The following is a 109,426-nucleotide window of genomic DNA, read 5'->3' as shown; positions in this document are numbered from 1 at the left end:
CTGCCGGGCTTCAAGGCGACGATGCTCGCCTTCGAGCGCGCGAACTGGGCGCTCGGGATGAAGGTGCTGTCCTGTTTCGCGCTGAAGCTTGGCTTCCCCGAGGACTTCTTCACCGAGGCGCATGACCCGGCCTCGCCCGAATATCAGTGCACGCAGCGGATGATCCACTACATGAGCATGGAGGGCGCGACGGAGGAGGATTTCCGCGGCGTCCGCGGCGGCGCGCATACCGACTTCGACTGCCTGACGCTGCTGCATCAGCGCAGCGGGCAGGGTGGCTTGCAGCTCTGCCCCGGAAAGGAAGCGACGTCGGACGAGCTCGCGTGGACCGACGTGCCGGCGAAGACCGGAATCATCACCTGCAACATCGGCGACATGCTGCAGCGCTGGAGCGACGATGCGCTGCCCTCCACCCTGCATCGCGTGCGCATGCCGCGGGCGGACGAATACCTCGGCCCGCGCTACTCGCTGCCCTTCTTCGTGCAGGCGAACCGGGATGCGGTGATCCGCTCGCCATCCGGGAAGTACGCGCCGATCACGGCGGCCGCGTTCCTGCAGCAGCGGATCGCGGCGAACTACGCGGCGGTGCGGGGGTGACGGTTCGGCGGGGTCTCGCACGCGGCGCAAGCGCGCGTGCGAGACCCCGCCGATAGGGGGCGCTCCATAGAAGGGGGTCCAGGGGACGAGTCCCCTTGCGGATGGAGGTCTGGAGGAAGGCAGAGCCTTCCTCCAGGGCCAACCGACGCTACCCCTGCCGCCCGTTCCTCAGCCCGTCGCCGTCGGGACTGCGACGAAGAGGCCCTGGCCGTCCCGCACGATGCGCAGCGCCACCGCGCCCGTCCTGGCGCCGTCGGAGATGGCGCGGACCACGCCCTGTGCGTCCGCCACGTCGCGGCCGCCCACGTCGGTGATGACGTCGCCGGGGCGGAGGCCCGCTTCGGCGGCCGGGCTTTCGGGCCGCACGCCGGCGACCACCGCGCCACGCAGGCCCCGCGGCAGGTTGAGTTCCTGCCGCACCGAGTCGTCCAGCGAGGTGACGGCGATGCCGATGGCGCCGCGGGGCTGCTCGGCGGCCTGCGACGCGGTCTCGGTCGCGCCCTTGTCGACGAGTTGGGAGAGCGTCACGCGCAGGTCCCGCCGGGTGCCGTCGCGCAGGACGGCGAGGGTCGCCTCGCTGCCCGGGCGCGCGTCGCCGACGGCGCGGGCCAGGTCGCGCGAACTGGCCACGTCCGCCCCGTTCAGCGCGGTGATGACGTCGCCCGGACGCAGGCCGGCGCGGGCCGCCGGGCCGTTCGGGTCCACGTCGTCCACGAGGGCGCCGCGCTGCTCGGCCAGGCGCAGCGCCTGGGCAAGGGTGGGCGTCACGGCCTGCGTCGTCGCGCCGAGGTAGCCGCGATCCACGCGCCCGTTCGCCTGCAACTGCGCGACGACCTGCTTGACGATGTTGGACGGGATCGCGAAGCCGATGCCGACGGAGCCGCCGGAGGGCGAATAGATCGCCGTGTTCACGCCGACGACGCTGCCGTCGGTCGCGAAGAGCGGCCCGCCGGAATTCCCGGAATTGATCGGGGCGTCGATCTGCAGGTAGTCGTCGTAGGGGCCAGAGCCGATGTCGCGGCCGCGCGCGGAGACGACGCCCGCGGTCACCGTGCCGCCGAGGCCGAAGGGGTTGCCGACGGCCACGACCCAGTCGCCCGGCCGTTCCCGGTCGCTATCGCCGAGATCGAGATGCGGCAGCGGCCCGTCGGCGCTGACCTTCAGTAGCGCGAGGTCGGTGCGCGGGTCGCGCCCGACGACCTGAGCCGGCATCTCCCGCCCGTCCGAGAGGCTGACGCGCACCTGCGTCGCGTTCTGCACGACGTGGTTGTTCGTCACGATGTGGCCTTCCCCGTCGATGAGGAAGCCCGAGCCGAGGGCGTGGACGGTGCGCGACCCACCGCCGCCCCCGCGCTCGCCGAAGAAGCGGCCGAAGGAACGGTCCCCCTCGCTGCCGCTCGGGAAGGGCGAGTTGCGTCCTTCATCGCCCGCCTGGCGCGCCGTCGTCGTGATCGTCACGACCGCCGGGCGCACCCGCGCGACGAGGTCGGCGAAGGACGGAAGGGCGACGGGGGCTGGGTTGGCGGCGGCCTGGATCGCCGGCGCCGCGGGGGCGGGCACCTGCGCGTCGGCGGGGTTCTGCCAGAAGGCGAAGCCGCCGAGGGCGCTGCCGCCCAGGAGGATCGCGGCGAAGGCGGCGCGGCGCCGGGGGTGGTCTGGGTCATGTCGTCGTTTCTCACGTCGTCGGGCCGGGGGAGGGGACGGCGCCGGGGAGGGCGCCGCCGGGGAGAGTCGTCACGTGTTGGATAGGGCGCGCATGTCGCGGAGGGCGGCGTGCGTCATCCGCGCTGCGCCGGCCCGGTCGGGGCCGAGATCGACGCGCGCGCCCTCGACGGCCGAGAGCGCCATGCCGCTTGCATCGGCCTTGCCGTTGAGCATTGCGAGCTGGTGGGCGTTCAGCAGCGGCGTCTCCGCGTCGTCCAGAGCGACCTGGGCGGCGCCGAGGCGGTTCGCGCGCAGGTCGTTCATCGCGAGGTGCAGGCGGCCGGTGGTGCCGAACGTCTGGTCCGCGTCGCCGCGGTAGGAGACGGGGTGCGCGACGGCGTGGCGGGTCATCCCGCTCTGCGCCGCGGCGTGCCGGGCGCTGACCCGGTGAAGGACGGCATGCGGGGCGGAAGCGTGGTGCGCGCCGACGGGGTGGATGGCGGCGTGTCGGGCGGTCGCGTGATGCGGCGCCGCGTGCCGGGCGCCAGGGGCCGAATGGGGCGCGGCGGGCTGCGGCCCGGGCTGGGCGGGCGCCTGGGCGAAGGCCAGGGCTGGCAACAGAGCCAGCGTGGAGCCGAGGGCGAGGGCACGCAGGCCGGTGATGAGATCCATGGGAGGATCCTTTCCTCTGGGGCGGCGCGGAGTGGCGCCGTCTCGGTGAGGAGATTGGTCCGCGCGGCATGGAGGATCGCCGCGGCCGATCATGAAACGCGTGTCAGGATTCCGGTGCGGAGCCAGCGTGGCGGAGGTCCAGGACGGCCAGTACCCCGCGCCTGCCGGACCCTTCCCCGAGCCGGAGGGCGCCGCCGTGGAGCGCGGCCGTCGCGGCGACGAGGGCGAGGCCCCAGGCCCGTGCCGGGCGTCGCGCGGCTGCGGTCGAGCCGGTGGAAGCGCCGCGTCACGGCCTGCCGCTCCTCCGGCGGGATGCCCGGGCCCTCATCCCCCACCGTGACCACCGGGCCGGGGTCGAGGGCGAGGCGGACGTTCCCCGCGCCGTGCAGCAGCGCGTTGTCGAGGAGGTTGGCGAGGGCCTGGCGCAACAGGGCCGCGTCGCCCGGGGCTTCGATCCCAGGGGTGACTGCCGCGTCCAGGCGCCGCCCCGCTTCCTCGAAGACCGCGCCGTAGGTCTCGGTCATCGCCGCGACGAGGGCGGAGAAGTCCACCGGGGCGAAGCCGGCCCGGCCCGCGCCGCTTTCGGCCCGCGCGATCCGGAGCAGCGCGGCGAAGGTGGCGAGGACGGCGTCCAGTTCCTCGATGGCGGCGGCGATCGCCGCCTCGTCGGCCCGCGGGTCGCGCCGGGCAGTGAGGGCGTCTTCGAGCCTGGTCCGCAGGCGGGAGAGCGGGGTGCGGAGGTCGTGCGCGATGTCGTCCGTGACGCGGCGCTGCGCCGCGACCATGGCCTCGAGGCGCGCGAGGAGGAGGTTGATGGTGTCGGAGAGGCGGTCGAACTCGTCGCCCTCCCGCCCGCCGGGGAGGCGGCGCGAGAGGTCGCCGTCCATGATCGCCCGCGCCGCCTCGCCGGCCCGGGCCAGGCGGCGTTCCAGCCGCCCGGCCGCGGCGAAGCCGATCAGCAGCGCGGCGGCGGCGGCCAGCAGCGCCGCTGCGGGCGGGATCCAGGCGAGGCCTCCCGCCGCCGCCTCGACCGGCCCGAGATCGGACGCGACGATGAGGTTCAGCCCGCCCGGCAGCGTCCCGCCAAGGGCGCGGAGCGCCGGCCGGTTGCCCGCGGCGGGCAGCGTCGCGTAGCCCCGCAGCCGCGGCGGCGCGCCGCCGCGCAGCGTTCCGGCGATGGCGCCGCCATCCGGCCCCTGGACGAGGACGAGGACCGGGCTGCGCCGCCGGGCGAAGGCGACGGCCTGTTCGGCCAGGCCCTGCGCGCCGAAGGTCTCGTATTCCCGCAGCAGCGCCTCCGCCTCGGTCGCGAGCGCCCGGTCCAGCTGGTCGCGCAGCGCCTGCCCCGCCCGGTCCCAGACCCAGAGCGAGCCGAAGAGCGAGCCGAGGAGGACGACGAGCCCCGCGGCGAGCGCGGCGCGGAGGGCGAAGGAGCGGCGCACGCTGCGATCAGCCCGGCGGGTCCAGCGCGTAGCCGGCACCGCGGACGGTGCGGATCGCCGGAGGCTCGCCACCCGCCTCCAGCTTGCGGCGGAGACGGGAGACGTGGACGTCCACGACGTTCGTCGTGGGGTCGAAGGAGAAGTCCCAGACCTTCTCCAGCAGCATCGTCCGCGTCAGAACCTCGCGCGGGTGGCGGAGCATGTATTCAAGGAGCCGCCATTCCGTCGGATGCAGGTCGAGGGTCCGCCCGGCCCGCGAGGCGGTGCGGCGCAGCAGGTCCATGCGGATGTCGTCGAGCACGAGCGCCGTGTCCTCCGCCGCCGGCGCGGCGGGGCGGCGGGCCAGGGCGCGCACGCGGGCGCGGAACTCGGCGAAGGCGAAGGGCTTTCCGAGGTAGTCGTCGGCGCCGGCCTCCAGCCCCTCCACGCGCCGGTCCACGTCGGAGAGGGCGGTGAGCATCAGGACGGGGGTCGCGACCTTCGCCGCGCGGAGGGCGCGGAGGGCGCGGAGGATGGTGATGCCGTCGGGGCCGGGGAGCATCCGGTCCGTCACGATGACGTCGAAGGATTCGTTGAGCGCGAGGAAGAGGCCTTCCTTCCCGTCCCGCGCCAGATCCACCACCCAGCCGTCCTCGCGCAGGCCCTTGGCGAGGTAGTCGGCGGTGGTGCGGTCGTCCTCGATCAGCAGGATTCGCAAGGTGTCCCCCGGTCCGCGGCGGAGTAGGGCGCGGAACCGGGTTGGCTGGCAATTCGGGGGCCGTCAGGCCCGGCGCAGGTTCCAGAGGTAGGGGTTCGGCCCCTGCAGCACGTCGCGAAGGTCGGCGCGGAAGGCGGTGCGCAGGACGAAGAGGCCGGTGGGGGCGAAGGGCACGCTGTCCCAGGCCGCGCGCTGGAGGTCGGCGAAGGCCGCGGACTGGGCCGTGGCGTCGGGCGCGTCGAGCCAGCGCGCGACCGCGGCCTCGGCCGCCGCATCGGTGGGCCAGCCGAACCAGGCGCCTTCCCCGTTGCCCCGCGTCGCGAAGTTCAGGGCGGGGTTGGCGATGGAGGCGGCGGGGAAATTCGTGGGGTGGATGCTCCACCCGCCCTGCGCAGGCGCGGCCTTGCTGTTGCGGCGGGCGAGCACCGCGGTCCAGTCGGTCTCGACCAGGTCCACGTCGAAGCCGAGGCGCTTGCAGACGTCGGCGACCAGCCGCCCCTGCGGCGCGATGGCGGCGAAGTCCGTGGGGTTGATGATGACGACCTTCGCGCCGGCCAGGCCCGCGGCGCGGACTGCCTCGCGGCACTCGGCCTCGCTCCGGGCGGCGCGGGGGAAGTCCGTCACGCCGGGGATGGTGCAGGGGAACATCGCGCGGCATTCGCGCCAGTCGCCTTCCATCGAGACGGAGGCCATGTGGTCGGATTGGGAGATGAGGTCGCGAACGGCCCGCCGCGCCTCGATATTGTTGAACGGCGCGTGCAGGTGGTTGAAGCGCATGGCGCCAAGGAAGCCGAGCGGGTCGTATACCTGGGTGCGGAGGTTGCGGTCGCGGCCGAGCAGCGGAACGAGGTCGGGAAGGGGATATTCGACCCAGTCCACCTCCCCGCGCTGCAGGGCGGCCGCGGCGGTCGCGCCATCCGGGAGGATGTGCCACTCCATCCGGTCGAAGTGCACGCGCTTGCCGCCGGAGGCGCCGTCGGCCGGCTCATCCCGCGGCACGTAGGCCTCGTTGCGCGCGTAGACGACGCGGGAACCGGAGACGTACTCGGCGGGCACGAAGCGCCAGGGACCGCTGCCCACCACTTCGGTGATCGGGCGGTCGGGCGGCGTCGCCGTCGCGATGCGCGCGGGCATGACGAAGGGCGGGACGCCGGCGGGCTTGGACAGCGCCGTCAGCATCGCCGGGAAGGGGCGGGTGAGGCGGATCGCGAGCGTGCGGTCGTCCGGCGTGCCCCATTCCGCGACGGCGCGGGCGAGGATCGCGCCGAAGGTGTCCCGCGCGGCCCAGCGGCGGAGGGAGGCGACGCAATCGCGGGACGTGACGGGCGAGCCGTCGTGGAAACGCAGGCCGTCGCGGAGGCGGATGGTCCAGAGGAGGCCGTCGGCCGAGACCTCATGCCCCGCGGCCATCTGAGGGTGCGGATTCAGCGCGCGGTCCGTGGCGTAGAGCGTGTCGAAGACACAGAAGCCGTGCGTCGTCGTGATCGTGGCGATCACCGCGATGGGGTCGAGCGCTGCAAGCGAGGCCTGCGGCACGAAGCGCAATGTCCGCGCGCGCGTGTCCTGGGCGAGGGCGGGGCGCGCCAGCGGCAGGGCCGCGGCGGCAGTGATCAGGGAACGGCGGCGCATCTTCGGGTCCTCCGCCCGATCCGAGACGACGACGGGAGGGCGACGGCCCCGCGCACGGATTCCATGCGGCTGGAGGCCGAGAGGCACCGATCCCTACGCCGGTCCGAACCGGGTCAGGTTCCAAGGGTCGCGGCCTGCGCCGCCTCTCAGCCCGGGATGGGCTCCCCTCGGTGTCCAGGGGCGGTATGTGACGCGTCGGGGGCGTGCGCAAGGGCGGGCTGTGCGGGCGCGGTCGCCCCGCCAGACCCGAGAGCGCGGCAGGATGGGGCGGCTGGCATGGGGGTGAGCGGCAGCGGCGCCGGCGATCGAGGGGCTCCGCCTTGATGGTTCGGGGGCGTCCGACGCGCTGGAGGCGGGCGGAAACGGCGGTAGGGGCGGCGCCGCGCGCCCCTCGTGTGCCGGCGATCCGCGCCGGTGCCGGGCGTCAGGACCGCGGCCGTGCGGGGATGCCCAGGACGGTCGTGCCGGGGGCGACGTCCCGCGTGACGACGGCGCCGGCGGCTACGCGGCACCAGGCGCCGAGGGTCAACCGGGGGAGGATCCGCGCGCCGAGGCCGATGTCGGCACCATCCTCCACCCGCACGTCGCCGCCGAGCGCGGCCGAGGGGGCGAGCGTGGCGAAGTCGGCGAGATCCGTGTCGTGGGCGAGGGTCACGCCGGGGTTCAGCAGGACGTGGCGACCCAGGCGGATATCGGCCGTAGCCGTGGCCAGGGGGAGGATGATCGTGCCCTCAGCGATCGTGACGCTGTCGCCGGTCCAGGCGCGGGGGTGCACCAGGGTCGCGAAGCGGGGACCGGCGGCCGCTTCGATGCGGGCGGCGGCAGCGGCGCGGGCACGGGGGTCGCCGATGGCGACGACGATCCGCAGCCCGGGATCGGCGCGGAGTAGCACGGCGGGGTCGCGGTGGACCGGCAGGCCCGCGACGGTGGCCGGCACGTCGGGCGCATCATCCGTGAAGGCGAGGGGTCGGTACGGGGCGCCGGACACGGCGAGGTCCCGCAGCAGCGCCGCGACCTCCCGCCCCAGGCCGCCGGCGCCGTGGATGAGGACGGGGGTCACGGGCCCTTCACGGAAAGGCGACGGCGGCGTCCCAGCCGACCTCGCGCGCCTGGGCGTGGGCGCCCTCGATCCATTCGGTGACGAGGGGGTGGGAGAGGACGGCGTCGGCATAGGCCTGCGCGTCGGGCGCGAGTTCGACCGCATAGGTGCGGAACCGGCTGGCCATCGGGGCGTACATCGCGTCGGCGGCGTTGAAGGCGGCACCAAACAGGAAGGGGCCGCCGGCGCCCCAGCGCGCGCGGGTGTGGCGCCAGGCGTCCTGGACACGGGCGATCTCGGCAGGGACGCCAGGCCGGTTCACCAGTTTGACGTTGGAGGGAAGGCCGTTCGCGACGGGCCAGCGCTTGACGAGGTTCATGGGTAGCGCGGCCCGGAGGGCGGCGAAGGAGGAATGCATTTCGGCGGCCGCCATGCGCGCGGCGGCGCGGGCCTGGCGGTCGGCCGGCCAGATGTCGGAACCCGGCGCGAGTTCCCAGAGGTATTCGGCGATCGCCAGCGTGTCGGTGACGAGGAAGCCGTCATGGTCGAGGACGGGGATGAGGCCGGTGGGGGAGACTTGAGCCAAGCGCGCCTTGCTGTCGGGGCGGGAGAGCCAAAGGGTATCGCACTCGAAGGCCAGGCCGGAGAGGCGGGCGATGAGCCAGCCGCGCATGGTCCAGGTGGAGGACCACTTGGCGCCGATGATCAGGCGCATGGTCATGGGCTGCCGACGCCGGGCTGATGTTCCACGCACGACTCCGGCTGCGGCGGGCGATGGTGGCGCCGCGCGGGGCGGCGCGTCCAGGGCTTGCCGGGCGCGGCCGGCCACCGCAGCCTCACGCGCGAACGGCGCGGGGTGCGGTCATGGCGGATGGTGACGCGGGTGTCGCGACGGAGCCGGCGGTGGCCTTCCTGCGCGGCCTGATCGCCGCGCAGCGTGAGGGCGAGGACGCGATCCAGGCCCGCGTCGCCGCGGGGTTCGAGGCGGCGGGATGCGCGGTGGAGCGGCTGCAGTACCGGCCCGCGGAGGTGCCGCTGCGCGACGAGTTCGCGAGCGAGGCCGCGATGGATGGGGAGGAGCGGGTCGCGGTGATCGCGACGCTGAAGGGCACGGGCGGCGGTCGGTCGGTCATCCTCTTCGCGCATCCTGACGGGGAGCCCTTCCGGCGTGAACACGGCTGGCGGCACGACCCCTTCGCGGGGGAGATCGAGGGCGGCCGGCTGCACGGCTGGGGCGTCGCGGACGACCTGGCCGGCGTCGCGGCGATGGTCGAGGGCATTCGGCGAGCGGCCGCGGCCGGCCCGATGCGGGGCGACGTGATCCTGGCGAGCACGCCGAGCAAGCGCCACGCCCGCGGCGTGCATGCAGCGATGCACCACGGCTTCCGGGCCGATGCGGCAGTGTACCTGCATCCCGCCGAGTCGGGCGTGGGCATGCGCGAGGTGAAGGCGCTGGCCTCCGGGCAGTTGATCTTCCGCGTGACCGTGCGCGGGCGATTGCCGGACACGCAGGAGCCGGGGCACGCGGCCTTCGCGCATAGGGCGGTCAACCCGATCGAGCCGATGACGGCGGTGCTCGCTGCGCTACGGGCGCTCGACGCCGCGCGCGGGGAGCGGGTGCACCACCCCGCGCTGGACGCGGCGATCGGGCGGTCCACGAACCTGCTGGTCTCCCGAATCGAGGCACTGGAGCGGGCGGGGCGGGTACCGGCGGCGTGCAGCATCGTCTGCGCGCTGTCCTTCCCGCCGGGGGAACGGCTGAAAGAGGTGCGGGCGGAGGTGGAAGGAGCAGTTCGTGCGGCCGACCATCCGTGGCTGCGGGAGGATCCGCCGGCTATCGAGTTCCTGTCCGGCGTGACGGGCGCGGAAGTGCGGGAGGACCAACCCTTGTGGCAGGTGACGGCAGCGGCGGTTCGCGCCGTGACGGGGGAGCCGCCGCACGTCAACCCGCTGCACACGTCGTCGGATATCCGCAACCCAATGGTACAGCACGGGATCCCCTGCGTCGGGCTGGGACCGCTCTGCGGCGACCTGACGCAGAACGCGGGGCGCGACGAGTGGGTGGACGCGGCGGACTACGTCCGGTCCGTCGAGGTGGTGGCGCGGCTGATCCGGGACTGGTGCGGTTGACGATGGGGCCCGGCCGCGGCTGTCTGCGGCCATGACACCTGCCGATGCCATGGACGGCGCCTGGGACTTCTGGGTGGACCGGGGCGGCACCTTCACCGACGTGATCGGGCGGGCGCCGGACGGGACGCTGCATGCGCGGAAGGTGCTGTCGGAGAACCCGGGCGCCTATCGTGACGCGGCGGTGCACGGGATCCGGCTGCACCTGGGCCTGGCGGCCGGTACGCCGGTCCCCGCGGGTGCGGTTCGGGAGGTGCGGATGGGCACCACCGTCGCGACGAACGCGCTTCTGGAGCGCAAGGCGAACGCACCGCGCTGCTGGCGACGCGCGGGTTCCGCGACGCGCTGGCGATCGGGTATCAGGCCCGGCGCGACATCTTCGCGCGCCGCGTTGTGAAGCCGGAATTGCTGTATGCGCGCGTGGAGGAGTTGAACGAGCGCGTGCTGGCGGACGGCACGGTGGAAGCCGCGCTGGACGAGGGCGAGGTGCGGGCCGTGCTGGAGGCCTTGCGGGAGGACGGGTTTCGCTCGCTGGCCATCGTCTTCATGCATGCCTGGAAGTTCCCGGCGCATGAGGCGCGTGTCGCGGCGATGGCGCGCGACACGGGATTCCCGCAGGTCAGCGCGTCCCACGAGGTCGGGCCGCTGATCAAGCTGGTGGGGCGCGGGGACACGACGGTCGTGGACGCCTACCTCTCGCCGGTGCTGCGGCGCTACGTGGCGCAGGTCGAGGAGGAGCTGGACGTCGCGCGGACCGGGGCGCGGGTGATGTTCATGACATCTGCCGGCGGGTTGACGGCGGCGTCGCTGTTCCAGGGGCGGGATGCGATCCTTTCGGGGCCGGCGGGCGGCGTCGTGGCGCTCGCGCGGACGGGGGCCGAGGCCGGATTCGATCGCGTCATCGGCTTCGACATGGGCGGGACCTCGACGGACGTCGCGCATTACGCCGGTGCCTTCGAGCGGGCGCTGGAGACGGAAGTGGCGGGCGTGCGGATGCGCGCGCCGATGATGCTGGTGCACACGGTGGCGGCGGGGGCGGTTCCATCGTGTCGTTCCGCGACGGGCGGCTGCGCGTGGGGCCGGAGAGCGCGGGCGCCAATCCGGGGCCGGCGGCCTACTGGCGCGGCGGGCCGCTGACGGTCACGGACTGCAACGTCATGGTCGGGAAGCTGGTGCCCGAGTTGTTCCCGGCCATCTTCGGGCCGGGCCAGGACCGGCCGCTGGACGCCGCGGCCGTGCGCGAGGGCTTCGAGCGCCTCGCGGCGGAGATCGGCGACGGCCGTGCGCCGGAAGCGGTCGCGGATGGTGCGCTGCGCATCGCCGTCGCGAGCATGGCGGAGGCGATCAAGACGATCTCCGTGCAGCGCGGCTACGACGTGACGCGCTACGTGCTCAACGCGTTCGGGGGGGCCTCGGGGCAGCACGCCTGCCTCGTCGCAGATGCGCTGGCGATGACGCGGGTGCTTATCCATCCGTTCTCGGGGCTGCTGTCGGCCTATGGGATGGGGCTGGCCGATATACGGGCGGTGCGGCAACGGACGCTGGACCGGGCGCTGTCGGACGAGGCACTTGGAGGAGCGGCGGAAACGCTGGCGTCGCTGGCGGAGGAGGCGCGGCAGGAGGTGCTGGCGCAGGGCGTACCAGCCGCGGGGCTGGTGACGCGGGTGGTGCTGCAACTGCGCTACGCCGGGACCGACGTGCCGCTGGACGTGCCGGCTCTCGACCTGCGCGGGCCGGTGGACGTGGCCGCGGCGGCGCGGGGCCTGGACGCGGCGGGGCTGCGGGCTGTGTTCGAGGAGGTGCACCTCTCGCGGTTCGGCTTCACCGATCCGGCGCGGGAGGTGGTGATCGAGGCGGCGCTGGCGGAGGTCGCAGGTGGCGGGGTCGAAGCGGGGGCGGGCGCGGCGGCCGCGACCGACGCGGCGGAGCCGGTGGCGTCCGCACGAACGCGCTTCTTCTCCGGGGGCGCCTGGCACGACGCGGGCGTTTACCGGCGGGAGGCCTTGCATCCTGGCGCGACGATCCGTGGCCCGGCGCTGCTGATCGAGGCGAACCAGACGGTGGTGCTGGAACGGGGATGGGCGGCGACGCTGACCGGGCGCGACCATCTGGTGATGGAGCGGGTCGAGGCCCTGCCGCGCGGTGTCGCTCTGGGGACGCAGGCCGATCCGGTGATGCTGGAGATCTTCAACAACCTCTTCCGCTCCATCGCGGAGCAGATGGGGGTGGCGCTGCAGAACACGGCGTCGTCGGTGAACATCAAGGAACGGCTGGACTTCTCGTGCGCCGTCTTCGACGCGGACGGGGGGCTGGTCTCCAACGCGCCGCATATCCCGGTGCACCTGGGATCCATGGACGGCAGCGTGGAGAGCGTCATCCGCGCCAACCCGAATCCCCGCCCCGGCGACGTCTGGGCGCTGAACGCGCCGTACAATGGAGGGACGCACCTCCCGGACATCACGGTCTGCACGCCGGTGTTCCTCGGCGGGCGCGTCGCGTTCTGGGTGGCGTCGCGCGGGCATCATGCCGACGTCGGCGGGACGGCGCCGGGCTCCATGTCGCCAGATGCCACCACCATCGAGCAGGAGGGGGTCTACATCGACAACCTCCACCTCGTGGAGGAAGGGCGTTTCCGCGAGGACCGGGCGATGGCGCTGCTGACAGGCGCGGCCTACCCCGCGCGGAACCCGGCGCAGAACATCGCGGACCTGAAGGCGCAGGTGGCGGCGAATGCGCGGGGTGCCGCGGAGCTGCTGCGGGCCGTCGAGTCCTTCGGGCCGGAGGTCGTCGCCGCCTACATGCGCCACGTTCAGGACAACGCCGCGGAGAGCGTGCGGCGCGTGCTGGACCGCCTGCCGCCGGAAGCATCCTTCGAGTACCGCATGGATAGCGGGCGCGTGGTACGGGTGCGCGTCACGGTGGACCACGCGTCGCGGGAGGCGGTGGTGGACTTCACCGGCACCTCCCCGCAGCAGCCCGACAACTTCAACGCGCCGAAGCCCGTGACGCGCGCTGCGGTGCTCTATGCGTTCCGCGTACTGGTGGATTCGGACATCCCGATGAATGCCGGTTGCCTGCGGCCCATCCGGATCGTGGTGCCGGATCGGTCCATGCTCTCGCCCGAGCGGCCGGCGGCGGTGGTGGCGGGGAACGTCGAGGTGTCGCAGGCCGTGACGTCCGCGCTGCTGGCCGCGATGGGCTCGCTGGCGCCCGCGCAGTCCACGATGAACAACCTGACCTTCGGCAACGCGACCTATCAGTACTACGAGACGATCTGTTCCGGTGCGTCCGCCGGCGACGGCTTCGACGGGGCGCCGGGCGTGCAGACGCACATGACCAATTCGCGCCTGACCGACCCGGAGATCCTCGAGACGCGCTTTCCCGTGGTGCTGGAGGAGTTCTCGATCCGGCCGGGTTCGGGCGGACGCGGGCGGTGGCGGGCCGGCGATGGGACACGACGGACGATTCGGTTCCGGGAGGCGATGGACGTCGCGATCCTCGCGGGCCACCGGGAGGTGCCGCCGCCCGGCATCCTCGGCGGGGAGCCGGGGGAGTTGGGGCAGAACCTGATCCGCCGCCTGGACGGGAAGGAGGAGCGGCTGCCGGGCTGCGCGCGGACCTCGCTGGCCGCGGGGGAGGCGGTGACGATCGTCACGCCGACGGGGGGCGGATACGGGGCCGCGTGACGGGGCCGCGCGACGGGGCCGGCGATGCCGGCCTTGGCGCGGTAAGTTGATATCAACACGATGCCTCACACCGGAGGACGTCGCATGACTATCGAGATCGCCGCGCTGAGTTGGGTCCCGCCCTTCGCCAGAGGCCATGTGCGGGACCTTCGCGTCCGCTGGGCGCTGGAGGAGGCAGGCCTGTCCTACCGGACCGTCCTCCGCGACCCCCGGCAGCCCGCCAGCGAGGAATACCGCCGCTGGCAGCCATTCGGTCAGGTGCCGGCCTATCGGGACGGGGAGGTTGAGCTCTTTGAGTCCGGCGCGATCATCCTGCACCTCGCGGCGGAGTCGGAAGCGCTTGCGCCGCCCGGGCGCGCCGGCCTCAGCCGCGTCGCGTCCTGGACGATCGCGGCGCTGAACACGCTGGAGCCCATCGTGCTCGAGTTCGCCGCGATCAACGTCTTTCACGCCGGGGAGGCCTGGACGGTGGAGCGGCGGCCGCAGGTCGAGGCGGCGCTGCACCGGCGGCTCGCGCAGGTCGAGCAGGCTCTCGGGGACCGCGACTACCTCGAAGGACGTTTCACCGGCGCCGACATCGTCATGGTGACTCTCCTGCGGCAACTCGAGCGGCCGGGGTTGCTCGCGGTGCACCCGGCGCTGGACGCCTACCGGCGGCGCGGGGAAGCACGGCCGGCCTTCGCCCGCGCCCTCGCTGCGCAGCTCGGGGATTTCGAGCGGGAGGCGGCCTGACCGGCCGCCGGCGGAAAGTCCTTCGGAACCTAAGGACATGGCGGCCTGAGGCTGCTAACACCCTGCCCCGGACGGCAAGGGGAGGGCGCCATGGTCGCATTCCAGAACCGGGTCGAGGACATCCTCGCGGCCCCCACGCGGCGCGGGCTCCCGCGCAAGGTCGAGATCGCGCCGGCCGATCGGTCGAGCGACCCGGGCGCCTTCGTTCGCGGCATGGACAATTTCTGCCGCGTCATGGCGATCCGGCCCGGCGACCACGTGGTGATGCTGACGGATCCGCTGCTGGATCCCCGGGTGGTTCAGGCGGTTCAGGGCCTGGCGCGCGGGCGCGGGGCGACCTTCGCGTCCTTCATGGGCGAATCGACGCGCTACGTGACGGTGCCGGACGAAGCGAAGCCGATCCTGGAACGCGCGACCTTCGTCGTCTCCACCTGGTTCGCCTCGGTGCTCGACCCGTATTGCATCGGGCTGCGGCGCAAGCAGGGGCAGCGCTGGGTGAAGATCACGTTCTTCCGCGACCTCGACCTGCTGCACACGCCGCAGGCCGGGTTCCCGGTGGATCTGCTGGGCGAGATCATCCGCGCGACGGGGCGGCTCTTCCCGGAAGGCGGCGATTTCACGCTGCGCGTGACCGACCCGCGGGGCACCGATTTCCGCGTGCCCTTCAGCGAGTCGATGCTGAAGAAGATGCGGGGACACAACCGCTGGCGCGGCCACAACGTGGCGGACGAGGACGGGTGCTACGTCCACTACCTCCCCACGCACGGGCCCAACCTGTTCGAGCCGAACATGGTCGGGCTGCGCCCCGACGAGAAGATCGGAATCCACGGCACGATCTGGCCGCAATGGGCGGTGGGGTTCGACAAGCCCTTCGACCGGCCGCTCGGCGTCGAGTTCCGGGACGACGTGGTCGTCGCGGTGCATGGCGATTCCTGGGAAGCCGACGTGATGCGCGACTACCTCATCGGCGGGACGCTGGAGGAGGTGGGCTGCGGGCACAACCCGAAGGCGCCGCGCTTCGACATCTACCCGGCCGGGCCGAACTCCCCGGGTGCGCTGCATTTCGGGATCAACGCGCTGAAGCCCTCAGAATACCTCCGGCGCGTCATGCCGAACTGGGAGGAACCGCATATCCACATGGACCTCGTCAGCTACGACTCCACGGTGATGGCGGGGAACCGGACGATGGTGGAGGACGGGTTCCTCGTCGCGCTGCGCGACCCGGCGGTGCGGGCGATGGCCGAACGCTACGGCGACCCGGTGGAGCTGCTGGAAGGCTATCCGGTCTGACGCGGCGTCAGCCCCGGTAGCGGGCGAGGACACGGCGGCCATCCTCGCCGGCGCGGGTTTCCCATTCGGCGATGACCGGGGCGGCGGCGCGGGCCAGCGCGTTGCGGATGGCCGGCGTGCCCGCAATCGTCACGCCGTTGGCGCGCATCCGCGTCTCGTTCTCCGTGCCGCGGCTCTCGATGGCGCGGAACTGCCGTGCTTCCGTCTCGCGCCCGGCCTGCAACACGGCCTCGCGGGTGCTGGCGGGCAGGGCGTCCAGCGACGCCGTTCGGCAGAAGGCGAGGCTCAGGGGCGAGGCGTAGTCGATCGCCGTGAAGTGCGGCAGCACCTCCCAGAGCCGCGCGCCGGCGCCGCCGTCCCCGGAGGAAAGGACCGCGTCAAGCTCGCCGGCGCGGAGGCGCGGCATGGCGTCGGCGAAGGAGATCTGGCTCGGCGCGGCACCCGCCGCGCGCATCACGGCCGTGCTCGCGGCGTCGTAGGTGCGGATGCGCAGGCCACCCAGCGCGGCGGCGTCGGCAAGGGCGTTGCGCGACCAGATGCCGGAGGCCGGCCAGGGCGTGGCGTAGAGCAGCGCCAGGCCGCGGGCACCGAGGGTCGCGGCATAGGCGTCGCGCGCGACCGCGAGCAGGCGCGTCGTGTCCTCGGTGGAGGCCGTAAGGAAGGGGAGCGCGGAGAGCTGGAAGATCGGCGCCTCTCCGCCGAGGGCGCCGGTGAAGGCGTCGGCGGCCTCGGGGCTGCCTTCGGCGACCGCACGGAGCATCCCGGCGGAGCGCAGGCCACCCGGCGCGTCGTAGGCGGGGCGGACCGTGAGGGCGCCGGACGCGAGGCGGGTGGCGGCTTCGGCGAAATGCGTAATGCCTTCGCCGGGCATGGCGGTGGCCGGGTATTCCGTCGCGATCGTCCAACTCGCCTCCGCGGCCTGGGATCGGCCCGCGGCTGCGGCAGACAGGGCGAGGCTGAGGGCGAGGCGGCGGGTGGGCATGGGCGCAGCATCCGGCGGCATCCGCCCCGCCGCAATGACGTCCGGCGCCGGGCCACGGGACGTTGACCGGCATCCGGCCAGCGTGACGGTGACGGTGGGGTGGCGTCGCGGACGGGCTTCCCGGCCGCGGGCAGCCCTGCCAGGATACTGTGGCACCTAAGCATCGGGGCCGGGCCAACCGGACCCAGGGGACAGGAAGCGGATGAAGTCTGCGATCCGGCGCCGGGCGGCGCTTGGCGCCTTGCTGGCGGGGTCCACCGTGCGGGCGGCCGTTGCGCAGACCGGGGCCCGGGCCACGGCGCGACTGATCGTCCCCTATGCGCCGGGCGGGACGAACGACCTGACCGCGCGGCTGATCGCCCCCAGGGCAGGCGAACGGCTTGGACAGAACTGGGTGGTGGAGAACCGCTCCGGCGCCTCCGGCGCGATCGGGGCGGAGTTCGTGGCGCGGTCGGCGCCGGACGGGCTGACGGTGCTCTATTCGAACGAGGTGCACCTGATGCTGTCGTACGTGCAGCGCAGCGTGCCGTGGGACGCGCGGACGGATTTCACGCCGATCGTGCGCACCGTCGCGATCCCCTACGTCATGATCGGGCCGGCCTCGGCGCCGACACGGGATCTTGCGGCGCTGCTGGACGCGATGCGGCGGAACGCATCCGCCTATTCCTTCGCCGGCTCCACGCTGGGTTCCATCGGGCAGTTGGGCGCGGCGGCGCTGGGGCTGAAGCTGGGGATCGAGGCGCAGGTGATCGCGTATCGGGGCACGGGGCCCGCGCTGAACGACGTGGTCGCGGGCAACGTGCCGCTGTTCATCGCGCCGCTCGGGCCGGCGCTGCCACTGATCCGCGAGGGGCGGGTGCGCTGCTACGCGACGACCGCCGCGGCGCGGGTGTCTCAGTTGCCGGAGGTACCGACCCTGGTGGAGGCGGGCTTCCCCGACATCGTCTTCGAGGGCTGGTGCGGAGCCTGGGGGCCGAAGGGCCTGCCGGGCGACGTCGTGGCGCGGCTGCGGGAGGCGATCATCACGGGCATCAACGACCCCGAGGCGCTGGCGCGGATGCGCGACCTCGGGCTGATCGCGCTGAACGAGGGCACCGCGGACTTCGTCCGCATCATCGAGGCGGAGGCGGCGCGGAACGCGGCCCTCGTCGCCGCGGCGGGGATCAGGCCGGAATGAGCATGCAACGTCGCACCGTCCTCGGCGCCGCGCTGGCGCTTCCTGCGCTGGCGTGTCCCGCGGTGACGCGGGCGCAGGGGAATTTTCCGGACCGGCCGCTGCGCGTGATCGTCCCCTTCGGCGCGGGCGGGCCGACGGATGTGGTGGGGCGCCTGCTGACCGACCCCGTCCAGGCGGCCATCGGGCAGCCTATGGTGATCGAGAACCGTGCGGGTGCCGGCGGGAACATCGGCACGCGGGAGGTCGCGCGCGCGGCGCCGGACGGGCACACGCTGGTGCTGAACGCGGCGTCGCCGCTGGTGATCAACCAGTGGCTCTACCGCGACATGGGCTACGACCCGCTGACGGCTTTCGCGCCGGTGTCCATGCTCACGACGGGACCGCTGCTGGTCATCGCGAACCCGCGAGCGCCGTTCTCGACGATGGGGGAGCTGGTCGAGTACGCCAAGCGCAACCCCGGCGTGGTGAACTACGCGACGGCGGGGAACGGGACGGTGCCGCACCTCGCGACGGAGATGTTCCTGCGCGCGGCGGGGATCGAACTGACCAACGTGACCTACCGAGCAACGCCACAGGCGACGCAGTCCGTGCTGAGCGGGGAGACCGCCTTGTTCTTCGACAGCCCGGCTTCCATCACCCATGTCCGGTCCGGCGCGGTGAAGGCGCTGGCAGTGACGACGCCGCGGCGCTTCGCGCCCTTTCCGGAGGTTCCGACGGTGAAGGAATCCGGCGGCCCCGAGATCGCGGTGGAGGCCTGGTACGGGCTGCTGGCGCCGGCGGGGACGCCCGCCGATCGCGTCGCGCGGCTGCATGACGCGTTCGCGACGGCGATCAAGCGGCCGGAGGTCGCGCAGCGGCTCGCGGCACTGGGCTTCGAGCCCGTGGGGAACCGGCCCGAGGAGTTCGCGGTGACGATCCGTGCGGAGGCCGCGCGATGGGGCGACGTGATCCGCGCGGCGAACGTGCGGATCGAGTAGCGCCGTGCTTGCCGGCGTGCGTGTCCTCGACCTCGGCACCATGATCACGGGGCCGTTGGCGGCGCTGCTGCTGGCGGATCTCGGCGCGGAGGTCATCAAGGTCGAGCCGCCGGAGGGCGATCCCTTCCGGTCCTTCGCGCCGGATGGCTACGGGCCGCATTTCGTGGCCTACAACCGGGGCAAGCGAAGCGTGGCGCTGGACCTGCGCGCGGCGGAAGGGCAGGCCGCGCTGGCGGCGCTGCTGCGGACGGCCGACGTGCTCGTGGAGAACTACCGGCCCGGGACCCTGGCGCGGCTGGGATTTCCGGACGACCGGCTATCGCGGGAGTTCCCCGCCTGGTCCGCCTGCGGATCACGGGCTTCGGCAGCGACGGGCCGCTGGCGGACCGGCCGGCCTATGACGGGGTGGCGATGGCCTGGTCGGGCGTCGCGTCGCTGTTCCTGGACCCCGGGCAGCCACGGGCCTCGGGGCCGACGGTCGCGGACAACGTCACGGGGTACACCGGGGCGCTGGCCGTGCTCGGCGCGCTGGTGGAGCGCGGGCGAACCGGGCGCGGGCGGCTGGTCGAGGTCAACATGCTCGAGGCGACGGCAGCCTTCGCGCCGGATGCCTTCGCGACGGCGGCGATGACCGGGCGGTCGCCGGGGCCGCTGTCACGCGTGGCATCGTCGCAGACGCATACGCTGCGCTGCGCGGATGGGGCGCTGCTCACCATCCATCTCTCGGCGCCGGAGAAGTTCTGGCGGGCGCTGTGCCGCGTGGTGGGGGAGCCGGATCTTTCGGCCGATGCGCGCTTCGCGGACCGGCCCTCCCGCACGCGGAACTACGTGGCCCTGGGCGAGGCCTTGGCGGGACGCTTCGCGACGCGGCTGCGCGAGGACTGGATGGAGGCGCTGCGCGAAGCCGATGTGCCGCACGCCCCGGTGCTGGACCTTCGCGCGGCGATGGAGAGCCTGCAGATGCTGCATCTGGGGCTGCTGGCGACGCGGACTCATCCGGAGAAGGGAGCGGTCACCGGGATGTCGGCGCCCTGGCGCCTGGACGGGTCGCGGCCCGATCCCGGAGCGCCGGCGCCCGTGCTGGGCGAGCACACGGCCGAGGTGCTGGCCGGGATCGGGATGCGGGCATGACGCGGCTGCGATCGGCCATGGGGCTTTCCACGCCGGACCGCGTCGTCGTGCGCGGGCAGGACCTGGTGCGGGACGTGATGGGGCGGCTGGACCTCGGCGCCTTCGCATTCCTGGAAATCTGGGGGCGGGAGCCGACCCCGGGCGAGGCGGTGGTGTTCAACGCCTGCCTCGCGACGCTCGTCGAGCACGGGATGACGCCGCAGGCGATGGCGGCGCGGCTGACCTACCTGGGGGCGCCGGAAAGCATCCAGGGCGCGGTCGCGGCGGGGCTGCTCGGCCTGGGAAGCCGCTTCGGCGGCGGGGCCGAGGCCGCGGCGCGCATGCTGCAGGATGCGGTGCGGGAGGGGGCCGATGCGGCCGGGATCGTCGGCCGGTTCCGCGCGGCCCGGCAGCCGATCCCCGGGCTGGGGCACCCGATCCACAAGCCGGAAGACCCGCGCACGCCGCGCCTCTTCGCCATCGCGCGGGAACACGGACTGGACGGGACGCATGCGGGGCTGATGCGGGAGGTTGCGGCGGAGGCCGCGAAGGAGCGACCGCTGCCGCTGAACGCGACCGGCGCGTTGGGCGCCGTCCTCAGTGATCTCGGCCTTGACTGGCGGCTGTGCCGTGGGATCGCGGTGATCGGGCGCGCCGTGGGGCTGGTAGGGCACATCGCGGAGGAGTTGCGCGACCCCATCGCGCGGACGCTGTGGGAGCGGACGGAGGCGGAGGTATCGGAGCAGGACGCCGGCTAGCACCGGCCGGGGGAGCGAAGCATGGCCGTGAAGCGGATCGTGGCGAACATCGCCGCGGCGGAGACGGGCGCCGCCCGCGCCTTCTACGGCGACGTCCTCGGCCTCGATCTCGTTATGGATCTTGGCTGGATCGTCACCTTCGCGGCGGCGTCGGAGAGTGCGGTGCCGCAGGTCAGCATCGCAGCGGAGGGTGGGTCCGGCACCGCCGTCCCCGACCTGTCGGTCGAGGTGGACGACTTCGATGACGTGTTGCGGCGCGCGGAGGAGGCGGGTTTCCTGCCCGAATACGGGCCGGTCCGCGAACCCTGGGGCGTCCGCCGCTTCTACCTGCGCGATCCCTTCGGACGCCTTGTCAACATCCTCACCCACGACTGACGCCGGCAGCGCGTCAGATCTTGTGCGCCTCCAGCGTCGCGGGATGGAACAGTTCCTCGGGCGTCAGGAGGCGTTTCGACAGGCCCTGCGCGTGGTGGTGGCGCAGGAACCAGTCGAAGACGTGGCGGTTCGGGGCGAAGCCGTAGGACCAGAAGTCTTCGCCCATCAGGGCTTTCGCGGCGCGCAGGCGTTCCTCGACGAAGGGCAGCGTGACCTTCGTGGCGGAGGTGTCGGCGAGGCGCGAGAGGGCGATAGCCTTCGACCCGTTGAAGGCCTTCATGACGGCGGCGGGGAGCCAGGGATGTGCTTCGGCCAGAGTGCGGCGGATAGCCAGGACGTGCATGATCGGGAAGATACGGGTGCGGCCGAACCATTCCGTCGCGGCAGCCGTGGGGTCCTCGAAGAGCCAGCGCAGGCGGGGATGACCTTGGTCGAAGGGTGACGGGGCGCGGGGGCCCATGACGGCATCCAGGTCGCCGTCGGCGATCATCTGCGAGATGGTTGCACCTTCCGGCGCGTTCTCGATCTGGACGTCCGGCAAGTCGAGGGCGATCTTCTCGACGCGGCCCGGGCTCTCGTAGCCACCGCGGACCCAGGTCACGTCCTCCGGCAGCACGCCGTGATCCTCGGCGAGGATGGCGCGCGCATAGACGTTCGCGGTCAACTGGTATTCGGGAATGCCGATCCGCTTGCCCTTCAGGTCGGCGGGCGTGCGGATGCCGCGGTCGTCGCGGATGACGATGCAGGTGTGGCGGAAGGCGCGGGAGGGAAAGACGGGAACGGCGATGTAGTCCGGGTTCCCCGCTGCGAGCTTCACGGCATAGGAGGAGAGCGAGAGTTCGCAGATGTCGAACTCCGCGTGGCGGGTGGCACGGAAGAAGATTTCCTCCGGCACGAGCAGCGAGACGTGTGCGTCGACGGCGTCGATGCGGACCTCGCCGGTCGCGATGGGGCGCGTGCGATCGTAGTCGCCGACCGCGACCGAGAGTTGCAGGCGCTTCATTCGGCGGCGGTCGCTAGGCCGAGGACCTCCGCCTCGCGTGGCTTCACGCCAAGGGTACGCCAGTCCGTGGTCTTGGGGACGACACCTTCGAAGGAGGCGATTTCCGCGAGGGGGACGCGTGGTTCGACCTGCCCCAGCGGCGGGGCGCCGTTCTCGAAGGCGTCCAACGCATCGAGCATCAGGCGGCGCCACTGGACGATGGCGATGTCGGAGGCGCCGAGGCGTTCGGTCGTGCGGTCGGCGATGGGGCCCATGGTTTCCCACATCGCCATGTCCTGCGCGGGGATGCCCTTGATGCCCGTGAAGTTGCCGAGGCGCATGAGGTTCCGGTCCTGCTCGAACCGGTTGTCCTGCGTGCGGCGCTTGTGCCAGCGCTCGTCCACGTCCACGCCGGGGGTCAGTGCGAGGAACCGGCGCCAGGCTTCGGTGGAGGGCACGTCGGGGCCATCGCCGAAGGCCATGAAGTAGAACCAGGAATGGGTGTCGTCGATCGGCACCGTGATCTGCGCGACGCCGTGGGAGGCGTTGGGCGGGATGAGGCAGAGGAGCGGCGAGACGAAGGTCGTCACGCGGATGTAGTCGTGCGTGTTCGCGTTCGCGATGGGGCGCCGGATCGCGGCGTAGCGGAAGCCGTAGTTGGTGAGCTGCACCTGCAGGCGCGGCGCCTTGTCGGTGGAAGGGCGCGTCCAGGTCTGCGCGCCGCCGCCCGCGCGGCCGACGCGGGCGGGGACCATGTCGGAGGAATGCAGGTGCGAGGAATGGGCGGAGTCGATCTGCCCTTCCAGGATCTGCGCCCAGTTGCAGGGGACCATGCACTTGCCGATCGCGACCTTGTGGCCGGGCGTGGGGGCGAAGGGCGGGGGCTCGAAGGCGGGCATCGTCTCGCGGTCGCCGAGCCAGGCCCAGACGAAGCCACCGGCTTCCTCGACCGGGTAGGACTTCTGGCGGAACTTGAGGGCGGCGCAGGCGGCGGGGGGTTCGGTCGGCATTTCCAGGACTTCGCCGTCATGGGCGAACTTCCAGCCGTGATAGAGGCAGCGGAGGCCGCCTTCCTCGTTGCGGCCGTAGGAGAGCGAGGCCTTGCGGTGGGCGCACCGGTCATCGAGGAGGCCGAGGCGACCTTCGGAATCCCGGAAGAGGACCAGGTTCTCGCCGAGGATGCGGACGGGGAGGGGGGCGCCGTCGGGTTCGGCGACCTCCTCGCTCATCGCGACGGGGAGCCAGGAGCGGCGCATGTAGCGGCCCATGGGCGCGTCGCCCTCGACGCGGCAGAGGCGCGTGTTCTGGTCGTGGATCAGCATGGCGGGCCCCGCGGCAAAGGCTGGACGATACTTAGGTGCCTAAGTATATGCCCGGCCCGTCTCCATCAAGTCCGGAGCGCAAGGGAGACCGCCGTGGCCGACGACCTGACCCTGACGCGCCGCCTGCGGATCGCGGAAAGCCGCATGGTGGCCGAAGGCATCCGCGAGTTCACGCTGGTGAACCCGGACGGGGCGGCGCTGCCGGCGTTCAAGGCGGGGGCGCACCTGCCGTTGAAGGTACCGAACGGGATGCTGCGCCGGTATTCGCTGTCGAACGATCCGGCGGAGGCGGACCGCTACGTCATCGCGGCGAAGCGGGAGGAAGGGGGCGCGGGCGGGTCGCGCTCGCTCGTGGACGAGGCGCGGGACGGGGATGTGCTGGAGGCCGGCGATCCACAGAACGACTTCGCGCTGACGGGAAAGACGGTGCCGCACCTGTTCGTCGCAGGGGGGATCGGGGTGACGCCGCTGCTGTCCATGGCGCGGCACCTGATGAGCAGCGGCGGGCCGGCGTTCCAGATGGTGTACCTGACGCGTACACCGGCGATGACGGCGTATCGGGCAGAGCTGCGGGCGCCAGCGTTCCGCGGGAAGGTCACGATCCACCACGACGAGGGCGATCCGGAGCGGGCCTTCGACCTGTGGCCGCTGCTGGAGCAGCCAAAGGGGCGGCAACTGTATTGCTGCGGGCCGCGGGGGCTGATGGAATCGGTGCGCGACATGACGGGGCACTGGCCGACCAGCGCCGTGCATTTCGAGGATTTCGGGGGTGCGGCGGCGGCACGGCGGGCGGATGACGCGCCGTTCACGCTGCGCCTGGCACGGAGCGGGCGGGTGGTGGACGTCCCGCGCGACCGGTCCGCGCTGGCGGCGCTGCGGGAGGCGGGGGTGGCCGTGCCGTTCTCCTGCGAGGGCGGGACCTGCGGGTCGTGCCGGACCGGGCTTCTGGGCGGCGAGGTGGACCACCGGGACTTCGTGCTGACGGAGAAGGAGCGGTCGCGGTACTGGATGCCCTGCGTGTCGAGAGCCGCGACCGCGGGCGGCGACGTGACGATCGAACTGTGACCGCCGATCCCGCGCGGCGCGGCGCCGCGTTCCCGCGCCGGGCGTCGGAAGGGGCGCCGTGACGCGCCGCCTCGGCATCGGCGTCTGCGGGCTGTCGCGCGGCTTCGTGCTGACGGCGGCGGCGCTGGCGCATCATCCGCGGTCGCGGCTGCTGGCAGCCTGCGACCCGCGGGCGGAGGCCAGGGCGCGCTTCGAGGCGGATTTCGGCGGCCGCGCCTACGCCACGCTGGACGGGATGCTGGGCGATCCGGCGGTGGAGGTCGTCTATGTCGCGACGCCGCACGGGCTGCATGCGGCGAACGCGGTCGCGGCCTGCGCGGCGGGGCGGCACGTGCTGGTCGAGAAGCCGATGGCGGTCACACTGGATGAGTGCGCGGCCATGCGCGACGCGGCGGCGCGGGCCGGCGTGGTGATGATGGTTGGGCCGTCCCATGCGTATGACGGGCCGTACCGGCACATGCGCGCGCTGATCGAGGCGGGCGAGGTCGGCGCGCCGCGGATGCTGTGGATGCTGAACGGCACGGACTTCCTGAACCGGCCGCGGACCCCGGCGGAGCTGGACACGTCGCGGGGCGGGGGCGTGCTGTTCAGCCAGGCAGCGCATCAGGTGGACGTGGCGCGGCTGCTGATGCGGGCTGAGGTCGCCGATCTGCGCTGCGCGGCCTTCGGGCTGGACCCGGCGCGGCCGACGGAAGGGGCCTACACGGCGCATCTGCGCTTCGCGGGGGTGGCGCGGCGAGCCTGACCTATAACGGGCACGGGCGCTTCGACACGGATGCCTGGATGAGCTGGGTGGGGGAGACGGGCGGCGACCGGCCGCCGGAAGCGCGGGTGCCGCGGCGTGTGCCGGCCGACGAAGCCGCGGCGAAGGCGGCGCGGGCCTATGGCAGCGGGCCTGGCGGGGCGCCGCCGGACGCGCCCCCGGCGCATCACGAGCATTTCGGACCGGTGGTGCTGTCCTGCGAGCGGGCGGACCTGCGTCCCGATGCGAGCGGGGTCTGGGTCCATGATGCCGACGGGGCGCGGTTCCTGCCGACGCCGCGGCCGATCCTCCCGCGCGCCGCCGTCGTGGACGACTTGGCGGCGGCGATCCTGGACGGCGTTCCGCCATGGCATGACGCGGCCTGGGGGATGGAAACGATGCGGGTGTGCCTCGCGATGCTGGAGGATGCCCGCGGCGCCCTGCCACAGCGGCGCGCCTGACATCCGCGTGGGCGGCCGGCCCGCATCGCGTGACAGGCCGCGCCTGCAACGATAGGAGGGACGCATGACGACCATTCGTGTCGAGAGCGTGCGGGACGTGGCGACGGGGCTGTTCTCGCTCGCGATCCACCTTCCCGCCGAGGACGGAGCCCTTCGTGACGACGGCGCCCCGCTACGCGACGGCGGAGGCTGGGGCGAACGACGTGGCCGCGGCGATCGCGGCCTTCGCGAACCGGCCCCGCCCGTGACGACACATGCCCGAGACGCCTGACCTACCCTTCGACCGGTCGGTCGGGTTCCAGGTCCGGGCACTGAACCGGGCGGTGCAGCGCGCCTTGGGGGCGGCCATCGCGCCCCACGGGGCGGCGGTGGGGACTTGGTACTTCCTTCGCGTCCTATGGGAACGCGACGGGTTGACGCAACGAGAACTGGCGGATGCGGTCGGGATGATGGAGCCGACGGCGGCCGCCGCGCTGCGCGACATGGAGCAGGCGGGGTGGATTACGCGGACGCGCGATTCCGGGGACCGGCGGAAGCAGATCGTCGTGCTGACGGACGCGGGGCGGGCGCTGCGGCGGGAGCTGCTGGTACATGCGCATGCGGTGAATGACCGGGCCACCGCGGGGTTTTCGGACGAGGATCGGGAGACCCTTCTCTCGCTGCTAACGCGCGCCCGGGCGAATCTCGACCGGGTGTGATCGCCCGGTCCGGGGCAGCCGGGGCTAGCACACGGGACGCGCCGCGTGGCACTCCCCGCGGCAGGACACCGAGGGAGAGCAGCGCATGGACGGCATGGCGCCGGGGTCGCGCGGCGGGGAGATCGCGGCGCGCGTCGAGGCCTTCGTGCGGGAGGTCGTTATTCCCTACGAGGGCGACCCGCGCCGCGGTGCGCACGGGCCGTCGGACGAGTTGGTGCATGAGCTGCGCCGGAAGGCGCGTGACGCGGGCGTACTGACGCCGCATATCCTGCCGGACAGGACGCACCTGACGCATCTGGAAACGGCAGCCGTGTTGAAGAAGTCGGGGCTGTCGCCGCTCGGTCCCGTCGCGGTGAACACTATGGCACCGGACGAGGGAAACATGTTCCTGCTTGGCCGGATCGGGACCTCGGTGCAGAAGGCGCGGTTCCTCGCGCCGCTCGTCGCGGGGGGGCGGTCCGCGTTCTTCATGACGGAGCCGGCGGCTGATGGGGGCGCGGGGTCCGATCCGTCCATGCTGCGGACGATGGCGGTGCGGACGAATGCGGGCTGGGCGATCAACGGGCGCAAGGCGTTCATCACCGGGGCGCAGGGCGCGTCGGTGGGGATCGTGATGGCGCGGTCGTCGCCGATGGACGCGAAGGTGGCCGCGACGATGTTCCTCGTGGACCTACCGAACCCGGCGATCCGGATCGAGCGGGTGCTGGATACGATCGACAGTTCCATGCCCGGCGGGCACGCGGTCGTCACGATCGAGGACCTGCGGGTGACGGACGACCAGGTGCTCGGCGCGGTGGATGAGGGGTTCCGCTACGCGCAGATCCGGCTGGCGCCGGCGCGGCTGACGCATTGCATGCGCTGGCACGGCGCAGCGACGCGGGCGCAGGAGGTCGCGACGGAATATGCCGTGCGGCGGGAGGCGTTCGGGAAGTTGCTGATCGACCACGAGGGAGTCGGCTTCATGCTCGCGGAGAACGAGATCGAGCTGCAGCAGGCGTCGCTGATGATCGACTGGTGCGCTTCCGTCCTCGATACCGGATCCATCGGGACGCGCGAGAGTTCGATGGCGAAGGTCGCGGTGTCCGAGGCGCTGTACCGCGTCGCCGACCGGTGCGTGCAGGTGATGGGCGGGACCGGCGTGACGGGCGACACGATCGTCGAGCAGGTGTTCCGGGAGGTTCGGGCGTTCCGGATCTATGACGGGCCGACGGAAGTGCACAAATGGTCGCTCGCGAAAGGCATCAAGCGCGCGGCGCTGGGACGTGGCGCGGCGTGAGCGGGGTGGACGACGCGCGGCTCGCCGCGTGGCTCGAGCAGCATGTGCCGGGTTTCTCGGGACCGGTGCGGATGGAGCGGTTCGGCAGCGGGCAGTCCAACCCGACCTATCGTCTCCTCACGCCGGCGCGGTCCTACGTGCTGCGCCGCAAGCCGCCGGGGCCGCTGCTGAAGGGTGCGCATGCGGTGGAGCGGGAGGCGCGCGTCATGGCGGCGCTGGGAAGCGCGGGCTTCCCGGTGCCGCATGTCCACGCGCTGTGCGAGGACGAGACGGTCACCGGCAGCGCCTTCTTCGTGATGGACATGGTGGAGGGGCGGATCTTCTGGGATGCGAGTCTGCCGGAGGTCGGGCGGGAGGAGCGCGGGCCGATGCTCGACGCGGTCAATGCGACGCTCGCGGCGCTGCACGGGGTGGATGTCGCGGCGGTCGGGCTGTCGGATTACGGGCGCGCGGAAGGCTACGTCGCGCGGCAGGTCGCGCGGTGGTCGAAGCAGTACCGGGAGGATGAGGCAGCCGGGCGGAACGACGACATGGACCGGCTGGCGGAATGGCTGCCCGGGCGGGTTCCGGTGGGGGATGAGGTGTCGGTGGTCCATGGCGACTACCGGCTGGACAACGTGATCTTCCATCCGACGGAGCCGCGTGTCGTCGCGGTGCTCGACTGGGAGTTGTCCACGCTGGGGCATCCGCTCGCGGACTTCGCCTATCACGCGATGATGTTCCGGATGCCGCGACATATCCTTGGCGGGATCAAGGGCGTGGACCTGGCGGCGCGGGGGCTGCCGGATGAGGACGCCTATGTCGCGGCCTATTGCCGGCGGACGGGGCGGGCCGGGATCCCGGACCTCGACTTCTACGTGGCGTTCAACATGTTCCGCTTCGCCGCGATCCTGCATGGCATCCGGGGGCGCGCGGTGCGGGGGACGGCCGCCAATCCGGACGCGATGACGCTGGCCGCGCATGTCGAGGAGGTCGCGCGGCTGGGGTGGGAGCAGGCGCGGCGGGCCGGGGCGTAGCGCGAGGCTGGGCTCGCGCCCTGCGAGACCCATGCCGTCCCGCGTCACAGAGGGCCGATGGAGTGGCCGCCGTCCACGACGAGGGTCGTGCCGGTCATGTGCGCGCCGGCTTCGGAGACGAGAAGCAGGAGAGGGCCGGTGAGGTCCCCGGGCTGGCCAAGGCGGCGCTGGGGGATGCGGCGGATCATCCCCTGTCCCGCGTCGGAGGCGAAGTAGTCCGCGTTGATGTCGGTCGCGACGTAGCCCGGCGCGAGGGCATTCACGCGGATGCGGTGGCGCGCGAGTTCCACGGCCATCTGGCGCGTGAGGTGGATCAGCCCGGCCTTCGACGCCGTGTAGCCGGCGACGCCGGGGATGATCCGCTCGCCGAGGATCGAGGCGACGTTGACGATGGCGCCGGGAAGGCCCGCGGCGACGAGGCGGCGCGCGCCTTCCGTCGCGACGAGGAACGGGCCGCGGAGGTTGGCGGAGAGGACGGCGTCCCAGTCCTCGGGCGATTGGTTCAGCAACGGCTTCGTGACGGCGATGCCGGCGCCATTGACGAGGATATCGGCGGGACCGCCCAGGCCGGTCTCGGCCGCGTCGTAGCCGGCGTGGATGGAATCCGGGTCGGTCAGGTCCATCGCGACGGCGGTGGCACCGTCGCCCAGTGCCCCGCGAGTTCCGCCATGCGGTCGAGGCGACGCGCGGCGAGGGCCACGCGCGCGCCGGCCGCGTGCAGCACGTGCGCGAAGTGGGCGCCGAGCGCGCCGGAGGCGCCGACGACGAGGGCGCGGTGTCCCGTGAGGTCGAAGAGGGCGTGCGCGGTCACGCGACGGGTTCGAGGCGGTCGGGCAGGCGTGGCGCGGCGTCCAGCAGTGCACGGGTGTAGTCGTGCGACGGCGCGTCGAGGACGGTGTCGCGCGGGCCCTCCTCGACGATACGGCCGTGCTGCATGACGACGATGCGATCGGCGATCTCCTCGACCACCGCGAGGTCGTGGGTGACGAAGAGGCAGGCGAAGCCGCGGCGGCGCTGTTCTTCCCGCAGCAGGGTCAGGACCTGCTTGCGGACGGTGGCGTCGAGGGCGCTGACGGCCTCGTCCGCCACGACGAAGGCGGGGTCGCGAACCAAGGCGCGGGCGATGGCGACGCGCTGGCGCTGGCCGCCGGAGAGGGCGTGCGGGAAGCGGCCGCCGAGGCCGGAGAGGCCGACTTCGTCGAGCATCGTGTCGGCGCGGCGGAGGCGGTCGCGGGGCGGCAGGTCGCCGGGGAGGCGCAGGGCCTCGGCGACGATGTCGCGGACGCGCATGCGCGGGTCGAGGGAGGAATAGGGGTCCTGGAAGACGATGCCGCAGGCCAGGCGGAAAGGGAGGAGGGCGGGGCCGGTGCGGTGGGTCACGTCCTGCCCGCGGAAGTGGAGCGTTCCGCCGGCGGTGGGCGTCAGGCGCAGCATCGCGCGGCCGAGGGTCGTCTTGCCGGAGCCGGAGCCGCCGACGAGGGCGACGACCTCGCCTGGGTGGACGGCGAGGGAGACGCGGTCCACGGCGTGGTTCGGGGCGGCGCGGCGGAAGAGGGTCCCGCGCCCGGGATAGGTGACGGAGAGGTCGCGCGCCTCGATCAGCGGGGCGTCGGACAGGCGCGGCGGGCGGGGCGGGCCGCGGCGGGGGAGGGCGTCCACGAGGGCGCGGGTATAGGCCTGGCGCGGGGCGCGGAGGAGCGGGACGGCCTCGCCTTCCTCGACGACGCGCCCCGATTGCATGACGACGGCGCGGCCGGCGTAGCGGGCGACGAGGCCGAGGTCGTGGGTGATGAGGAGGACGGAGCTGCCGCGTTCGCGGGCGAGGGAGAGCATGAGGTCCAGGACTTCCCGCTGCGTCAGCGTGTCGAGGGCGGTCGTGGGTTCGTCGGCGATCAGCAGGCGCGGGCGCAGCAGCATGACGGAGGCCAGCATGATCCGCTGGCGCATGCCGCCGGAGAACTCGTGGGGGTAGGCGGAGAGGCGGTGGGCGGGGTCGGCGATGCCCACGCGTTCGAGCATCGCGACCATCGCGTCGCGGCGCTCGGCGCGGGACATACGGGTGTGGAGGGCGAGGCCTTCCTCCATCTGCGCGCCGACGGTGAGGGCCGGGTTGAGCGAGGTCATGGGTTCCTGGAACACCATGCCGATCCCGGGGCCGCGGAGGGCCATTAGGCGGGAGGCGGGAGCGGCGGTCAGGTCCTCGCCCAGCAGCTCGACACGCCCGCCGTCGCGGCGGAGGCCCGGGGGGAGCAGGCCGATGACGGCGCGGGCCGTCGCGCTCTTGCCGGATCCGCTCTCGCCGACGAGGGCGAGGGCCTCGCCGGGGGCGACGGTGAAGGAGACGTCCTCGACCACGCGGCGCGTGCCGGCGCGGATGGAGAGGCGGTCCACCTGCAGCACGGGTGTCACGTGCCGTCCCCCGATCCGTCGCGAGGGTCGAGCAGGTCGCGCAGCGCGTCGCCCAGGAGGTTCGTGCCGAGGAGGCAGGCGGCGATCATGGCGCCCGGCGCAATGGACAGGACCGGTGCCTGTTCCATGAAGGGGCGGCCGGCCGCGAGCATGTTACCCCAGGTCGCGGCGGGCGGGGGGACGCCGAGGCCAAGGAAGGAGAGCGCGCTTTCCGACAGGATGATCCAGCCGAAGAGGGAGGTCGCGAGCACCGTCACGGGCGCCGCGGTGTGCGGAAGGACGTGGCGGAGGAGCGTGTAGGTTTCGGAATTGCCGAGGGCGCGCGAGGCCTCGACGAATTCGCGCTCGCGGATCGAGAGGACGGAGCCGCGGACGACGCGGGCGACGGTCGGCGCATAGGCCAGGCCGAGGGCGAGGACGATGCCCCAGCGGGAGGGGCCGAGAACGGACAGCAGACCGAGGGCGAGGAGGATGCCGGGGAAGGCCAGCAGCGTGTCGTTCAGCGCGCCGAGGATGCGGTCCGTCCAGCCGCGGAGGAAGCCGCCGGCGAGGCCGATCGCGATGCCGAGGGTGAGGGCGACGAGGACGGTCGTGGCGGCGACGGTGAGCGACGTGACGGCGCCGGCCATGAGGCGGGAGGCGATGTCGCGGCCAAACTCGTCGGTGCCGAGGAGGAACTCCTCCCCGGGCGGACGCAGGCGGCGGCGCAGGTTGTTGCGCGTGGGGTCGTAGGGTGTCCAGGCCAGCGCGGTGATCGCGACGCCGATCACCAAGGAGAGGAGCGTGCCGCCGATCAGCAGGTTGGGGCGGAGGAGGCGCCTCACCCGGCCGTAACCCGGGGGTCGAAGACGGGGTAGAGCAGGTCCACGGCGAGGTTCACCAGAACGTAGAGAACGGCGACGAAGAGCATGACGCCCTGCACGACGGGGTAGTCACGGGCGAAGATGGCGTCCACGAGGAGGCGGCCGAGGCCGGGGAGGGTGAAGACGGTCTCGATGACGGCGATGCCGCCGAGCAGGTTGCCGAGGACGAGGCCGATGAGCGTGAGCGTGGGTGCGAAGGCGTTGGGAAAGACGTGGCGGGCGAGGACGCTGCCTTCCGGCACGCCCTTGGCGCGGGCATGCGCGACGTAGTCGAGGCGCAGGACCTCGACGGCGGAGGCGCGGGCCATGCGGATGAGGACGCCGGTCTCGATGAGGGCGAGGGTGGCGATGGGGAGGATGACGTAACGCAGCGCGGCGCCGAAGTCCTCGCTGAACGGGACGTAGCCGACGACGGGTACCCATCCCAGGCGCAGGCCGAAGACCAGCAGGAGGATGAGGCCGAGCCAGAATGAGGGGATGGAGAGCATGAAGGTCGCGAAGGCGACCGCGGCCACGTCGCCGGCGGAGTTCTGGCGCCAGGCGGCGAACATGCCGAGCGGGACGGCGATGAGGGCGGCGAGCGTCACGGCCACGATGACGATCGCGGCGGTGACGCCGAAACGATCGAGGATGAGGGGGCCGACTTCCTCGCCGTTGCCGATGGAGCGGCCGAGGTCGCCGGAGGCGACGCGTTCGAGCCAGATCAGGAACTGCACGGGCAGCGGGCGGTCGAGGCCAAGGGAGGCGCGGAGGTCGGCGACGGCCTCCGGCGTCCCGGCATCGCCCAGCAGCAGTTGCGCCGGGTCGCCCGGGATCATCCGGATCAGGAAGAAGACCGCTGCGGCTACCAGGAAGAGCGTCGGCAGCGCGACGAGGACGCGGCGGAGGACGTAGCCCGCCATTAGCGGGCCAGCCGCACGCCCCAGAGACGCGGCGCGTCCACGGACCAGGAGCGGTAGCCCTGCACGTTCGGCCGCGACGCGCCGTGGGTGACGGAGGAGTAGAGGGCGATCATCGGCACGTCCTCCATGAGGCGGCGGTGCAGGTCGACGAAGGCGGCGCGGCGGCGGTCCGGGTTCGGCTCGCTCATCGTGGCTTCGAGGATCGCCTGGACCTCCGGGCTGTCCCAGAGCTTGCGGGTCTGCGTCGCCTTGGGACCCGTGAACATCTCGTAGGAAAGGGAGGGGTCGAGGCGAGCGGAATAGCCGAAGGACATCATCTGGTAGGTGCCGGCGTTGTAGCGGTCGAGCTGCGTGGCCCATTCCAGGACCTCGATCTCCGCGTTGATGCCGGCTTCCTTCAGCATGTCCTGGGCGACGACGGCGATCTCGTAGAAGGCCTCGTAGCGGCGTGTCGTGATGATCTTCAGGGGCTGGCCGTTGTAGCCGGCCTCGCGCAGCAGGCGGCGCGCGCCGTCCAGGTCGCGGGCGGGGACCTCCAGCATCGCCGGGGTGTTGAAGCCGGAGGCGGGCGGGATGGGGGAGCGGGAGGCGCGGGACTGGCCCTCCGTGACGGCGCGGACGATCTCCGGAACGTCGAGTGCCATTGCGATGGCGCGGCGGATCCGCACGTCCTGCAGCAGCGGGTCGCGCGTCTGGAACAGAATGGCCTGTAGGTCCATCGAGGGGTGGGAGGAGATCGTCATCCCCCGCGCGCGGAGGTCCTGCAGGTCGCGCGTGCGCGCGTCGGGCAGCAGGTCCACGTTGCCGGCGAGCAGCGCGGCGCGGGCGGCGGCCTCGTCGGGGATCAGGACGAAGCGGATCCGTTCGACGGACGCGGTCTTGTTGCCGGCCATGCCGTCGGGATCACCGGGCAGAGCAGCGTAGTCGGGGTTGCGGGTGAGCTCCACGAACTGGCCGCGGCGCCATTCGCCCATGCGGAAGGGGCCGGTGCCGATCGGGGTGCGCCAGGTGCCGTCGGGGTTGAGGCTGTCGCGGTGATAGATGCCGGTCTGGCCGCAATCCGTCCGCGCGAGCGTCGTGAGGAACAGCGCGGAGGGCTTTTCGAGGCGGATGACGACGGTGCGGTCATCCGGCGCCTCGACGGCGGTGACGCGGGTCACGTCGGAATCGAGGTCGGCGCGGCAGCGCCAGTTCACGTCGCGGCGGCGGTAGCGCTCGATCGAGGCGACGACGTCGGCGGCGGTGAGGGGCTGGCCGTTGTGGAAGCGGACGCCCTGCCGCAGCGGGAAGGTGTAGGTGCGGCCATCCTCCGACACGTCGATGCGCTCGGCCAGCATGGGGCCGACCGTGGAGTCGGCGCGCAGCGCGACGAGGCCCTCGACGACGTGCCAGTGCAGGCCGTCGGTGTTGGCGTCGCGGTTGGTGCCGGGCTCGGTGCCCCGGATGTCGGCGTTGAGGCGGACGCGGAGGAGGTCCTGGGCCGTGGCGGGGATCGCGGCGAGGGCCAAGGCGCCCAGCGTTGCAGCGGTGAGGGCAAGGCGGGCGAGCATCGTCGGTCTCCTCCGGGGCGGGAACCACGTTCGGTTCTCCGTTTGCACGGAATACCGGAATGGCGGTAAGGGCAAGGGGCATCATGCCTGCTTCCGCGACGAACCTGCATCACGATCTGGCCCGCGCCGCCCGCGCGCTGTGGCTGGCGGAGGGGGCCTCGGCCGGGACTCCGGTGGCGGAGGCGCCGCTGGCGGCGCGTCTCGCGGTGTCCCGGACCCCGCTGCGGGCGGCGCTTCGGTTGCTGGCGGAGGCGGGGATCACGGAGCGGCGCGGGCGCGCGACGGTCCTGCGCGACCCCGCGCGGCCCCTGCCGGAACCGGACCCCGTGCCGGAGGAGGCGCTGATCGCGACGATCGCACGCGACCATGCCGAGGGCAGGCTGCCGGACCACGTGACGGAGGCCGACGTGATCCGGCGCTACGGCGCGGCGCGCGGGACGGTCTCGCGCGCGTTGTCGCGGCTGCACGCGATGGGCGTCGTCGAGCGGGAACGGGCGCAGGGATGGCGCTTCGCGGAACCGCTGGCCTCGGAGTCCGACCGCGCGGCCGCGCACCGCTTTCGGCTCGTGCTCGAGCCCGCGGCGTTGCTGGAGCCCCGTTATCGGCTCGACCCGGGCTTCGTGCGCGAAATGCGGGCGGCGCATGCCGCCGTGCTGGCGCGGCCCTTCCGGCGCACCGATGCCGTGCCGTTCTTCGAAATGAACGCAGCCTTCCACCTCGGCCTCGCGCGCGGGGCGGGGAACCGGTTCTTCGTCGCGGCGGTGGAACACCAGAACGGGCTCCGGCGGCTGCGGAACTACGGCTGGCGCTTCGACGTGGGGGAGGCGCACCTGACCTGCCGGGAACACCTCGCCGTGCTGGATGCGGTCGAGGACGGGAAGGCGTCGCGCGCGGCGGAGTTGCTGGCGGCACATATCGAGAGGGCAGGGCCGTGACGGTGCCGGCGCAGCGGAGCCTCTGGGCGGAGACGGCGGAACCGGCGCCGGCGCTGACGCCGCCGGAGGGCGCGTCGGAAGCGGAGGTCGCGATCGTCGGCGGGGGCTACACGGGGCTGTCCACTGCGCTGGCGCTCGCGGAGCGCGGCGTCGCGGTGACGGTGCTGGAGGCCGAGGCGCCGGGGGCCGGGGCTTCGGGGGCGAATGGCGGGCAGGTCATCCCGGGGCTGCGTCACTACGTTTCGGACCTCGTGCGCGAGTACGGGGAGGCGACGGGGCGGCGTCTCCACGCGCAAGGGTCGTCGGATGCCGACGTGACCTTCGCGCTGATCCAGCGCCACGGCATCCGCTGCGATGCGGAGCGGACGGGGTGGATCCAGGTCGCGGACAATCCCTCGGCGCTGGAGGAAGGGCGGCAGCGGCACCGGGCCTGGGCGGAGCGCGGGGCGCCGGTGCGGTGGCTATCCGCCGAGGAGGTCCGCGCGATGACGGGCGCCGAAGGGTATCTCGGCGGCTGGCTCGATGAACGCGGGGGGACGGTGCAGCCCCTGTCGCTCGCGCGCGGGCTGGCGCGGGCTGCGATGGCGGCAGGGGCACGGGTGCAGGCGCCGGCGCGCGTCACGGCGATCCGGCCGGATGGGCGGGATTGGCGGCTGGAGACGGCGACGGGGTCGGTCCGCGCGCGACGCGTGCTGATCGCGACGAACGGGCAGGGCGGGTGGCCAGGGCTTCCGACGACCGTCATGCCTGTCTGGTCCTTCCAGACGGCGACGGACCCGCTGTCGCCGGCGACGGACGTGCTGCCGGGGTTGCAGGCCGTGTCCGACACACGGCGCGTGCTGCGGTACTGGCGGCGCGACCGTGACGGGCGGCTGGTGGTGGGCGGCAAGGGGACGATCCGGGCGCCGCGCGGGCCGCGGTCCTTCGGGACGGTGGAGCGGATGAAGGGGCGGCTCTATCCGCCGCTTGCCCATGCGGCGCCGGCCTATTGGTGGGGCGGGCGCGTGTCGGTGACGATGGATCGGCTGCCGCGGCTGTTCGAACTGGCCGAGGGCGTGCACGCGATCATCCAGTGCAACGGCAAGGGCGTGGCCTGGTGCACGGCCTCCGGGCCCATCCTGGCGGAGATGCTGACGGGGGCCGATCCGCGCGACCTCGCCGTGGTGCCGCCGACGCCGCTGCGTCCCATCCCGCTGCATCCCTTCCGCACCGTCTATGCCGCGGTGGGAAGCCTTTACCTTCGGGCGCGCGACGCCCTGGAACGAGCCGCATGAACCACATCCCCAACGCGCCGCAGCCGGAAGAGGGCTTCTGGCTGCCGTTCACCGCGAACCGCGCCTTCCACGATGCGCCCGTGCTGTTCGAGGGCGCGGAGGGCATGCACTACGTCACGCCGGACGGGCGGCGCGTGCTCGACATGATGGCGGGGCTGTGGTGCGTGAATGCAGGCCACGGGAACCCGCGCGTCACTGCGGCGATCCGGGAGGCAGCGGGGAAGCTGGACTTCGTCTCGTCGTTCCGGATGTCGCATCCCCTGGCCTTTGCCTTCGCGCGGCGGCTGCTGGAAGCGGTGCCGGTGATGCACCGGGCCTTTTTCAGCAATTCGGGGTCGGAGGCGGTGGATACGGCGCTGAAGATAGCGCGCGCCTACCACCGGGCGCGGGGCGATGCGGGGCGGGTCAAGTTCATCGGGCGGGCCAAGGCCTATCACGGGGTGGCCTTCGGCGGGCTCTCGGTGGGGGGGATCGGGCGGCACAAGCGGGATTTCGGGCCGCTGCTGCCCGACGTGTACCACCTGCCGCTGCCCTATGATCCGGCTCAGCGCTTCCTGCGCGGGCTGCCGGTGGAGGGCGGGCGCTTCTCGGCGGCGCTGGAGGACCTGCTGGCGGTGCAGGATCCCGCGACGGTCGCGGCGGTGATCGTGGAGCCGGTGACGGGGTCGGGCGGCGTCTATCCGCCGCCTGTCGGCTACCTGGAAGCGCTGCGCGCGACCTGCGACCGGCACGGCATCCTGCTGATCTTCGACGAGGTCATCACAGGCTTCGGGCGGCTCGGTGCCTGCACGGCGGCGCAGGCGCTGGGCGTGACGCCGGACGTCATGACGATGGCCAAGGGGCTGACGAACGGGGCGGTGCCGATGGGGGCCACGCTCGTGACGGAGCGCGTCTGGGACGCCTTCATGACGGGGCCGCGCGGGGCGCCGGAACTGATGCACGGCTACACCTATTCCGCGCATCCGCTGGCCTGCGCGGCGGGGATGGCGGCACTCGACGCCTACGAGGGGGATGGGCTGTTCGCGGCGGGCGCGCGCGTGGCGCCGGCCTTCGCGGAGGCGATGCTGTCCCTGCAAGGTGCGCCGCACGTGACGGATGTCCGGGTGATCGGGCTGCTGGCGGCGGTGGACCTGGTGCCGCGGGACGGGGCGGCGGGCGCGCGCGGGGCGGAGGCGGCGGATCGGTGCCTGGCGGACAGCGTGCTGGTGCGCGCGGCGGGGGACATGCTCGTGCTGTCGCCGCCGCTGATCGTGACGGACTCGCAGGTCGCGCAGACGGCGGAGGTCATCCGACGGGCGCTGGCGGAGACGGCCTGACCGCCGACGGCCGAAGCCGTCCGGAACGTCGCTGCGGGCTGTTGCATCGGCTCACCGTCCCCCGGCATCTTTCCAGTCCCGGTCGGCTTTCCGCGAAAGCCCGTCTTGGCAGCGCGACGAACGCGATCTAGGGGAGGCGAATCACGGGTCCGGAACGGGGGATGTTCCGAGCGGCCCATCGAGGAGGTCACGCAGTCCCATGTCGAAGCGCTTTCTGACGCAGGTCATCCAGGAGAACTCCGAGCTGAAGGGCGTGGCCGCTGGCCGCCTCGCCTCCGGCATCGTCGAGGCCATCAAGAAGGAGATCATCTCGACCGGCCGCTTCTCCCTGCCGGAGTTCGGGTCCTTCGCCGTCCGCGAGACGCCGAAGCGCACCGCGATGAACCCGAAGACGGGTGAGAAGGTGCAGGTCAAGGCCGGCGCCACGGTGAAGTTCAAGGCCAGCCCGTCCCTGAAGGAAGCGGCCTTCAAGGGCGTGAAGAAGGCGGCCCGGGCGAAGGCCAAGGGCTGAACGGGTTGCGGGGCGCGTGACACCGGGTTCCGGCGCGCGCCTCGCCCCTGACCTCGCCGAGCGGCTCGCGGGCATCGCCCTCGGGCACGTCCGGCGGGAGTATCCGCACAAGCCGGGCTGGGTGTTCTCCGGGCCGGAGGACGTGCGGACGCCGCGGGAGGCGCATCCGGCCTTCCACGGCTCCTTCGACTGGCATTCCTGCGTTCACGGCTACTGGATGCTGGCGCGGCTGCTGCGGCGGGCGCCGGCCATGCCTTGCGCGGTGGCGGTCCGGGCGCTGTTCGCGGAGACGCTGACGCCCGACCGTATCGGCGGCGAGGTCCACACCTTCTCCCGTCCCGGCGCGCGAGGGTTCGAGCGGCCCTATGGCTGGGCCTGGCTGCTGGCGCTGGCGGCGGAACTGCGCGGGGTGGATGACGATGCCGCGGCCGCGTTGCGGCCGCTGGCCGACCTGATCGCGGGGCGCTTCCGGGACTTCCTGCCGCTCGCGACCTATCCGGTGCGGGCGGGCACGCATGGGAATACCGCCTTCGTGCTGCGTCTCGCGGCGGATTACGCCGAGGCGGTGGGTGATGCCGGACAATTCGATGCCTTCGTGGCGGCAGCGCGCCGGCTCTATGCGGGCGACGAGGCCTGCCCGGCCTGGGGCGAGCCCGATGGCGACGCTTTCCTCTCGCCGGCGCTGATCGAGGCGGAGTGCATGCGGCGGCTGCTGCCGGCCGATGCCTTCCTGCCGTGGTTCGACCGCTTCCTGCCAGAGGTCGGGTCGGGGCGGCCGGAGGTGCTGTTCCGGCCCGTGCGCGTGTCGGATCGGAGCGATGGGAAGATCGCGCACCTCGATGGGCTGAACCTGTCGCGCGCGTGGTGCTGGCGGGCGCTCGCGGCGGCGTTGCCGGAGACGGATCCGCGGCGCGCGGCGATGTTGTCGGCGGCGGAGGCGCATCTCGCCGCGTCGCTGTCCCATGTCGCGGGGGAATACATGGGCGAGCATTGGCTCGCGACCTTCGCGGTGCTCGCGCTGGAGGCCTGACGCCGCTAGTCAGGTTCCCGCGGCCAGCCCGTCGCGCTGCGGGTCGGCGCCGCCTTCGAGGACGCCGTCCCACATCGTGATGCCGTGCACGCCAGCGAAGGCATAGGGCACGGGGGAGCGTCGAACCTCGTAGCCCATCCCGGCCAGTTCGCGCTCGACGGCACGCGGGACACGATTGGAGATGTCGATCGCGTCGGAGGTCGCGGAGAAGCGGGGGGCGGAGATCGCTTCCTGCACGCCCATGCCCCAGTCCAGCATGTTCAGCAGCACCTGCGCGATCGCGACGGTGATCCAGGCGCCGCCCGGCGCGCCGAGGGTCGCGACGGGCTGCGCGCCGTCCAGCACGATGGTCGGGGACATGGTGGAGAAGCGGCGCTTGCCCGGGCCGATGGAGGCGGCGCGGCCGGGTCGCGGGTCGTAGGAGTTCATCCCGCCATTCAGCATCGTGCCCGTGCCGGGCGGGATGACGCCGGAGGGCAGGCCGAGCGTGTGGGTGAGGGAGACGACCATCCCGTCCGCATCGACGCAGGAGACGGTCGTCGTTTCCTTCGCTTCGGCGTTCGCATGAGGGCCGACGCGAGGGAGGGGGATGCGCTCGCCGGCACGGATGGCGGCGGCGCGTTCGTCCGCATAGGCGTCGGAGAGGAGGTGGTCGAGCGGCGTCGTCACGAAGCGCGGGTCGCCGACGTGGCGATCCTTGTCGCGGCCCGCGACCTTCATCGCCTCGGCGACCGTCGCGACGTAGGCCGCGGTGTTGTGGCCGAGCGCGGTGAGGTCGAAGCGCGAGAGGATGCGGAGGATCTGCGCGATCATGATCCCGCCGGCGGGCGGCGGGGGCGTAGCGATGGTGAAGCCGCGGTAGTCCAGGCGGATCGGGGTGCGTTCCTCGGCGCGGTATCCCGCGAGGTCGGCGGCGGTGAGGAGGCCGCCACCGCGCTCGATCTCCGCGACGATGCGGCGGGCCAGTTCGCCGGTGTAGAGGGTGTCCGCGCCCTCCGTGGCGACGAGGCGGAGGGTCGCGGCGAGGTCGGGGTTATGGACGCGCTCGCCCAGGCGCTTCGGGGCGCCATCGGGGCGGACGTAGAGGCGCTTGCCGTCCTCGGTGAAGGAGAGTTTCGCGAGGTAGGGCAGGCGGCCATAGGCGGCCTCGTCCAGCGCGAACATCGCCGCGACGTGGGGGCGGACGGTCCAGCCGCCATCGGCGTGGCCGATCGCGGGGTCGAGGAGCGAGGCCCAGGGGCGGCGGCCCCAGCGGGCGTGGGCGTCGCCGAGGATGCGGAGGACGCCCGGCGCGGTGACCGCCTCGTGGCCCAGTTCGTTGGCGTGGCCGCGGATGACGTGGCCGAAGCCATCGGGGCATTCGCGGAGGAAGTCGGCGGCCCACATGTCCTCCCGCGCCGCGGCGGGGGAGACGGAGAGGCCGTCGAGGACGGTCTGCTTGCCGGTGCGCGGGTCGTGCACGTGCAGCACGCCGAGGCCGCCGAGGCCGCACATCATGGGATCCACGACGCCCTGGGTCAGCGCGCAGGCGATGACCGCGTCCAGCGCGTTGCCCCCGGCGCGGAGGACGTCCGTGCCGGCCTCCACCGCCTCGGGCTGCGGGGCGGTGATCATGGCGGCGGGGGCGGGGAGGCGGCGGGGCGGGCGGGGCATCGGGCTACTCGACCTTCAGGTTCGTGCGGCGGATGAAGGCGCCCCAGTTCGCGCTGTCCGTCTCGACGGCGCGGCGGACTTCCGCGGCGGTGGCGGTCATGGGTTCCAGCGCCTGTTCGCGCAGGCGGCGCGCGGCGTCGGGGTTCATGACGGTGGCGCGCACCGCGGCGTTCAGGCGCTCCGTCACGGCGTCCGGCATCCCGGCGGGGCCGACGAGGGCGTACCAGCCGGGCATGGCGAGACTCTCAAAGCCGGTTTCGCGCAGCGCCGGGACGTCGGGCATCGTCGCGACGCGGCCGCTGTTCATCACGGCGAGCGGGACCAGGGCGCCTGTGCCGATATGTGGGATGACGGTCTGCAAGGGGATCACCATGCAGTCGGTTTGGGCCGTCAGGACGCTCGTCACGGCGGGGGTGGAGCCGGTGAACGGGACGTGCGTCATCCGCACGCCCGCCGTGCCCGTGATCATCTCCATTGCCAAGTGCGTGGAGTTGCCGATGCCGACGCTGGCGTAGGTCAGGCGCTCGGGCTGGGCACGGGCGCGGTCCATGAGGTCGGCGAGGGTGCCGACGCCGAGGCGCGGGTTCGCGACGAGGACGAGGACCGTGTCGACGACCGGCGCGACGTAGGTGAAGTCGCGGAACGGGTCGTAGGGCAGGTTGGAGTAGAGGCTCGGGTTGAAGGCGAAGAGGGAGACGCCGCCAAGCAGCACGGCCGTGCCGTCGTTGCGGGAGGCCTTCAGGGCGTTGACCGCGATGGTGCCGTTGGCGCCGCCCCTGTTCTCCACAACGACCGCCTGGCCGAGTTCGCGGCCCATGCCGTCGGCCAGGATGCGGGCGATGAAATCAGCGGCGCCGCCCGGGGGTTGCGGGACGATGAGGCGCAGTGGGCCGCGGGCGTCCTGCGCCGGCGCGGGGAGCGGCAGGGCCGTCAGGGCCAGCATTCCTGCCATGCGTCGCGTGATGACCGGCATCGTTCCCCTCGCTCCCCCCCCGCGGCACGATGCGCCGGGGCCGGCGGCAGCGGAAGCCGGGGGGCTTTGACCTTTCCCCGGGGCAAGCACCCATATCCCCCCGCATGGACACGATCCCGTCCCGCACCGCCCCCCTGAGCTTCCCCGTGGAGGGGATGACGTGCGCTTCCTGCGTCGGGCGCGTGGAGCGGGCACTGGCCAAGGTGCCGGGGGTGGCGGAAGCGTCGGTGAACCTCGCGACGAACCGCGCGACGGTCACGGGTAGCGCCGGTCTCGCCGCGCTGCGGGCGGCGGTGGAGCGCGCTGGGTACACGGTGCCGGAGCCGCCCGGTCCGCCGCCCCACCATCACGGGGCCGACGCCGCCGCGGCGGATCCCCACGCCCGGCCCGCCGCCCCCGCGGAAGAGGCCGGGCTCAAGCGTGACGCCGGCATCGCCCTTGTGCTGGCCGCGCCGCTTCTGCTGATCGAGATGGGCGGGCACCTGTTTCCCGCGGTCCACCACGCGGTGGGCGCCACGATCGGCGACGCGGCCTGGCGCTGGGTGCAGGCCGTGCTGGCGACGGCGGCGCTGTTCGGGCCGGGCTGGCGCTTCCACCGGATCGGCTGGCCCGCCCTGTTGCGGGCGGCGCCGGAGATGAACTCGCTCGTCGCGATCGGGACGGCGGCGGGCTGGGGCTGGTCGGTCGTGGTGTTGCTGGCGCCGTCGCTCGTGCCGGAGGGGGCCGGTACGTCTATTTCGAGGCGGCGGCGGCGTCATCATGGCGCTCGTGCTGGTCGGCCGTTGGCTGGAGGCGCGGGCGCGCGGGCAGGCCTCCGCCGCGATCCGGCGCCTGATGGAACTCGCGCCGCCGGTGGCGCGGGTGGAGCGGGATGGCGCGGAGGTGGAGGTGCCGGCGGCGGAACTCCGTATCGGCGACGTTCTGGTGATCCGGCCGGGGGAGCGGATTCCGACGGATGGGGCGGTGCTGGACGGTTCCTCGGCCGTGAACGAGAGCATGGTGACGGGCGAGCCGATGCCGGTGGAAAAGGCGGCGGGCGCGCCAGTCACGGGCGGCACGGTGAACGGGACGGGGGCGCTGCGGGTGCGCGCGACGGCGGTCGGGGCGGATACCACGCTCGCGCGGATCGCGCGGATGGTGGAGGACGCGCAGGCGTCCAAGTTGCCGATCCAGGCGTTGGTGGACCGGGTGACGATGTGGTTCGTGCCGGTGGTGATGGGGCTGGCCGCGTCGACCTTCGTCGGCTGGATCGTCGCGGGCGGGGGCGTGGCGACGGCGCTGACGGCCTCCGTCGCGGTGCTGATCATCGCCTGCCCCTGCGCCATGGGGCTTGCGACGCCGGTGTCCATCATGGTCGGCACGGGGCGGGCGGCGGAGCTCGGCGTGCTATTCCGGCGCGGCGCGGCTCTGCAGAAGATGGGCGGCGCGGCGGTGATCGCGGTGGACAAGACGGGGACGCTGACGGAGGGCCACCCGGCACTCACCGCGGTGGTTCCCGCGGCGGGGATGACCGAGGCCGAGATCCTTCCGCTCGTCGCGGCGGCGGAGGCGCTGTCGGAGCATCCGATCGCCCGCGCGATCCGGGACGGCGCGGCGGCTCGGGGTCTGGCCGTGCCGGCCGCGGAAACCTTCGAGGCGGTCGTGGGAGGCGGTGTCCGCGCGACCGTGCGGGACGCGGGGGCGCGGGGCGGCGCGTGGAGGTCGGGGCGGACCGGTTCATGGGCTCGCTCGGACTGGATGTCGCACCCTTCGCGGCGGAGGCGTCGCGGCTGGCGGAGGAGGGACGGACGCCGCTCTACGCCGCGCTGGATGGGCGGCTTGCGGCGCTGCTGGCCGTCTCCGACCCGGTGCGGGCGACCACGCCGCGGGCCGTGAAGGCGCTGCGCGGGATGGGGCTGACGGTCGCGATGGTGACCGGAGACCACCGCCGGACGGCGGAGGCGATCGCGCGGCCGCTCGGGATCGAGGAGGTCGTCGCGGAGGTTCGGCCCGAGGGAAAGGTGGAGGCGGTGCGGCGGCTGAAGGAAGGTGGCCGTGCCGTCGCCTTCGTCGGCGACGGGATCAACGACGCGCCGGCGCTGGCGGCTGCGGATGTCGGCGTCGCACTGGGTTCGGGCACGGACATCGCGATCGAGAGCGCGGAGGTTGTGCTGATGCGCGGAGACCTGACGGGCGTCGCGACGGCGGTGGCGCTGTCGCGCGCGACGCTGCGGAACATCCGGCAGAATCTCGGCTGGGCCTTCGGATACAACGCGCTGCTCATCCCCGTCGCGGCGTTCGGGCTGCTGTCGCCGATGCTGGCGGCCGCGGCGATGGGGCTCTCCTCCGTGTGTGTCGTCGGGAACGCGCTGCGTCTTCGGCGGGCGGGGGCGGTGGCGTGACGATCGGGGAAGCCGCGCGGGTCGCCGGCGTCTCGGCCAAGGCGATCCGGACCTGGGAACGGTCCGGGCTGCTGCCCGGGGCAGCGCGCGCGGGGAACGGGTACCGGCGCTACGACGGGTCTGACCTCGCGACGATCCGCTTCATCGCGCGGGCGCGGTCGCTCGGCTTCGGGGTGGAGCGGATCCGCGGGCTGCTCGCGCTTTGGCAGGACCGGGGCCGGCCGAGCGCGGAGGTGAAAAGTCTGGCGGCGGCGCAGGTCGAGGAGTTGGATGCGCAGGCCGACGCGCTGCGGGCGATGGCGAATTCGCTGCGGCACCTTGCCGCGCATTGCCAGGGTGATGCGCGGCCGGATTGTCCCATCCTGGAGGAACTGGCCCGTTCGGCATCCTGACGCGCGGCGCCGTCGGCGCCGCGATGTCGGATGTGTCCGGCGGTCGCGCCCTGGCGGTGGCCGGCGTCGGTCTGCACGCCCCGCGGCAGCGGCCTGCGCCGGGTCCGATCCGCGCGGCGCGCCGTCAGCCAGTGCGACCCATGCGGGCGCGCGTCCTTCTGCTCCGCGGGATCGGGTTGTCGGACCTCCGGTGCGGGGAACCGGGCTGACATCCGCCTGCCGCCTGGTCGGCGCGGGCGACTGGGTTTCATGACCGGCACGACTCGCTTTCGTATCGTGCAGGGTGGTCCGGGGGTCAGAAGAGTTCCAGGCCAGGATCGGATGCCGCCGTGCCGCCGCGCCCCGATAGCCGCGCGGCCTGTGCTGCCAGCGGCAAGGCACTGATCGCGCACGACACGTCGAGCGTGACATCCGCTGGTGCGGATCGGGCGAGCGATTCAAGGCAGACGCGGAGCCCAGCCACGTGCTGCTCCAGCGCGTCGAGCGCCTGGGCATCGCGGAGCAGGTCGGGCATCTCGAGGCCGGCGGGCCCGTCGAGCGACCGCGACAGGGCCGCAGCCGCGCGGGCTGCGAAGTCGGAGAGAAGGCCTGCTTCGGCCGCGAGGGCGCCGAGGACCTGCGTGAGGGGCAGGGTCGCCATCACGCGGTCTCCGGCAGGCGGGCGCGGCAGAGGTCGAGGATGTCTCGGGCGATGGCGTTGAGCGGGCGCAGGCGTTCCGCCGCGCCGATTTCCCAGGCGACGCGCGGCATGCCGTGGACGACGCTCGTCGCCTCGTCCTGCGCGAGGGTGCGCGCGCCGGCGCGACGCATCGCGAGCAGCCCCGCCGCCCCGTCCTTGCCCATGCCGGTGAGGATGACGCCGATGCCGCGCGCCCCGGCGGCCCGTGCGGCGGATTGGAGCATGACGTCCACGCTGGGGCGGTGGCCGTTCACGGGCGGGCCCTCGACGGTGCGGCAGCGCCAGTCGCGGCTGCCCGTGACCTCCAGGTGATACCCGCCGCCGGCGACGTAGACCTGGCCTGGGCGGATCGGCAGCCCGTCTTCCGCCGACAGGACGGTCATGGCGCAGTGGCGGTTCAGCCGCGCTGCGAAGGCGGAGAGGAAGTTCGCGGGCATGTGCTGCGTGACGATGACGGGCGGCGCGTCGGCCGGGAGAGCGCCGAGCACGACGTGCAACGCTTCCACTCCGCCCGTGGAAGCGCCGATCGCGATGAGACGGCGTTCGCTGCCGAAGGGACCGGGCACGGGTGCCGGCGGCGCCCAGCGCTGTCCGACGCGGGCGCCGGCGGCGGCGCGGACCCGCGCCGGAAGATCCGCGAAGCCGCGGCCGCTGGAATCGGGTTTGGCAACGCAGTCCACCGCACCGATGGCCAGGGCCTGCACCGTCGCCTCCGCCCCGGCCTGGGTGAGGGATGACACCATCACCACGGGCATCGGTCGCAGGCGCATGATGCGCTCCAGGAAATCGAGGCCGTTCATCCCGGGCATCTCGACATCGAGCGTCACGACGTGGGGATCGTGCGCCTTGATCGCGGCGCGTGCCTCGAAGGGATCGGCGGCCTCGGCGACGACCTGAAGGTCCGGATCGCGGCGCAGCGTCGCGGCGATGAGAGCACGCATCGTCGCACTATCGTCCACGACGACGACGCGGATGGCGGTCATGGAGTCCCCCCGGCCAGTCGGTAGCTCGTCAGGCCGGAGCTGCGCCAGCGCGCGGCGGCGGGGCCGACGACGCGTTCCGAATGGCCGATGAAGAGCCAGGCGCCGGGCGTTGCGACCTCGGCGAAGCGCGACCAGAGCCGTGCCTGCGTCGGTTCATCGAAGTAGATCGCGACGTTGCGGCAGAGGATCGCGGCGTAGCGCTGGCGCAGCGGCCAGCTCGACGCGTTCAGGTTGAGTTCGCGGAAGGCGACGAGGTCGCGCAGCGCTGGGCGGGCGCGGAGCTGGCCCGGGCCCGCCGGCTCGAAGAAACGGGTGCGGAGGTGGGGGGCGACGGGGGCGAGCGCGTCCTCGGAATAGGTCGCCTTCCGCGCCGTCTCCAGCACCACCGGGTCAATGTCGGTGGCGAGGATGCGGAGGTCGTGGTTGGCCGCGTCGGGCATGGCCTCGAGGACCGAGAGGGCGAGGGTATAGGGTTCCTCCCCTGTCGAGCAGCCGGCCGACCAGAGGCGCACCCGCTGGCCGCGCCGCGCCGCCTCGGCGAGCGGGGGGAGGACGTCCCGCACGATCTGCTCGAAATGGTGCGGTTCGCGGAGGAAGCGCGTGACGTTCGTCGTGAGGGACGCGAGCATCTCTCGCCGCTCGGCGCCGCCGGGATCGCGCTCCAGAAGCGTGCAGTAGGAGGAGAAATCGGGTAGGCCGAGGCTGCGCAGGCGCTTCGCAAGCCGCGAATAGACCAGCGCGGCCTTCCCTTCGGTCAATGCGATCCCCGCATCGGCGCGCAGCATCGCCGCGATGCGGTCGAAGTCGCGCGGCGTGAAGGCGTATTCCCCGGCGACGAGGGCCGGCGCGGCGGTCATCACGCGGCCTCTGCAACCTTGGGCAGCAGGCGGTCGAGCGCTACGATGCCGACCATCCTGCCTTCCAGCGCGAGCAGCCCGCGGACGAGCGCGCGCACCCCCTCGCTCGCGGCCTCCGGCGTCGGCTGGACCGCTTCCTCCGCCACGGAAAGGATGTCGCTGACGGCGTCCACGAGCAAGCCGATCGTCTGCCCACCGATCCGCGTGACGATCGTGACATGGCGCGCGCCGGGATCGGCGGGCGGGAGGCCGAGGCGGGCGGCGAGGTCGAGGATCGGAAGCACCTGGCCCCGCAGGTTGATGACCCCGCGCACGAAGGGTGGGGAGCCGGGGACGGGGGTCGCGGGCGTCCAGCCCCGGATCTCGCGCACCGACATGACGTCGAGACCGAACTCGCCCTCGCCGACCCGAAAAGTGATGAGCTCGCGGCCTGGATGGTCCGCCTTCTGGTTCTCGGTCATCGTCATGCCTCCATCGGGACGAGTTGCCGCGGCTCCTCCCCCAAGACGGGTGTGAGGCCCCCCGCGGGGGCGCTGGTGGCGAGCGCGTCGGCATCGAGGATCAGCGCGACGCGGCCGTCGCCGAGGATCGTCGCGGCGGAGATCCCCGGGACTGCGCGGTAGTTCGCCTCCAGGCTCTTGATGACGACCTGGCGGCCGCCCTGGATCCGGTCGGCGAGCAGCGCGGCACGCCGGCCGCCCTCCGCCTCGACCAGCAGGACGATGCCCTGGGTGGGGTCCAGCGGCGCGTCCCGGAACCCGAGGGCGCGGCCGACGTCCACGATCGGCACGAAGGCGCCGCGGTTGACGAGCAGCGGGGTTCCCTTGCCGAGGACGCGCAGGTCCGCCGGCTTGGGCTGCAGCGTCTCGAGGATTGCGGAGATCGGCAGGACGAGGGTCTGGCCCGCTGCCTCGATGACCATGCCGTCGAGCACGGCCAGCGTCAGCGGCAGGGAGAGCGTGAAGGTGGAGCCCGCCCCAGGCCGGGACGCGATCGCGATGCGGCCGCCGAGCGCCTGGACGCCGCGCTTCACCACGTCCATCCCGACGCCGCGACCGGAGATGTCCGACACCGTTTCCGCGGTCGAGAAGCCGGGGAGGAAGATGAGGTTGTCCACCTCCTCGTCCGTCAGGGCCGCATCGGGGGGGATGAGGCCACGTTCGACGGCCCGCTGCCGCACGCGAGCCCGGTGGATCCCCGCGCCGTCGTCGGCAACCTCGATGATGATCCGCCCGGAACGATGGCTCGCGGCGAGGCGCAGCGTGCCCTCGGCCGGCTTGCCCGCGCGGAGGCGTTCCTCCGGCGCTTCGAGGCCGTGGTCCACGGCGTTACGGATCATGTGGGTGAGCGGCTCGCCGAGGCGCTCGATGACCGTGCGGTCCACCTCCGTCCCCTCGCCCTCGGTGACCAGGCGGACACGCTTGCCGGTGCGCGAGGCGACTTCCCGCACGAGGCGCGGCATGCGCTGGAAGACGGCGCGGACCGGCTGGGCGCGAATGGCCATGACGCTGTCCTGGAGGTCGCGCGTCAGCCGCTCCAGGTCGTCCAGGCCACCGCGGGTGGCGCCGGCCTCGGACGCGCGCTGGGACAGGGTGGCACCGTGGATCACGAGTTCCCCGACGAGATCCACGAGGCGATCGACGCGGTCCAGGTCCACCCGGATCGTCGCGGAGGACGCGTCCGCGGCCTTGGACGCGCTGTCACCGGTGGCCGCGACCTCGATGGCGGGCCGCGACGGGGCGCGCGACGCTGGTGGTGGAGCATCGGCCGGTGCGACTTGTCCGAGCAGGCGGGCCAGCAGGCCGGAGATGTCGGCGTCGCCTCCCGGTCCCGCAGCCCTGTCTGCGGCCGGTTCCTCGGCGGGCACCTCTGGCGCAATGGCCAGGTCGCAATCGCCCTCGACCCATTCGAAGGCGGCGCGGACTTGGTCCTCCTCGGCGCCGCGCAGGCGGAGCGTCCAGCGCAGGCGCGGCTCCTCCAGGTCGAGGGTATCGAGCGGCCGGACGCCAGCGGCGTCCAGGGTCACGTCGAGCGTGCCGAGGCGCGCAAGCTCGCGAAGGATCAGGCCGGCCTCGTTGCCGCGGGCGTAGAGAGCGGCGTGGGGGCGGAAGTGGACGGTGAGCGCCGGCGTCGGCAGGGCACCCAGCATCAGTGGCACGGGTTGGAAGCCGAGATCGTCGGCGGCATCGGGGACCGGGGCAGGATCAGCGATGGTTCCGGGCAGCTTCGCCCGCAGCGCCGCCGACGCCGCCTCGACCCGTGCCGCGTCGGCCACGCCGCCGTCCCGTGCAGCGGCGACGAGGTCGGAGAGCACGTCGGCGGCGGAGAGCAGCACGCGGATCAGGCCATCGTCCGCCGGCAGCCGGCCGCTGCGGAGTTCGTCCAGCAGCGTCTCGAAGCCATGGGCGAAGGTGACGAGATCGGTCAGGCCGAAGGCGCCGGCGCCGCCCTTGATCGAATGGACGGCGCGGAACACGGCGTGGACGGTATCGCCGTCCGCCTCGCCCACGCCGAGCGCGCCGAGGCCCTGTTCCAGGGCCAGCAAGCCTTCCTCGCATTCGCCGAAGAAGGTGGCGCGGATGTCGGTGACGTCTTCCATCGGCGCCTCAGGCCGCGACGCGCCGGATGGCGGCGGCGAGGGTAGCTGGCTCGAAGGGCTTCACGATCCAGCCGGTGGCGCCTGCGGCGCGGGCGCGCGCCTTCTTCGCAGCGTCGGCCTCCGTCGTCAGGACGAGGATCGGGCGGCCCTGATGCGCCGCGTCGGCGCGGACAGCTTCGATGAAGCCGAAGCCATCGAGGCGAGGCATGTTGATGTCCGTGACGATGACGTCGGGGCCCTCGCCGCGGCCGCATTCGCCGCGGAGGACATCCAGCCCGTCGAGGCCGTCCACGGCCTGCGTCACCGTGAAGCCGTGTCCCGAGAGGGCGATGCGCAGCATGTCCCGCATCGTGCGGCTGTCATCCACGGTGAGGACGCGCAGGCTCATGCCTCACCTCCGAGCAGGTTAGTGGCGCCGAAGATTGCCAGGCCTTCGGCCAGGGCATCGGACGGGTTCGCGAGGCGGAACGGCATCGCGTCGTCGGCCCATGTGCGGCGGGCGGAGAGCAGGACTTCGAGGCAGAGGCCGCCGAGGCGCGTCACCTCGCTTCCATCGAGGGTCAGGACCTCCCCACGACGCGCCAGGAGGGCATCCCGTAGCGGCACCGCCGTCCGGGTATCGAGCACCGCGGGAAGGGAGAAGGGCGGTGGCGTCGCGTCGCTTCGCATGCGAGCGGGTCTCCGATGGGGTCCGCGCAGTCTGGCCGAACTGCGTGAAGGGATTGTTGCCGCGCTGCGCATTGGGCCTGACGGGCACGCCCGATGCGCGAAGAGGCGCGGCCGTTCAGGCGCGCTGGCGCGTTGCGGCCGGGGCAGGCGTCGGAAGCCGCGTGCCCCGATCGGTACCCGTCGTGCGCGGGGCGTGCGGCACGGTGCGACGCGGTTCCGGGTGATGCGACAGGCGGAAGCGCGCCGTCAGTTCCGTCAGGGCCGCGGCCTGGGCGGCCAGCGCCTGCGCCGCCGCACTCGATTCACCCACCATCGCGGCGTTCTGCTGCGTCACGCCGTCCATCTGGCCGATCGCCGCATTGATCTCGGCCATCCCGCGGGCCTGCTCGGCCGTCGCGGTGGAGATCCCGACGACGCCTTGGCTGACCTCGGCGATCTCGTGGACGATACGTCCAAGCGCCTCCCCCGTCTCGCCGACGAGGACGACGCCCGTGGTAACGCTGTCCCGAGCGGCGGCGACGAGCGCCTTGATCTCGCGCGCGGCCTCCGCCGAGCGTTGGGCCAGCGCGCGCACCTCCGTCGCGACGACGGCGAAGCCGCGCCCCGCGTCGCCCGCCCGCGCCGCCTCCACCCCGGCGTTGAGGGCGAGGAGATTCGTCTGGAAGGCGATCTCGTCGATGACGCCGATGATCTGACCGATCTGGAGGGAGCTCCGCTCGATGTCCTGCATCGCCTGGACGGCGCGGCCGACGACTTCCTTCGAGCCTGTCGCGCTTTCCTGCGCGAGGCGTGCGGCGTCGCGCGCCTTGCTCGCGCCCTGCGCGGTGGCCTGGACGGTCGCGGTGATCTCCTCGAGGGCGGCGGCTGTTTCCTGGAGGCTGGCGGCGCCGGTCTCGGTGCGGTGGGACAGTTCCTCCGTCGCCCGCGTGATCTCGGCGACGCCGGTACGCAGCGCGGATGCGCCGTCGCTGATGGCGCGGAGCGCGTCTCCCAGTTGGTCGATTGCGCGGTTGAAGTCCAGGCGAAGTGACTCGTACTCGGGCGCCAGCGGCTCCTGCAGGCGGCAGGCCAGGTCGCCCTCGGCCACGCTGCGCAGGCCGTCGGCAAGGACCCGCACCACCTCGGCCTGTGCGGCAGCGGCCTCGGTGCGACGCGACTCGGCGGAACGGCGCGCGTCCTCCTCACGCGCGGAGGCCGTTGCGGCCTCGGCGCGGAGGTTGGCCGCGTCGCGCGCGGCGTCGCGGAAGGCGAGGAGGGCGCCGCTGATGGTCCCGACCTCGTCGCGACGGTCGGCGTGCGGCACTGGGGTGTCCAGTGCGCCACCCGCGATGGCGACCATGGCACCGGAGATATCCTGCAACGGCCGGGCGATGCTGCGCCGGAGCCACCAGGCCGCGAGGCCCGAGAGCAGGGCGACCATCGCGGCGCCGGCACCCAGGACGGCCGCCGCACGCAGCGTGGCCTGCTGGTGGGCTGCGTCGCGCGCGTCCGCCTCCCGGTCCGCCTGGGCGCCCATCTCCGTCAGGATTGCCCGGATGCGTCCGACGTAGCGTCCGGTGACGAGGCCGAGAACCGCTTGCCGGTTCGCCTGATCGGCGCCGAGGGCCACCTGACGGTCAAGCGATTCGCGCCGCCATTCGGCGATCAGGGCCGAAACCTGCCCCATCCTGTCACGCTGGCCGGGATCGACGGTCAGCGAGAGGTGGCGTGCTTCCCGCGCGGCGCGCGCGGCCTCATCCTCCCGATAGGTCGCGACGAAGGAGGGCGTTCCGGTGAGGAGGTAGCCGCGAACGGCGTTCTGCTGCGTCATGACGGAGAGCAGAATCTCGGCCAGGATCTCCTTCGCCTCGACGGCAACCTGTGCGTCGCGGTTCAGCACTTCGAGGGTGCGGAGCTGCGCGGCCCCGTAGGCGCCGACGCCGGCGACGGTGAGGAAGATCGCGGCAAAGCAAAGCGCGAGTTTGCGGGCGGTCCGGATGTTGGTCAGGCGCATCGGTGGTTCCAAAGGCTGTTGCGTGCAGCCTAGGAGCCGGTGGTGAAGCGACGGTTACGCAGACGGGTCCCGCGACGTCCACGATTCGTTTGCACTTGGCGGGCTAGGTTGCGAGCGACACCGATCCAGGGGAGGCCCCCGAGATGCCACTCGCCAGCGCGCTCCGCGTCCTTGTTGTCGAGGACCAGGCGAGCATGCGCGCCATGATCGTGAACGGCCTGAAGACGCTCGGCATCACGCAGATTGCGGAGGCGGCGGACGGGGAGGCGGGGCTGCGGGCTATGTTGCTGGCGCCTGCGCACCTAATCCTGTCCGACGCGGAGATGCCGGGCATGGACGGCGTGACCTTCCTGCGCGCGGTGCGGGCGCATCCGCCAACGGCGCAGACAGGCTTCATCATGCTGACGGGGCGGGCGGAGAAGTCCTTCGTCGAGAAGTGCATCCAGTATGGGGTGAACAACTACATACTGAAGCCCGTCACGCCGGAGGTGCTGCGGGAGAAGATGGAGAAGGTGCTGGGCAAGCTGACGTGACGGTGCGCCCGTCGGGGCCGCTTGGAGGGGCGGTGGACGCCGGGCAGGGCGGGCGGTAACCCGCTGGGCGCATGTCCCAGCACCGCGGCCGACGCAGATGAGCGCACCCCTGTCCGACCTTCGGATCGTGGAGGTCACGGCGTTTATCGCGGCACCCTTGGGCGGGATGACGCTGGCGCAGATGGGGGCCGACGTGATCCGGGTGGATCCGATCGGGGGGAACATCGACTACCGGCGCTGGCCGCTCGCGCCGTCGGGAGACAGCCTCTACTGGGCCGGGCTGAACAAGGGGAAGCGTTCGGTCGCCTTGAACCTGCGGCGGGCCGAGGGGCAGGAGATCGCGGCGGCGCTGATCACCGCGGGCGGGCCGGGGGATGGGGCGGGGATCCTGCTGACCAATCTGCCGGCTTCCGGCTGGATGGAGCATGCGGCGCTGGCGGCGCGGCGGGCCGACCTGATCTCACTGCGGCTGACGGGGAGCTCGGACGGTGCGGGGGCCGTCGATTACACGGTAAACTGCGCGGCGGGGTTCCCGATGGCGACCGGCCCAGGTGGGGCGCCGGTCAACCACGTCCTGCCAGCCTGGGACGTGGCGGCGGGACTTTACCTCTCGACGGGGCTGCTGGCGGCGGAGCGGGTTCGGGCGCGGACGGGGCAGGGGCAGGAGGTCGCGCTGGCGCTGTCGGACGTTGCCTTCGCGACCGCGGCGAACCTTGGCTACGTCGCGGACGTGCAGGTCAACGGGCCGTGCGGCCGGCGATGGGGAACGACCTGTACGGAGCCGTCGGGCGGGATTTTGCGTGCGCGGACCGGCGACGGGTCATGCTCGTGGCGATCTCGGACCGGCAGTGGCATGCCATCGGCAAGGCGACCGGGCTGGCCGACCGATTGGCGATGCTGGGGCCGGTGATGGGCGTGGACATGGCCGACGAAGGGGGCGCTTCGCGGCGCGGGGGGCGATCTGCGCGGTGCTGGAGCCCTGGTTCGCGGCGCGGACCTTGGCGGAGGTGCGGACGGCCTTCGAGGGCGCGGGGGTGCTCTGGGGGCCTTACCAGGATTTCGGGCAGATGGTGCGGGAGGACCCGCGGGTCTCCGCTGCCAACCCGCTCTTCGCGGAGGTCGAGCAGCCCGGGGTGGGGCGGGTGCTGACGCCGGGGCTGCCGCTCCATATGCAGGATCGGCCGGCGCCGATGCCGGCGCCGCGCCTCGGGCAGCACACGGACGAGGTGCTGGCAGAAGTGCTCGGGCTGTCCGCGGCCGCGATTGGCCGGCTGCACGATACGGGAGTCGCTGCCGATGCCGTTGGACGCTGATGTTCGCTCCGAAGTCCGGGACGACCTGCTGACAGCCTGTGAGGCCGGCCTGTCGGCGGCCGAGCGGCTGCTGGAGGCAGGGCGCCGCGGGGTGGCTGGGTTGGTGGCGCCCGACGGGCGGGTGGACCCGGCGAGGCTTGATGCCCATCAGTTCGCGGCGCACGCGCTGGCCTGGACGGCGACGACGGTCGAGGCGCTGCGGCAGACGCTGCGCTGGGCCCGGACCCTGCGAGCGGAGGGCGGGTTCGGGGTCGCGGAGGCCGCGATCCTGCGGTTGGGCTTCGCGGAGTACCTGGCACAGATCGGCGGCGGCATCCCGATGAGCGGGTCGGAGATCGCGCGGCCCGCCGACATGTGCGTGGCGGAGGAGTCGGTCGCGGCGTTCCGCGCGGTGCCGGCGGTGGCCGCCCTGGCCGATCCCGCGGCGCTGGCGGCGGCACGGGTCGTGCTGGCCGAGGAGATGGGGGAAGGGCGCTTCGGTGCGGACGCGCTGGGCGACGAGGCGATGGAGGCGGTGCGCGAGACCTTCGACCGCTTCGTGGCGGCGGAAGTCGCGCCGATCGCCCAGGGCATCCACGATCGGGATGAACTGATCCCGATGGGGCTTGTGGACAGCATGTCGGCGATGGGCGTCTTCGGGCTGACGGTGCCGGAGGAATTCGGCGGGCTGGGATTGGGGAAGGTCGCGATGTGCCTCGTCTCCGAGGCGCTGTCCGCGGGCTATCTCGGCGTCGGGTCGCTCGGGACTCGGAGCGAGATCGCGGCGGAGCTGATCCGCGGCGGCGGGACGGCGGCCCAGAAGGAGCGCTGGTTGCCGCTGCTCGCCTCGGGCGCGGTGCTGCCGACGGCGGTGTTCACGGAGCCGAACACGGGGTCCGACCTCGGCGCGGTGCGGACGCGGGCGGTGCGGGATGGGGATGTGTACCGCGTGACCGGGGCGAAGACCTGGATCACGCATGGGGCGCGATCCGACCTGATGACGTTGCTGGTGCGGACCTCCGACGCGCCGGGGTATCGCGGGCTGTCCATGCTGCTGGCGCCGAAGCCGCGGGGGACGGAGGCCGAGCCGTTCCCGGCAGCGGGGATGAAGGGGGCGGAGATCCGGGTCCTCGGCTACCGCGGGATGAAGGAATACGAGATCGGGTTCGACGGGTTCGAGGTGCCTGTCGACGGCTTGCTGGGCGGGGTTGAAGGCCAGGGCTTCAAGCAGTTGATGGAGACCTTCGAGAGCGCGCGCATCCAGACCGCGGCACGTGCGCTGGGCGTGGCGCGGAACGCGATGGAGCTCGCGCTGGCCTACGGGCGGGAGCGGGAGGCCTTCGGCCGGGCGCTGACGGCATTCCCACGCGTGCACGCGAAGCTCGCGATGATGGCGGCGGAGACGATGATGGCGCGGCAGCTCACGCTGTTCGCTGCGCGGGAAAAGGATTCGGGGCGGCGCTGCGACGTGGAAGCCGGGATGGCGAAGCTGCTGGCGGCACGCGTTGCCTGGGCGAACGCGGATTCGGCGCTGCAGATCCATGGCGGGAACGGGTACGCACTGGAATACCCGATCAGCCGCGTGCTCTGCGACGCGCGGATCCTCTCGATCTTCGAGGGAGCGGCGGAGGTGCAGGCGCATGTCATCGCGCGCGGGCTGCTCGGGCGGGCAAACTGAGCGCCGGGGCCTGTTGACGGCGCAGGAGGTTTGACACGGGGCAGGGGTGGGGTGCACCGTTTGCTCATATCCGAACGATGCGTTCATAATTGAACGGTTGGAGAGGAGCGGCGAACCGCCCGCGATGGCAGGATCGAGCGCAGCGGCCCTGAGCCTCGAGAACGTCGCCCGGCGCTTTCCTTCGAAGGCGCGGGGCTCCGCGCTGTTCACGGCGGTCGAGGCGCTGTCCTTCGAGGTACGAAGTGGGGAGTTCGTGGCGCTCGTCGGGCCTTCGGGCTGCGGCAAGAGCACGATCCTGAACCTCGTCGCCGGGCTGGACCGGCCGAGCGAGGGTGTCGTCCACGTGTCGGGGGAGCCGGTGCGAGGGCCGAACACGCATGTCGGCTTCATGCTGCAGAAGGATCTTCTGCTGCCCTGGCGTTCCATCCGGCGCAACGTGGAATTCGGGCTGGAGGCGCGGCCGATCGGGCGCGGGGAGCGAACCGCGCGGGTGGAGCGGGAGTTGCGGCGCTGCCGGCTGACGGAGCTGGCAGACCGGTATCCGCACCAGTTGTCGGGCGGGCAGCGGCAGCGTGCGGCGCTGGCGCGGACGCTCGCGATCGAGCCGGACCTGGTGCTGCTGGACGAGCCGTTCTCGGCGCTGGATGCGCAGACGAAGCTGCTGCTGCACCGGTCCTTCGCGCGAACCATCGTGGCTTCCGGCGTGACGACGCTGCTGATCACGCACGACCTGTCGGAGGCCGTGACGATGGCGGATCGCATCCTGGTGATGAGCGAGCGGCCCGGGCGGATCGTCGAGGAGATCGAGGTCGGGCTGCCGCATCGCGACGACCCGATCGCCCGCGCGTCGCTACCGCGCGCGCGGGAGTTGATGGCGCACCTGTTCCATTCCCTGCACCTGGATGACCGCGTGGATGCCTGACGGAACGCGCGCCTTGCCGGCCGCGCCGGCGCCCAAGGGGCGGAAGGGACTGCGGAGACGGCGCCGCGCAGGGCGGTGTGGCACGGTGCGGCGCTGCCCGGCGCGTCGCTGGCGCTGCTGGCGGCGGTTTTGCTGGCCTGGGAGTTTCTGCCGCCGGCGATGGGCGTGCCGAAATACATCATCCCGCCGGTGTCCGACCTCCTCGCGGAGATGGGGCGGATGTGGCGGCAGGAGGATCTGGCGACGCACCTGACGTCCACGGCGACTTGGGCGGTGGTCGGCTTCGTCCTGGGCGGGGTCTTCGGGGCGGCGTTCGGCTACCTCCTCGGGCTGTCGCCGACGGCGGAGCGCGTGCTGTCGCCCTACCTGCTGGCGTTGCAGATCGCGCCGAAGGTGGCCTTCGCGCCGCTGTTCATCCTGTGGTTCGGGTACAATGCCTGGCCGAAGCTGGTCGTCACGGTGCTTGTCGTGTTCTTCCCGATCCTCGTGAACGTGCTGCAGTCCATGCGCGTGGCGGACCGGGACCTGGTGAACCTGGCGCGCGCCTATTCGATGTCGCGGGGGCAGATCTTCTGGAAGGTGCTGTTCCCGGCGTCCATGCCGAACCTCATGGCGGGGCTGCGGATCGGGGCGACGCTCGCGGTCATCGGGATCACGGTGGGGGAGGTGGTGGGGTCGCAGGTCGGGCTCGGCTACCTCATCACCTACGGGCAGGGGGCGGCGAACACGGCGATGGTGTTCGACGCGATCGTGCTGCTGACGGTCATCGGCATCGTCATGTACTGGGCCGTCGCGGCGGTGGAGACGCGGGTGCTGCACTACATCCCCCGCGCGGTGCAGTAGATGCTGACAGGGCGCACGATCGTCGTGACGGGTGCGGCGCGCGGGGTGGGGCGTGCGATCGCCGAGGCCTGCGCCGCCGCCGGGGCGCGGTTGGTGCTGGCCGATATCCTGGAGGACCTGGGGCGGGAGACGGCGGCCACCCTTCCCGGTGCGCGATTCCTGCCGCTCGACCTCGCCGATCCGGACTCCGTCTCGCGCTTCGGGGCAGACGTCGCGGCGCATGAGGGCGCGGTGCACGGCCTGGTGAACAACGCGGCGATCGCCACGGGGATCGGCGGGCCGGAGTTCGACGCGATCGAGATCGGGACCTGGGACCGCGTGATGACGGTGAACGTCCGGGGTACCTGGCTCGTCACGCGGGCGCTGGCGCCGCTGCTGGTGGCGTCGGGGTCTGGGCGGATCGTCAACCTGGCGTCGGATACCGCGCTCTGGGGCGCGCCGCGACTGCTGGCCTATACGGCGTCCAAGGGCGCGGTGATCTCGATGACGCGGTCGCTGGCGCGGGAGTTGGGGCCGCGCGGCGTAGGCGTGACCTGCGTCGCGCCGGGCATCATGCGCTGCGAGGCGACGGAATACGTGCCGGAGGCCCGGCATCGGTTGTACGAGGACGGGCGTGCCGTTCCCGGTGCGCAGGTGCCGGGGGACATCACGGCGGCCATTACCTTCCTCCTCACGCCCGGTGCGCTGGCGCTGACGGGGCAGGTCCTGCCGGTGAATGCGGGGTTCGTGTTCACGTGAGCGCGCCCGAACGCCTGCGCGCGGCGGGGACCGCCCTGATCCACCGAGCCGGTGATGGACCGGAGCTGCCGGTTGTCCTGCTGCACGGCATTGGAAGCAATGCCGAATCGTGGAGCGCCGTCCTCTCCGCCCTGTCTCACCGGGTCTCCGCCTTCGCCTGGGACGCGCCGGGCTACGGCGATTCCGAACCTCTCGCGGATCCGTCGCCCCGGCCGGCCGATTACGCCGACCGCCTGCGGTTCATCCTGGACGAGCTCGGGCTGGGGCAGGTCGTCCTGGCCGGCCATTCCCTCGGCTGCCTCTTCGCGGGCGCCTTCGCCGCACGGTATCCGGACCGCGTCCGGGTCCTCGCGCTCCTCTCGCCGGCCCTGGGCTACGGGATCGGCCCGGGCGAACCCTTGCCGAAGGGCGTCCAGTTGCGCCTGGACGACCTCGCCGCGCTCGGCCCGGCGGGCATGGCGGAGAAGCGTGCGGCGCGGCTCGTCCATGACGCCGAGCGGAAGCCGGAGGCCCTGGCCGCCGTGCGACGCGCAATGGCCGCGATCCGGCCGGAGGGCTACGCCCAGGCCGTGCGGGCCCTCGCAGCGGGCGATCTGCTCGCGGATGCGCGGGCGCTCGAGATCCCCGTGTCCGTCACGATCGGCCTGGAGGACGTGGTCACGCCGCCGAGCAACGCGCAGGCGGTGCGTGCCGTCCTGCGCCACCCTCTGAAGGCGCGCGACCTCATCGGCGTCGGCCACGCAGTGCCACAGGAGGAGCCGGCCACCGTCGCCAAGGTTCTGCGCGGCCTCGCGACGCGAGCCCTCGAATGACCGAGACCGAGGACGCCTACATCTCTGCGCCCGTGCAGCGCGCCGCGCGGCTGCTGCGCCACATCGGGGAGGGCGACGCGGTGACGAACATGGCGGACACGGCGCGCCGCATCGGCATTAACCGCACGACGCTGCTTCGCCTGCTGCGCACGCTGGAAGCCGAGCGCTTCATCGAGCGTCGTGGCGGCGGCGAGCTGGGCTGGCGGATCGGTACGGGGCTGATCGGCCTCGCCGCCCAGGCCTTCTACTCCGATGACCTCGTGCAGGTCGCCGTGCCCGTCCTGACGCGGCTCGCGGATACTCTCGGCCTCTCCGCGCATCTTGGCGTGCTGGATGGGCGGGAGGTCGTCTACGTCGTCCGGCGCGTGCCGAACCTGGCCTTCGCGAGCAACATCCGCGTCGGGTCGCGTCTGCCGGCGCATGCGGCGAACATGGGCCGGATCATCCTGGCGCATCTGGGCGAGGAGGCGGTACGGCACCTGTTCGGAAAGGACGCGCTCGCCGCCGCTACGCCGCACACGCCGACGAACCTGGACGCGCTACTCGAACGTCTCGCCACGGACCGCGCCGCGGGCCTCGCCTGGAGCGACGGGCATTACGAGGCGGGCATCGGCTCCGTCGCGGCCGCTGTGCTGGACGCGACGGGGGCGCCAGTGGCCGCGCTGAACGTCTCCGGCGCCCGCGACAGCTTCGTGGGGGAGGCACGCCGGGCGGAGATCGGCCGTGCGGTGCTGGCCGCCGCGCGCGAGATTTCGGCACGCCTGGGCTGGACCGGCGCGGGCCATTCCGCATCCGGCGCGCATCTGCGGGTGGTGGCCTGATGGATCTGGGCTATGCGGGCCGCGTCGCGGTCGTCACCGGCGGGACCTCCGGCATCGGGCTCGAGACGGCCCGCATCCTGATCGAGGAGGGCGCACGGGTCGCGGTCTGCGGGCGGGACGAGGCGCGGCTGGAGGCGGCGAGAGCGCGACTGGCCGAGGTTCGGGGCGAGGACGCGCTTCTCGCCGCGCGCTGCGATGTGCTGGACAAGGCCGCCGTCGCCGCCTTCGCGGAGGCCGTCGCGGTCTGGGGCGGGGGCGTGCTGGACCTGCTGGTGAACAATGCCGGACAGGGGCGCGTTTCCACCTTCGCCAGCACGTCGGACGATGACTGGCGGGCGGAACTCGACCTGAAATTCTTCTCGCAGATCCTGCCGATCCGGGCCCTCCGGCCCTTGCTGGATCGCGCCGAGGCGCCCGCGATCGTGGGCGTGAACTCGCTGCTCGCGTACCAGCCGGAGCCGCATATGGTCTGCACCTCCGCCGCCCGCGCGGGCGTGCAGTCCTTGCTGAAGTCGCTCGCCGCGGAACTCGCGCCGCGTATCCGGGTGAACTCGATCGTGCTGGGGCTCGTCGACTCCGGCCAGTGGCAGAGACGGTTCGAAGCGCGGGCGGACAGGGCGGTGGACCGGGAGACTTGGTACGGCGACCTGGCGCGGAGCAAGGGCATCCCGCTGGTCCGCCTCGGCCGGCCGGAGGAACCCGCGCGCGCGGTCGTGTTCCTGGGCTCGCCCGCCGCGTCCTACATCACCGGGGCGTCGCTGGAGGTCTCCGGCGGCGTGTCCCGCTTCATCTGAGGACGCGGACCATGGACACCGCCCCGGTTTACCTGACCACCGCCGAGAAGCCCGTCGGCGACCTGATCGCTGCGGCGCTGGCGGACATGGGCGTGACGACGGCCTTCGGCGTCATCTCCATCCACAACATGCCGATCCTCGACGCCATCGCACGGCAGGGGCGCATCCGCTTCGTCCCGGCGCGGGGCGAGGCCGGAGCGATGAACATGGCCGACGCCTATGCGCGGGTGTCGCGGTCGCTCGGCGTCTGCATCACCTCGACGGGCACGGCGGCCGGCAATGCGGCGGGGTCACAGGTGGAGGCGCTGACGGCCGGGTCGCCCGTGCTGCACGTCACGACGACGGTGGACCGCAGCCTGATGGACCGCGACCGCGCCGCGATCCACGACGTGCCGCGGCAGCCCGACATGCTGCGCGCCGTGTCCAAGGCCTTCGTCAGGGCGTGGGAGCCGCATGCGGCGGTAGACGCGCTGGTGGCCGCCGCGCGCATCGCGCTCACGGCGCCGGCCGGACCCGTGTCCCTGGAAATCCCGATCGACGTGCAGCGCGCGAAGGCCCGTCCGCGCAGGGTGGTCGGCGTGACCCATGTCGCGCCGCCGTCGCCCGATCCGCGGCTGCTGGACGAGCTGGCGCATCGGGTGCTTCGCGCGGAGCGGCCGATGCTGTGGCTCGGCGGCGGCGCGCGAGGCGCGTCGGAGGCCGCAACGGCGCTGGTCGAGCGCGGCTTTGCGGCGGTCACCAGCACGCAGGGCCGCGCGACGGTGCCGGAGGGCCACCCGCGCAGCCTCGGCGCCTTCAACATGACACCGGGGGCGCAGGGCGTGTACGACCGCGCCGACCTGATGGTCGTCGTCGGGTCGCGGCTTCGTGGAAACGAGACGCGCAACAATGCCATGCGCCTGCCACCCCTCGTCCAGGTGGACGCGGACCCGAGGCAGGCCGGGCGCAACTATGCGGTGGAAATGTTCATCCCCGGCGACGCGCGCGCGGTGCTGGAAGGGTTGCTGGAACGGCTGCCGCCGACCCTGCAGGTAGATGCGTCTTTCCATGCGGCGGTGTCGGAGGCGCGAGCTGCATCGGAAGCCGCGTTGCGTTGTACGCTCGGCCCCTACGCCGAGATCGCAGATGCGCTGTCCGAGCGGGTCCATGCGCGCCGGCTGCCCTGGGTCCGGGACGTCACGATCTCCAACTCCACCTTCGGCAATCGCTACGTCCGCCTCGCCGCGCCGAACCTCGGCGTGCACGCGCTGGGCGGCGGCATCGGGCAGGGCATCGCCATGGGGATCGGCGCGGCGCTCGCAGGCCAGGGCAAGGCCGTCACGCTAGTGGGCGACGGTGGCGCGCAGTTGATGATCGGGGAACTCGCGACGGCCGCGGAGACGGGGGCGGAGGTCGTCTTCGTGCTGATGAACGACCGGGGCTACGGCGTGATCCGCAACATCCAGGACGCGCAGTATGAAGGCCGTCATGCCTATTCGAACATCCTGACGCCCGACTTCTCGCTGCTCTGCACCTCCATGGGGCTGCCACATGTGAAGGTGACCTTCGCCGAACGCTTCGCGGCGGCCCTCGATGCGGCGCTCGACGCGCCGGGGCCGCGGGTGGTCGAGGTGGACATGACGGCCATCGGACCCTTCGCCGAATCCTTCGCCGGCCCGCCTGCCGGCGCCGCCGGTTCCGTGCGCTAGAGGAGGATGCCGTGCCGACCTACGCCTTCCCCGCCCTCTCCCCTCACCAGAGCCGGACACGTGAGCCGACGGAATGGGAGATGTCGCTTGCGGGCGCCATCGAGGACGCCTTCGGCAGGGGACATCACGACCTGCCCGGACTGGTGGCGGCCCTCAACGCATCCCGCATCCGCCCGCGCGAGGGCGGGACTTGGACGGAAAACAGTTTCACCGCGCTGATGCGCGAACTGGGAGCGTGACCCGATGAGCGCGACCACGCTGGACCGGCCCCGTGCCCGCGGCGAGGGGCCGAGCGACCCCGAGGTGCAGGCCCATCTCAAGACCGGCCTGCGCAACCGCTGGTATCCCGTGCTGCCGTCGCGCTTTGTCGAGATCAGCGGCAAGCCGCTCGGCATCACGCGCCTCGGCGAGCGCATCGTGCTGTGGCGCGACGCGACGGGGGTGGTGCGCGTGCAGTCGGACCGCTGCCCGCACCGCGCGGTACCGCTATCGAAGGGCATGAACGAGGGAGACCGCATTCGCTGCGCCTATCACGGCGTGGAGATCGGGGCGGACGGCACCGTCCTCGCTGTGCCGGGACAGCCGGGCTGCGCGCTGGAGGGCAAGAAGGCCGTCAAGACCTACCCGTCCTTCGAACTGGCCGAGGCGATCTGGGTCTGGTTCGGCGATGCGCTGCATGCAGAGGCCCCACCGTTCAACCCGCCGGAGCAACTGGCGGGCGGGGAGTTCAGCACCTTCTGCTGCTACGCGGACTGGCGGGCCTCCTGGCGCTATATCTACGACAACCTCATGGACCCGATGCACGGGGCCTTCCTGCACGCCAATTCGCATTCCATGTCGCAGGGCGAGACCTCCGCCCGCTTCGTCACGCGCGACACGGAGAAGGGCTTCTTCTTCGAGAAGGATGGGCAGCGCAACGTGAACTTCGACTGGTCCGAGTTCCTGGACGACGGCGCGCTGATGGTGCGGCTGGAAATTCCCTATCCCCGCACCGGGGGTCCCGGCGGCAATTTCGGCATCGTCTCCGTCATCACGCCGATCGACGAGACGAACTCGGCCTGCTTCTTCTGGCGGTTCCGCAAGGTGCAGGGCTGGGTGCGCGACACCTGGCGGTTCCTATACCGGACGAAGCTGGAGCCGCGGCACTGGCACGTGCTGGAGCAGGATCGCGAGATGCTGGACGGCGTCGGCCTGGGCCTGGAGCGCGGGGAGATGCTGTACCAGCACGATGCCGGGCTGATGCGGTTGCGGCGCTACCTCGCGCGGCAGGCGCGGCTACAGATGGTCGCGCTGCATGAGGCGGGGGTCGGATGATCCACCGTCGCACCGCCCTGGGGTCGGCCGCGACGCTGGTGACGACACGCGGCGCCCTCGCGCAGGGCGCGCCAGAGGCCTTTCCGCGTCGCCCCCTGACGCTGATCGCACCCTTCACGCCGGGCGGGCCGATCGACATCCTCGCGCGCGTGCTTGCGGCGGGGTTCCAGGCGCGCACCGGCCAGCCCGCGGCGGTGGACAACCGCGCGGGCGGGGCGGGGATTCCGGGGATCGATGCCGTGCGGCGCGCGGCGCCGGACGGGACGACGATGCTCGTCATTCCCGCCGGGAACCTGACGATCAACCCGACGCTGCTGCGTAACCTGCCCTACGACGTGGAGCGTGACTTCGCACCGGTGTCGATGATGGCGACGACGCCGAACCTGATCCTCGGCGCGCCGAACCTGCCGGCGCGCACGATCGGGGAACTGATCGCGCTGGCGAAGGCGAGGCCGGACGAGCTGTCCTACGGGTCCCCGGGCGTCGGCAGCGGGCTGCACCTCGCCATGGAACTGCTGAGGTCGAAGGCCGGGATCCAGATGGCGCATGTGCCGTATCGCGGCACGACGCAGGCGGTGAATGACTTGCTCGGCGGCACACTGCCGCTGCTGGCGAGCAACCTGCCCGTCGCCCTGCCGCTTGTTCGCGACGGCCGCGCGAAGGCGCTGGCGATGACGACGGCCGAACGAAGCGCCGCCCTGCCCGACGTGCCGACGCTGGCCGAGAGCGGTTTTCCCGGGATCGACGTCACGTCCTGGTACGGGCTCCTCGTCCCCAGGGCGACGCCGGCGGCCGTGGTCGCGGCAATCTCCCAGGTCACGGAAGCCGTGCTCCGCGCCCCGGAAGCCGGGGCCAGCCTGGCGGCGCAGGGCATGGACGTGGTCTGCGAGCCGCCCGAGCCGTTCGCGGCCCGGCTCCGTCGCGAGACCGCGCTCTGGGCCGAGGTTATCCGCGAACGCAACATCCGCGTGGAGTAGGCGCATGGCGCTCAACGGGATCGACGCCGTCACCTTCGGCGTCGCGGACATGGACGCCGCGCGCCGCTTCTGCCTGGATTGGGGGCTCGCGCAGGTCGAGGCAGGGCGCGACCGGCTGCTGTTCCGCACGCGGGACGGCGGGGATGTCATCGTCCGGCCGCAGGATGCGCCGGACCTGCCGACGGCGGTCGAGCCGGGCAACACGGTCCGCGAGATCACCTGGGGCGCCGCGAACGACGCCGAACTGAAGGCCACGCTGGACCGCCTTCGCGCCCGCGGCATGCTGGTCGAGGACAACGAGGTCTATGCGCGAGACCCGAACGGGCTGCACCTGTCCTTCCGCGTGTCGCGGCGCCAGCCCGTGTCCGTGACGCCGACACCGGTGAACGCACCGGGCGCTCATAACCGCGTGGACCGCAGGTCGCCGATCCATGAGCGGGCCGAGCCGATCCAGATCGGGCATGTCGTCCTCTTCGCGGCCGACTTCGCGGCGATGCGGGACTTCTACCTCGACGCGATGGGCCTGATCCTGTCGGACGAATACCCGGGCCACGGCGTCTTCATGCGCTGCCAGACGCGGGGGGAGCACCACAACCTCTTCGTCCTGAACCGCCCCGGAAAACCCGGCGTGAACCACGTGGCATTCACCGTCACCGACATCCACGAGGTGATCGGCGGCGGCATCGCGATGGCGAAGAAGGGCTGGAAGACGGAGATCGGGCCGGGGCGGCACCCCATTTCTTCCGCTTATTTCTGGTACTTCCACAACCCGCTCGGCGCGCCGGTGGAGTACTACGCCGACGATGATTTCTGCACCGAGAACTGGACGCCTGGACAGTTCGTCCGCAAGCCCGAGCTCTTCGCCGAATGGGCGATCGCCGGCGGCATCGACGGCACCACGCGTCGCCAGGTCGTGGCGCAGGACGACAGCGGGCGCGGCCGCGCGTGACGCCCGCGCTGCGCCGCCTGATCGCGGTCGAGGCGCATCGGCGCGCGGCGGGCCGGATCGCGACATTGGTCCATTCCTTGGGCACGGGCGAAAGCTTTGCCGTGCGCGCCGGTGCGGACGGGTTCACGGATGAGGAGAGCGGGCTATCCGCCCGCCTGTTGCCGGACGGTGCGTTGGAAGCCGGCGCGTCCCGTATCCGGCTGACCGCGGACGGCGACGTGCTGTTCCGCGGGCAGGACCTGACGACCGGCGAGCGGCTCACGGGTCGCGCCGGCGGGGGCGCGATCGTCACGCTCTATGACGGGGACGGCTGGTTCCAGTACCACCTCGTCACGGACGGCACGTGATCACCACGACCGCGCTGGAAGAGTTCATCGGGCGCCACCGGGCGATCTTCGTCCTGACGGGTGCGGGGTGCAGCACGGGTTCCGGCATCCCCGATTACCGCGACGAGGCCGGCGCCTGGAAACGCTCGCAGCCCATGACATTCCAAGCCTTCACGGGAAGCGAGGCGGCGCGGCAACGTTACTGGGCCCGCAGCATGATCGGCTGGCCGCGTATGGCCGCCACGCGCCCGAATGGCGCCCATGCCGCGCTCGCCCGGCTGGAAAGCGCGGGGCGCTGCGCGGTGCTGCTGACCCAGAACGTGGACGGCCTGCACCAGCGCGCGGGCAGTCGGCGCGTCGTGGACCTGCATGGGCGGCTGGACCTGGTGCGGTGCCTCGGATGCGGCCGGACCCTGCCGCGCGAGGCGATGCAGGAAGCCATGATCGTCCTCAACCCCGGCTGGGGCGACCTGCAGGCGGCGGAGGCGCCGGACGGCGATGCCGAACTCGAGACCGCCGACTTCGCTCGCTTTTCCGTCCCACCCTGCCCGGCCTGCGGCGCCGTACTGAAGCCTGACGTCGTCTTCTTCGGGGAGAACGTGCCGAAGGACCGCGTCACGGCGGCGTACGACGCGCTGGGACGAGCCGATGCCGTGCTGGTCGTCGGATCTTCGCTGATGGTCTGGTCCGGCTTTCGCTTCGTCCAGGCCGCGGTGGCCGCGGGCAAGCCGATCGCGGCGGTGAACCGCGGCCGCACGCGGGCGGACGACCTGCTGACCCTGAAGGTCGTGGCGGACTGCGCCGAGTCGCTGTCCTTCCTCCTGTAATGCCATGGCGGTAAGTCCGGCGCTCCGCCGCCTTCGCGCGCTGGCCCGCGCGGCCACGCTGTTTCAGCCGACCACGCTGACGGCCGCCATCCAGCGGCTCGGCTTCGTGCAGGCCGACCCGATCCGCGCGCCGGCGCGGGCGCAGGACCTGATCCTGCGCCACCGCGTGACGGGCTATCGGGCCGGCGACCTGGAACGACGCTTCGCCACGTCCGGGCTGGAGGAGGATTTCCTTTTCGCCCACGGCTTCATGCCGGCGGGGACGCGCGCGCTGCTGCATCCGCGACACGGGGGCGGAGCCCTTCCGCCGGCCGGCCTGCCGGCGGAGGTGCTGGACTTCGTTCGCGCGCGCGGCCCGACGCACCCCCGTGACCTCGAGGCCCGCTTCGGGCGGGAGCGCGCGGTCAACGGGTGGGGCGGCTTCTCCAAGGCGACGACGCGGGCGCTGGAGGAATTGCATCACCACGGCTGGGTCCGTGTCGCGGGCCGCCGCGACGGGATCCGGCTCTACGAGGCCTGCGCGCCGGTGATCGGTGCGGTGCCGGAAGGGCGGGCGCGGGAAGCCGTTCTGCTGGTCGCGCGTATCCTGGCGCCTGTCCCGATCGTCAGCCTGCGCGGGGCCCTGTCGCTCATGGCGCGGCACAATCCGGGACTGGGTTCGTTGGCGCCCGTGGTGGCTGACGCGCTGCGGAGCGGCGCGCTGGCTCAGGAGGAGGTCCAGGGCGAGATCTATGTCAGCCCGGCCGCGGACTCTGACGCGCGGCAACCGGAAGCGCCGCAGGACGTGCGGTTCCTCGCACCCTTCGACCCAATCGTCTGGGACCGGCGGCGGTTCGAGCACCTTTGGGGCTGGGCGTATCGGTTCGAGGCCTATACGCCGCCGCAGAAGCGGCAGTTCGGCTACTACGCGCTGCCGTTGCTCTGGGGCGATGCGGTCATCGGCTGGGCGAATGTCGGGGTGGTGGGCAGCAGGCTGGATGTGGCGCTGGGCTACGCGGGGACGGTGCCGCGTGGGGCACGCTTCCGCCGCGCGCTCGATGCGGAAGTCGCCCGCTTCGAACGCTTCCTGGCACCGCGGACCCGCCGGGCGACCTGACGGACCCGGGGCGAGCGGTCAGGCCGCCTCGAACCGCACTGTCTCCGGCGCGCTGGTGCCGACGACGTTCCAGACGGTGGCGGGACCAATGCCGTCGTTGCGGAACCAGTGGCGGCGACCGGCGGGCGTCAGCAGCAGGTCGCGCGGGCCGAGTTCCGTCTGGACGCTGCGGCCGTCCTCCTCCCACCCCACGGTGAGGGAGCCTTCCAGCACCATGAACGCGTCTTCCACGTCGCGGGCGTAAGGCTTCACGCCGACGCCGGCCGGCACGCCGAGCATGTCCTTGCGGCAGGTGTCGCTCTCGATCCCGCCGGGGCCAACATACACGCGGCGCTGGACGCCTGAGGCCTCGCGGATCGCCGGCTGCTCGGATCGGCGGATGACGTAACGCGCCATCTGCTGCTGCAGCGGGTGGCTTCCGTCCGGGTCGAAGGGCAGGGTCTTGCCCGGCGCCGCGCCGAAGGACCGCGCCAGGGCGGGGTCGATGCCCATCTTCGGGTGGTAGAGGTATCGCGGCGGCAGCGGCTTCCCGACATCCACGGAGATCGACATCAGCACAGGCTCCACGCCGTCGTTGCGGAAGCCGTGGCCGACGTCGCGGGCGTTGAGGATCATGTCGCCGGGGCCGAGGCGGACTTCCACGACCTCGCCGTCCCGTTCCCAGCCCACCGTCAGCACGCCTTGGATGATCAGGAACGATTCCTCGATCTCGTGCGCATGGCACGCCGCGTATTTGCCGACGTGCTTGTAGATGAGGGATAGCGTGAAGTGCTCGGGCGCCAGCGTCCCGGCCTCGCCGACCTTCGGCGAGCCGCCGGCACCGACGTAGCGCATCTGCGCCCGCTCCAGTTCGGGATAGCCGCGATTGGACGGGAAGGCGTCCCAGTCGAAGGTCTTGTCCACGTGTCGCACGACGTGGCGACGGAACTCGGTCTGGAGAGTGGAGATCGGGGCGATGACGTTCATGGTCCGGGTCTTCCTGGTGCGGCGGGTGATAGCGCCGGGCGGGGAGGCGTGGCAGGCTGCGTTTGATGGGTGAAACGCCCGACCGCTACGTCGTCTCCGCACTGGCCCGCGGCCTTGCCGCCTTGCAGGCGTTCGGCCCTGGGCGCGACCGGATGACCCTCGGCGAACTCGCTGCGGCGACGGGCGTCACCAAGTCCGCCGTGTTCCGCACGGCGCATACCCTGACGCAGTTGGGTTTCCTGCTGCATGACCCCCGATCGCGGACCTACGCACTCGGACCTGCGGTGCTGCGATTGGCAACGGGGGCGCTTGCGGCGCGGGAGGTGCTGCAGGCGGCGCTCCCCGTCCTCGATCGGCTGCGTGACGAGACCGGGTGGTCCGCGCATCTCGGCGTGCTGGACGGGCGGGAGGTCGTCTACCTCCTTCGCGCCCCGGCCGCGCCGCGAGAGGGCATCGTCCATGTCGGCAGCCGCCTTCCCGCCCATGCCACGGCCATGGGCCGGGTCCTCCTCGCGGGACTACCGGATCAGGAACTGGCGAAGCGCTACCGGGACGCCACGCTCCCTCGGATCGGCCCGCGCACGCCGACGACGCTGGCGATGCTGCTCGCACAGGCGCGGCGGGACCGCGGGGCGCGACAGGTCGGCCATCTCGGCGACTTCGAGGCGGGGATCGCCAGCATCGCCGCCCCGATCCGGGAGGGCGGCGCCGTCGTCGCGGCGATCAACGTCACAGTTCCGCTGGCTGAGGCACGGGAGGTGGCCCGTGCCACCGCGACGCGAGCCTTGCTGGAGGCGGCGGATGCCATCTCGGCGGCGCTCGCCGGTCCCTGATTGCCGTCATTCGCGCGGCGCATTGGCGTGCCCCGGCCACGTTCCCACCTGCCCCGTATCAGCACGGAGACGACCATGACGTGGCGTGGCGAAGACCCCATCCCCGGCGACGCGCGGTCCTGCGAGGCCATCGACCTCGTCATCATCCCGCGCGCGCGGGACATCGGCGACTTCGAGGTCCGCCGCGCACTGCCCTCGGCGAAGCGCCAGATGGTCGGGCCCTTCATCTTCTTCGACCAGATGGGGCCGGCCGAGATCCTGCCGGGCAAGGGCATGGACGTTCGCCCGCACCCGCATATCGGCCTTTCGACGGTGACCTACCTCTTCGAGGGCGAGATCCACCACAAGGACAGCCTCGGCACCGACCTGCCGATCCGGCCCGGTGCGCTGAACTGGATGACAGCGGGGCGCGGCATCGCGCATTCCGAACGCTCGGGTCCCGAGTTCCGGGCGACCGGCGGCCGCGTCTCCGGCATCCAGTCCTGGGTCGCCCTGCCGCGCGCGCAGGAGGAACGGGATCCGTCCTTCGTTCACCACGCGGCGGAGGACTTGCCGATGCTGGACGGGGAGGGGAAGCGCGTGCGCGTCATCGCGGGCGACTTCATGGGTGCAAGGTCCCCCGCCGCGGTGCTGCATCCCACGCTCTACGCCGACGTGATGCTGGACGCGGCCGCCGCCCTGCCGCTGGATGCGGAGCACGAGGAGCGCGCGATCTACACGGTGGACGGGATCGTGGACATCGCCGGCGACCGGTTCGAGCCGGGTCAGTTGCTCGTCTTCAAGCCGGGCGACCGCATCACGATCCGCGCGGCGGACGGCCCCGCGCGTTTCATGGCGCTCGGTGGCGCGCCGATGGACGGGCCGCGGCACATCTGGTGGAACTTCGTCCATTCCTCCCGCGACCGGATCGAGGCCGCGAAAGCTGACTGGACGTCCGGGCGTTTCGGCCAGGTGCCGGGCGACGACGAGTTCATCCCGCTGCCCGAGCCGACGCCACCGCCTGTCCGGTATCCCTGACACGCGACGCACGCGACCGTTCCGCCGTCCGCGCGGGACGCGTCCGCGACGACCAGCCCGCATCATCCCCCCGGCTGCTTCCCCGCCAAGCGGTCGGGTGGGAGGAACCGGGATGAGCCGCCTGACGATCTACGACGCCTTGAACGGCCTCGCTCTGACGAGCCTCGCCGTGCTGTTCGCCTGGTCCGCAGGAAGCGGCGCCTGGGCGCAGGAGGAGGTACTTTTCCTCGTCGCCTTGCCGCTGTTGCTGATCGGCGGGGTGTTCGCGGCGTCACTGATGCTGCGCCGGACGCGGCCGGAGCCGGCGGAGGAATGCGCGGCGAGTCTGGTCCTCCCGTCCGTGCTCGTCCTCGGTGCGATGGTCGCGTCACTCGCCTGAGGCCAGCACGCGACCGGCGCAACATTACCCGTTCCGGACGAGACCGGGCAGCGCGATCCGCACGGCCGCGAGGCGGGCACCCGCGGGGGCCGTGTCGAGGGCCGACGCCATCATCAACCCGTCGATCGCGAGACGCACGAGTTCCGCCCTCCCCGGCGGCACGCCGTCCCCGATCATCGGGCGCTGCCACTCCCCGGTAGACGCCGCGACCATCGCGGCGAGACGCGGGTCCGACACGATCGCTGCGACCAGGGTGGGGATGAGCGTCCCGTTCCGCTCGACCTCGGCGGAGGTCGTCTCGACCAGCGCGGGCCCGAAGCGGTGGCCCGCGGCGAGGCGTGCCTGCAGCGCTTGATCGAAGGCGGCGGCCACGTCCTCCAGCAGTGCGGCGAGCATCGTCTCCTTGCCCGCGAAGTAGTGGAAGGAGGCGCCCTTGCTGACGCCGGCGCGGGTCACGATGCGATCCACGCCGAGCGCCGCGGCGCCGCCTTCCCGCGCCAGGACGGATGCGGCGTCGAGGATCGCGGCGCGTGCGTCACGCCGGATCACGACCCCGGCTTCAGGACCACCAGCAGCGCGATGATCGTCGTCACGAGCAGGATCAGCGCGGGCGTGCGGCCGATCCAGGCCGGCGGCTTGGTGCTGCCCTCGGCCAGCCGGCGCAGCCGGCCGGAGAGGATGCCATGCACAGCCGTCAGCCCGACGACGAGCAGCAGCTTCCCGTGCAGCCAGGGCGAGCGGAACCAGCCGCCATCCACTGCGAGGTAGAGCCCAAGCGCCAGGGTCAGGATCATCGCGGGCGTCGTGACGCGGGTTCCGAAGCGCCGGACGGCGGCGACGGTCTCGGACGCCGGCCGCGCGGCCAGCACGACCGCCGCCGCGATCATGCCCGCCATCCAGGCGACCATCGCCGCGACGTGCAGCGCCTTGAGGGTGAGATACATCAGGCCTCCGCCATCCGGCGCAGCCGCCGGTCGTTCAGGAAGGTGCCGACGGGGATCAGGCAGGCTTGCGCCGCCCGGGCCGCGTCGCGCCGGGCCCGGGTGCCGTCCGAAACCGCGCCGATCAGCGCGGCGAGGTAGCGCATGAAGGCCTGACCGTGGACCGAACCCATCAGGCGCACGGCCTCCAGCAGGCCGGCGACGTGCTTCAGGGGCACCGCGGCGAGCAGCAGCAGGAGGGTCGTACCGTCCAGCAGGCCGGCGGCACGGAGCCGGGCGAGGGAGGTCCTGAGCATGGGCACGGCGTACCGACCGGTCGGTCAGCGTGGAAGGATCATGTCGGGGTCCCGGCCCGCGCCGCCCGCAGCCCCTCCATGATCTCCGGCATGCGCGCCCGGGCCTGGTCCTGCAGCCCGTCGTAGAGGCTGTTCCCCCGCGCATCGATCCCGACCGTCAGGGGCCCCAGCCCGCGCACGCGCAGCGTGACCAGGCGGTAGTGGCTGATGAAATCGTCCCAGTGCACGGCGACGACGGCCTCGATCGCCTCCGTCAGCAGCGTCGCACCGCCGCCGAGGAAGGAGAGGTACACGCAGCCCGTGTCCTTCATTGCCGCCGCGCTCGCCGCATCCAGCCCGCCCTTGCCGCCGACGGCACGAAGACCGAGGTCGCGGATGAAGCGAGGCATCAGCGGATTGAAGCGGGTCGAGGTCGTCGGGTTCATGTAGAGGACCTCGAACCCCGCTGGGGTGTCGCGGGAGTAGGAGCCGAGGTGGAACAGCGTCCCGCCCCGGAAGTCCACGGGCAGCGGGCGGCCCTCGTCCAGGTGTTGTGCGATCCGCTGATGCGTCGGCAGGCCCGCGGTGATCGTGATCTCCCCATCCAGCGTGACGAGGTCGCCGGCGCGGAGGTCGCGCACCGCGTGCTCCGACAGCGGCGTCGTCAGGCGGTGTTCGCGCAGCGCGGTCATTCCAGCCGCTCCACCGTGCCGTCCGCGTGGATGCGCGCGCGGGTTCGTCGGTTGATCCAGCAGTTGAAGCACACCGCGACCGGCGTGAAGCCGTGGCCCGAGGCCCATTCGACGTGCACGCCGAGCGTCGTCGTGTCGCCGCCCGTGCCCATCGGTCCGAAGCCCGTCTTGTTGACGGCCGCGGTCAGCCGTTCCTCCATCGCCCCGACGGTCGGGTCTGGGTTGCGGCTGCCCATGGGCCGGAGCGTCGCGAGCTTCGCAATCTTCGCGCAGTGGTCGAAGGTGCCGCCGATGCCGACGCCGATGACGACGGGCGGGCAGTGCTGGGATCCGGCCTTCAGGACGCATTCCATCACGTATTCCTCGATCCTCTCCAGTGTGGGGAAGGAGAAGATCTCCAGCGCCGCCCAGCGGCCGGAGCCCAGCGCCTTGGGAGAGCAGGTGATGTCGGTGAAGTCCTCGCCCGTCACGTCCCAGGTGACGATGGGCATGTCGCGTCCCGCGTATCCCCGTTCGTTCGTCAGCGGGTTCGTGACATGCTTCAGGATCGGCGGCTTGATGCGCTCCACCAGTTCCGCGAAGCCGTCCACGATGCCGCGCTTGATGTCGCCCTGGATCGGGACGCCGGTGCCGAGTTTCACGAAGTAGACGGGCACGCCGGAGTCCGAACAGACGAGGGTGCCGCGCGTCTCGGCGGCGATCGCGCTCTTCAGCATGATCCCGAGGGTGCGGCGGGCCAGTTCGTTCGTTTCGCTCTCGACGGCGCGCGCCAGCGCCGCCTTGGTATCGTCCGGCACCTTCTTCAGCGACCACTCGTAGAGGTCGGCGGTGACACGCTTCATCAGGTCGTAGGTGAGGGCCAAGGCCACCATCCCCCAAGGGTCAGAGGCACAAAGGTCAGGCTTATGGCCTTTCGGTGGCGCCGCGGCTATACCCCGGGCGATGCCCGATGCGACGCGGGAGCGGCTGCTCCTCCTCTGCCCCGTTCCCGCCGACCTCCGCGCGGCCCTGTCCGGGCGCTATGACGTGACGGAGGATCGCGCAGACCCGCCGCGCCTCGCCGTGACCACGAGCATGAAGGGGCTGGATGCGGCAACGCTGGATGCCCTGCCCGCGCTGCGAATGGTGGCGTGCCAGGGCGTGGGGCTGGACCGGATCGACCTGCCCGCCGCCCGGGCGCGCGGCGTCGCGGTGTCCCACACGCCGGATGTGCTGACGGAGGACGTGGCGGATTTCGCGATCGCGCTGATGTACGCGGTGGTCCGTCGCACCGGGGAAGCCGATCGCTTCGTCCGTGCCGGCCGGTGGTCGCGAGAGCGGATGACGCCGGGCACTCGCCTGCACGGGAAAACCTGCGGCATCGTGGGCATGGGGCGGATCGGACAGGCCATCGCGCGCCGCGCCGCGGGGATCGGGATGGTCGTTGCCTGGAACGGGCCGAATCCGAAGCCCGCGCTGCCCTATGCCTACGAACCCGACCTGCGGCGGCTGGCCGAGGTCTCGGACGTGCTGATCCTCGCGATGCCCGGCGGGCCTGAAACGACGGGGATGGTGGACGGCGCCGTCCTATCGGCTCTCGGCTCCCGCGGGTTTCTCGTCAACATCGCGCGGGGGTCCGTGGTGGACGAGGCGGCGCTGCTGCAGGCGCTCGAGACGGGCGGGATCGCCGGTGCGGGCCTCGACGTCTTCGCGACGGAGCCTGGCCTCGATCCGCGCTTCGTTGCGCTGGAGAATGTCGCCCTCGCCCCTCACTACGCCTCCGTCACGCACGAGACGCGGCAGGCGATGATTGCGCGCATGCTCGACGACCTCGACGCCTTCGCGAAGGGGCGTCCCTTCCTCAACGTCGCGGCGTGACGACCCGTCCACCGACGGCGGCGCCGGATCTCTCGCGCTCCGCGGTCTCACGCTACATCCAGCTGGGAACGCTGTTCCGGGGCCGGATCGCGTCCGGTGCCTGGGCCGTCGGCGCGCGCATCCCGACCGTGGACGAGCTGGCGGAGGAATGCGGCGTCGCCCGTGCGACGATCCGCCAGGCGCTGGACGGGCTGGAAGCGGAAGGACTGATCGAGCGCTTCCGCGCCAAGGGCACCTTCGTCCGCGCCACGCCGAGCGACGGGCTGTGGTGCGAGGTGGAGACGGACTGGAACGGCCTGCTCCGCTCCCGCGACGGCGCGGAGATCGAAGTGCTGGCGGAGGAGCCAGGGGTACCCGGCGACCGGATCCGGGACGCCACGGGCCTCCGCGCCCCGGCCTACCGCCACTGGCGCCGGCGCCACCACCGGGACGGGCGGCCCTTCCTGCTGGCCGACGTCTACCTGGATGAGCGGCTGGCGGCGCACGTCTCCGCCGAGGACCTGCGCAGCCGGACCGCGCTCCGCCTCGTCGCCGGCCTGCCCGGCGTGCGGATCGCGGATGCGCGGCAGACGCTCACGATCGGCGCGGCGGACCTGGAGACGGCGGCCGCGCTGGGCGTCCCGCTGAACGCGCCGGTCGCTTACGTGCATCGCGCGGCGGTGGACTCGCACGGCACGCTCGTCCTCGTCGCCGAGGGAATCTACCGCGGCGACGTGGTGCGGGTGGACTTCAAGTTGCGTCCACCGGACCTCAAGCCGGGGTGAAGCAGGGCATCTTCTGGCCGCCCTCCGCCTCCGCGAAGACCAGCCGCACGGCGTCGCCGATGCGAAGCGCGTTCGGGTCGCAGTCCACGATGTTCGTGAAGACGCGGGGTCCTTCCGCCAGTTCGACGTAGGCGACCGCGGTCGGGCTGGGGCCGCGCATCACCGTCACGGAGTGGATCGTCCCCCGGCCGCTCGCAGGCACGGTCGTCACGTTCGTCGTCAGCGTGAAGGGCGAGACGCCGCGCGGGTAGAAGAAGGGACGGCCCGTGTCCTGGCAAAGGCCGAGCAGAAGGACGCGGGCATTCGCCGCCTCGAAGAAGGCGCGGTTGTCCGGGTCGGGTGTCGGGGCGAGCATCGCGGTCACTCCCTCTCCAGGATCAGCGTCGCGGCGCCGTGGCGGTGGCCGAGCAGACCGCCCGTGCCATTGACCAGCGCGAGCGACAGGCCGGGCACCTGCACCGCAGGATGCGCTTCCCCGCGCAGTTGGCGTACGGCCTCGATCACCTTCGTCATGCCGCCCCGGTTCGCCGGGTGGTTGTTGCAGAGGCCGCCACCATCGGTGTTCCAGGCAAGCCGCCCGACGCCGGAGATCAGGTTGCCGTCCGCCACGAACCGGCCGCCCGCACCTTTTTCGCAGAAGCCGAGATCCTCGACCTGCACGACGACGGTGATCGTGAAGCTGTCGTAGATGCTGGCGTAGCGGATGTCGGCGGGCGTCACGCCGGCCTCGGCGAAGGCGGCAGCGCCGGCCTCGCGCGTCGCGGAGGCTGTGAGGTCGGCGTAGCCGCCCTCCCGGCCCTTCACCGACTCCCCCGCGCCCCGCAGGGTCACGACGGGCCGGGACAGGGACCGCGCGATCTCCGGCCGCGTCACCACCAGCGCGCCGCCGCCGTCGGACACGACGCAGCAGTCCAGGCGGTGCAGCGGGTCCGCGACCATGGGCGACCCGACCACGTCCTCCACCGTCACGACCTTGCGCAGCATCGCCTGCGGGTTGTGCTGCGCGTGGTGGGAGGCTGCGACCTTCACCCAGGCCAGTTGCTCGCTCGTCGTCCCGAATTCGTGCATGTGGCGCGCGGCGACGAGGGCGTAGGACCCGACGGTCGTGCGGCCGTAGGGTAGCTCGAACGGATCGTCCGGCACGTTCGCGCCCCAGGACCGCGCGACGGTCCCGCTGCTGCCCTCCGACCGCGGGCGTCCGGCGAGGGTGATCAGCGCGACGTCGCACTTCCCTGCCGCGATGGCCTGCGCGGCGTGCGAGACGTGCGCGAGGTAGGAGGCGCCGCCGATCTCCGTGCTGTCCATATGCCGCGGACGCAGCCCCATGTAGTCGAGGACGGAGAGCGGCCCGAGCCCCGGCGCGTCGCCGGCGCAGAAGTATCCGTCCACGTCGCGTGGGGACAGGCCCGCATCCGCCAGCGCGCCGATCGCGCATTCCGCATGCAACTGGGCGACGCCCTTGTCCGGCGCCTTGCGCGTCGGGTGTTCATAGGCCCCGGCGATGCAGGCCATGCCCCTCACGCCCATGCGGCGCCGCTCCCCCCGTGCCGCCGCATCATGCGCGGCGGTACGGGGCGTCACAACCGCGCCTCAGCGCAGCGCGTAGGCGATCGGGACGATCAGCGTCATGGTCGGCGGTACCCAGGCATCCGGCAGTGGCGGCATGACGGCGCGCCCGGCCATCTCCTCCGTCGCGGCGTCGAGCGCGAGGTCGCCGGAGGACCGTGCGAGGTTCGCCGCGGCGATTCCGCCGTCGCGGCGGATCGTGATCCGCAGCCAGGCCGTGCCCTCCGCGCCGCGCGCCCGGGCTTCGGGCGGGTAGCGGCGCTGGCGGGCCAGCACGGACTGGACCGCGGCGGCGTAGTCCGGCGGGATGGCCAGGACGGCGCTGCCCGCGCCGGGTTCCGTGCCGCCGCTGCCCGGGGCCGGTCGCGCCGGACGTGGCGACGCGGCGACGACGGGACGGATCCCTGCGGGTCGCCGCGTCGGGCCAGGGGATGTGCCAGGGGATGTGCCAGGGGATGTGCCAGGGGATGTGCCAGGGGACGGGTCAGGGGACGCGGCGGCCGTCGCTGCGGCGGCCGGCGGGCTGACGGGGGCTGGGTCGGAAGCGGACGGGCTGGCCGGGGCGACGTCGGCGTGCGGCTCCGGCGGGGCGGCACCGGCAGGGGCCACTTCCGCCAGGGCCCGGGCGGGTTCCGTCGGGGCCTGGACGGTCCCGGGCACTGGGGCGGCCGAGCCGGTGGGGGCGTCCGCCGCCTCCGCGATCTCGGACGCGGGCGGTTCGTCGGCGACCATTTCGACCGGGGTCTCGGGGAGGGCGACCTCGGCCAGGGGCACCGGGCCCAAGGGGAGAAGCCAGGCCAGCAGGGCGAGGTGGAGCGCGGCGGAGAGCGTCAGGACCCGCGTCGGGCCGAGCGGGACGGCGGCGGACGACCGGACGGGGGTGCCGGCCAGCCCCGCCCGAACGGCGTCAGCCGCGCCCGCGGCGCGCACGCGGTTCGGGGGCGGGCTCGGCCCCGGCGGGCCGCCCGGCATCGAAGCCGAGGAACCCGACATCCGGCCGCGCCGCGCCCCGTCATTCGTGAAGAGCCGCGGGCGCTCGGTGCCGCCGGCGGCCGCGACGGGCCGCTCGAGCCCGACCGGCGGGTCGCTGAGCGTCCGGGGCAGGGCGCGACGGGGTTCCTCGGCGGCGGTGCGGGGCTGGGCGGGCGGGCGGGCGCTGGCGGCTTCCGGCGCGTTGCGGTCGCGGGCGTTGCGGGCGCCCCGCGTCGGCGCCGGATCGATCGGCGCGGTCGTCGGGCCGCCGCCGGCGCTGCCCCGGGCGGAGAGGAGGTAGAAGGCGATGTCGTTCCGGCCCTGGTCCACCGCGGCGTCCACCGCCGTGAGGCCCAGGCGGTTGCGGGCGTTCAGGTCGGCCCCGCGGGCGACGGCGTCCCGCGCGGCGGCGATGTCGCCGCGGTTGATCGCGTCGAAGAGCGCGGCGTTCGGCGCCATGGATGCGGGGTTGCCCTCGGCCGGGATCGGTTCGGGCGCCCGGTTGGCAGCGAGGCCGGGGAGGCCCGGCGGCGGCCGCCGTGGCGCAGCCGCGGGATCCTCCTGCGGCCGGAGGGGGCCGGTCGGGCGCGTTCCGCCGAGCCCGCCGACTGTGTTCGAGCCCTGCGCGAGGGCCGGGCCCGCGGCGAGGACGAGGACGGCGATGGGGATCAGGCGGCGCATCGACCGCCTATACTCCCGCGCGGCCCGGCGGGCCAAGCGCGACCGGGCCACGGCCACGGGGCCCATGCGGCGGCCCGATGCGGCAGCCCGGAGCGACCTGCCAAGAGCGGCGAGCCCAGAGCGGCGTTCCTAAAAGCAGTGGACCCGGAGCAGCGGACCCGGAGCAGCGGACCCACGGTGGTAGGCGTAGACCTGCGGGCCCTGAACAGTCGGCCCCGAGCCATTCACCGGGGCGACGGACCCTGCGCGACGGAGCTCCTCCGCCTAGCGGCAGCCCGGGCCCACGTAGGAGTAACTCTCCACGCGGCGTGTGCGGAACTCATACTCGCGAAGGGTGAAGGTCAGTTCGCAGGGCGGCACCAGGACGGCGTCGGCGGGCACGGCGCGGCGCGGCGCGGCGTCGGGGTCGCCGGCGATGCGATCGATGTCGAAGCCCAGCACCGAGGTCGTCCCGACCTCGTAGGCGCGGTTGGGGACGCCGAGCGTGCCGATGACCTGATCCTCGCGGGCCCCGACAAAGGCCTGGACGAAGGGGGGCATGTGGGCCCCCGGCTGGGCGCAGCCGGCGAGGAGCAGCAAGGCGGGCAGCACGTGTCGCATCCGTGCAGGATGGGCCGGGGCGGTGCCCCTGGGAAGTGGTTGTCGCAGGGTGGCTGGCGCGTCGCCGGCCGGCGCGTCACCATCCGCGCATGCCCGATGCCGCGATTCTCGACCGCCTCCGCGCCGCCGTGGAGGCGGGTTTCGACGCGGAGGTCGCCTTCCTTTCGGAGATCGTGCGCTTCCCCAGCCGCCGCGGGGCGGAGGGACCGTTGCAGGACCACCTGGCGCGGTCCTTCGCGGCGCGGGGCTACGTCGTGGACCGCTACACGCTGGCGGACGTCCCGCTGGAAGCGCATCCGAAGGCAGCGCCGATGGTCGGGGTGGACCCGGCGGGCAGCGTGCAGGTCGTCGCGACGCGGCGCGGTTCCGATCCGGCCGCGCGAAGCGTGATCCTGCAAGGGCATGTCGATGTCGTGCCGGAGGGGCCGGCGGAGATGTGGACGGACCCGCCCTTTTCCGGCCGGGTGCGGGACGGGTGGCTCTACGGCCGCGGCGCGCACGACATGAAGGCGGGGGTCGCGGCGATGGTCTTCGCGATGGACGCGATCCGCGGGGCGGGGCTGGTGCCGCGCGGCGACGTGCACCTCCAGACCGTGACGGAGGAGGAGAGCACGGGGAACGGCGCGCTCTCCACCCTGCTGCGCGGGTACCGCGCGGATGCGTGCCTGATCCCGGAGCCGACGGGCGGCACGATCACGCGCGCGCACACCGGGACATTGTGGTTCCGCCTGCGCGTCACAGGCGTGCCGGTGCACGTGATGATGGCGGATCGCGGGACCAACGCGATCCTGTCCGCCATGCACCTGATCCGCGCCCTGCAGGAGCATACGGTGCGCCTGAACGAGGCGGCGCATCACGACCCGATCTACCGGGCCGTCGCGAACCCCATCAAGTTCTCGCCGGGGATCATCCGCGGCGGCGACTGGGCGTCGTCCACGCCGGCCTGGTGCGAGGTGGATTGCCGGATCGGGCTGCTGCCGGGGACGGAGGTGGCGGATGCGATGGCCGCCGTTGAGCGCTGCATCGCCGAGGCGCGGGCGGGCGACGACTTCCTGGCCAACAACCCGCCGCAGGTCACGTGGCATGGTTTCCAGGCCGATGGCTACGTGCTGGAGCCGGGGAGCGAGGCGGAGCGCGTGCTGGCCGCCGCGCACCAGCAGGTCTTCGGGGAAGCGATGGGCGAGCGGCTGTCCACGGCCGTCAACGACACCCGCTACTACGGCCGGTACTTCGGCATGCCCGGCCTCTGCTACGGCCCGCGCGGCGAGGGGGCGCATGGCTTCGACGAGCGGACGGAACTGGATTTCCTGAAGCGCACGACGCTCTCCATCGCGGCCTTCGTCGCGGACTGGTGCGGGGTGGAGGAGGCGACCTGACGCCGCGCGGAGGCCGTGCTCACCGGGTCGTCGTTCTGAAGAGGGAACGTCCATGACGATCCGCAGGCGCGGCGTGGTGCTGGGCAGAACCGCGACGCTCGCGCGTGCGCGACGCCGCATCGGCGGCGCCGATCCGGATCGGGCTGCCGGGGAACCCGACGGGGTCGCTGGCGCCGCTGAACCCGGCAATCCGCGACGGCGCGCTGCTCCGGGCGCGGGAGGTCGGCGCGGGAGGTCAATGCCGCGGGCGGGGTGATCGCGCGGCCCTTGGAACTCGTCGTCTGCGACACGCGGAGCGACATGGGTGCGGTGCGGGGGATCGGGCGCGCGCTGATCGAAGCCGACCGCCTTGCTGCGCTGATGGGGTGCGGGGACTGCGGTCCCGTGCTGGCCTTCGGGCCCGCCACGGTCGCGGCGGGCGTGCCCTTCCTGACGCCCCGCGCGTCCTCGCCGTGGCTGCCCGCGCAGGTGGGGCCCGTGATGTTCCTGGCCTGCTTCGGGGACAACGTACAGTCGGCGGCGGGCACCGACGGGTTCCAGGACGTGACAGGCCGCAACGCCTGCCCACCGGGGCAGCGCATTCCGCTGAAGACCGTTTCCGTCCTGACCATCGCCGGCGGCCGGCCATGGCTTGGGGGCAGAAGAGGTCCGGCCGGACAGGGTGCCGCCCCCGTGATGTCTTGCGCGGCGCCGCCGTGACCGCGACGCTCCGGCCATGCCCCGATTCCGCATCCTGATCCGCGACGCCAAGTTCGACGGCCCGCCGGACATCGAGCAGGCCCTCGCCGGGGAGGACGCCGAGGTGGACCTGCACCGGCTCGGTGATCCCGACGTCACGCCGGAGCGCTACGCCCTCGCGGACGCCTTGATCCCGCAGCACCAGGCGATCGTTCCCGCCGAGATCATCGCGATGATGCCGCGGCTGACGGTCATCGTCCGGGGCGGGGTGGGGTTCGAACGGATCGACCTCGCCGCGGCCGCTGTGCGTGGCGTGCCCGTCTGCAACGTGCCGGATTACGGGACGGAGGAGGTCGCGGACCATGCCATCGCCCTGCTGCTGGCGCTTGTGCGGGGCGTCGTGCTGCAGGCCGACCGGACGCGGTCCGACCTCATGGATTGGGGGCCGGCGCAGCCGGTTCCGGCGCGGCGGCTGTCCACGCTGACGCTCGGCGTCGTGGGGCTGGGGCGGATCGGCGGGATGGTGTCGCGGCGGGTGGCTGGACTGGGGATGCGCACCGGCTACGTCGATCCGGCAGTGGGAGCGCCCGCCGGACTGACGCGGTACGGCACCCTGCACGACCTGCTGGCCGCGAGCGACGTGGTCACGCTGCACACGCCGCTGAACGAGGGGACGCGCGGGATGATGGATGCCGCGGCCTTCGCCGCGATGCGGCCGGGCGCCATCCTGGTGAACACGTCGCGCGGCGGGGTCGTCGACCTGGACGCGCTGCATGACGCCCTGCGGTCCGGGCACCTCGCGGGCGCCGCGCTGGACGTGCTGCCGAGCGAGCCGCCCGACCCCACGCATCCCCTGATGCGGGCCTGGACGCGCGATGAGGACTGGCTGCGTGGGCGCTTCGTGCTGACGCCGCACATGGCCTACTACTCCCCGCATTCCCTCCGCGACACTCGCCGGCTGGGAATGGAAACGGCTCTGATGTTCCTGCGCCAGGGGCAGCTGCGGAACTGCGTCAACGCCGACCTTTTGCCGCGATGAGGATCCCTGCGATGCAACGCCGCCCCCTGATCGCCGCCGCCGGCGCGACGCTCGCGATGCCTGCGCTGGCGCAATCGCCTTACCCGAACCGGCCCATCCGCTTCGTCATTCCCTGGGCCCCGGGCGGAGCCACCGCGAACATCGCGCGGATCATCGGCGACGAGATGGCGAAGCACCTGGGCCAGCCGCTCGCCTACGACCACCGTCCCGGCGCCGGCGGAGCGCTGGGCTCGGACAATGTCGCGAAGTCGCCGCCGGACGGCTACTCCATCCTCATCGCCGGGGCCGGCACCTTCTACCGTCCCCTCGTCGAGCGGGACACGCCGTTCAATCCGGACCGCGACTTCGGCTTCGTGGGGCTGGTCGGCGACGGGCCCTTCGTGCTGGTGACGAGCGCGGCGCTGCCCTCGACCGACTTGCCGTCCTTCATCGCGCACGCGAAGGCCAATCCGGGGAAGCTGAACTTCGCGTCCTCCGGCCAGGGCTCCACGTCGCACCTCGCGGGCGAGATGTTCAACACGACGGCGGGCATCCAGGGCGTACACGTGCCCTATCGCGGCGCGGCGCCGGCGATGACGGACCTCGTCGCGGGGCGGGTGGACTATTTCTTCGACGCGCTCTCCACGGTGCTGGAGAACGTGCGGGCGGCGCGCATCCGCGCGGTGGGCGTGACGACCGCGGGACGCGTGGCCGAAGCGCCGGACATCCCGACGCTCTCCGAGGCCGGGCTTCCGGGCTTCGTCGCGGCGCCCTGGTGGGGCCTCGTCTGCCCGGCCGGCGTGCCCACGCCCGCGATCGCGCGGTTGTCGGAGGCGCTGCGACTGGCGCTGGAGGTGCCGCAGGTTGTCTCCGCCCTGGGTCAGCAGGGCTGCCGCGCGGTGTCGATGGCGCCGGGGCCGTTCGAGGCCTACGTGCGGGAGGAGAACGCGAAGTGGTCTCGCGTAATCGACGCGGCGGGGCTGCGCGTCGGGTGAAGCCGCGTCAGCTGCTGGCCTGGGCGAAGGAACCGACGCGTCGCGCCGCTGCGCGGCGCGCCCTGAGCCGCCTCGCGTAGAGCACCGGACCGCTGACGCAGAGCAGCGCCAATGTCAGGCCCGAGAGGCACACCACCGCGCGCCCCACCGGTCCGAAGTAGCCGCCGCCATGCAGCGAGATCTGCGCCGTAATCCAACGGTCCGCCGTGCCCATCGTCGCATGCGTCCGCGCGCCGACGACACGGCCGTCCCAGGCATCCACCCACAGGATGTTCCGCGCGCCCGAGGCCGTGTCGGCGTCGAGCGCCTTCAGGCTGATGCGCCAGGAATGGACCGGCGGTTCGGGCGGCAGCAGGAACCAGGTTCGGTACCCGGGCAATGCCGCCTCCGCCGCGCGCATCGCGGTGTCGGCGTCCACGGCGTAGGGCTCGTCGCGATCCGGCACCTTCGGCGGGCGGAGCGGCGTCGTTTCGGAGACCGGGGCTAGCGGCAGTGCCGCGACCTTCGGGAAGATCAGCGCCACGCCGGAATAGGCCACCATCGCCAGCACGAGCGCGGCGACGGCGCCCGTGACGCGGTGCAGGTCCCACCACATCCGCCCGCGCGGGCGCAACGCGAACCGGAAGGCGTGGCGCCAGCCCTCCCGCGGCCACCACAGCCAGAGGCCCGAGCCGACCGAGGCCAGCATCGACAGCCCGACGATGCCGACGAGCTCCATCCCCCACCAGTCGCGCAGCAACAGCGTGTAATGGAGTTCCAGGATCGTGTGCATGAGGCTGCGGCCGTAGTCGCGCCGTCCCAGCACCGCCCCTGTCGCGGGATCCACGTGCGTCGTCCAGGTGTCCAGCCCGTACGGCGTCTCGACGGCGTGGGACACGACCCAGACGGGCCAGGTCGCGTCGGGCGCGCGGACGAGGAAGATCGGGTCGTCCGACACCGCCTCCGCGGCCCGGATCGCCGCAGCTGCGCCTAGGTCCGGGCCGGGCGAGGCGCGGTAGAGGGCCGGGTTCAGCCAGGCGTCGATCTCCCGCCAATAGACCTGCGCGCTGCCGGAGAGGGCGACGAGGAACAGCACCGCGCAGGCCAGCAGCCCGAGCCAGCGATGCACCCGCCGCCAGGCTTTGCGAACCCGGTTCAGCGACCCTCCTGCCGCCACGCGACGATCGCGACGCCAAGGACGAGCACCAGCGCAAGCCACGGCGGCAGCAGCGGCAGGGCGGAGATGCCGGTCACTGTCCCGTCCTCCCGCCGCACCAGGCCGATCCAGCCGGGGCCGGAGGCGTCGCGTCCCGCGGAGACGCGCCGCAGTTCGGGCACCGTCGTGCCCTCGCCCAGCCAGCGCACGGCGCCACCGCCGGCGTTGACGACGGGCATCAGCCGGGATGGGTCGGCGCGGAGGTCGGCGATCTCCGGCGCGTTCGGCGCCTCGGCGGCGGCGAAGGCGGTGCGGGTGCCGTCGGTCGCGCTCCAGACGCCGGCGCGGGTCACGGGCAGGTCCGCGACCGCGCGGCCACCCCCGTGCGCTCGGGCGTGCGGCGGGTCACGGTTCCGTCAGGCGCGGTCACCGTGACCTCTGGCGGTGCGGCATCGGCGAGGCTGCGGCGCGTGACGGTCAGGCGGCCGTTGGCGATCGCGGCCGTCAGGTCCTCCTCCTCCAGTTCGGGTTCCCGCATCAGCCAGTGCGCGATCCGGCGCAGCAGTTCGGCCTGCGGCCCGCCGCCGTCATGTCCCCGGGACCAGAGCCAGATCTGGTCGGAAAGGAGCAGCGCCACGCGGCCTTCCTGGACGCGGTCGGTGATGAGCAACGGCGATCCGCCGGGCGCGCCGAGGATGACGTTGCCGCCGCGCGCATCGGCGCGGAGATAGCGGTACCAGCGGCCCCAGGTGGCCGCGGCGTCGGCGGCGGGGTTGGCGCCGGCCAGGCCCTCGGTGACGGGGTGGCGAAGGCCGGCTTCCGTGACCTGCGCGCGGAAGGCGGTTTCGGCGACGGCGCCGGATCCCGGCACGGGGCGCGCGGGCAGGACGGTGCCGAGCGGCGTCGCGGCGAGGGAGGACGGGCCCGTGAACTCCGGTCCCACCGACATCAGCAACGCGCCGCCCTGCCGCACGTAGTCCGCGATGTTGCGGAGGTATTGCGGCGGCAGGATGCCGCGGTTGGAGAAGCGGTCGAAGACGATCAGGTCGAAGTCGCGGAGCTTCTGCTGGAACAGTTCCCGCACGGGGAAGGCGATCAGCGCCAGTTCGTTCAGCGGCGTCAGGTCGTCCTTCTCCGGCGGCCGCAGGATGGTGAAGTGGACGAGGTCCACGTTGGGGTCGGCCTTCAGCAGGCGCCGCCAGGTCCGTTCGCCGGCATGCGGCTCGCCGGACACCAGCAGCACGCGCAGGCGGTCGCGCACGCCGTTGATCGCGACGACCGCGGTGTTGTTGAGGGTGGAGACTTCGCCGGGCCGTTCCTCCGCGGTGATCTCGACCACGGAGGGACCGCCGCGCTCGATGGGGATGGCGATGCGATGTTCGCGGCCTGCCGGCACCGTCTCGGTCCGTGGCGCGGCGCCGTCGCGGCGCAGCGTCAGGCGCACGGGGCCGCCCGGCTGCGCGGCGGCGACGCCGAGGTCCTCCACCATAAGCCGGATGTCCACGGAGCGGCCGACGATGCCGAAGCCCGGCGCCTCAATGACGCGCAGGCGCCGGTCGGTCTCGCCCTGGCGCCCGGGGAGCAGCACGTGGAAGGGCGCGTCGCCGGGCCAGGAGCGCGGGACGTCGTGCACCTGCCCGTCGGTTATGGCGATGACGCCCGCGAGCCGCGCGCGGGGAATGTCGGCCAGCGCGCGTTCGGCTGCGGCGAAGAGGCGCGTGCCCTGGTTGCCGCCTTCCTCCGCGACGACGGTGCGGAGTTCGAGGTCGGGCAGCCGTCCCGCGCGCGCCTCAATGGCAGCGCGCGCGGCCTCGATCGCCGCGGCGCGGTCGCCGACCTCCGTGGAGGCGCTGCGGTCGGTGACAAGGAGGGCGATGTCCGGCCGCGTCTCCCGCGTCTGCTGCACGAGCCGCGGGTTGGCGAGCGCGCCGAGGACGAGGAGGAAGGCCAGGGCCCGCCACCACGCCCCGCGCGCGCGCCGGACGAGGGCCGGGATCAGCGCGGCCAGCGCGACGGCGGCCAGCACCAGCAGCAGCCACAGCGGCAGCACCGGCGCGAGGTCGAGGGAGGCGAGGGTGCGGGTCATCAATTGCCCAGCCGCTCGAGGATGGCCGGCACGTGGACCTGGTCGCCCTTGTAGTTCCCCGTCAGCGCGTAGATCACCAGGTTGACGCCGAAGCGGTAGGCGAGCGTCCTCTGCCGTGCCCCGCCGGGCAGGACGGCATAGGGGTTCTGCCCCCGCCCATCCACCGCCCAGGCCGCGGCCCAGTCGTGGCCGCCGACGATGACGGGGGAGACGCTGTCATTCGCCCGGTCCGTGTCGCGCGCCACCCAGACCGTGCCGCCGGTGTAGCGCCCGGGCAGGTCGGGCAGCAGGTAGAAGGCGCGCTTCAGCACGTGGTCGTCCGGCACGGCGGCGAGCGGCGGCACCTCCAGCCCGCGCGTCACGCGCCGCAGTGCCGCATCTGCGCCGAGGGACACGCCGGCGCCCGAGCCGTCGTTCTTCGTGTCGAGCAGGATGATGCCGCCGTTGCGCATGAAGGTGTTGAGCGCGGTGACCGCGGCGTTGTCCGGTGCCGCCGCGTTGGGCAGCACGGGCCAGTACAGCAGCGGGTAGAAGGACAGGTCGTCCTGCCCCGGCCGGACCGCGACGGGTTCGGCCAGCGCCGTCGCGGTGCGGCGGTTCACGTAGTCGGAAAGGCCGAGCAGGCCCTGGCGCGACACCTCGTCGGTCGAGGCATCGCCGGTCACGACATATGCCAAGCGCGTGGTCAGCGCCGGCGCGCCTTCCTGCGCCCACGCGACGCCCGGCAGGAGCAGTACGAGAGCCACGGCCGCCGCCCGCACCCGGACTCCGAGGCCGCGCGTCTGCAAGGACAGCAGCAGGTCCGCCGCCAGGAGCACGAGCGCCATAGCGAGCAGCCAGGGACCGAGGTCGCGCTCCGCCGGCACACCGCCGATCGCGGAGACCTGCGCGCCGGAAGGCGGGTTCGCGGCGGCGCGCGGCGGAGGGAGCGACGCGGAGAGGTTCAGCGCCCGCCGTTCCCCGCCCTCGGCGGGGGTGCCGTACCAGCCCGGCGGGTAGCGCGGCCCTGGCGCGGTCGCTGCCAGCGCGGAGGCCGGGATCGGGCCCGCGGCGGGCGGCGGCGTGCCGAGGCGCCCGAAGCCGTCCAGGGTCTCCAGGGGTGCCAAGGGAGCCTCTCCTTCCGCCCCGACCACGCCCGCCGAGAGGGCGACCAGCCGCCGCAGCATGTCCACGAACAGGCCGGAGAGCGGCAGGTCCGACCAATCGGCATTGGCCGTCACGTGGAACAGGACGATCCGCCCCTGCCCCCGGTTCTCGAAGGTCACGAGGGGGGTTCCGTCCGTCAGCCGGGCCCAGGAGCGTTCGGCGAGGCGGGGGACCGGTTCGGCGAGGACCTGGGTCGTGACGGTGACCTCGGCGGGCGGGGTCAGGCCGGCGAAGGGACTGCCCTCGGCGAAGGGCGCCAGGGTCTGGGGGCGGTCCCAGGACAGGGCTGAACCCAACTGCCGCTCGCCGGCGCGCAGCGGCACGGGCAGCAGCGGGTCGCCGCGTTCCGCCGTGCGCGGACCGGCGAAGCGCAGAACCAAGCCGCCCCCCTGCACGAAGCGCGACACGGCCTCGGTTTCCGCGCCCTCCGTAAGCGGACGGTCGGCCAGGACCAGGACGGCGAGGCGCCGCGACAGCAACGTGTCCAGCGTGCCGCGCCGCACCTCCGCGGTCGGGTTCAGCGCGCGGTCGAGGTAGTAGAGGGCGCCGGTCAGCGGGGCGTCCGCCGCCTCGTCGGCTGCGGCCAGGAGACCGACGGGGCGGCGGCGGAAGCGCTCATCCAGCAGAGCGACGCCCGCGGCGCCCGGGGCGGCGGGACCTTCGAGTTCCAGGCGGGTCACGGCGTTGCGGATCTCGACAGGCAGTTCCAGCGTGCCCTCCGCGCTCGTCGCGCCGGCTGGCAGGTCCAGCGCGGCGCGGCCGAGGGCGCGGCCATCGGCGGTCAGGGCCAGCACGCCCGCCGTGGTCGCGGGCCCGCCCGGCGCGCGCTGCACCGAGAGGACGAGGCGGTCGGCCTCCGCGCGCGGCGGCGGCAGGACCATCGCGCCGCCCGCGGCGCCGCGCGCGACCTCCAGCGGCCCCGCATCGGCCAGGGCCTGCATCAGTGGCGCGTCGTCGTCGCCGTGCCCGATGCCGTCCGAAAGGTAAAGCGACGCGAAGCTGCCGGCGCCCCCGCGCCAGGCCTGGAAGGCGGTCAGCGCCGTCGTACGGTCGGGCGACCAGGGCCGTGGGTGCATCGCGGCGAGGCGGGAACGCGCTTCCTCCGCCGGCATCCAGCCGGTCGGGCGGATCGCGTCGCCGTTGTCGGGTGCAGCAGTGGAGAGTATCGCGACGCGCCGCCCGGATCGCGCCGCGCGGTCCAGCGCGGCGGAGGCGACCGCCATCCGGTCCGGCCAGTCCGTCGCCGCGGCCCAGCCGTCATCCATCACGATCAGCAGCGGGCGATCCCCGCCGTCGCCGGACACAGCGTTCCAGACGGGCCGCGCGAGGCCGAGGATGATGAGCGCCGCCGCGACCATCCGCAGCAGCAGCAGCCACCAGGGCGTGCGCGACGGGGTTTCCTCGACGAGCGGGAGGTCGCGCAGGAAGCGCGCGGGCGGGAAGGCCTGGCGGCGCGGCGCGGGCGGCGTGACGCGCAGCAGCCACCACAGCGCGGGCAGCGCGACGAGCGCGGCGAGGAGCCAGGGGGCAGCGAAGGTGATCGCGTTCATCGGGCGTGACTTCGAAGGCGTGTCGGCGCATGCCGCGGCGGCGGAAGCGTCGCGTGCCTCCGTCCACCGCGCATCAGCGTGCCCCCGCCGGTGCCAGCGCCTGCCACAACGCCAGCAGGGCCGCCCCGGCCGGCGCGTCGGTCCGGTGCGTCAGCAGCCGCATGCCGAGCGAAGCCGCGAGCGCCGCGAGCCCTGCGCGATGCGCCGCGAGGCGTTCCTGGTAGAGCTCGCGGATACCTTCGACCCGCGGCACGAGGGCGATGTCGTCCAAGCCGCCGCCAAGCGGCTCGAACCGCACGCGCCCCGCATAGGGCAGCGATTCCTCCGCGGGGTCGGCGATCACGACGAGCGTCGTCGCGAGGCCGGAGGAGGCCAGGCCCGACAACTGGTCCCGCATGTCCGGCAGGGGGCCGAGGAAGTCGCCGAACAGCACGGCGCGCGCGTGGCGCGGCAGGGTCTGGTCCACCGGCGGGCCGTCCAGCCGCCCGAGGCGGGCGGCGAGGGTGGCGAGGGAAGAGCGCCCGGAGACCCCGCGCCCGCCGCCGATCAGCCGCACCCGCTCTCCGCCGCGCAGCAGCAGCGACGATAGGGCGAGAAGCAGCAGGTCGGCGCGGTCGCGCTTCGTCGGGCGCGACGGGTCGCCGGTCCAGATCATCCCCTCCGACGGGTCGCGCCACAGGGCGACCGTCTGCGCCGCCTCCCACTCCGTCTCGCGTACGAAGACGCGGTCGGATTTCCCGCTCTGGCGCCAGTCCACGCGCGTGGCATCGTCGCCGGGGACGTAGGGGCGGAACTGCCAGAAGGCGTCGCCCGATCCGGCGCGGCGGCGGCCGTGGACGCCGCCCATGATCGTCGCGGCGACGCGCTCCGCCGCCACGATCAGGGCGGGGAGGCGCGCCGCCGCGGCCTCGGCGCGAAGCACGCCGGCTGCGTCGATCGCACCGGCGCGTCCCGGCGCGGTGGCCCCGAGGGAGGGCGCGGAATCCCGTGTCGCGAAGCGTCCGCTGACGGGCCCCGTCGCGGCGCTAGCCAAGATCGGCCTTCAGGGCCGCGATCACCTCGGCGACCCGCACCCCATCGGCGCGCGCCGCGAAGCCAAGCGCCATGCGGTGCCGCAGCACTGGCTCAGCGAGGGCGATGACGTCCTCGACGGAGGGCGAGAGGCGACCGTCGAGCAGTGCCCGCGCCCGCGTGGCCAGCATCAGCGCTTGCGCCGCGCGGGGGCCCGGGCCCCAGGCCAGGTGCTGCTTCACCGCGGGCAGCGTCGCCGTGTCGGGGCGCGCGCCGCGGACCAGGCGCAGGATGGCGTTCAGGACGGATTCCCCGACCGGCAGGCGGCGGACGAGGGCCTGCGCGGCGATCAACTCCTCCGCGCTCATCGCCTGCGACGGCCGCGCCTGCTCGGCGCCGGTCGTCGCGAGGAGCATCGCGCGCTCCGCGTTCTCGTCGGGATAGCCGACTTCGATCTCTAGCAGGAAGCGGTCGAGCTGCGCCTCGGGCAGGGGATAGGTGCCCTCCTGCTCGATCGGGTTCTGCGTCGCGAGCACGTGGAAGGGGGAGGGGAGGGGATGCACCTCGCCGGCGATCGCGACCTTGTGCTCCTGCATCGCCTGCAGCAGCGCGGATTGCGTGCGGGGGGAGGCGCGGTTGATCTCGTCGGCCATCAGCAACTGGCAGAAGACCGGGCCCTTGAGGAAGCGGAAGGAGCGGCGTCCGTCCTGCCCCTCATCGAGAATTTCGGAGCCCAGGATGTCGGAGGGCATGAGGTCCGGGGTGAACTGCACGCGCCGCTCGTCCAGGCCGAGCACGGTACCGAGCGTCTCCACGAGTTTGGTCTTGCCGAGGCCGGGCACGCCGACGAGCAGCATGTGGCCGCCGGACAGCAGGGTGATGAGCGCCTGCTCCACCACCTCCTCCTGTCCCAGGATCACGCGGCCGACCGCGGCACGGACGCGGACGAGGCGTGAGGCCAGGGCCTCGGCCTCCCCGGCGATCCGGGTGGCATCCTCGATGCCTGCCCCTTCAACCATCGCGTGGCCCTTTCCATATTGCCATCCGGTAACGCCCATCCGGGTAGCCCGTTCGTCCCTCTCGGCCCCGCCGGCATCAGGAAGCCGGCGGGGTCGGCTCAGCTTAGAGCCGGCTCGACCTAGAGCCGGCTCAACCTAGAGCCGCTTGAGCAAGAGTGGGGCCGCGATCGGGGATCGGGAAGGGAAGACCGGCCGGAAGCGGCAGAGCGCGCCCGTCACGACCTCGTCGGTCGTCCGGGCGGGCCGCTTCGGGGCGGCGGACCTGGAGCAGGCAGGGATGGCATTGGGCGTACATGGACGGGCGGAGGGAGCCACGATGGCGCACGCGCCGATCCTGGCCAGGCCATCACGACCGAAGGTGGATTGCGGCGAGTTCGGCATGCGCATCGCGCGTGACGGGACCTGGCACTACCAGGGCAGCCCGATCAACCGGCGGGAACTGGTCTGCCTCTTCGCCACGGTGCTGAAGCGGGAGGCCGACGGGTCCTACTGGCTGGAGACGCCCGTCGAGCGCGGGCGGATCGAGGTGGAGGATGCGCCTTTCGTCGCCGTGGAACTCATGTGGGGCCATTGTTGCGGCGCGGACTTGTGCGAGCAGCACGGCGCGTCCTCCTCCCGCACCCGGCAGGTGCTGACCTTCCGGACCAACCTTGACCAGATGGTCACCGCTGACATCGAGCATCCGATCCGCGTCGAGGTGGACCCGGTCACGCGGGAGCCGCGACCCTACGTCACCGTGCGTACGACGCCGGGCGGGATGGCGCTGGAAGCCCGTATTTCCCGCTCCGTCTTCTACGAGCTGGTCGCCCTCGCCCAGCCCGAGACGGTGGATGGGCGCGAGGTGCTGGGCGTGTGGAGCGAGGGCGTGTTCTTCGTCATCGACGAGGCGCCGGAGGGATCCGAGGACATCTACGCCGACCTCGACGACGCGGCGGCGTGACTGATCCGCTGCCGGTCGTCGTCCCGCCGGCGCTGTCGGCGGCGGAGGTCGAGCATCGGCTGACGGATCGCGAACGGCCTGCCGCCCTGCCGCCGGTGGTGCGGCAGGATGCGGCGGCCATCGCGCCGGGCGCGCGGCGTTCGGCGGTGCTTGTGCCTGTCGTCCTGCATGACGAACCGACGGTGCTGCTGACGCTGCGAACCGCGACGCTGTCGGCCCATGCGGGGCAGGTCGCCTTCCCCGGCGGCCGGATCGAGGAGGGCGAGACGCCCGAGGCCGCCGCGATCCGCGAGGCGGCGGAAGAGGTCGGCCTGGACCCGCGCCTGCCGCGGATCGCCGGGCGCCTGCCCGAGATCTACACGGGTACGGGGTTCCACGTGGTCCCGGTCATCGCGCTGCTCGACCCGCCGCTGGCCCTGACGCCGGCGCCGGAGGAGGTGGCGGAGGTCTTCGAGTACCCGCTCGCCCGCCTGCTGGACCCCGCGGCGCCGCGGCGGGAGAGCGGCGTGTTCGGCGGCCGCACCCGCGAATACTGGATCTGGCCCCACGACCGCCACCGCATCTGGGGCGCGACGGCGACGATGCTGCGGAGCCTGGCCCTGGCGCTGCGCTGAGGCTGGCCGCCGCGCCGCGGGCGGTGCAGCATCGGTCCTGCCCAAGGGGGACAGCATGGCGCGGATCGCGGGTGTCATCGGCCTCGGCGCCGTGGGATGGGGCATCGCGGCCTCGCTGCTCCGCGCGGGGATCGGGACCCGCGGCCTGGACCTGCGGCCCGAGGCGCTGGATCGCCTTCGGGATGCCGGCGGCACACCGGCGGCGACGCCCGCTGAGGCCGCGCGCGGTGCCGACGCACTCTTCGTCGTCGTCGTGAACGCGGACCAGACGGAGCAGGTGCTGTTCGGGCCGGACGGCGCTGCGGCGGCGTTGGCGCCCGGCGCGGTCGTCCTGCTGAACGCGACGATGCCGCCCGCGCGTACGGAGGCGATCGCCGAACGCCTGGCCGCGCTGGGGCTGCTGGTGCTGGACGCCCCGACCTCCGGCGGAGCCGCGCGGGCGGAGGCGGGGCAGACGACCCTCATGGCATCGGGCGCGCCGGAGGCCTTCGCGGCGGCCGGGCCCTTCCTCGGCGCGGTCGCGGGCAAGGTCTATCGGCTGGGCGAGACGCCCGGCGCGGGGTCCCGCGTGAAGATGATCAACCAGTTGCTCGCGGGCGTGCACATCGCGGCGGCGGCCGAAGCCATGGCGCTCGCGGCGCGGTCAGGCCTCGACTCGGCTGTGGTGCACGAGGTCATCACGAGCTCCGCCGGTAACTCCTGGATGTTCGGCGACCGCGTGCCGCGGATGATGCAGGCCGACCCGCCGACGCGCTCGGCCGTCGCGATCTTCGTGAAGGACCTGGGGATCGTGCGCGATTCCGCGGCGGCGCTGGGGGCGGAGACGCCGGTCGCCGAGGCCGCGCTGGCGCGCTTCCACGCGGCAGCCGAGGCAGGGCTGGCGGGCGCGGATGACAGCACGGTGGTCCGCACCTATCCCGGCGGGGACGCGGTCGCGGGGAAGACGCCGTGATCGCCTTCATCGGCCAGCCCGGGACGGGCGAGGCACGCCCGTTCTCCCGCGCGACGGTCGCGGGCGGGCTCGTCTTCGTGTCCGGCCATTCCGCGCCGCACGATCCGGCGCGTGGGGTCCACCGCGGCGCGACCGCCGGGGAGGAGGTGCGGAACGCGCTCGCGACGCTGGCCGGCATCCTCGCGGAGGCGGGGAGCGGGCTGGGCCGGGTGGTGCAGGTCACGATGCTCATCACGGACCCGGCGGACTACGCCGAATGCAATGCGGAATACGTGACGCACTTCCCCGGCGGGCTCCCGGCCCGCCACACCGCGCGCTTCGGGGTGCCGACCGAGGCGCGGGTCGCCTTCTCCTGCATCGCCCTGGCCGGCGTCGGCTGAACAGCACGGGGCCACCGGGGTAGCTGCCTCCACCGCCGCGACCATCGCCTGCCTTCGCTGCCCGGCGGAGCCCGCGGCGACGCCGGTTCCGGCGCCGGGCCTATCCGCCTTCCGGCCGGGCGCGCCATATACGGCCCGATATGCCCTACCTCATCGAGGCGCTGCTCTTCGCCTCCCCCTTCGCTCTCTACGCCCTGTGGGTCCGCTTCAACCCGGGGCGGGCGGTCGCGTCCCACGTCCTCATCCTCGCGCTGATCGGCGTTTTCCTCTCGATCGGGGCGGCGGCCTGGTACGGGTTGTCGCGCGGGATGGACCGCGGAACCGCCTACGTGCCGCCGAGGCTGGAGGGAAACCGGGTGGAGCCAGGGCATTCCGCCACCTCCCGCGGTGACACGGCCTGGCCGCCGGTCGGGCCATCGGCGCCGGTCCCGCCGCCCTATCAGGGGCCGCCCCGGTGAGCGACGCGCCCCTGAGCGACAACCCCTGAGCGACGCACCCGTGAGCGACACGCCGGTCGCGCGCATTGCCCGGCCCGCCTTCCTGGAACTGCCTACCGTCGCGGCGGCGCTCGACGCGCTGCCGGGGTCGCGCGCCGTCGGAGGCGCGGTCCGCGACGCGCTGGCGGGGCGGGAGGTGGCGGACGTGGACGTCGCCGCGCCGCTGCCGCCGGAGCACGTCATCCCCCGCCTGCGCGACGCCGGCCTGCGCGTGCACGAGACCGGGCTGTCGCACGGCACCGTCACCGCCGTTCGGGACGGCGTGCCGGTGGAGGTGACGAGCCTCCGCCGCGACATCGCGACCGACGGCCGCCACGCCGTGGTGGAGTGGACGACGGATTGGCGGGAGGATGCGTCGCGACGCGACTTCACGATCAACGCCATGTCGTTGTCCGCCGAGGGGGATCTCTGGGATTACTTCGGTGGTCGAGCGGACTTGGCGGCAGGGCGCGTGCGCTTCGTCGGGGACCCTGCGACGCGTCTGGCGGAGGACTACCTGCGCGCGCTGCGCTGGTTCCGATTCCACGCGCGCTACGGGCGGGGCGAGCCGGATCCCGCGGCGCTGGCCGCGATCCGCGACGCCGCGCCGCATCTGCCGCGGCTTTCGGCCGAGCGGATCTGGGGCGAGATGAAGCGGATCCTCGCCGCCCCCGACCCGTCGGATGCGGTGGCGCGGATGGAGGGGGCGGGGATGCTCGACGCCCTCTTCGGCAAGGACGCGCGCTTTTCCCCGCGCCACGTCGCGGCGCTGACGGCGGTCGGGGCGCCCCCGACCCGCTGCTGCGCTTCGAGGCGATGCTCGGGTCGCGCGCGGTCGGGACCTCGGTCCGCCTTCGTGCGTCGAACGATGAAGCGGACCTGCTGCGTGCGCGGTACCGGGCGGGGCATGCCCTCTACCCTGCGCAGCCCGCCATCGCGTCGGGGGCCTTCGGGGATGACGACCTGCGCCGGCTCCTCGCCGCGGAGAGCCCGGACGCCCTGGCCGCCGCGACCTGGCTGCGGCAGGCCGTCAACCGGGCCTGGGGGTGGTCGGGACCTGGCGACGCGGCCTGGGACGCCTTCCGCACCCGGGTCGCGGCGATGCCGGTGCCGGTCTTCCCGCTGCGGGGGCGCGATGCCCTGGCACTGGGCGTCGTTCCGGGGCCGGAGATGGGGCGCCTCCTCACGGCGGTCCGGGCCTGGTGGCTCGAGGGCGGCTGCATGGCCGACGCCGAGGCTTGCCGCACCCGATTGGGCGACCTGATCGCCGACATTCCCGCGAGCGCGGTTCACGGCGCGGAACCTACCCCGTAGGTAGCCTCCACCACACCGAGGGGTTCACCTGATGAACGACGCGCTCTCCACGCTCTGGGCCCCGCGGGCCCATGCGGTCCTGCGGATCATGGCCGGGCTGCTGTTCCTGCAGCACGGCACGCAGAAGATCCTCGCCTTCCCCGCGGCTGCGCCGATGCGGATCGAGGGACTGCTGACGCTGGCAGGCTGGATCGAACTGGTCTGCGGTGCGCTCATCGCCGTCGGGGCCCTGACCCGTCCGGCGGCCTTCCTCGCCTCGGGAATGTGCGCGGTCGCGTATTGGATGGCGCACGGGACGTCGAATTTCTTCCCGATCCTCAACCGGGGCGAGCTCGCGGCCCTCTATGCCTTCGTCTTCCTCTACCTCGCCGTAGCCGGTGCGGGGCCGTGGAGCGTGGATGCGATGCTGCGCGACCGCCGCGGCGTCCCGGCGACGGCCTGATCCGACGGCTCCGACGGGCGGGCCGGGGCGGTAGGCTCCGGCCCGAGGGGCGTGGCGTGCGGTGGCGATCCGGTCTAACCGCCCCGCCATGGCCCGGTCCCGCATCGACACCGAGACGACGCGCGCCCTCGTCGCGCGTCTCTGGCGCGAACAGGTGCGCCATCACCCCCGCCTGATCGCGACGGCGCTGGCCTGCACCGCGCTCGTCGCGGGCCTGACGGCGCTCTATCCTGTCGTGATCCAGCAGGCCTTCGACCTGTTCACGCGGGGCGACGTGCGGGTGATCACGGCGGTGCCCTTCGTCATCGTCGCGGTGACGCTGGCGAAGGCGCTGGCCCAGTACGGGCAGGCCGTCTCGATCCAGTCCGTCGTGTTCCGGGTGATCGAGGGACTGCAGAACCAGTTGTTCCGCGCGCTCACCCGCGCCGACTTCGCCTTCGTGGCGCGGGAGGCGCCGGCGCGCCACGCCGCGCGCTTCACCGCCGACGCCGCCGCGATCCGGGAGGCGCTGGGCAAGGCCATCAACGCCATCGCCGACGTGCTGACGGTGGTCGGTCTCGTCGGGTCCATGGTTTGGCTGGACTGGAAGATGTCGCTCGTCGCGGCGCTGCTCTACCCCTTCGCGATCGTGCCGGTGCTGCGGCTCGGCAAACGCATCCGGCGCGCCTCGGGCGGGATGCAGGAGAGGGTGGGGGAAGCCGCCGCGTCTCTGACGGAATCCTTCGGTGCGGCGCGGGTGGTGCGCACCTACCGGCTGGAGGCGGCGGAAGAGGCACGGGCGGGGCGGACCTTCGCCAGCCTGCGGTCCTCCCTGATGGCGATCGGGCGGACGCGCGCGTCACTCGACCCGATGCTCGAAGCGCTGGGCGGGGTGGCGGTGGCGGGCGTGCTCGCGATCGTCGGCTGGCGCGTGGCGTCGGGGGAAGGGACGGTCGGCGAGTTCACCGGCTTCGTCGCGGCCCTGCTGATCGCCGCACGGCCGGTGCGGGCGCTCGGCAGCCTGAACAGTGCGTTGCAGGAGGGGCTGGCGGGGCTGTCGCGCGTCTACGCCGTGACGGATGCGGAGCCCGCGATCGTGTCGCCCGCCGGCGCGCCGGCGCTGCCGGAAGGGCCGGGGCGCGTGGCCTTCGAGCAGGTGCACTTCGCCTACGGGGGGCGGAGGCCGCGGCGCTGCAGGGCGTGTCCTTCGTGGCGGAGCCTGGGCGGACGCTTGCGCTCGTCGGACCATCGGGCGCGGGCAAGTCCACGGCGCTTGCGCTGGTGCCGCGTCTCTACGACCCGGTGGCGGGGCGGGTGACTCTGGACGGGGCGGACCTGCGAGGGGTGTCCCTGGAATCGCTGCGTGACGCCATCGCCTATGTCGGGCAGGACGCGACGGTCTTCGACGACACGGCCTTTGCCAATATCGCCTGCGGGCGGCCCGGTGCGACGCACGAGCAGGTCGAGGAGGCGGCGCGCGCCGCGGCCGCGCACGACTTCATCGCGGCGCTGCCGGAGGGTTACGGGACCGTGCTGGGGACGGGCGGGTCGCGGCTGTCCGGCGGGCAGCGGCAGCGGATCGCCCTGGCCCGCGCCCTGCTGCGCAACCCCCGCGTGCTGCTACTGGATGAGGCGACGAGCGCGCTGGATTCCGAGAACGAGCGGCTGATCGGGGAGGCGCTGGCGCGGCTCCGCGCGGGGCGGACGACGCTGGTGGTGGCGCACCGGCTTTCCACCGTGCGGGATGCAGACCTGATCGTGGTGATGGAAGGCGGGCGCGTGGCAGAGACCGGCACGCATGACGCGCTGGTGGCGCAGGGCGGGCTCTACGCCTCGCTCGTGCGGGCGCAGGTGTTCGGGGGTTAGTTAAACGGCGGGCGCCGCGTCCCGGATGCGGGCGATCATGTCCTGCGCGATGAAATCCTCGTCGCGGAGTTCGTCGAGCGTGAAGGGCGCCAGCGCCGGCAGGGGGCGCGGAAGTTCCGAATGAGTCCGGCGGAGCCGGTGAACGTCGCGCAGGGCCGGCGCATACATCTCCTCGGCTGACAGGCGCCGGATCGTTGAGGGCTCCAGCCTCCGTCGCGCATCGCCGAGGAAGTTCCAGGCCTCGTCCGTCCAATGCGACACGGCGAGCGAGCCAGGCCAGGCGACGACCGTCAGCGCGTGAGTGATCCCCTTCTCGAACAGGGATTGCACTGCCCGGACCTCACCCCTCCCCGAGCCTTCGATCTCCTCGATCACGTTCTCCCGGTCCAGGTCGTTCACGCGCTCCCCCGCGGCGACGCGGCGCAGGCGGTCCGCCTACTCGCGGCTCCACGCGAGGATGTCGGTGTCGTCGAGGCCGTCGGGCATCGCTCCCTCCTCCGTCCGAGCCTACAACGCGGGGCGGGCGGTTCGCATCATTCCCGGCGCAGGACGCCGTCCACGAGGCGGTCGGCCCAGCCGCGGCTCTTGAACGAGGCACGGAGGGCAGCTTCGTCGTAGGCGTCGCGCACCCAGTCCAGGAAGGGTGTGCGCCCCTCGGCCTCCCGCGCGTAGAGGCGGAAGAAGGCGTCGAGGATGCCGGTGCGGGACGCGCTGACATGGCCGAAGCGCCAGTGCAGCTGGTCCAGGGCCTGCTGCGACGTTCCACCGTTCAGCAGCAGGAAGACGCCGGCGGCGAGGCCCGTGCGGTCAGCGCCGGACTTGCAGTGGATCAGGGCGGGTTCCGCCATCCCGGCATAGAGGTCCGCAAGGCGAAGCAGGCGGTCACGGTGGGGGGCGCCGCGGCTCTCCAAGGGGGCGTCGATGTGGGTCAGGCCGAGACGCCCGGCTTCCTCGCGCGACAGGGCGTCGGACCCGCATTCCGCGCGGTGGCCGCGCAGGTTGATGACAGTGCGCAGGCCGTGCCGGCGCGCGACCTGCGCCAGTTGCCAGGGCTGCGGGTGGTTGGAGCGGTACAGCCGCCCCGGCACGATGGCGCCCCAGTTGCGCCAGCCCGTCCGCAGGATCGCATGGTCCACGAAAAGCGAGTTCAGGGTGGCCGCGCGGCGCCCCGCGGGGCTGGTGAGGTCCAGCGGCATCGCTGCGCGAGATAGGGGGCGGGACGGTTCGGGGCAACGTTGCGGGGCTGCCGGCCGCCCGGGGTTGATCGCGCGGCGCAACGGGCCTGCTGGCATCGGGCGCTGCCCTGCCGGGGCAACGTCGGCGCTCCGCGGGGCGTTACCCCCAGCACGACAGGAGGAAGCCGCGATGTCATCGAAGGCGCACATGCCGCCCGTCCCGAAGGAGAACCAGTCTCCCCACGGCGGCAGCACCAAGGGCGAAGGCCAGCTCGATCCGAAGCAGGCCAAGGGCAACGTCGAGAACCGGACCGTGGACCCCACGAAGCAGGGCCAGTCCGGCGGCGTCAGCCAGAACACGCACCACCAGGGCTACCAGCAGGACCGCTGAATCATGGGTGACAAGCACAACAAGAACGAAGAGGGGACCGACCGCTCCGGCGGCGGCCCCGGCAGCAGCCACCAGGGCGGCGCCCACGGGCACGCGCATCGCGAGAAGCGGGGCGGCGTCGAGGGTGGGGTCCAAGCGACGAACGATGCGAAGAGCGACACGTCGGGCGGCGGGGGGAGCGCGACAGCCACCACACCCACGACCCCGAACGGAAGGGCGATCGGTCCGGCTACTAGGGGGCCTCATGCCGCTGGACGCCCGTCCGGGGCAGGGGGCGCTGGCCGTCCCGGCGCCCCGGCCGACATTCGGTGACCACGCGCGACGCGTCTGGGGCTGGTTCGTCCGGCACCGGGCGCGGTCGCTTGGGGTTCTGGCCGTCGCGGCGGGCGGCTTCGGCTTCGCCTGGATCGCGGAGGAGGTGGCAGAGGGTGACACCCGTGCCTTCGACCGCGCCATCCTGCTCGGCCTTCGCAACCCGGCGGACCTGAGCGACCCCATCGGCCCGCCTTGGCTGGAGGAAATGGCACGGGACGTAACGGCGCTTGGCAGCCACGTCGTGCTGATCGGACTGGTAGCGGGGGTCGTCGGGTATCTGCTGCTGTCGGGGCGGCGGCGCACCGGGGTCTTCATCGCGCTCGCCATCGGGTCTGGCGCGCTGCTGAGCAGCGTCCTGAAGATCGGCTTCGCACGGCCGCGGCCGGACCTCGTGCCCCACGCCGTCGAGGTCTACACCGCGAGCTTCCCGAGCGGGCACGCGATGCTGTCGGCCCTGGTGTACCTGACGCTCGGCGCGCTGATGATGCGGGTGGAGCCGCGCCGGCGGACGAAGGCCTGGCTGTTGGGCTACGCCGCGGTGGTCACGGCCATGGTGGGGGCAAGCCGCGTCTATCTCGGCGTCCATTGGCCGACGGACGTACTGGCGGGATGGTGCGCGGGGGCGGGATGGGCGCTGCTGTGCTGGCTGGTCATGACGGCGCTGCAGCGGCGGGGCGAGATCGAGCCGGAACCGCCTCCGCCCGCCTGAGCGACCCGCGGGCCGAGGCGCTGCCCCGGCCCGGCGCCCGGCCTCAGCAGACCGGCCTAAGCGGAGCGGCCTCAGCAGAAATGCGCGCCGCGGGTCTCGACCGGCACGACGTAGAGCGACTGGCTCGCGGTGATAAAGAGCCGGTTCCGACGCGTCCCCCCGAAGCAGAGGTTCGCGGCGATTTCCGGCAGGCCGATGCGCCCGATCCGCGCGCCGTCCGGCGCGAAGACGTGCACGCCGTCGTAGCCCTCGCCGACCCAGCCCATCGCGGCCCAGACGTTGCCGGCCTCGTCGCAACGCAGGCCGTCCGCGTTGCCCGTGCGGCCGTCCATTGTCATGGACGCGAAGGTCCGTGGGTTCCGCAGCCGCGTGCCGTCCACGTCGAAGGCCCAGATGATGGCGCGGGCTGCCTCGTAGTGGCTCGTCCCGGTGTCCGCGACGTAGAGGGTGCGGTAGTCCGGGGAGAAGCACAGGCCGTTCGGCTTGAACGGCTCGTCCGCCACCTTCTCCACCCGTCCCGACGTGTCGAGGCGGTAGATCGCTTCCTTGATGAAGGGGCGGGGGGAGCGAGCGGCTTCGGGCACGCGGTTCCCCTCATAGTCCATCAGGGCGCCGTAGCCGGGATCGGTGAACCACAGGGCCCCGTCCTCCGGATGCACCACGCCGTCGTTCGGGGCATTGAACGGCCCGTCCGGTCCGCGGTCGGCAAGGACGGTCACGCGGCCGTCCCGTTCGTAGCGCGCGACGTCGCGATGAAAGTGGCGGAAGGCGATCTGCCGGCCTTCCCGGTCGAAGGTGTTGCCGTTGGAGTAGCCGGAGGGGCTGCGGAACCGGCGGGACACGTGCAGGTCCTCCTCCGTCAGGCGCAGCGCCTCGTCGTTTGGGATGTCCGACCAGATGAGGAAACGGCCCGTGGCGTGCCAGGCCGGCCCTTCCGCCCAGCCCATGCCCGTGTGGACGCGGCGGATCGCGGAGTTGCCGAGCGGGGCGGTGAACCGCCGCTTGTCGATGGTGACGATGTCCGGGTCGGGGTAGCGTTGCGGCCCGGCATCCGGCCCGAAGGCGCGCTGGGCGACGGCCGGCGCCGCAAGCAGGGCGGCCGTGCCGCCGAGGAGCGCGCGGCGGCGCATCCTCCGTTCCGGCGACGCAGGCGGTGCCGCGTCGGTGTTCCGAAGGGTCATTTTGTTCCTCCCGTGCCGGGGCGTCGCGGCCGGGCGAGACCGTGGCATGGCAAGCGCGCGGCTTGCTACCCCGGCGTGCATCACGAGCAATCTATACTCGCGAGACGGGTAGGAACCTTGACCGCTTCGTAGGCCCCGCTACCTCCGCGCCGTCTGCTGGGAGGATGCCCGATGATACCCGTCCGTGCCGTACGCCTGACAATCCTGTCGGGTTTCGCCGCCCTCGGCGCGGCCTGCACGACGCCGACGACGACGCTCCGCAATGCCGCGACGGGGCAGGTCGTCACCTGCGGGGGCAATACGGCGAGCTCGATCGCCGGCGGCGCGATCGGCTATTCGATCCAGCGCAACGCCGACGACCGCTGCGTGGAGAACTACGCCCGCCAGGGCTTCGTCCGCGCGCCCTGAGACGGGCGGGGTTGGCGCGGCGGGAACGCGGCGAACCGTCCGCCGCGACGCGGGCCGGCGGCGCGGCGGTCCGGCCGTTGGGCCCCGCTGGATCAGTGGTGGAAGGGCGTCGCCCCGCCGGGCAGGCGCGGGCGACCTCCGTCAGGCCGCGAGGCGGACCTGCGCCGCCTCCGCGATCTGCACCGCATTGAGCGCTGCGCCCTTCAGCAGCTGGTCGCCGCAGACGAACAGGTCGAGCCCGTTCGCGCCGAAGACGAGGTTCTGCCGGATGCGGCCGACCTCCACGTCGTAGCCGCCGGAGGCGGTCAGGGGCATCGGGTAGATGGACCGGGACGGATCGTCGCGAACGACGACGCCCGGGGCGCGGGACAGGACCTCGCGCGCAGCCTCTGGCGTGACGGGGCGCTCGGTCTCGATCGTCACGGCCTCGGCATGGGCGCGGAGCGTCGGGACGCGGACGGCGGTGCACGAGATCGGGAGGTCGGGGAGGCCCATGATCTTCCGGGTCTCCCAGGTCACCTTCATCTCCTCCCGCGTGTAGCCGTTGGGCTGGAAGCTATCGATCTGCGGGATGAGGTTGAGGGGCAGGGGGTGGACGAAGACCTCGTTCTTCGCCCGCAGCTCGCTCATCGGCCTGCCGGCGGCGGCGAGTTCGCGCAGGCCGGTTTCCAGCTCCTCCATCCCCTCGGCGCCGGCGCCGCTCGCGGCCTGGTAGGTCGAGACGATCACGCGCTTCAGGCCGAAGGCCTCGTGCAGCGGCTGCAGGGCGACGACGAGGATCGCGGTGGTGCAGTTGGGGTTGGCGATGAGGCGTGCGCCGCCGGCCGCGGCCGCGTTCACCTCGGGCACGATCAGGGGGACGTCGGCTTCCAGCCGAAAGGCGGAGGAGTTGTCCACGACCAGCGCGCCGGTCGCGGCCAGGGCCTTGGCGTGCTGCTTCGACCAGTCGCCGGAGACGGCGAGCAGGGCGAGGTCGAGCTTGGGCGGGCCCGCGGGGTCCAGGACCTCCAGCGTCTTCTCGCCGAAGGGGGTGGTCATGCGCTTGCCGGCGGACCGGGTGGAGGCGAAGAGCCGCAGCTCGGTCACGGGGAAGCGGCGGTCCGCCAGCACCCGCACCAGTTCCACACCGACGGCGCCCGTCGCGCCGAACACGCCCACGCGCATGGTTCGGTCCTTCCCGTTCCGGGGCAGGCGGCCGATGGGCACACCCCTCCCGCCGGCGCTTCGGCCGGGACAGGGCTTCTACATGCTGCGATGCCGAAACGCGAACCCCGTTCCCGCATGGCCCCTCTGCGTAAGGGGTCACGGGTCGGGGATGGCCGCGTTGACCCCCGGCCCCCCCCCTGCCAAGTGACCCGGCCATGGGAACGACCACGCCCGACCTGTCGAACGTCCGCGCCTGGCCCTTCGAGGAGGCCGCGAAAGTCGCCGCGCGCCCTGCGGTGAGGGCGAAGGCGTCCGCGCTGTTCGAGACGGGCTACGGCCCCTCCGGCCTGCCGCATATCGGAACCTTTGGCGAGGTCGCCCGGACGACCTGGGTCCGCCGGGCCTTCGAGCGCCTGACGGGGATGCCCTCCCGCCTCATCGCGTTCTCCGACGACATGGACGGGCTGCGGAAGGTGCCGGACAACGTGCCGAATCCGGACGTGCTGCGACGCTTCCTCGGCCGGCCGCTGACGCGCATCCCCGATCCCTTCCTTCCGGCGGAGGAGCTGGCGGCCTTCGACCCGGCGACGGCGCCCGCCGAGAAGACGTTCGGGGGCGCGAACAATGCGCGGCTGCGGGCCTTCCTCGACGCCTTCGGCTTCGACTACGAGTTCGCGTCGTCCTCCGACTACTACCGTTCGGGCCGGTTCGACACGGCGCTGCTGCGGATGCTGCAGGCGCATGAGGAGGTGCGGGGCGTGATCCTGCCGACCCTCGGTCCCGACCGGCGCGCGACCTATTCGCCCTTCCTGCCGATCCACCCGAAGACCGGCGTGGTGATGCAGGTGCCGATGGAGGAGACGCGGCCGGCCGACGGCACCGTCGTCTGGCGCGACCCGGAGACGGGGGAGCGCTTCGAGACGCCGGTCACGGGCGGCCACGTGAAGGCGCAGTGGAAGGCGGACTGGGCGCTGCGCTGGTTCGCGCTCGGCGTGGACTACGAAATGTCGGGGAAGGACCTGATCGATTCCGTCCGCCTGTCCTCGCAGATCTGCCGCATCCTCGGCGCGGAGCCGCCGGTCGGCTTCACCTACGAGTTGTTCCTGGACGCCGAGGGCGGGAAGATCAGCAAGTCCAAGGGCAACGGCATGACGATCGAGGAGTGGCTGCGCTACGGTCCGCCGGAATCGCTGTCGCTGTTCATGTACCAGCAGCCCGGGCGCGCGAAGCGGCTGCACTTCGACGTCATCCCCCGCGCGACGGACGAATACCTGGGACTGGCGGAGCGGCTGCGGACGGCGGACGACCCGGCGAACGCCACGTGGCATCTGCATGACGGGCGGTTGCCGAACGGGGCGGGGTCGCCGATCCCCTATTCGATGCTGCTGAACCTGGCCGTCGCGGCGAATGCGGATACGCCGGACATGCTCTGGGGCTACCTGCGCCGCCACGCGCCGGATGCGACGGCGGAGGCGTGGCCGATGCTGGCGACGCTCGTCGACCGCGCCGTCGCCTACTACGTGGATCGCGTGAAGCCGACCAAGCAGTACCGGCCCGCGACGGAGGCGGAGCAGGAAGCGCTGCTGGACCTTGCCCATCGGCTGCGCGAGCACGAGGCGGAGATCGCGGCGCTGCCGGCGGCGGAACGTCCCGGCTTCATCCAGAACCTCGTCTACGACGCCGGCCGCCGCGAACCCTTCCTGCAGCCCGGCAAGGGACCGGAAGGTCGCCCCGGCGTGTCCCGCGCCTGGTTCGCCGCGATCTACCAGGTGCTGCTGGGGCAGGAGGAAGGCCCGCGCTTCGGCGGCTTCGTCGCGCTCTACGGCGTGCCGGAGACGATCGCCCTGATCGAAACCACGCTCGCGAAAACGCCGGAGACGGCGTGAGGCGGATCGCGTGACCTGGGCGACGATCAAGAAGCACGGCCCGACCGTCTTCGGGCTGCTGCTCCTCATCGGCGCGCTCTACGTCGTGCAGAAGGAGTTCCGGAACCTCTCGGTCGCGGACATCGGGAAGGCGCTGCGCGAGACGCCGGCCCACAAGCTCTGGATCGCCGCGGGATGGACGCTGCTCGCCTACGCCGTGCTGACGATCTACGACCGTCTCGGATCGGTCTATGCGGGCAAGCCGATCTCCTATGTCAGGACGTCGCTCGCCTCCTTCTGCGCCTACACGCTGGCGCATAACCTGGGCTTCGCTGCGGTGTCGGGGGCGGCAGTGCGCTACCGCTTCTACGCGGCCTGGGGGCTGACGCCCGCCGAGATCGCGAAGGTCATCGCCTTCACCTCGCTCACCTTCGGGCTCGGCGGCTTCGCGCTCGGTGGCCTCGTGCTGATCCTGGAGCCCGCGGTCCTGCCCTTCGTGGGCGAGGGCGAGATGATCCCGAACTGGGCGGCCTGGATCGTCGGGCTCGCCCTCTGGGCCATCGTCATCGCTTACATCGTGGCGTCGCGGCTGCTGCCGTCCTTCACGGCCTTCGGGCACCGGATCGACCTGCCGGGCTTCCGCATGGCCTTCGCCCAGGTCGCGCTGGCCTCCGTGGACGTCGCGGTGACGACGATGATCTTCTACGCCCTGCTGCCCGAGGCGCCGGGGCTGACCTACTGGAAGTTCCTCGGCATCTACATCGCGGCCTACACCGCGGGGATCGCGGCCTCCGTCCCCGGCGGGCTCGGCGTCTTCGACGGGTTCGTGCTGCTCGCGCTGCAGCCCTACATGGAAGGGGCGGAGGTCGTCGGCGCGCTGCTGCTGTTCCGCCTCTACTACTACATCGTGCCGCTGTTCCTGGCCGGCGGCCTCTTCGCCGCCTTCGAGATCGGGCAGCGCCGCGGCGTCCGCGGGTCCGAGCGGGTGCAGACCGAGGCGCGGGTGACCGGCGCGCTGGAGGTGCCGCTTCTTGCCGGCCTGACGGGCCTGGGCGGGGTCGTTCTCCTCTTCGTGGGTGCGCTGCCGGCGCGCGGGACGGGCCTGTCGGAATGGGCGGGGGAATACGTGGCGCTGGCCAGCGCATTCGCGGCCTCGGTCATCGGGTCGCTGCTGCTGGTGACGTCCTACGGGCTGGTGCGGCGGCTGCGGCTGGCCTGGTGGTTCGGGCTGTTCCTGCTGGCGAACGCCATCATCATCCTGGCCGTGCGCGGCGACACGATCTGGGTCGTGCTCGCCTACGCCGCGGTCTTCATCTTCCTTGCGGTCATGGGGCGTGCCTTCTACCGCGACGCGCGGTTGACGGCGGAGCCGTTGACGGGGTCCCGCGTGCTGACGCTGACGGCCGGCGTGATCTGCGGCCTGACGCTCGCCACCGTCGCCTACAACCGCCGTGCATCCGACGCGGCGTGGTGGGAGGTGGTGGTCAAGGCCGGCGCGCCGGCGCCGCTGCGCTTCGCGGTGGGCGTCGCCACCGTGCTGCTGCTGATCGCGCTGGTGCGGCTGCTGCGCCCCGCGCGGTTCAAGCCGGATCCGTACGATGCGGAGGCGCGGTCGCGGCTTGCGGCCCTCGGCGCGCGGACACCGCACCTCGCGGATGGCGTGCTGTTCGCCGATGGCGGCCGCGCCGGGTTCGCCTTCCGCAAATTGGAAGAGGTCTGGGTCGCGGACGGCGATCCCGCTGGGCCGCCCGACGCGCGGGTCAACGCGATCTGGCGCTTCCGCGACCTCTGCGATGCGGCCGGCGTCGCGCCGGCCTTCGCCGGCATCGCGCCGACGATGCTCCGCGCCTACGAGGATGCGGGGATGGCGGCGGTGCGGATGGAGGACGGGCGGCTGCTCGCCCTGTCCGCCGAGCGCGATCCGCAGCGGGTGCTGCGGCTGCTGTCGGGGCAGGCGGCCTGAGGCGGTAACGCTTCGCGACACGCGTGACACCTTTCCGCCACGGAGCCGCCGTGAAGCTGCTAGGGTCAGCGCCTAACTACGGGACGCAGCCCAGGAGGTTGAGATGACGAAAACCGTTCGAACGACCATTCGAACCCTGGCCCTCGCCGGCGTGACCGGCCTGGCCCTGATGGCGGCGTCCCCGAACGCCGAGGCGCAGGGGTGGCACCGTCGTGGGCCGGCGCCTGGCGCCGTCGCCGCGGGCATCGTGGGTGGCCTGGCGCTCGGCGCCATCGCCGGTGCGGCCGTCGCCGCGCCGCCGCCCGTGTATTACGCGCCGCCGCCCCCGCCGGTGTACTACGCTCCGGCCCCGGTCTATGCGCCGCCGCCGGTCTACTACGCTCCGCCGCCCGTCTATTACGCGCCGCGTCCCTACTGGCGCCCTTACTGGTGACGCGCTTCGTCCGGGCGGGTCAGGTCACTGGCTCGCCCAGACGATACGGTGCAGCCAGTGCAGCTCCTCAAGCCCGAAGGTGTAGTTCGGGTGGGCGGGGTTGAGGCTTTGCAGTTCGATCCGCTTCGCTGATTGGCGCAGGAGTTCCTTCGCCATCACCTCGCCGCCCCGCGTGCGGACCACCACGCGGTCGCCGCGCCGCACTGGCGCGCCGGGCGAGACGATGATGACGTCGCCGTCCCGGAAGACCGGTTCCATGGATTCGCCGGAGATCTCCAGCGCGTAGGCGTGGGGGTCGCCGACCTCGGGCAGCGCGATCTCGTCCCAGCCAGCGCCGGCGGGATAGCCGCCATCGGTGAAGTAGCCCTGGCCCCCGGCCTGGGCCATGCCGATCAGCGGGACGCGCCGCTGCGGCCGGCTCGTCGCGCGCTTCTGTCCCGTCACGAGTTCGGCGAAGGCGTCGAAGGTGGAGTCGGTCGCTTCCAGCACCTTTGCGACGCTCTCCGTGGAGGGCCAGCGCGCGCGGCCGCCCGGGCCGATGCGCTTGGACGGGTTGAACGACGTGGGGTCCAGCCCCGCGCGCTTGGCGAGACCGGACGCCGAGAGCCCGTTCTCGGCGGCCAGGGCATCGAGGGCCCGCCAGACGTCACCGTGTTGCATGGAACCTCCATACCTAGGTTCACGTTCCCCAGACAAGACCGAATTTCCTAGGAATGCTTGACTCACGAGGCTGTGAGAACCCATGTTCATGTTTCGTTCAACCCTAAGGCGAGGTTCAGCCCCCGATGACCCGTGCCACGCGCGCCGCCCCCAAGCCGACCACCATCCCGCGGTGCGCTACCCCTCTTGCTCCCGTGCCCTTCGCCAACGCTGAGGAGGCCTGGTTCTGGACGATGTCCGCACTGATCGCCCGTTGGGACGGGGCGCGGATCGTCGCGGGCCGCGGCCTCGTCACCCGCCCTTGCGAGCCGGACGACGTGGTCCGGTGCCTCGATCGCCTCTATCGCCAGCGGCGGGTGGACGTGGCGCATGCCCGGGTGCTGCGGATCTGGGGGGAACGCGGCACGCCGCCCGACCCGCGTTCCCCGCGCGAGGCGACGGATCACCGCCTGTGGACGGAAGCGCTGGACCGGCTGGAATGGCCGCTCCGCGTCAAGGGCATCGTGGCCGCGCCATGAAGCCCGACGCGCAGGAGCTCTGGCTGGCCTTCGGGGGCGGGCGGACCAGGTTTGGCTGCGCGCCCTG

Annotated in this window: 110 protein-coding genes, 6 pseudogenes and 1 riboswitch (1 of these 117 only partly in view); of the genes and pseudogenes, 69 read left to right on the top strand and 47 right to left on the bottom strand. The window is 72.8% G+C overall.

Features of this window, described 5'->3' with window-relative positions; translation table 11 throughout:
- Positions 1 to 597 carry the 3' portion of an isopenicillin N synthase family dioxygenase gene (locus ACE7GA_RS03650; protein ID WP_376095769.1) on the top strand. 408 nt of this gene lie to the left of the window's left edge, so 597 of the gene's 1,005 nt are visible here — the last part of the coding sequence; the start codon falls outside the window, past its left edge; the stop codon is at positions 595 to 597.
- A 168-nt stretch (positions 598 to 765) separates the two neighbouring features.
- On the opposite strand, the gene ACE7GA_RS03645 is transcribed toward ACE7GA_RS03650, so the two are convergent.
- The 7 genes from ACE7GA_RS03645 to ACE7GA_RS03615 all read right to left on the bottom strand — a co-directional run bounded on the left by ACE7GA_RS03645 (position 766) and on the right by ACE7GA_RS03615 (position 8,435).
- The gene (locus ACE7GA_RS03645; RefSeq protein WP_376095765.1) at positions 766 to 2,157 is read right to left on the bottom strand and encodes a Do family serine endopeptidase; all 1,392 of its coding nucleotides are present in this window, start codon (positions 2,155 to 2,157) and stop codon (positions 766 to 768) included.
- Between the two features lie 174 nt (positions 2,158 to 2,331).
- Complete coding sequence (locus tag ACE7GA_RS03640; protein WP_376095762.1) at positions 2,332 to 2,913, bottom strand: hypothetical protein; 582 nt, start codon at positions 2,911 to 2,913, stop codon at positions 2,332 to 2,334.
- An 89-nt stretch (positions 2,914 to 3,002) separates the two neighbouring features.
- Positions 3,003 to 4,355, bottom strand: a complete 1,353-nt coding sequence (locus ACE7GA_RS03635) for a sensor histidine kinase (RefSeq protein ID WP_376095759.1) — start codon at positions 4,353 to 4,355, stop codon at positions 3,003 to 3,005.
- A 7-nt stretch (positions 4,356 to 4,362) separates the two neighbouring features.
- A complete protein-coding gene (locus tag ACE7GA_RS03630; RefSeq protein ID WP_376095756.1) occupies positions 4,363 to 5,052 on the bottom strand; it encodes a winged helix-turn-helix domain-containing protein in 690 nt (229 codons plus the stop codon).
- A gap of 63 nt (positions 5,053 to 5,115) precedes the next feature.
- Positions 5,116 to 6,681 carry an ABC transporter substrate-binding protein gene (locus tag ACE7GA_RS03625; RefSeq protein WP_376095753.1) on the bottom strand — a complete coding sequence of 522 codons (1,566 nt, stop codon included), beginning with the start codon at positions 6,679 to 6,681 and terminating at the stop codon, positions 5,116 to 5,118.
- Between the two features lie 72 nt (positions 6,682 to 6,753).
- A riboswitch (TPP riboswitch) is annotated at positions 6,754 to 6,859 on the bottom strand.
- 246 nt (positions 6,860 to 7,105) lie between these two features.
- The gene (locus ACE7GA_RS03620) at positions 7,106 to 7,741 is read right to left on the bottom strand and encodes an acetyltransferase (RefSeq protein ID WP_376095750.1); all 636 of its coding nucleotides are present in this window, start codon (positions 7,739 to 7,741) and stop codon (positions 7,106 to 7,108) included.
- A gap of 7 nt (positions 7,742 to 7,748) precedes the next feature.
- Positions 7,749 to 8,435, bottom strand: a complete 687-nt coding sequence (locus ACE7GA_RS03615) for a glutathione S-transferase (RefSeq protein ID WP_376095748.1) — start codon at positions 8,433 to 8,435, stop codon at positions 7,749 to 7,751.
- A gap of 149 nt (positions 8,436 to 8,584) precedes the next feature.
- Here ACE7GA_RS03615 and ACE7GA_RS03610 point away from each other — a divergent pair, with 149 nt between their 5' ends.
- From ACE7GA_RS03610 to ACE7GA_RS03590, 5 genes and pseudogenes are all read left to right on the top strand, one after another.
- A complete protein-coding gene (locus ACE7GA_RS03610; RefSeq protein WP_376095745.1) occupies positions 8,585 to 9,850 on the top strand; it encodes a M20 family metallopeptidase in 1,266 nt (421 codons plus the stop codon).
- 31 nt (positions 9,851 to 9,881) lie between these two features.
- Positions 9,882 to 11,890, top strand: a pseudogene (locus tag ACE7GA_RS03605) (hydantoinase/oxoprolinase N-terminal domain-containing protein).
- Between the two features lie 71 nt (positions 11,891 to 11,961).
- Positions 11,962 to 13,533 (top strand): hydantoinase B/oxoprolinase family protein, encoded by a 1,572-nt coding sequence (locus tag ACE7GA_RS03600; RefSeq protein WP_376100079.1) that lies wholly within the window; start codon positions 11,962 to 11,964, stop codon positions 13,531 to 13,533.
- 84 nt (positions 13,534 to 13,617) lie between these two features.
- Entirely contained in the window at positions 13,618 to 14,265 is a 648-nt protein-coding gene (locus ACE7GA_RS03595) for a glutathione S-transferase family protein (RefSeq protein WP_376095742.1), read from the top strand.
- A 90-nt stretch (positions 14,266 to 14,355) separates the two neighbouring features.
- Positions 14,356 to 15,555, top strand: coding sequence for a hypothetical protein (locus ACE7GA_RS03590; protein WP_376095739.1), 1,200 nt, complete (start codon positions 14,356 to 14,358; stop codon positions 15,553 to 15,555).
- Positions 15,556 to 15,562: 7 nt separating this feature from the next.
- On the opposite strand, the gene dctP is transcribed toward ACE7GA_RS03590, so the two are convergent.
- On the bottom strand, positions 15,563 to 16,537 hold the full coding sequence (gene dctP, locus ACE7GA_RS03585; protein WP_376095736.1) for a TRAP transporter substrate-binding protein DctP: 975 nt from the start codon (positions 16,535 to 16,537) through the stop codon (positions 15,563 to 15,565).
- Between the two features lie 202 nt (positions 16,538 to 16,739).
- On the opposite strand from dctP, the gene ACE7GA_RS03580 reads away from it, so the two are divergent.
- From ACE7GA_RS03580 to ACE7GA_RS03560, 5 genes and pseudogenes are all read left to right on the top strand, one after another.
- Positions 16,740 to 17,714 carry a Bug family tripartite tricarboxylate transporter substrate binding protein gene (locus ACE7GA_RS03580; RefSeq protein WP_376095733.1) on the top strand — a complete coding sequence of 325 codons (975 nt, stop codon included), beginning with the start codon at positions 16,740 to 16,742 and terminating at the stop codon, positions 17,712 to 17,714.
- Complete coding sequence (locus tag ACE7GA_RS03575) at positions 17,711 to 18,691, top strand: Bug family tripartite tricarboxylate transporter substrate binding protein (RefSeq protein ID WP_376095730.1); 981 nt, start codon at positions 17,711 to 17,713, stop codon at positions 18,689 to 18,691. Before ACE7GA_RS03580 ends, ACE7GA_RS03575 begins: the two co-directional genes overlap by 4 nt.
- A gap of 40 nt (positions 18,692 to 18,731) precedes the next feature.
- A pseudogene (locus tag ACE7GA_RS03570) lies at positions 18,732 to 19,822 on the top strand (CaiB/BaiF CoA transferase family protein).
- Positions 19,819 to 20,559, top strand: coding sequence for a citryl-CoA lyase (locus ACE7GA_RS03565; protein WP_376095727.1), 741 nt, complete (start codon positions 19,819 to 19,821; stop codon positions 20,557 to 20,559). Before ACE7GA_RS03570 ends, ACE7GA_RS03565 begins: the two are co-directional and overlap by 4 nt.
- A gap of 21 nt (positions 20,560 to 20,580) precedes the next feature.
- Positions 20,581 to 20,934: a VOC family protein gene (locus ACE7GA_RS03560; protein ID WP_376095724.1), complete on the top strand. Its 354-nt coding sequence runs from the start codon at positions 20,581 to 20,583 to the stop codon at positions 20,932 to 20,934.
- Positions 20,935 to 20,947: 13 nt separating this feature from the next.
- On the opposite strand, the gene ACE7GA_RS03555 is transcribed toward ACE7GA_RS03560, so the two are convergent.
- Entirely contained in the window at positions 20,948 to 21,937 is a 990-nt protein-coding gene (locus tag ACE7GA_RS03555; RefSeq protein ID WP_376095721.1) for an ABC transporter substrate-binding protein, read from the bottom strand.
- On the bottom strand, positions 21,934 to 23,238 hold the full coding sequence (locus ACE7GA_RS03550; protein WP_376095718.1) for a Rieske 2Fe-2S domain-containing protein: 1,305 nt from the start codon (positions 23,236 to 23,238) through the stop codon (positions 21,934 to 21,936). The genes ACE7GA_RS03555 and ACE7GA_RS03550 overlap by 4 nt, the downstream gene beginning before the upstream one ends.
- 93 nt (positions 23,239 to 23,331) lie before the next feature.
- On the opposite strand from ACE7GA_RS03550, the gene ACE7GA_RS03545 reads away from it, so the two are divergent.
- From ACE7GA_RS03545 to ACE7GA_RS03515, 7 genes are all read left to right on the top strand, one after another.
- Positions 23,332 to 24,303 (top strand): PDR/VanB family oxidoreductase, encoded by a 972-nt coding sequence (locus ACE7GA_RS03545; protein ID WP_376095715.1) that lies wholly within the window; start codon positions 23,332 to 23,334, stop codon positions 24,301 to 24,303.
- A 58-nt stretch (positions 24,304 to 24,361) separates the two neighbouring features.
- Positions 24,362 to 25,048 (top strand): Gfo/Idh/MocA family protein, encoded by a 687-nt coding sequence (locus tag ACE7GA_RS03540; protein ID WP_376095712.1) that lies wholly within the window; start codon positions 24,362 to 24,364, stop codon positions 25,046 to 25,048.
- A 38-nt stretch (positions 25,049 to 25,086) separates the two neighbouring features.
- Entirely contained in the window at positions 25,087 to 25,506 is a 420-nt protein-coding gene (locus tag ACE7GA_RS03535; RefSeq protein WP_376095709.1) for a hypothetical protein, read from the top strand.
- A 64-nt stretch (positions 25,507 to 25,570) separates the two neighbouring features.
- Complete coding sequence (locus ACE7GA_RS03530) at positions 25,571 to 25,777, top strand: hypothetical protein (RefSeq protein ID WP_376095706.1); 207 nt, start codon at positions 25,571 to 25,573, stop codon at positions 25,775 to 25,777.
- Entirely contained in the window at positions 25,761 to 26,204 is a 444-nt protein-coding gene (locus ACE7GA_RS03525; protein ID WP_376095703.1) for a MarR family winged helix-turn-helix transcriptional regulator, read from the top strand. The genes ACE7GA_RS03530 and ACE7GA_RS03525 overlap by 17 nt, the downstream gene beginning before the upstream one ends.
- A gap of 85 nt (positions 26,205 to 26,289) precedes the next feature.
- Positions 26,290 to 27,480: an acyl-CoA dehydrogenase family protein gene (locus ACE7GA_RS03520; protein WP_376095700.1), complete on the top strand. Its 1,191-nt coding sequence runs from the start codon at positions 26,290 to 26,292 to the stop codon at positions 27,478 to 27,480.
- Entirely contained in the window at positions 27,477 to 28,496 is a 1,020-nt protein-coding gene (locus tag ACE7GA_RS03515; protein WP_376095697.1) for a phosphotransferase family protein, read from the top strand. The genes ACE7GA_RS03520 and ACE7GA_RS03515 overlap by 4 nt, the downstream gene beginning before the upstream one ends.
- Before the next feature lie 44 nt (positions 28,497 to 28,540).
- Here the strand turns inward: ACE7GA_RS03515 and ACE7GA_RS03510 are convergent, their stop codons facing one another.
- Genes ACE7GA_RS03510 through ACE7GA_RS03485 form a run of 6 tightly spaced genes read right to left on the bottom strand, consistent with a single transcriptional unit; the run spans position 28,541 to position 34,220 of the window.
- Positions 28,541 to 29,119, bottom strand: a complete 579-nt coding sequence (locus ACE7GA_RS03510) for an SDR family NAD(P)-dependent oxidoreductase (protein WP_376095694.1) — start codon at positions 29,117 to 29,119, stop codon at positions 28,541 to 28,543.
- Complete coding sequence (locus ACE7GA_RS03505) at positions 29,110 to 29,307, bottom strand: hypothetical protein (RefSeq protein ID WP_376095691.1); 198 nt, start codon at positions 29,305 to 29,307, stop codon at positions 29,110 to 29,112. The genes ACE7GA_RS03510 and ACE7GA_RS03505 overlap by 10 nt, the downstream gene beginning before the upstream one ends.
- Entirely contained in the window at positions 29,304 to 30,905 is a 1,602-nt protein-coding gene (locus ACE7GA_RS03500) for a dipeptide ABC transporter ATP-binding protein (protein WP_376095688.1), read from the bottom strand. The genes ACE7GA_RS03505 and ACE7GA_RS03500 overlap by 4 nt, the downstream gene beginning before the upstream one ends.
- A complete protein-coding gene (locus tag ACE7GA_RS03495; RefSeq protein ID WP_376095685.1) occupies positions 30,902 to 31,729 on the bottom strand; it encodes an ABC transporter permease in 828 nt (275 codons plus the stop codon). The genes ACE7GA_RS03500 and ACE7GA_RS03495 overlap by 4 nt, the downstream gene beginning before the upstream one ends.
- Positions 31,726 to 32,670 (bottom strand): ABC transporter permease, encoded by a 945-nt coding sequence (locus tag ACE7GA_RS03490; RefSeq protein WP_376095682.1) that lies wholly within the window; start codon positions 32,668 to 32,670, stop codon positions 31,726 to 31,728. Before ACE7GA_RS03490 ends, ACE7GA_RS03495 begins: the two co-directional genes overlap by 4 nt.
- Positions 32,670 to 34,220, bottom strand: a complete 1,551-nt coding sequence (locus ACE7GA_RS03485) for an ABC transporter substrate-binding protein (RefSeq protein ID WP_376095679.1) — start codon at positions 34,218 to 34,220, stop codon at positions 32,670 to 32,672. Before ACE7GA_RS03485 ends, ACE7GA_RS03490 begins: the two co-directional genes overlap by 1 nt.
- 83 nt (positions 34,221 to 34,303) lie before the next feature.
- On the opposite strand from ACE7GA_RS03485, the gene ACE7GA_RS03480 reads away from it, so the two are divergent.
- From ACE7GA_RS03480 to ACE7GA_RS03460, 5 genes are all read left to right on the top strand, one after another.
- Positions 34,304 to 35,155: an FCD domain-containing protein gene (locus ACE7GA_RS03480; RefSeq protein ID WP_376095676.1), complete on the top strand. Its 852-nt coding sequence runs from the start codon at positions 34,304 to 34,306 to the stop codon at positions 35,153 to 35,155.
- Complete coding sequence (locus tag ACE7GA_RS03475) at positions 35,152 to 36,429, top strand: NAD(P)/FAD-dependent oxidoreductase (protein ID WP_376095673.1); 1,278 nt, start codon at positions 35,152 to 35,154, stop codon at positions 36,427 to 36,429. The genes ACE7GA_RS03480 and ACE7GA_RS03475 overlap by 4 nt, the downstream gene beginning before the upstream one ends.
- Positions 36,426 to 37,745, top strand: a complete 1,320-nt coding sequence (locus tag ACE7GA_RS03470) for an aminotransferase class III-fold pyridoxal phosphate-dependent enzyme (protein ID WP_376095670.1) — start codon at positions 36,426 to 36,428, stop codon at positions 37,743 to 37,745. Before ACE7GA_RS03475 ends, ACE7GA_RS03470 begins: the two co-directional genes overlap by 4 nt.
- Positions 37,746 to 37,944: 199 nt before the next feature.
- On the top strand, positions 37,945 to 38,256 hold the full coding sequence (locus ACE7GA_RS03465; RefSeq protein ID WP_376095667.1) for an HU family DNA-binding protein: 312 nt from the start codon (positions 37,945 to 37,947) through the stop codon (positions 38,254 to 38,256).
- A gap of 16 nt (positions 38,257 to 38,272) precedes the next feature.
- Positions 38,273 to 39,286: a DUF2891 domain-containing protein gene (locus ACE7GA_RS03460; RefSeq protein WP_376095664.1), complete on the top strand. Its 1,014-nt coding sequence runs from the start codon at positions 38,273 to 38,275 to the stop codon at positions 39,284 to 39,286.
- Positions 39,287 to 39,295: 9 nt separating this feature from the next.
- Here the strand turns inward: ACE7GA_RS03460 and ggt are convergent, their stop codons facing one another.
- Together ggt and ACE7GA_RS03450 are read right to left on the bottom strand one after the other, a co-directional pair.
- Positions 39,296 to 40,939 carry a gamma-glutamyltransferase gene (gene ggt, locus ACE7GA_RS03455; RefSeq protein WP_376095661.1) on the bottom strand — a complete coding sequence of 548 codons (1,644 nt, stop codon included), beginning with the start codon at positions 40,937 to 40,939 and terminating at the stop codon, positions 39,296 to 39,298.
- A 4-nt stretch (positions 40,940 to 40,943) separates the two neighbouring features.
- Complete coding sequence (locus ACE7GA_RS03450; protein ID WP_376095658.1) at positions 40,944 to 41,891, bottom strand: Bug family tripartite tricarboxylate transporter substrate binding protein; 948 nt, start codon at positions 41,889 to 41,891, stop codon at positions 40,944 to 40,946.
- Positions 41,892 to 41,941: 50 nt separating this feature from the next.
- On the opposite strand from ACE7GA_RS03450, the pseudogene ACE7GA_RS03445 reads away from it, so the two are divergent.
- The 4 genes and pseudogenes from ACE7GA_RS03445 to ACE7GA_RS03430 form a co-directional block, all read left to right on the top strand.
- Positions 41,942 to 42,214 (top strand): annotated as a pseudogene (locus ACE7GA_RS03445) (heavy-metal-associated domain-containing protein); the annotation flags it as partial.
- Between the two features lie 457 nt (positions 42,215 to 42,671).
- Positions 42,672 to 43,532: pseudogene (locus ACE7GA_RS03440) on the top strand (HAD-IC family P-type ATPase); the annotation flags it as partial.
- 98 nt (positions 43,533 to 43,630) lie between these two features.
- Positions 43,631 to 44,293, top strand: coding sequence for an HAD-IC family P-type ATPase (locus ACE7GA_RS03435; RefSeq protein ID WP_376100077.1), 663 nt, complete (start codon positions 43,631 to 43,633; stop codon positions 44,291 to 44,293).
- Positions 44,290 to 44,685 (top strand): MerR family DNA-binding protein, encoded by a 396-nt coding sequence (locus ACE7GA_RS03430; RefSeq protein WP_376095655.1) that lies wholly within the window; start codon positions 44,290 to 44,292, stop codon positions 44,683 to 44,685. Before ACE7GA_RS03435 ends, ACE7GA_RS03430 begins: the two co-directional genes overlap by 4 nt.
- Before the next feature lie 295 nt (positions 44,686 to 44,980).
- On the opposite strand, the gene ACE7GA_RS03425 is transcribed toward ACE7GA_RS03430, so the two are convergent.
- The 8 genes from ACE7GA_RS03425 to ACE7GA_RS03390 all read right to left on the bottom strand — a co-directional run bounded on the left by ACE7GA_RS03425 (position 44,981) and on the right by ACE7GA_RS03390 (position 52,465).
- The gene (locus ACE7GA_RS03425; protein ID WP_376095652.1) at positions 44,981 to 45,325 is read right to left on the bottom strand and encodes a hypothetical protein; all 345 of its coding nucleotides are present in this window, start codon (positions 45,323 to 45,325) and stop codon (positions 44,981 to 44,983) included.
- Positions 45,325 to 46,347: a chemotaxis response regulator protein-glutamate methylesterase gene (locus ACE7GA_RS03420; protein ID WP_376095649.1), complete on the bottom strand. Its 1,023-nt coding sequence runs from the start codon at positions 46,345 to 46,347 to the stop codon at positions 45,325 to 45,327. The genes ACE7GA_RS03425 and ACE7GA_RS03420 overlap by 1 nt, the downstream gene beginning before the upstream one ends.
- On the bottom strand, positions 46,344 to 47,204 hold the full coding sequence (locus tag ACE7GA_RS03415) for a protein-glutamate O-methyltransferase (protein ID WP_376095646.1): 861 nt from the start codon (positions 47,202 to 47,204) through the stop codon (positions 46,344 to 46,346). Before ACE7GA_RS03415 ends, ACE7GA_RS03420 begins: the two co-directional genes overlap by 4 nt.
- Positions 47,204 to 47,665, bottom strand: coding sequence for a chemotaxis protein CheW (locus tag ACE7GA_RS03410; protein ID WP_376095643.1), 462 nt, complete (start codon positions 47,663 to 47,665; stop codon positions 47,204 to 47,206). Before ACE7GA_RS03410 ends, ACE7GA_RS03415 begins: the two co-directional genes overlap by 1 nt.
- A gap of 2 nt (positions 47,666 to 47,667) precedes the next feature.
- Complete coding sequence (locus ACE7GA_RS03405; protein WP_376095640.1) at positions 47,668 to 49,803, bottom strand: chemotaxis protein CheA; 2,136 nt, start codon at positions 49,801 to 49,803, stop codon at positions 47,668 to 47,670.
- A 7-nt stretch (positions 49,804 to 49,810) separates the two neighbouring features.
- On the bottom strand, positions 49,811 to 50,191 hold the full coding sequence (locus ACE7GA_RS03400) for a response regulator (protein WP_376095637.1): 381 nt from the start codon (positions 50,189 to 50,191) through the stop codon (positions 49,811 to 49,813).
- Positions 50,188 to 50,472, bottom strand: coding sequence for an STAS domain-containing protein (locus ACE7GA_RS03395; RefSeq protein WP_376095634.1), 285 nt, complete (start codon positions 50,470 to 50,472; stop codon positions 50,188 to 50,190). The genes ACE7GA_RS03400 and ACE7GA_RS03395 overlap by 4 nt, the downstream gene beginning before the upstream one ends.
- Positions 50,473 to 50,587: 115 nt before the next feature.
- Complete coding sequence (locus ACE7GA_RS03390) at positions 50,588 to 52,465, bottom strand: methyl-accepting chemotaxis protein (RefSeq protein WP_376095631.1); 1,878 nt, start codon at positions 52,463 to 52,465, stop codon at positions 50,588 to 50,590.
- A 143-nt stretch (positions 52,466 to 52,608) separates the two neighbouring features.
- On the opposite strand from ACE7GA_RS03390, the gene ACE7GA_RS03385 reads away from it, so the two are divergent.
- The 18 genes from ACE7GA_RS03385 to ACE7GA_RS03300 all read left to right on the top strand — a co-directional run bounded on the left by ACE7GA_RS03385 (position 52,609) and on the right by ACE7GA_RS03300 (position 68,075).
- Entirely contained in the window at positions 52,609 to 52,998 is a 390-nt protein-coding gene (locus ACE7GA_RS03385; RefSeq protein ID WP_376095628.1) for a response regulator, read from the top strand.
- Between the two features lie 97 nt (positions 52,999 to 53,095).
- A complete protein-coding gene (locus ACE7GA_RS03380) occupies positions 53,096 to 53,908 on the top strand; it encodes a CoA transferase (protein ID WP_376095625.1) in 813 nt (270 codons plus the stop codon).
- Between the two features lie 58 nt (positions 53,909 to 53,966).
- Complete coding sequence (locus ACE7GA_RS03375; RefSeq protein ID WP_376095622.1) at positions 53,967 to 54,311, top strand: CoA transferase; 345 nt, start codon at positions 53,967 to 53,969, stop codon at positions 54,309 to 54,311.
- Positions 54,295 to 55,968, top strand: a complete 1,674-nt coding sequence (locus ACE7GA_RS03370) for an acyl-CoA dehydrogenase family protein (protein ID WP_376095619.1) — start codon at positions 54,295 to 54,297, stop codon at positions 55,966 to 55,968. The genes ACE7GA_RS03375 and ACE7GA_RS03370 overlap by 17 nt, the downstream gene beginning before the upstream one ends.
- Positions 55,969 to 56,092: 124 nt before the next feature.
- Positions 56,093 to 56,890 (top strand): ABC transporter ATP-binding protein, encoded by a 798-nt coding sequence (locus ACE7GA_RS03365; RefSeq protein ID WP_376095616.1) that lies wholly within the window; start codon positions 56,093 to 56,095, stop codon positions 56,888 to 56,890.
- Positions 56,891 to 56,965: 75 nt separating this feature from the next.
- A complete protein-coding gene (locus ACE7GA_RS03360; protein WP_376095613.1) occupies positions 56,966 to 57,733 on the top strand; it encodes an ABC transporter permease in 768 nt (255 codons plus the stop codon).
- A complete protein-coding gene (locus ACE7GA_RS03355; RefSeq protein ID WP_376095610.1) occupies positions 57,734 to 58,471 on the top strand; it encodes an SDR family oxidoreductase in 738 nt (245 codons plus the stop codon).
- Positions 58,468 to 59,283 carry an alpha/beta fold hydrolase gene (locus ACE7GA_RS03350; RefSeq protein WP_376095607.1) on the top strand — a complete coding sequence of 272 codons (816 nt, stop codon included), beginning with the start codon at positions 58,468 to 58,470 and terminating at the stop codon, positions 59,281 to 59,283. The genes ACE7GA_RS03355 and ACE7GA_RS03350 overlap by 4 nt, the downstream gene beginning before the upstream one ends.
- Positions 59,280 to 60,104 (top strand): IclR family transcriptional regulator, encoded by an 825-nt coding sequence (locus tag ACE7GA_RS03345; protein ID WP_376095603.1) that lies wholly within the window; start codon positions 59,280 to 59,282, stop codon positions 60,102 to 60,104. The genes ACE7GA_RS03350 and ACE7GA_RS03345 overlap by 4 nt, the downstream gene beginning before the upstream one ends.
- Positions 60,104 to 60,898 carry an SDR family oxidoreductase gene (locus tag ACE7GA_RS03340; protein WP_376095600.1) on the top strand — a complete coding sequence of 265 codons (795 nt, stop codon included), beginning with the start codon at positions 60,104 to 60,106 and terminating at the stop codon, positions 60,896 to 60,898. The genes ACE7GA_RS03345 and ACE7GA_RS03340 overlap by 1 nt, the downstream gene beginning before the upstream one ends.
- Before the next feature lie 11 nt (positions 60,899 to 60,909).
- Positions 60,910 to 62,586 (top strand): thiamine pyrophosphate-binding protein, encoded by a 1,677-nt coding sequence (locus ACE7GA_RS03335; RefSeq protein WP_376095597.1) that lies wholly within the window; start codon positions 60,910 to 60,912, stop codon positions 62,584 to 62,586.
- 11 nt (positions 62,587 to 62,597) lie between these two features.
- Positions 62,598 to 62,825 carry a recombinase-like helix-turn-helix domain-containing protein gene (locus ACE7GA_RS03330; RefSeq protein ID WP_376095594.1) on the top strand — a complete coding sequence of 76 codons (228 nt, stop codon included), beginning with the start codon at positions 62,598 to 62,600 and terminating at the stop codon, positions 62,823 to 62,825.
- A gap of 4 nt (positions 62,826 to 62,829) precedes the next feature.
- Complete coding sequence (locus tag ACE7GA_RS03325) at positions 62,830 to 63,900, top strand: Rieske 2Fe-2S domain-containing protein (protein ID WP_376095591.1); 1,071 nt, start codon at positions 62,830 to 62,832, stop codon at positions 63,898 to 63,900.
- Positions 63,897 to 64,877, top strand: coding sequence for a Bug family tripartite tricarboxylate transporter substrate binding protein (locus ACE7GA_RS03320; RefSeq protein WP_376095588.1), 981 nt, complete (start codon positions 63,897 to 63,899; stop codon positions 64,875 to 64,877). The genes ACE7GA_RS03325 and ACE7GA_RS03320 overlap by 4 nt, the downstream gene beginning before the upstream one ends.
- A gap of 4 nt (positions 64,878 to 64,881) precedes the next feature.
- Positions 64,882 to 65,826 (top strand): VOC family protein, encoded by a 945-nt coding sequence (locus ACE7GA_RS03315; RefSeq protein ID WP_376095585.1) that lies wholly within the window; start codon positions 64,882 to 64,884, stop codon positions 65,824 to 65,826.
- Positions 65,823 to 66,173, top strand: a complete 351-nt coding sequence (locus ACE7GA_RS03310; protein ID WP_376095582.1) for a hypothetical protein — start codon at positions 65,823 to 65,825, stop codon at positions 66,171 to 66,173. Before ACE7GA_RS03315 ends, ACE7GA_RS03310 begins: the two co-directional genes overlap by 4 nt.
- Positions 66,170 to 66,979 (top strand): NAD-dependent protein deacetylase, encoded by an 810-nt coding sequence (locus ACE7GA_RS03305; protein ID WP_376095579.1) that lies wholly within the window; start codon positions 66,170 to 66,172, stop codon positions 66,977 to 66,979. The genes ACE7GA_RS03310 and ACE7GA_RS03305 overlap by 4 nt, the downstream gene beginning before the upstream one ends.
- Positions 66,980 to 66,983: 4 nt before the next feature.
- Positions 66,984 to 68,075 carry a DNA glycosylase AlkZ-like family protein gene (locus tag ACE7GA_RS03300; RefSeq protein WP_376095576.1) on the top strand — a complete coding sequence of 364 codons (1,092 nt, stop codon included), beginning with the start codon at positions 66,984 to 66,986 and terminating at the stop codon, positions 68,073 to 68,075.
- Between the two features lie 18 nt (positions 68,076 to 68,093).
- Here ACE7GA_RS03300 and ACE7GA_RS03295 read toward each other — a convergent pair whose 3' ends face one another.
- Positions 68,094 to 69,041 carry a cupin domain-containing protein gene (locus ACE7GA_RS03295; protein ID WP_376095573.1) on the bottom strand — a complete coding sequence of 316 codons (948 nt, stop codon included), beginning with the start codon at positions 69,039 to 69,041 and terminating at the stop codon, positions 68,094 to 68,096.
- 65 nt (positions 69,042 to 69,106) lie between these two features.
- Here ACE7GA_RS03295 and ACE7GA_RS03290 point away from each other — a divergent pair, with 65 nt between their 5' ends.
- The 3 genes from ACE7GA_RS03290 (at position 69,107) to ACE7GA_RS03280 (ending at position 71,270) form a co-directional block, all read left to right on the top strand.
- On the top strand, positions 69,107 to 69,874 hold the full coding sequence (locus tag ACE7GA_RS03290) for an IclR family transcriptional regulator (RefSeq protein WP_376095570.1): 768 nt from the start codon (positions 69,107 to 69,109) through the stop codon (positions 69,872 to 69,874).
- Positions 69,875 to 69,949: 75 nt separating this feature from the next.
- Positions 69,950 to 70,891, top strand: a complete 942-nt coding sequence (locus tag ACE7GA_RS03285) for a pirin family protein (protein ID WP_376095567.1) — start codon at positions 69,950 to 69,952, stop codon at positions 70,889 to 70,891.
- 112 nt (positions 70,892 to 71,003) lie between these two features.
- Positions 71,004 to 71,270, top strand: coding sequence for a hypothetical protein (locus ACE7GA_RS03280; protein ID WP_376095564.1), 267 nt, complete (start codon positions 71,004 to 71,006; stop codon positions 71,268 to 71,270).
- Between the two features lie 24 nt (positions 71,271 to 71,294).
- Here ACE7GA_RS03280 and ACE7GA_RS03275 read toward each other — a convergent pair whose 3' ends face one another.
- From ACE7GA_RS03275 to ACE7GA_RS03255, 5 genes are read right to left on the bottom strand one after another with little or no spacing between them, the layout of a single operon-like run.
- Positions 71,295 to 71,819 carry a TetR/AcrR family transcriptional regulator gene (locus ACE7GA_RS03275; RefSeq protein ID WP_376095561.1) on the bottom strand — a complete coding sequence of 175 codons (525 nt, stop codon included), beginning with the start codon at positions 71,817 to 71,819 and terminating at the stop codon, positions 71,295 to 71,297.
- A complete protein-coding gene (locus tag ACE7GA_RS03270; protein WP_376095558.1) occupies positions 71,816 to 72,214 on the bottom strand; it encodes a CopD family protein in 399 nt (132 codons plus the stop codon). Before ACE7GA_RS03270 ends, ACE7GA_RS03275 begins: the two co-directional genes overlap by 4 nt.
- Positions 72,214 to 72,507, bottom strand: a complete 294-nt coding sequence (locus ACE7GA_RS03265) for a DUF3817 domain-containing protein (RefSeq protein ID WP_376095555.1) — start codon at positions 72,505 to 72,507, stop codon at positions 72,214 to 72,216. The genes ACE7GA_RS03270 and ACE7GA_RS03265 overlap by 1 nt, the downstream gene beginning before the upstream one ends.
- 38 nt (positions 72,508 to 72,545) lie before the next feature.
- Entirely contained in the window at positions 72,546 to 73,178 is a 633-nt protein-coding gene (locus tag ACE7GA_RS03260) for a fumarate hydratase C-terminal domain-containing protein (protein ID WP_376095552.1), read from the bottom strand.
- On the bottom strand, positions 73,175 to 74,050 hold the full coding sequence (locus tag ACE7GA_RS03255; protein WP_376095549.1) for a fumarate hydratase: 876 nt from the start codon (positions 74,048 to 74,050) through the stop codon (positions 73,175 to 73,177). Before ACE7GA_RS03255 ends, ACE7GA_RS03260 begins: the two co-directional genes overlap by 4 nt.
- Before the next feature lie 70 nt (positions 74,051 to 74,120).
- Here ACE7GA_RS03255 and ACE7GA_RS03250 point away from each other — a divergent pair, with 70 nt between their 5' ends.
- The gene (locus ACE7GA_RS03250; protein ID WP_376095546.1) at positions 74,121 to 75,035 is read left to right on the top strand and encodes a 2-hydroxyacid dehydrogenase; all 915 of its coding nucleotides are present in this window, start codon (positions 74,121 to 74,123) and stop codon (positions 75,033 to 75,035) included.
- Positions 75,032 to 75,799 carry a GntR family transcriptional regulator gene (locus tag ACE7GA_RS03245; protein WP_376095543.1) on the top strand — a complete coding sequence of 256 codons (768 nt, stop codon included), beginning with the start codon at positions 75,032 to 75,034 and terminating at the stop codon, positions 75,797 to 75,799. Before ACE7GA_RS03250 ends, ACE7GA_RS03245 begins: the two co-directional genes overlap by 4 nt.
- Here ACE7GA_RS03245 and ACE7GA_RS03240 read toward each other — a convergent pair.
- The 4 genes from ACE7GA_RS03240 to ACE7GA_RS03225 all read right to left on the bottom strand — a co-directional run bounded on the left by ACE7GA_RS03240 (position 75,786) and on the right by ACE7GA_RS03225 (position 79,618).
- Positions 75,786 to 76,154, bottom strand: coding sequence for a Zn-ribbon domain-containing OB-fold protein (locus tag ACE7GA_RS03240; protein ID WP_376100075.1), 369 nt, complete (start codon positions 76,152 to 76,154; stop codon positions 75,786 to 75,788). The genes ACE7GA_RS03245 and ACE7GA_RS03240 overlap by 14 nt on opposite strands.
- A 5-nt stretch (positions 76,155 to 76,159) precedes the next feature.
- On the bottom strand, positions 76,160 to 77,380 hold the full coding sequence (locus ACE7GA_RS03235) for a thiolase domain-containing protein (protein WP_376095540.1): 1,221 nt from the start codon (positions 77,378 to 77,380) through the stop codon (positions 76,160 to 76,162).
- A 9-nt stretch (positions 77,381 to 77,389) separates the two neighbouring features.
- Complete coding sequence (locus ACE7GA_RS03230) at positions 77,390 to 79,018, bottom strand: TonB family protein (protein WP_376095537.1); 1,629 nt, start codon at positions 79,016 to 79,018, stop codon at positions 77,390 to 77,392.
- Positions 79,019 to 79,282: 264 nt separating this feature from the next.
- Positions 79,283 to 79,618, bottom strand: a complete 336-nt coding sequence (locus tag ACE7GA_RS03225) for a hypothetical protein (RefSeq protein ID WP_376095534.1) — start codon at positions 79,616 to 79,618, stop codon at positions 79,283 to 79,285.
- A gap of 89 nt (positions 79,619 to 79,707) precedes the next feature.
- Between ACE7GA_RS03225 and ACE7GA_RS03220 the strand changes: the two genes are divergently transcribed.
- The 4 genes and pseudogenes from ACE7GA_RS03220 to ACE7GA_RS03205 all read left to right on the top strand — a co-directional run bounded on the left by ACE7GA_RS03220 (position 79,708) and on the right by ACE7GA_RS03205 (position 83,685).
- Entirely contained in the window at positions 79,708 to 80,994 is a 1,287-nt protein-coding gene (locus ACE7GA_RS03220; RefSeq protein WP_376095531.1) for an ArgE/DapE family deacylase, read from the top strand.
- A 237-nt stretch (positions 80,995 to 81,231) separates the two neighbouring features.
- A pseudogene (locus ACE7GA_RS03215) lies at positions 81,232 to 81,693 on the top strand (hypothetical protein); the annotation flags it as partial.
- 16 nt (positions 81,694 to 81,709) lie between these two features.
- Positions 81,710 to 82,711 carry a C-terminal binding protein gene (locus ACE7GA_RS03210; protein WP_376095528.1) on the top strand — a complete coding sequence of 334 codons (1,002 nt, stop codon included), beginning with the start codon at positions 81,710 to 81,712 and terminating at the stop codon, positions 82,709 to 82,711.
- 11 nt (positions 82,712 to 82,722) lie between these two features.
- Positions 82,723 to 83,685 (top strand): Bug family tripartite tricarboxylate transporter substrate binding protein, encoded by a 963-nt coding sequence (locus ACE7GA_RS03205; protein WP_376095525.1) that lies wholly within the window; start codon positions 82,723 to 82,725, stop codon positions 83,683 to 83,685.
- A gap of 7 nt (positions 83,686 to 83,692) precedes the next feature.
- Here the strand turns inward: ACE7GA_RS03205 and ACE7GA_RS03200 are convergent, their stop codons facing one another.
- The 6 genes from ACE7GA_RS03200 to ACE7GA_RS03175 form a co-directional block, all read right to left on the bottom strand.
- Positions 83,693 to 84,793: a PepSY-associated TM helix domain-containing protein gene (locus ACE7GA_RS03200; RefSeq protein WP_376095522.1), complete on the bottom strand. Its 1,101-nt coding sequence runs from the start codon at positions 84,791 to 84,793 to the stop codon at positions 83,693 to 83,695.
- Between the two features lie 26 nt (positions 84,794 to 84,819).
- Positions 84,820 to 85,173 (bottom strand): hypothetical protein, encoded by a 354-nt coding sequence (locus tag ACE7GA_RS03195; RefSeq protein ID WP_376095519.1) that lies wholly within the window; start codon positions 85,171 to 85,173, stop codon positions 84,820 to 84,822.
- The gene (locus tag ACE7GA_RS03190; protein ID WP_376095516.1) at positions 85,170 to 86,906 is read right to left on the bottom strand and encodes a hypothetical protein; all 1,737 of its coding nucleotides are present in this window, start codon (positions 86,904 to 86,906) and stop codon (positions 85,170 to 85,172) included. The genes ACE7GA_RS03195 and ACE7GA_RS03190 overlap by 4 nt, the downstream gene beginning before the upstream one ends.
- Positions 86,906 to 89,602, bottom strand: a complete 2,697-nt coding sequence (locus ACE7GA_RS03185) for a DUF4159 domain-containing protein (RefSeq protein ID WP_376095513.1) — start codon at positions 89,600 to 89,602, stop codon at positions 86,906 to 86,908. The genes ACE7GA_RS03190 and ACE7GA_RS03185 overlap by 1 nt, the downstream gene beginning before the upstream one ends.
- 73 nt (positions 89,603 to 89,675) lie before the next feature.
- The gene (locus tag ACE7GA_RS03180; RefSeq protein ID WP_376095510.1) at positions 89,676 to 90,635 is read right to left on the bottom strand and encodes a DUF58 domain-containing protein; all 960 of its coding nucleotides are present in this window, start codon (positions 90,633 to 90,635) and stop codon (positions 89,676 to 89,678) included.
- Entirely contained in the window at positions 90,628 to 91,632 is a 1,005-nt protein-coding gene (locus ACE7GA_RS03175) for an AAA family ATPase (RefSeq protein ID WP_376095507.1), read from the bottom strand. The genes ACE7GA_RS03180 and ACE7GA_RS03175 overlap by 8 nt, the downstream gene beginning before the upstream one ends.
- Before the next feature lie 316 nt (positions 91,633 to 91,948).
- Here ACE7GA_RS03175 and ACE7GA_RS03170 point away from each other — a divergent pair, with 316 nt between their 5' ends.
- The 8 genes and pseudogenes from ACE7GA_RS03170 to ACE7GA_RS03135 all read left to right on the top strand — a co-directional run bounded on the left by ACE7GA_RS03170 (position 91,949) and on the right by ACE7GA_RS03135 (position 98,595).
- On the top strand, positions 91,949 to 92,572 hold the full coding sequence (locus ACE7GA_RS03170; protein ID WP_376095504.1) for a DUF1285 domain-containing protein: 624 nt from the start codon (positions 91,949 to 91,951) through the stop codon (positions 92,570 to 92,572).
- Positions 92,569 to 93,186 (top strand): CoA pyrophosphatase, encoded by a 618-nt coding sequence (locus ACE7GA_RS03165; RefSeq protein WP_376095501.1) that lies wholly within the window; start codon positions 92,569 to 92,571, stop codon positions 93,184 to 93,186. The genes ACE7GA_RS03170 and ACE7GA_RS03165 overlap by 4 nt, the downstream gene beginning before the upstream one ends.
- Positions 93,187 to 93,241: 55 nt before the next feature.
- A complete protein-coding gene (gene ltnD / locus ACE7GA_RS03160) occupies positions 93,242 to 94,138 on the top strand; it encodes an L-threonate dehydrogenase (RefSeq protein WP_376095498.1) in 897 nt (298 codons plus the stop codon).
- A complete protein-coding gene (locus tag ACE7GA_RS03155; RefSeq protein ID WP_376095495.1) occupies positions 94,135 to 94,518 on the top strand; it encodes a RidA family protein in 384 nt (127 codons plus the stop codon). The genes ltnD and ACE7GA_RS03155 overlap by 4 nt, the downstream gene beginning before the upstream one ends.
- A gap of 140 nt (positions 94,519 to 94,658) precedes the next feature.
- On the top strand, positions 94,659 to 94,976 hold the full coding sequence (locus ACE7GA_RS03150; RefSeq protein ID WP_376095492.1) for a hypothetical protein: 318 nt from the start codon (positions 94,659 to 94,661) through the stop codon (positions 94,974 to 94,976).
- Between the two features lie 40 nt (positions 94,977 to 95,016).
- Positions 95,017 to 96,258: a CCA tRNA nucleotidyltransferase gene (locus ACE7GA_RS03145; RefSeq protein ID WP_376095489.1), complete on the top strand. Its 1,242-nt coding sequence runs from the start codon at positions 95,017 to 95,019 to the stop codon at positions 96,256 to 96,258.
- Between the two features lie 81 nt (positions 96,259 to 96,339).
- Positions 96,340 to 96,750: a DoxX family protein gene (locus ACE7GA_RS03140; protein ID WP_376095486.1), complete on the top strand. Its 411-nt coding sequence runs from the start codon at positions 96,340 to 96,342 to the stop codon at positions 96,748 to 96,750.
- 88 nt (positions 96,751 to 96,838) lie between these two features.
- Positions 96,839 to 98,595: pseudogene (locus ACE7GA_RS03135) on the top strand (ABC transporter ATP-binding protein).
- On the opposite strand, the gene ACE7GA_RS03130 reads toward ACE7GA_RS03135, so the two are convergent.
- Positions 98,596 to 98,994 carry a DUF29 family protein gene (locus ACE7GA_RS03130; RefSeq protein WP_376095483.1) on the bottom strand — a complete coding sequence of 133 codons (399 nt, stop codon included), beginning with the start codon at positions 98,992 to 98,994 and terminating at the stop codon, positions 98,596 to 98,598. It abuts the pseudogene before it with no gap.
- A 134-nt stretch (positions 98,995 to 99,128) separates the two neighbouring features.
- The gene (locus ACE7GA_RS03125) at positions 99,129 to 99,791 is read right to left on the bottom strand and encodes a tyrosine-protein phosphatase (RefSeq protein WP_376095480.1); all 663 of its coding nucleotides are present in this window, start codon (positions 99,789 to 99,791) and stop codon (positions 99,129 to 99,131) included.
- 169 nt (positions 99,792 to 99,960) lie between these two features.
- On the opposite strand from ACE7GA_RS03125, the gene ACE7GA_RS03120 reads away from it, so the two are divergent.
- Both ACE7GA_RS03120 and ACE7GA_RS03115 read left to right on the top strand, forming a co-directional pair.
- Positions 99,961 to 100,161: a hypothetical protein gene (locus tag ACE7GA_RS03120; RefSeq protein WP_376095477.1), complete on the top strand. Its 201-nt coding sequence runs from the start codon at positions 99,961 to 99,963 to the stop codon at positions 100,159 to 100,161.
- Positions 100,162 to 100,405: 244 nt separating this feature from the next.
- Positions 100,406 to 101,185 (top strand): phosphatase PAP2 family protein, encoded by a 780-nt coding sequence (locus tag ACE7GA_RS03115; protein ID WP_376095474.1) that lies wholly within the window; start codon positions 100,406 to 100,408, stop codon positions 101,183 to 101,185.
- Positions 101,186 to 101,256: 71 nt separating this feature from the next.
- Here ACE7GA_RS03115 and ACE7GA_RS03110 read toward each other — a convergent pair whose 3' ends face one another.
- Positions 101,257 to 102,366: an SMP-30/gluconolactonase/LRE family protein gene (locus ACE7GA_RS03110; RefSeq protein ID WP_376095471.1), complete on the bottom strand. Its 1,110-nt coding sequence runs from the start codon at positions 102,364 to 102,366 to the stop codon at positions 101,257 to 101,259.
- 171 nt (positions 102,367 to 102,537) lie between these two features.
- On the opposite strand from ACE7GA_RS03110, the gene ACE7GA_RS03105 reads away from it, so the two are divergent.
- Positions 102,538 to 102,774, top strand: a complete 237-nt coding sequence (locus ACE7GA_RS03105) for a hypothetical protein (RefSeq protein ID WP_376095468.1) — start codon at positions 102,538 to 102,540, stop codon at positions 102,772 to 102,774.
- A gap of 141 nt (positions 102,775 to 102,915) precedes the next feature.
- Here ACE7GA_RS03105 and ACE7GA_RS03100 read toward each other — a convergent pair whose 3' ends face one another.
- Positions 102,916 to 103,938 (bottom strand): aspartate-semialdehyde dehydrogenase, encoded by a 1,023-nt coding sequence (locus tag ACE7GA_RS03100; protein WP_376095465.1) that lies wholly within the window; start codon positions 103,936 to 103,938, stop codon positions 102,916 to 102,918.
- Between the two features lie 197 nt (positions 103,939 to 104,135).
- On the opposite strand from ACE7GA_RS03100, the gene ACE7GA_RS03095 reads away from it, so the two are divergent.
- The 3 genes from ACE7GA_RS03095 to ACE7GA_RS03085 all read left to right on the top strand — a co-directional run bounded on the left by ACE7GA_RS03095 (position 104,136) and on the right by ACE7GA_RS03085 (position 108,181).
- Complete coding sequence (locus tag ACE7GA_RS03095) at positions 104,136 to 105,806, top strand: lysine--tRNA ligase (protein WP_376095462.1); 1,671 nt, start codon at positions 104,136 to 104,138, stop codon at positions 105,804 to 105,806.
- Positions 105,807 to 105,816: 10 nt separating this feature from the next.
- A complete protein-coding gene (locus ACE7GA_RS03090; protein WP_376095458.1) occupies positions 105,817 to 107,748 on the top strand; it encodes a phosphatidylglycerol lysyltransferase domain-containing protein in 1,932 nt (643 codons plus the stop codon).
- Positions 107,749 to 107,851: 103 nt separating this feature from the next.
- The gene (locus ACE7GA_RS03085) at positions 107,852 to 108,181 is read left to right on the top strand and encodes a hypothetical protein (RefSeq protein WP_376095455.1); all 330 of its coding nucleotides are present in this window, start codon (positions 107,852 to 107,854) and stop codon (positions 108,179 to 108,181) included.
- A 24-nt stretch (positions 108,182 to 108,205) separates the two neighbouring features.
- Here the strand turns inward: ACE7GA_RS03085 and ACE7GA_RS03080 are convergent, their stop codons facing one another.
- Complete coding sequence (locus ACE7GA_RS03080; RefSeq protein WP_376095452.1) at positions 108,206 to 108,841, bottom strand: helix-turn-helix transcriptional regulator; 636 nt, start codon at positions 108,839 to 108,841, stop codon at positions 108,206 to 108,208.
- Between the two features lie 194 nt (positions 108,842 to 109,035).
- On the opposite strand from ACE7GA_RS03080, the gene ACE7GA_RS03075 reads away from it, so the two are divergent.
- On the top strand, positions 109,036 to 109,359 hold the full coding sequence (locus ACE7GA_RS03075) for a hypothetical protein (protein ID WP_376095449.1): 324 nt from the start codon (positions 109,036 to 109,038) through the stop codon (positions 109,357 to 109,359).
- Positions 109,360 to 109,426 lie beyond the last annotated feature (67 nt).

The sequence above is a fragment of the Roseomonas sp. CCTCC AB2023176 genome (assembly GCF_042259275.1).
Classification (GTDB): Bacteria; Pseudomonadota; Alphaproteobacteria; order Acetobacterales; family Acetobacteraceae; genus Roseomonas.
Note: the sequence above shows the minus strand (reverse complement) of the source record. Positions and strands in the feature narration are given on the sequence as shown.

Excerpts from the sequence above, each read along its gene's own strand:
- ACE7GA_RS03640 (WP_376095762.1), bottom strand. The coding sequence starts at position 2,913 with ATGGATCTCATCACCGGCCTGCGTGCCCTCGCCCTCGGCTCCACGCTG.
- ACE7GA_RS03625 (WP_376095753.1), bottom strand. The coding sequence starts at position 6,681 with ATGCGCCGCCGTTCCCTGATCACTGCCGCCGCGGCCCTGCCGCTGGCG.
- ACE7GA_RS03615 (WP_376095748.1), bottom strand. The coding sequence starts at position 8,435 with ATGCGCCTGATCATCGGCGCCAAGTGGTCCTCCACCTGGACCATGCGC.
- ACE7GA_RS03610 (WP_376095745.1), top strand. The coding sequence starts at position 8,585 with ATGGCGGATGGTGACGCGGGTGTCGCGACGGAGCCGGCGGTGGCCTTC.
- ACE7GA_RS03600 (WP_376100079.1), top strand. The coding sequence starts at position 11,962 with ATGGAGCGGGTCGAGGCCCTGCCGCGCGGTGTCGCTCTGGGGACGCAG.
- ACE7GA_RS03595 (WP_376095742.1), top strand. The coding sequence starts at position 13,618 with ATGACTATCGAGATCGCCGCGCTGAGTTGGGTCCCGCCCTTCGCCAGA.
- ACE7GA_RS03590 (WP_376095739.1), top strand. The coding sequence starts at position 14,356 with ATGGTCGCATTCCAGAACCGGGTCGAGGACATCCTCGCGGCCCCCACG.
- dctP (WP_376095736.1), bottom strand. The coding sequence starts at position 16,537 with ATGCCCACCCGCCGCCTCGCCCTCAGCCTCGCCCTGTCTGCCGCAGCC.
- ACE7GA_RS03580 (WP_376095733.1), top strand. The coding sequence starts at position 16,740 with ATGAAGTCTGCGATCCGGCGCCGGGCGGCGCTTGGCGCCTTGCTGGCG.
- ACE7GA_RS03575 (WP_376095730.1), top strand. The coding sequence starts at position 17,711 with ATGAGCATGCAACGTCGCACCGTCCTCGGCGCCGCGCTGGCGCTTCCT.
- ACE7GA_RS03565 (WP_376095727.1), top strand. The coding sequence starts at position 19,819 with ATGACGCGGCTGCGATCGGCCATGGGGCTTTCCACGCCGGACCGCGTC.
- ACE7GA_RS03560 (WP_376095724.1), top strand. The coding sequence starts at position 20,581 with ATGGCCGTGAAGCGGATCGTGGCGAACATCGCCGCGGCGGAGACGGGC.
- ACE7GA_RS03555 (WP_376095721.1), bottom strand. The coding sequence starts at position 21,937 with ATGAAGCGCCTGCAACTCTCGGTCGCGGTCGGCGACTACGATCGCACG.
- ACE7GA_RS03550 (WP_376095718.1), bottom strand. The coding sequence starts at position 23,238 with ATGCTGATCCACGACCAGAACACGCGCCTCTGCCGCGTCGAGGGCGAC.
- ACE7GA_RS03535 (WP_376095709.1), top strand. The coding sequence starts at position 25,087 with ATGAGCTGGGTGGGGGAGACGGGCGGCGACCGGCCGCCGGAAGCGCGG.
- ACE7GA_RS03530 (WP_376095706.1), top strand. The coding sequence starts at position 25,571 with ATGACGACCATTCGTGTCGAGAGCGTGCGGGACGTGGCGACGGGGCTG.
- ACE7GA_RS03525 (WP_376095703.1), top strand. The coding sequence starts at position 25,761 with ATGCCCGAGACGCCTGACCTACCCTTCGACCGGTCGGTCGGGTTCCAG.
- ACE7GA_RS03520 (WP_376095700.1), top strand. The coding sequence starts at position 26,290 with ATGGACGGCATGGCGCCGGGGTCGCGCGGCGGGGAGATCGCGGCGCGC.
- ACE7GA_RS03510 (WP_376095694.1), bottom strand. The coding sequence starts at position 29,119 with ATGGACCTGACCGACCCGGATTCCATCCACGCCGGCTACGACGCGGCC.
- ACE7GA_RS03490 (WP_376095682.1), bottom strand. The coding sequence starts at position 32,670 with ATGGCGGGCTACGTCCTCCGCCGCGTCCTCGTCGCGCTGCCGACGCTC.
- ACE7GA_RS03485 (WP_376095679.1), bottom strand. The coding sequence starts at position 34,220 with ATGCTCGCCCGCCTTGCCCTCACCGCTGCAACGCTGGGCGCCTTGGCC.
- ACE7GA_RS03480 (WP_376095676.1), top strand. The coding sequence starts at position 34,304 with ATGCCTGCTTCCGCGACGAACCTGCATCACGATCTGGCCCGCGCCGCC.
- ACE7GA_RS03470 (WP_376095670.1), top strand. The coding sequence starts at position 36,426 with ATGAACCACATCCCCAACGCGCCGCAGCCGGAAGAGGGCTTCTGGCTG.
- ACE7GA_RS03465 (WP_376095667.1), top strand. The coding sequence starts at position 37,945 with ATGTCGAAGCGCTTTCTGACGCAGGTCATCCAGGAGAACTCCGAGCTG.
- ggt (WP_376095661.1), bottom strand. The coding sequence starts at position 40,939 with ATGCCCCGCCCGCCCCGCCGCCTCCCCGCCCCCGCCGCCATGATCACC.
- ACE7GA_RS03450 (WP_376095658.1), bottom strand. The coding sequence starts at position 41,891 with ATGGCAGGAATGCTGGCCCTGACGGCCCTGCCGCTCCCCGCGCCGGCG.
- ACE7GA_RS03435 (WP_376100077.1), top strand. The coding sequence starts at position 43,631 with ATGGGCTCGCTCGGACTGGATGTCGCACCCTTCGCGGCGGAGGCGTCG.
- ACE7GA_RS03425 (WP_376095652.1), bottom strand. The coding sequence starts at position 45,325 with ATGGCGACCCTGCCCCTCACGCAGGTCCTCGGCGCCCTCGCGGCCGAA.
- ACE7GA_RS03420 (WP_376095649.1), bottom strand. The coding sequence starts at position 46,347 with ATGACCGCCATCCGCGTCGTCGTCGTGGACGATAGTGCGACGATGCGT.
- ACE7GA_RS03415 (WP_376095646.1), bottom strand. The coding sequence starts at position 47,204 with ATGACCGCCGCGCCGGCCCTCGTCGCCGGGGAATACGCCTTCACGCCG.
- ACE7GA_RS03410 (WP_376095643.1), bottom strand. The coding sequence starts at position 47,665 with ATGACCGAGAACCAGAAGGCGGACCATCCAGGCCGCGAGCTCATCACT.
- ACE7GA_RS03405 (WP_376095640.1), bottom strand. The coding sequence starts at position 49,803 with ATGGAAGACGTCACCGACATCCGCGCCACCTTCTTCGGCGAATGCGAG.
- ACE7GA_RS03400 (WP_376095637.1), bottom strand. The coding sequence starts at position 50,191 with ATGAGCCTGCGCGTCCTCACCGTGGATGACAGCCGCACGATGCGGGAC.
- ACE7GA_RS03395 (WP_376095634.1), bottom strand. The coding sequence starts at position 50,472 with ATGCGAAGCGACGCGACGCCACCGCCCTTCTCCCTTCCCGCGGTGCTC.
- ACE7GA_RS03390 (WP_376095631.1), bottom strand. The coding sequence starts at position 52,465 with ATGCGCCTGACCAACATCCGGACCGCCCGCAAACTCGCGCTTTGCTTT.
- ACE7GA_RS03385 (WP_376095628.1), top strand. The coding sequence starts at position 52,609 with ATGCCACTCGCCAGCGCGCTCCGCGTCCTTGTTGTCGAGGACCAGGCG.
- ACE7GA_RS03380 (WP_376095625.1), top strand. The coding sequence starts at position 53,096 with ATGAGCGCACCCCTGTCCGACCTTCGGATCGTGGAGGTCACGGCGTTT.
- ACE7GA_RS03370 (WP_376095619.1), top strand. The coding sequence starts at position 54,295 with ATGCCGTTGGACGCTGATGTTCGCTCCGAAGTCCGGGACGACCTGCTG.
- ACE7GA_RS03365 (WP_376095616.1), top strand. The coding sequence starts at position 56,093 with ATGGCAGGATCGAGCGCAGCGGCCCTGAGCCTCGAGAACGTCGCCCGG.
- ACE7GA_RS03355 (WP_376095610.1), top strand. The coding sequence starts at position 57,734 with ATGCTGACAGGGCGCACGATCGTCGTGACGGGTGCGGCGCGCGGGGTG.
- ACE7GA_RS03345 (WP_376095603.1), top strand. The coding sequence starts at position 59,280 with ATGACCGAGACCGAGGACGCCTACATCTCTGCGCCCGTGCAGCGCGCC.
- ACE7GA_RS03340 (WP_376095600.1), top strand. The coding sequence starts at position 60,104 with ATGGATCTGGGCTATGCGGGCCGCGTCGCGGTCGTCACCGGCGGGACC.
- ACE7GA_RS03335 (WP_376095597.1), top strand. The coding sequence starts at position 60,910 with ATGGACACCGCCCCGGTTTACCTGACCACCGCCGAGAAGCCCGTCGGC.
- ACE7GA_RS03325 (WP_376095591.1), top strand. The coding sequence starts at position 62,830 with ATGAGCGCGACCACGCTGGACCGGCCCCGTGCCCGCGGCGAGGGGCCG.
- ACE7GA_RS03320 (WP_376095588.1), top strand. The coding sequence starts at position 63,897 with ATGATCCACCGTCGCACCGCCCTGGGGTCGGCCGCGACGCTGGTGACG.
- ACE7GA_RS03315 (WP_376095585.1), top strand. The coding sequence starts at position 64,882 with ATGGCGCTCAACGGGATCGACGCCGTCACCTTCGGCGTCGCGGACATG.
- ACE7GA_RS03300 (WP_376095576.1), top strand. The coding sequence starts at position 66,984 with ATGGCGGTAAGTCCGGCGCTCCGCCGCCTTCGCGCGCTGGCCCGCGCG.
- ACE7GA_RS03295 (WP_376095573.1), bottom strand. The coding sequence starts at position 69,041 with ATGAACGTCATCGCCCCGATCTCCACTCTCCAGACCGAGTTCCGTCGC.
- ACE7GA_RS03290 (WP_376095570.1), top strand. The coding sequence starts at position 69,107 with ATGGGTGAAACGCCCGACCGCTACGTCGTCTCCGCACTGGCCCGCGGC.
- ACE7GA_RS03285 (WP_376095567.1), top strand. The coding sequence starts at position 69,950 with ATGACGTGGCGTGGCGAAGACCCCATCCCCGGCGACGCGCGGTCCTGC.
- ACE7GA_RS03280 (WP_376095564.1), top strand. The coding sequence starts at position 71,004 with ATGAGCCGCCTGACGATCTACGACGCCTTGAACGGCCTCGCTCTGACG.
- ACE7GA_RS03270 (WP_376095558.1), bottom strand. The coding sequence starts at position 72,214 with ATGTATCTCACCCTCAAGGCGCTGCACGTCGCGGCGATGGTCGCCTGG.
- ACE7GA_RS03265 (WP_376095555.1), bottom strand. The coding sequence starts at position 72,507 with ATGCTCAGGACCTCCCTCGCCCGGCTCCGTGCCGCCGGCCTGCTGGAC.
- ACE7GA_RS03260 (WP_376095552.1), bottom strand. The coding sequence starts at position 73,178 with ATGACCGCGCTGCGCGAACACCGCCTGACGACGCCGCTGTCGGAGCAC.
- ACE7GA_RS03255 (WP_376095549.1), bottom strand. The coding sequence starts at position 74,050 with ATGGTGGCCTTGGCCCTCACCTACGACCTGATGAAGCGTGTCACCGCC.
- ACE7GA_RS03250 (WP_376095546.1), top strand. The coding sequence starts at position 74,121 with ATGCCCGATGCGACGCGGGAGCGGCTGCTCCTCCTCTGCCCCGTTCCC.
- ACE7GA_RS03240 (WP_376100075.1), bottom strand. The coding sequence starts at position 76,154 with ATGCTCGCCCCGACACCCGACCCGGACAACCGCGCCTTCTTCGAGGCG.
- ACE7GA_RS03230 (WP_376095537.1), bottom strand. The coding sequence starts at position 79,018 with ATGCGCCGCCTGATCCCCATCGCCGTCCTCGTCCTCGCCGCGGGCCCG.
- ACE7GA_RS03225 (WP_376095534.1), bottom strand. The coding sequence starts at position 79,618 with ATGCGACACGTGCTGCCCGCCTTGCTGCTCCTCGCCGGCTGCGCCCAG.
- ACE7GA_RS03220 (WP_376095531.1), top strand. The coding sequence starts at position 79,708 with ATGCCCGATGCCGCGATTCTCGACCGCCTCCGCGCCGCCGTGGAGGCG.
- ACE7GA_RS03210 (WP_376095528.1), top strand. The coding sequence starts at position 81,710 with ATGCCCCGATTCCGCATCCTGATCCGCGACGCCAAGTTCGACGGCCCG.
- ACE7GA_RS03205 (WP_376095525.1), top strand. The coding sequence starts at position 82,723 with ATGCAACGCCGCCCCCTGATCGCCGCCGCCGGCGCGACGCTCGCGATG.
- ACE7GA_RS03190 (WP_376095516.1), bottom strand. The coding sequence starts at position 86,906 with ATGACCCGCACCCTCGCCTCCCTCGACCTCGCGCCGGTGCTGCCGCTG.
- ACE7GA_RS03185 (WP_376095513.1), bottom strand. The coding sequence starts at position 89,602 with ATGAACGCGATCACCTTCGCTGCCCCCTGGCTCCTCGCCGCGCTCGTC.
- ACE7GA_RS03175 (WP_376095507.1), bottom strand. The coding sequence starts at position 91,632 with ATGGTTGAAGGGGCAGGCATCGAGGATGCCACCCGGATCGCCGGGGAG.
- ACE7GA_RS03170 (WP_376095504.1), top strand. The coding sequence starts at position 91,949 with ATGGCGCACGCGCCGATCCTGGCCAGGCCATCACGACCGAAGGTGGAT.
- ltnD (WP_376095498.1), top strand. The coding sequence starts at position 93,242 with ATGGCGCGGATCGCGGGTGTCATCGGCCTCGGCGCCGTGGGATGGGGC.
- ACE7GA_RS03150 (WP_376095492.1), top strand. The coding sequence starts at position 94,659 with ATGCCCTACCTCATCGAGGCGCTGCTCTTCGCCTCCCCCTTCGCTCTC.
- ACE7GA_RS03140 (WP_376095486.1), top strand. The coding sequence starts at position 96,340 with ATGAACGACGCGCTCTCCACGCTCTGGGCCCCGCGGGCCCATGCGGTC.
- ACE7GA_RS03125 (WP_376095480.1), bottom strand. The coding sequence starts at position 99,791 with ATGCCGCTGGACCTCACCAGCCCCGCGGGGCGCCGCGCGGCCACCCTG.
- ACE7GA_RS03120 (WP_376095477.1), top strand. The coding sequence starts at position 99,961 with ATGTCATCGAAGGCGCACATGCCGCCCGTCCCGAAGGAGAACCAGTCT.
- ACE7GA_RS03115 (WP_376095474.1), top strand. The coding sequence starts at position 100,406 with ATGCCGCTGGACGCCCGTCCGGGGCAGGGGGCGCTGGCCGTCCCGGCG.
- ACE7GA_RS03110 (WP_376095471.1), bottom strand. The coding sequence starts at position 102,366 with ATGACCCTTCGGAACACCGACGCGGCACCGCCTGCGTCGCCGGAACGG.
- ACE7GA_RS03105 (WP_376095468.1), top strand. The coding sequence starts at position 102,538 with ATGATACCCGTCCGTGCCGTACGCCTGACAATCCTGTCGGGTTTCGCC.
- ACE7GA_RS03100 (WP_376095465.1), bottom strand. The coding sequence starts at position 103,938 with ATGCGCGTGGGCGTGTTCGGCGCGACGGGCGCCGTCGGTGTGGAACTG.
- ACE7GA_RS03095 (WP_376095462.1), top strand. The coding sequence starts at position 104,136 with ATGGGAACGACCACGCCCGACCTGTCGAACGTCCGCGCCTGGCCCTTC.
- ACE7GA_RS03085 (WP_376095455.1), top strand. The coding sequence starts at position 107,852 with ATGACGAAAACCGTTCGAACGACCATTCGAACCCTGGCCCTCGCCGGC.
- ACE7GA_RS03080 (WP_376095452.1), bottom strand. The coding sequence starts at position 108,841 with ATGCAACACGGTGACGTCTGGCGGGCCCTCGATGCCCTGGCCGCCGAG.